This is a genomic window from Homoserinimonas aerilata, assembly GCF_006716125.1.
Lineage (GTDB): Bacteria > Actinomycetota > Actinomycetes > Actinomycetales > Microbacteriaceae > Homoserinimonas > Homoserinimonas aerilata.
The window spans coordinates 1,889,113-2,004,455 of the sequence record NZ_VFOM01000001.1 but is presented as its reverse complement, the minus strand read 5'-3'; the positions used below and the strand labels follow the sequence as shown (position 1 = coordinate 2,004,455).

104 protein-coding genes, 3 tRNA genes, 1 other RNA gene, 2 pseudogenes and 1 riboswitch (2 of these 111 only partly in view) are annotated in these 115,343 nt (G+C 67.0%); of the genes and pseudogenes, 67 read left to right on the top strand and 43 right to left on the bottom strand.

The annotated features are described in order from the left end of the window. The 4 genes in view from FB562_RS09395 to FB562_RS09380 are tightly spaced (at most 19 nt apart) and all read right to left on the bottom strand, a layout consistent with a single transcriptional unit that may run on beyond the window. Positions 1–944: the start of a beta-xylosidase/alpha-l-arabinosidase gene (locus FB562_RS09395; RefSeq protein ID WP_141880869.1), read on the bottom strand. The gene continues 1,414 nt to the left of window position 1, outside the view; 944 of the gene's 2,358 nt are visible here — the first part of the coding sequence; it begins with the start codon at positions 942–944; its stop codon lies off the left edge, out of view. 6 nt (positions 945–950) lie between these two features. Further along, a complete protein-coding gene (locus FB562_RS09390; RefSeq protein WP_141880868.1) occupies positions 951–1,823 on the bottom strand; it encodes a carbohydrate ABC transporter permease in 873 nt (290 codons plus the stop codon). Position 1,824: 1 nt separating this feature from the next. Further along, entirely contained in the window at positions 1,825–2,787 is a 963-nt protein-coding gene (locus FB562_RS09385) for a carbohydrate ABC transporter permease (protein WP_141880867.1), read from the bottom strand. A 19-nt stretch (positions 2,788–2,806) separates the two neighbouring features. Then, positions 2,807–4,102: an extracellular solute-binding protein gene (locus FB562_RS09380; protein WP_141880866.1), complete on the bottom strand. Its 1,296-nt coding sequence runs from the start codon at positions 4,100–4,102 to the stop codon at positions 2,807–2,809. Between the two features lie 210 nt (positions 4,103–4,312). Between FB562_RS09380 and FB562_RS09375 the strand changes: the two genes are divergently transcribed. From FB562_RS09375 to FB562_RS09350, 6 genes are all read left to right on the top strand, one after another. Next, positions 4,313–5,296 (top strand): acetylxylan esterase, encoded by a 984-nt coding sequence (locus FB562_RS09375; protein WP_141880865.1) that lies wholly within the window; start codon positions 4,313–4,315, stop codon positions 5,294–5,296. Between the two features lie 59 nt (positions 5,297–5,355). Next, complete coding sequence (locus FB562_RS09370) at positions 5,356–6,804, top strand: GH1 family beta-glucosidase (RefSeq protein ID WP_141880864.1); 1,449 nt, start codon at positions 5,356–5,358, stop codon at positions 6,802–6,804. 94 nt (positions 6,805–6,898) lie between these two features. Further along, positions 6,899–7,579, top strand: coding sequence for a phosphatase PAP2 family protein (locus FB562_RS09365; protein ID WP_141880863.1), 681 nt, complete (start codon positions 6,899–6,901; stop codon positions 7,577–7,579). Between the two features lie 39 nt (positions 7,580–7,618). Beyond that, complete coding sequence (locus FB562_RS09360) at positions 7,619–8,224, top strand: TetR/AcrR family transcriptional regulator (RefSeq protein ID WP_141880862.1); 606 nt, start codon at positions 7,619–7,621, stop codon at positions 8,222–8,224. Positions 8,225–8,305: 81 nt separating this feature from the next. Beyond that, on the top strand, positions 8,306–10,096 hold the full coding sequence (locus FB562_RS09355) for a helicase HerA-like domain-containing protein (protein WP_141880861.1): 1,791 nt from the start codon (positions 8,306–8,308) through the stop codon (positions 10,094–10,096). A gap of 132 nt (positions 10,097–10,228) precedes the next feature. Next, positions 10,229–10,828, top strand: a complete 600-nt coding sequence (locus FB562_RS09350; RefSeq protein ID WP_141880860.1) for a GNAT family N-acetyltransferase — start codon at positions 10,229–10,231, stop codon at positions 10,826–10,828. A gap of 1,333 nt (positions 10,829–12,161) precedes the next feature. Here the strand turns inward: FB562_RS09350 and FB562_RS09345 are convergent. From FB562_RS09345 to FB562_RS09305, 9 genes are all read right to left on the bottom strand, one after another. Further along, positions 12,162–13,208, bottom strand: coding sequence for a hypothetical protein (locus FB562_RS09345; protein ID WP_141880859.1), 1,047 nt, complete (start codon positions 13,206–13,208; stop codon positions 12,162–12,164). A 130-nt stretch (positions 13,209–13,338) separates the two neighbouring features. Beyond that, positions 13,339–14,094 carry a hypothetical protein gene (locus tag FB562_RS09340; RefSeq protein WP_141880858.1) on the bottom strand — a complete coding sequence of 252 codons (756 nt, stop codon included), beginning with the start codon at positions 14,092–14,094 and terminating at the stop codon, positions 13,339–13,341. Between the two features lie 61 nt (positions 14,095–14,155). Continuing rightward, entirely contained in the window at positions 14,156–14,401 is a 246-nt protein-coding gene (locus tag FB562_RS09335) for a hypothetical protein (protein ID WP_141880857.1), read from the bottom strand. Between the two features lie 270 nt (positions 14,402–14,671). Further along, positions 14,672–15,799, bottom strand: a complete 1,128-nt coding sequence (locus FB562_RS09330; protein ID WP_141880856.1) for a tyrosine-type recombinase/integrase — start codon at positions 15,797–15,799, stop codon at positions 14,672–14,674. After that, complete coding sequence (locus tag FB562_RS09325) at positions 15,796–17,436, bottom strand: ATP-binding protein (RefSeq protein ID WP_141880855.1); 1,641 nt, start codon at positions 17,434–17,436, stop codon at positions 15,796–15,798. The genes FB562_RS09330 and FB562_RS09325 overlap by 4 nt, the downstream gene beginning before the upstream one ends. Further along, a complete protein-coding gene (locus FB562_RS09320; RefSeq protein WP_141880854.1) occupies positions 17,433–17,672 on the bottom strand; it encodes a hypothetical protein in 240 nt (79 codons plus the stop codon). The genes FB562_RS09325 and FB562_RS09320 overlap by 4 nt, the downstream gene beginning before the upstream one ends. Next, on the bottom strand, positions 17,669–18,046 hold the full coding sequence (locus FB562_RS09315; RefSeq protein ID WP_141880853.1) for a hypothetical protein: 378 nt from the start codon (positions 18,044–18,046) through the stop codon (positions 17,669–17,671). The genes FB562_RS09320 and FB562_RS09315 overlap by 4 nt, the downstream gene beginning before the upstream one ends. Next, a complete protein-coding gene (locus tag FB562_RS09310; protein WP_141880852.1) occupies positions 18,043–18,252 on the bottom strand; it encodes a helix-turn-helix domain-containing protein in 210 nt (69 codons plus the stop codon). The genes FB562_RS09315 and FB562_RS09310 overlap by 4 nt, the downstream gene beginning before the upstream one ends. Beyond that, positions 18,249–18,449, bottom strand: coding sequence for a helix-turn-helix domain-containing protein (locus FB562_RS09305; protein WP_141880851.1), 201 nt, complete (start codon positions 18,447–18,449; stop codon positions 18,249–18,251). The genes FB562_RS09310 and FB562_RS09305 overlap by 4 nt, the downstream gene beginning before the upstream one ends. 123 nt (positions 18,450–18,572) lie before the next feature. Between FB562_RS09305 and FB562_RS09300 the strand changes: the two genes are divergently transcribed. Further along, on the top strand, positions 18,573–19,160 hold the full coding sequence (locus FB562_RS09300; RefSeq protein ID WP_141880850.1) for a hypothetical protein: 588 nt from the start codon (positions 18,573–18,575) through the stop codon (positions 19,158–19,160). A gap of 2 nt (positions 19,161–19,162) precedes the next feature. Continuing rightward, complete coding sequence (locus FB562_RS09295; protein WP_141880849.1) at positions 19,163–20,392, top strand: tyrosine-type recombinase/integrase; 1,230 nt, start codon at positions 19,163–19,165, stop codon at positions 20,390–20,392. Positions 20,393–20,489: 97 nt separating this feature from the next. Here FB562_RS09295 and FB562_RS09290 read toward each other — a convergent pair. Further along, positions 20,490–20,574 (bottom strand) — tRNA-Ser (locus tag FB562_RS09290). Between the two features lie 173 nt (positions 20,575–20,747). Here FB562_RS09290 and FB562_RS09285 point away from each other — a divergent pair. The 8 genes from FB562_RS09285 to FB562_RS09250 all read left to right on the top strand — a co-directional run bounded on the left by FB562_RS09285 (position 20,748) and on the right by FB562_RS09250 (position 30,606). Next, positions 20,748–21,734, top strand: a complete 987-nt coding sequence (locus FB562_RS09285; RefSeq protein WP_141880848.1) for a helix-turn-helix domain-containing protein — start codon at positions 20,748–20,750, stop codon at positions 21,732–21,734. Between the two features lie 221 nt (positions 21,735–21,955). After that, positions 21,956–23,068: a sugar ABC transporter substrate-binding protein gene (locus FB562_RS09280; RefSeq protein WP_185740498.1), complete on the top strand. Its 1,113-nt coding sequence runs from the start codon at positions 21,956–21,958 to the stop codon at positions 23,066–23,068. A gap of 82 nt (positions 23,069–23,150) precedes the next feature. Beyond that, the gene (locus FB562_RS09275) at positions 23,151–24,698 is read left to right on the top strand and encodes a sugar ABC transporter ATP-binding protein (RefSeq protein ID WP_141880846.1); all 1,548 of its coding nucleotides are present in this window, start codon (positions 23,151–23,153) and stop codon (positions 24,696–24,698) included. A 1-nt stretch (position 24,699) separates the two neighbouring features. Then, positions 24,700–25,752: an ABC transporter permease gene (locus FB562_RS09270; protein WP_185740497.1), complete on the top strand. Its 1,053-nt coding sequence runs from the start codon at positions 24,700–24,702 to the stop codon at positions 25,750–25,752. Beyond that, positions 25,749–27,206, top strand: a complete 1,458-nt coding sequence (locus tag FB562_RS09265; RefSeq protein ID WP_141880844.1) for a benzaldehyde dehydrogenase — start codon at positions 25,749–25,751, stop codon at positions 27,204–27,206. Before FB562_RS09270 ends, FB562_RS09265 begins: the two co-directional genes overlap by 4 nt. Positions 27,207–27,260: 54 nt before the next feature. Next, positions 27,261–27,357, top strand: an RNA gene (gene ffs / locus FB562_RS09260) — signal recognition particle sRNA small type. 37 nt (positions 27,358–27,394) lie between these two features. Next, positions 27,395–29,488 carry a phosphate acetyltransferase gene (gene pta / locus FB562_RS09255; protein WP_141880843.1) on the top strand — a complete coding sequence of 698 codons (2,094 nt, stop codon included), beginning with the start codon at positions 27,395–27,397 and terminating at the stop codon, positions 29,486–29,488. After that, positions 29,485–30,606, top strand: coding sequence for an acetate/propionate family kinase (locus FB562_RS09250; RefSeq protein ID WP_141880842.1), 1,122 nt, complete (start codon positions 29,485–29,487; stop codon positions 30,604–30,606). Before pta ends, FB562_RS09250 begins: the two co-directional genes overlap by 4 nt. A gap of 362 nt (positions 30,607–30,968) precedes the next feature. Here FB562_RS09250 and FB562_RS09245 read toward each other — a convergent pair whose 3' ends face one another. Then, a complete protein-coding gene (locus FB562_RS09245) occupies positions 30,969–31,961 on the bottom strand; it encodes a hypothetical protein (protein ID WP_141880841.1) in 993 nt (330 codons plus the stop codon). A 316-nt stretch (positions 31,962–32,277) separates the two neighbouring features. Between FB562_RS09245 and FB562_RS09240 the strand changes: the two genes are divergently transcribed. The 15 genes from FB562_RS09240 (at position 32,278) to FB562_RS09170 (ending at position 47,920) form a co-directional block, all read left to right on the top strand. Next, entirely contained in the window at positions 32,278–34,674 is a 2,397-nt protein-coding gene (locus FB562_RS09240; RefSeq protein WP_141880840.1) for a DNA polymerase III subunit gamma and tau, read from the top strand. Positions 34,675–34,677: 3 nt separating this feature from the next. After that, complete coding sequence (recR, locus tag FB562_RS09235) at positions 34,678–35,277, top strand: recombination mediator RecR (protein ID WP_141880839.1); 600 nt, start codon at positions 34,678–34,680, stop codon at positions 35,275–35,277. Positions 35,278–35,368: 91 nt separating this feature from the next. Then, complete coding sequence (locus FB562_RS09230) at positions 35,369–36,634, top strand: aspartate kinase (RefSeq protein ID WP_141880838.1); 1,266 nt, start codon at positions 35,369–35,371, stop codon at positions 36,632–36,634. Next, entirely contained in the window at positions 36,631–37,707 is a 1,077-nt protein-coding gene (locus tag FB562_RS09225) for an aspartate-semialdehyde dehydrogenase (protein WP_246081415.1), read from the top strand. The genes FB562_RS09230 and FB562_RS09225 overlap by 4 nt, the downstream gene beginning before the upstream one ends. A gap of 109 nt (positions 37,708–37,816) precedes the next feature. Then, positions 37,817–39,316 carry a malate:quinone oxidoreductase gene (locus tag FB562_RS09220; protein WP_141880837.1) on the top strand — a complete coding sequence of 500 codons (1,500 nt, stop codon included), beginning with the start codon at positions 37,817–37,819 and terminating at the stop codon, positions 39,314–39,316. Between the two features lie 165 nt (positions 39,317–39,481). After that, positions 39,482–40,786 carry a sensor histidine kinase gene (locus tag FB562_RS09215; RefSeq protein ID WP_141880836.1) on the top strand — a complete coding sequence of 435 codons (1,305 nt, stop codon included), beginning with the start codon at positions 39,482–39,484 and terminating at the stop codon, positions 40,784–40,786. Then, the gene (locus FB562_RS09210) at positions 40,783–41,583 is read left to right on the top strand and encodes a hypothetical protein (protein ID WP_141880835.1); all 801 of its coding nucleotides are present in this window, start codon (positions 40,783–40,785) and stop codon (positions 41,581–41,583) included. Before FB562_RS09215 ends, FB562_RS09210 begins: the two co-directional genes overlap by 4 nt. Before the next feature lie 12 nt (positions 41,584–41,595). Next, positions 41,596–41,949 (top strand): hypothetical protein, encoded by a 354-nt coding sequence (locus tag FB562_RS09205; protein WP_141880834.1) that lies wholly within the window; start codon positions 41,596–41,598, stop codon positions 41,947–41,949. Next, complete coding sequence (locus FB562_RS09200) at positions 41,942–42,661, top strand: response regulator transcription factor (RefSeq protein WP_141880833.1); 720 nt, start codon at positions 41,942–41,944, stop codon at positions 42,659–42,661. Before FB562_RS09205 ends, FB562_RS09200 begins: the two co-directional genes overlap by 8 nt. Then, positions 42,661–43,326: a thymidine kinase gene (locus FB562_RS09195; RefSeq protein WP_141880832.1), complete on the top strand. Its 666-nt coding sequence runs from the start codon at positions 42,661–42,663 to the stop codon at positions 43,324–43,326. Before FB562_RS09200 ends, FB562_RS09195 begins: the two co-directional genes overlap by 1 nt. Positions 43,327–43,368: 42 nt before the next feature. After that, on the top strand, positions 43,369–44,382 hold the full coding sequence (gene galE / locus FB562_RS09190; protein ID WP_141880831.1) for a UDP-glucose 4-epimerase GalE: 1,014 nt from the start codon (positions 43,369–43,371) through the stop codon (positions 44,380–44,382). 175 nt (positions 44,383–44,557) lie between these two features. Further along, on the top strand, positions 44,558–45,727 hold the full coding sequence (locus tag FB562_RS09185; RefSeq protein ID WP_141880830.1) for an OmpA family protein: 1,170 nt from the start codon (positions 44,558–44,560) through the stop codon (positions 45,725–45,727). A 23-nt stretch (positions 45,728–45,750) separates the two neighbouring features. Then, positions 45,751–46,275: a DUF3060 domain-containing protein gene (locus tag FB562_RS09180; RefSeq protein ID WP_141880829.1), complete on the top strand. Its 525-nt coding sequence runs from the start codon at positions 45,751–45,753 to the stop codon at positions 46,273–46,275. A 5-nt stretch (positions 46,276–46,280) separates the two neighbouring features. After that, positions 46,281–47,000: a response regulator transcription factor gene (locus tag FB562_RS09175; RefSeq protein ID WP_141880828.1), complete on the top strand. Its 720-nt coding sequence runs from the start codon at positions 46,281–46,283 to the stop codon at positions 46,998–47,000. After that, positions 46,997–47,920 carry a sensor histidine kinase gene (locus tag FB562_RS09170; protein ID WP_141880827.1) on the top strand — a complete coding sequence of 308 codons (924 nt, stop codon included), beginning with the start codon at positions 46,997–46,999 and terminating at the stop codon, positions 47,918–47,920. Before FB562_RS09175 ends, FB562_RS09170 begins: the two co-directional genes overlap by 4 nt. Positions 47,921–47,971: 51 nt before the next feature. Here the strand turns inward: FB562_RS09170 and FB562_RS09165 are convergent. From FB562_RS09165 to FB562_RS09155, 3 genes are all read right to left on the bottom strand, one after another. After that, positions 47,972–48,048, bottom strand: a tRNA-Pro gene (locus FB562_RS09165). A 37-nt stretch (positions 48,049–48,085) separates the two neighbouring features. Further along, entirely contained in the window at positions 48,086–49,057 is a 972-nt protein-coding gene (locus FB562_RS09160; protein WP_141880826.1) for a metallophosphoesterase, read from the bottom strand. Between the two features lie 2 nt (positions 49,058–49,059). Beyond that, positions 49,060–51,621: a transglycosylase domain-containing protein gene (locus tag FB562_RS09155; RefSeq protein ID WP_141880825.1), complete on the bottom strand. Its 2,562-nt coding sequence runs from the start codon at positions 51,619–51,621 to the stop codon at positions 49,060–49,062. 51 nt (positions 51,622–51,672) lie between these two features. Here FB562_RS09155 and sp36 point away from each other — a divergent pair. Beyond that, a pseudogene (gene sp36, locus FB562_RS09150) lies at positions 51,673–51,816 on the top strand (Sp36 family protein); the annotation flags it as partial. A gap of 37 nt (positions 51,817–51,853) precedes the next feature. Continuing rightward, complete coding sequence (locus tag FB562_RS09145) at positions 51,854–52,321, top strand: RidA family protein (RefSeq protein WP_141881173.1); 468 nt, start codon at positions 51,854–51,856, stop codon at positions 52,319–52,321. A 93-nt stretch (positions 52,322–52,414) separates the two neighbouring features. Here the strand turns inward: FB562_RS09145 and acs are convergent, their stop codons facing one another. Next, positions 52,415–54,406 (bottom strand): acetate--CoA ligase, encoded by a 1,992-nt coding sequence (gene acs, locus FB562_RS09140; RefSeq protein ID WP_141880823.1) that lies wholly within the window; start codon positions 54,404–54,406, stop codon positions 52,415–52,417. 679 nt (positions 54,407–55,085) lie between these two features. Here acs and FB562_RS09135 point away from each other — a divergent pair. Beyond that, the gene (locus FB562_RS09135) at positions 55,086–56,162 is read left to right on the top strand and encodes a TadA family conjugal transfer-associated ATPase (protein ID WP_141880822.1); all 1,077 of its coding nucleotides are present in this window, start codon (positions 55,086–55,088) and stop codon (positions 56,160–56,162) included. Positions 56,163–56,167: 5 nt separating this feature from the next. Then, positions 56,168–57,100, top strand: coding sequence for a type II secretion system F family protein (locus FB562_RS09130; RefSeq protein WP_141880821.1), 933 nt, complete (start codon positions 56,168–56,170; stop codon positions 57,098–57,100). 36 nt (positions 57,101–57,136) lie between these two features. Here the strand turns inward: FB562_RS09130 and FB562_RS09125 are convergent, their stop codons facing one another. Next, positions 57,137–57,412 (bottom strand): hypothetical protein, encoded by a 276-nt coding sequence (locus FB562_RS09125; protein ID WP_221625372.1) that lies wholly within the window; start codon positions 57,410–57,412, stop codon positions 57,137–57,139. A 3-nt stretch (positions 57,413–57,415) separates the two neighbouring features. After that, positions 57,416–57,538: a HipA domain-containing protein gene (locus FB562_RS09120; protein WP_185740496.1), complete on the bottom strand. Its 123-nt coding sequence runs from the start codon at positions 57,536–57,538 to the stop codon at positions 57,416–57,418. 421 nt (positions 57,539–57,959) lie between these two features. Between FB562_RS09120 and FB562_RS09115 the strand changes: the two genes are divergently transcribed. After that, positions 57,960–59,612: an ICP22 family protein gene (locus FB562_RS09115; RefSeq protein WP_141880818.1), complete on the top strand. Its 1,653-nt coding sequence runs from the start codon at positions 57,960–57,962 to the stop codon at positions 59,610–59,612. On the opposite strand, the gene FB562_RS09110 is transcribed toward FB562_RS09115, so the two are convergent. The 3 genes from FB562_RS09110 to FB562_RS09100 form a co-directional block, all read right to left on the bottom strand. After that, positions 59,548–60,435, bottom strand: a complete 888-nt coding sequence (locus FB562_RS09110) for a DNA adenine methylase (protein WP_141880817.1) — start codon at positions 60,433–60,435, stop codon at positions 59,548–59,550. The two genes, FB562_RS09115 and FB562_RS09110, sit on opposite strands and share 65 nt — an antisense overlap. Before the next feature lie 331 nt (positions 60,436–60,766). Further along, positions 60,767–61,552, bottom strand: a complete 786-nt coding sequence (locus FB562_RS09105) for a hypothetical protein (protein ID WP_141880816.1) — start codon at positions 61,550–61,552, stop codon at positions 60,767–60,769. Next, the gene (locus tag FB562_RS09100) at positions 61,549–64,416 is read right to left on the bottom strand and encodes a hypothetical protein (RefSeq protein WP_246081414.1); all 2,868 of its coding nucleotides are present in this window, start codon (positions 64,414–64,416) and stop codon (positions 61,549–61,551) included. Before FB562_RS09100 ends, FB562_RS09105 begins: the two co-directional genes overlap by 4 nt. Before the next feature lie 716 nt (positions 64,417–65,132). On the opposite strand from FB562_RS09100, the gene FB562_RS09095 reads away from it, so the two are divergent. From FB562_RS09095 to FB562_RS09055, 9 genes are all read left to right on the top strand, one after another. Then, entirely contained in the window at positions 65,133–65,315 is a 183-nt protein-coding gene (locus tag FB562_RS09095; protein WP_141880815.1) for a DUF4244 domain-containing protein, read from the top strand. Beyond that, positions 65,293–65,643 (top strand): TadE family type IV pilus minor pilin, encoded by a 351-nt coding sequence (locus FB562_RS09090; RefSeq protein ID WP_246081413.1) that lies wholly within the window; start codon positions 65,293–65,295, stop codon positions 65,641–65,643. The genes FB562_RS09095 and FB562_RS09090 overlap by 23 nt, the downstream gene beginning before the upstream one ends. Next, positions 65,640–66,017 carry an Rv3654c family TadE-like protein gene (locus FB562_RS09085; protein WP_246081412.1) on the top strand — a complete coding sequence of 126 codons (378 nt, stop codon included), beginning with the start codon at positions 65,640–65,642 and terminating at the stop codon, positions 66,015–66,017. Before FB562_RS09090 ends, FB562_RS09085 begins: the two co-directional genes overlap by 4 nt. 166 nt (positions 66,018–66,183) lie before the next feature. Then, positions 66,184–69,006 (top strand): type I DNA topoisomerase, encoded by a 2,823-nt coding sequence (gene topA, locus FB562_RS09080; RefSeq protein WP_141880813.1) that lies wholly within the window; start codon positions 66,184–66,186, stop codon positions 69,004–69,006. Between the two features lie 2 nt (positions 69,007–69,008). Then, on the top strand, positions 69,009–69,626 hold the full coding sequence (gene tmk / locus FB562_RS09075; protein WP_141880812.1) for a dTMP kinase: 618 nt from the start codon (positions 69,009–69,011) through the stop codon (positions 69,624–69,626). A 218-nt stretch (positions 69,627–69,844) separates the two neighbouring features. Next, positions 69,845–71,041 (top strand): DNA polymerase III subunit delta', encoded by a 1,197-nt coding sequence (locus tag FB562_RS09070; RefSeq protein ID WP_141880811.1) that lies wholly within the window; start codon positions 69,845–69,847, stop codon positions 71,039–71,041. After that, the gene (locus FB562_RS09065; protein ID WP_141880810.1) at positions 71,038–72,558 is read left to right on the top strand and encodes an alpha/beta hydrolase; all 1,521 of its coding nucleotides are present in this window, start codon (positions 71,038–71,040) and stop codon (positions 72,556–72,558) included. Before FB562_RS09070 ends, FB562_RS09065 begins: the two co-directional genes overlap by 4 nt. A 69-nt stretch (positions 72,559–72,627) precedes the next feature. Continuing rightward, positions 72,628–73,254 carry a TetR/AcrR family transcriptional regulator gene (locus tag FB562_RS09060; RefSeq protein WP_141880809.1) on the top strand — a complete coding sequence of 209 codons (627 nt, stop codon included), beginning with the start codon at positions 72,628–72,630 and terminating at the stop codon, positions 73,252–73,254. A 59-nt stretch (positions 73,255–73,313) separates the two neighbouring features. After that, positions 73,314–73,389, top strand: a tRNA-Thr gene (locus FB562_RS09055). Positions 73,390–73,424: 35 nt separating this feature from the next. On the opposite strand, the gene FB562_RS09050 is transcribed toward FB562_RS09055, so the two are convergent. Continuing rightward, positions 73,425–73,775, bottom strand: coding sequence for a hypothetical protein (locus FB562_RS09050; protein ID WP_141880808.1), 351 nt, complete (start codon positions 73,773–73,775; stop codon positions 73,425–73,427). Positions 73,776–74,027: 252 nt separating this feature from the next. On the opposite strand from FB562_RS09050, the gene FB562_RS09045 reads away from it, so the two are divergent. The 5 genes from FB562_RS09045 to FB562_RS09025 all read left to right on the top strand — a co-directional run bounded on the left by FB562_RS09045 (position 74,028) and on the right by FB562_RS09025 (position 78,908). Next, the gene (locus FB562_RS09045; protein ID WP_141880807.1) at positions 74,028–74,279 is read left to right on the top strand and encodes a hypothetical protein; all 252 of its coding nucleotides are present in this window, start codon (positions 74,028–74,030) and stop codon (positions 74,277–74,279) included. A 209-nt stretch (positions 74,280–74,488) separates the two neighbouring features. Continuing rightward, positions 74,489–75,391, top strand: coding sequence for a hypothetical protein (locus FB562_RS09040; RefSeq protein WP_141880806.1), 903 nt, complete (start codon positions 74,489–74,491; stop codon positions 75,389–75,391). A gap of 62 nt (positions 75,392–75,453) precedes the next feature. Continuing rightward, positions 75,454–76,437 carry a Gfo/Idh/MocA family protein gene (locus tag FB562_RS09035; RefSeq protein WP_141880805.1) on the top strand — a complete coding sequence of 328 codons (984 nt, stop codon included), beginning with the start codon at positions 75,454–75,456 and terminating at the stop codon, positions 76,435–76,437. Between the two features lie 42 nt (positions 76,438–76,479). After that, on the top strand, positions 76,480–78,285 hold the full coding sequence (locus FB562_RS09030) for a D-alanyl-D-alanine carboxypeptidase (RefSeq protein WP_141880804.1): 1,806 nt from the start codon (positions 76,480–76,482) through the stop codon (positions 78,283–78,285). 35 nt (positions 78,286–78,320) lie between these two features. Continuing rightward, complete coding sequence (locus tag FB562_RS09025; protein WP_141880803.1) at positions 78,321–78,908, top strand: isochorismatase family protein; 588 nt, start codon at positions 78,321–78,323, stop codon at positions 78,906–78,908. A 292-nt stretch (positions 78,909–79,200) separates the two neighbouring features. Here the strand turns inward: FB562_RS09025 and FB562_RS13815 are convergent. Next, positions 79,201–79,302 (bottom strand): annotated as a pseudogene (locus FB562_RS13815) (VOC family protein); the annotation flags it as partial. A 338-nt stretch (positions 79,303–79,640) separates the two neighbouring features. Further along, positions 79,641–80,252, bottom strand: coding sequence for a PadR family transcriptional regulator (locus FB562_RS09015; protein WP_141880802.1), 612 nt, complete (start codon positions 80,250–80,252; stop codon positions 79,641–79,643). 411 nt (positions 80,253–80,663) lie between these two features. On the opposite strand from FB562_RS09015, the gene FB562_RS09010 reads away from it, so the two are divergent. Genes FB562_RS09010 through FB562_RS09000 form a run of 3 tightly spaced genes read left to right on the top strand, consistent with a single transcriptional unit; the run spans position 80,664 to position 83,578 of the window. Next, complete coding sequence (locus tag FB562_RS09010; RefSeq protein ID WP_141880801.1) at positions 80,664–81,746, top strand: type III polyketide synthase; 1,083 nt, start codon at positions 80,664–80,666, stop codon at positions 81,744–81,746. 13 nt (positions 81,747–81,759) lie between these two features. Then, entirely contained in the window at positions 81,760–82,440 is a 681-nt protein-coding gene (locus FB562_RS09005) for a methyltransferase domain-containing protein (RefSeq protein ID WP_141880800.1), read from the top strand. Beyond that, positions 82,433–83,578, top strand: coding sequence for an FAD-dependent oxidoreductase (locus FB562_RS09000; RefSeq protein ID WP_141880799.1), 1,146 nt, complete (start codon positions 82,433–82,435; stop codon positions 83,576–83,578). The genes FB562_RS09005 and FB562_RS09000 overlap by 8 nt, the downstream gene beginning before the upstream one ends. Positions 83,579–83,824: 246 nt before the next feature. Here FB562_RS09000 and FB562_RS08995 read toward each other — a convergent pair whose 3' ends face one another. Beyond that, positions 83,825–85,666, bottom strand: coding sequence for an ABC transporter ATP-binding protein (locus FB562_RS08995; RefSeq protein ID WP_141880798.1), 1,842 nt, complete (start codon positions 85,664–85,666; stop codon positions 83,825–83,827). Positions 85,667–85,859: 193 nt separating this feature from the next. Here FB562_RS08995 and rarD point away from each other — a divergent pair, with 193 nt between their 5' ends. The 5 genes from rarD (at position 85,860) to FB562_RS08970 (ending at position 90,987) form a co-directional block, all read left to right on the top strand. Then, positions 85,860–86,768, top strand: coding sequence for an EamA family transporter RarD (rarD, locus tag FB562_RS08990; RefSeq protein WP_141880797.1), 909 nt, complete (start codon positions 85,860–85,862; stop codon positions 86,766–86,768). Positions 86,769–87,045: 277 nt separating this feature from the next. Continuing rightward, a complete protein-coding gene (locus FB562_RS08985) occupies positions 87,046–88,074 on the top strand; it encodes an iron-siderophore ABC transporter substrate-binding protein (RefSeq protein ID WP_141880796.1) in 1,029 nt (342 codons plus the stop codon). 38 nt (positions 88,075–88,112) lie between these two features. Further along, positions 88,113–89,156: a FecCD family ABC transporter permease gene (locus tag FB562_RS08980; RefSeq protein WP_141880795.1), complete on the top strand. Its 1,044-nt coding sequence runs from the start codon at positions 88,113–88,115 to the stop codon at positions 89,154–89,156. Further along, positions 89,153–90,184 (top strand): FecCD family ABC transporter permease, encoded by a 1,032-nt coding sequence (locus FB562_RS08975; protein ID WP_141880794.1) that lies wholly within the window; start codon positions 89,153–89,155, stop codon positions 90,182–90,184. Before FB562_RS08980 ends, FB562_RS08975 begins: the two co-directional genes overlap by 4 nt. Continuing rightward, positions 90,184–90,987 (top strand): ABC transporter ATP-binding protein, encoded by an 804-nt coding sequence (locus FB562_RS08970; protein ID WP_246081411.1) that lies wholly within the window; start codon positions 90,184–90,186, stop codon positions 90,985–90,987. The genes FB562_RS08975 and FB562_RS08970 overlap by 1 nt, the downstream gene beginning before the upstream one ends. A gap of 9 nt (positions 90,988–90,996) precedes the next feature. Here FB562_RS08970 and FB562_RS08965 read toward each other — a convergent pair whose 3' ends face one another. From FB562_RS08965 to FB562_RS08915, 11 genes are all read right to left on the bottom strand, one after another. Next, on the bottom strand, positions 90,997–92,364 hold the full coding sequence (locus tag FB562_RS08965; protein ID WP_141880792.1) for an MFS transporter: 1,368 nt from the start codon (positions 92,362–92,364) through the stop codon (positions 90,997–90,999). 37 nt (positions 92,365–92,401) lie between these two features. Beyond that, positions 92,402–92,875, bottom strand: a complete 474-nt coding sequence (gene ribH, locus FB562_RS08960) for a 6,7-dimethyl-8-ribityllumazine synthase (RefSeq protein WP_141880791.1) — start codon at positions 92,873–92,875, stop codon at positions 92,402–92,404. Next, on the bottom strand, positions 92,872–94,179 hold the full coding sequence (ribA, locus tag FB562_RS08955; RefSeq protein WP_141880790.1) for a GTP cyclohydrolase II: 1,308 nt from the start codon (positions 94,177–94,179) through the stop codon (positions 92,872–92,874). Before ribA ends, ribH begins: the two co-directional genes overlap by 4 nt. Further along, on the bottom strand, positions 94,176–94,832 hold the full coding sequence (locus FB562_RS08950; RefSeq protein ID WP_141880789.1) for a riboflavin synthase: 657 nt from the start codon (positions 94,830–94,832) through the stop codon (positions 94,176–94,178). The genes ribA and FB562_RS08950 overlap by 4 nt, the downstream gene beginning before the upstream one ends. Then, positions 94,832–95,872 carry a bifunctional diaminohydroxyphosphoribosylaminopyrimidine deaminase/5-amino-6-(5-phosphoribosylamino)uracil reductase RibD gene (gene ribD / locus FB562_RS08945; RefSeq protein ID WP_246081410.1) on the bottom strand — a complete coding sequence of 347 codons (1,041 nt, stop codon included), beginning with the start codon at positions 95,870–95,872 and terminating at the stop codon, positions 94,832–94,834. Before ribD ends, FB562_RS08950 begins: the two co-directional genes overlap by 1 nt. Positions 95,873–95,952: 80 nt before the next feature. Then, a riboswitch (FMN riboswitch) is annotated at positions 95,953–96,122 on the bottom strand. 295 nt (positions 96,123–96,417) lie between these two features. Next, entirely contained in the window at positions 96,418–96,978 is a 561-nt protein-coding gene (locus tag FB562_RS08940) for a GNAT family N-acetyltransferase (protein WP_141880788.1), read from the bottom strand. Between the two features lie 10 nt (positions 96,979–96,988). After that, positions 96,989–97,996, bottom strand: coding sequence for a tryptophan--tRNA ligase (gene trpS, locus FB562_RS08935; protein ID WP_141880787.1), 1,008 nt, complete (start codon positions 97,994–97,996; stop codon positions 96,989–96,991). Between the two features lie 48 nt (positions 97,997–98,044). After that, positions 98,045–98,890, bottom strand: a complete 846-nt coding sequence (locus FB562_RS08930) for an exodeoxyribonuclease III (protein ID WP_141880786.1) — start codon at positions 98,888–98,890, stop codon at positions 98,045–98,047. Between the two features lie 9 nt (positions 98,891–98,899). After that, positions 98,900–99,985, bottom strand: coding sequence for a YihY/virulence factor BrkB family protein (locus FB562_RS08925; protein ID WP_246081409.1), 1,086 nt, complete (start codon positions 99,983–99,985; stop codon positions 98,900–98,902). A 44-nt stretch (positions 99,986–100,029) separates the two neighbouring features. Continuing rightward, on the bottom strand, positions 100,030–100,305 hold the full coding sequence (locus tag FB562_RS08920; protein WP_141880785.1) for an HPr family phosphocarrier protein: 276 nt from the start codon (positions 100,303–100,305) through the stop codon (positions 100,030–100,032). Positions 100,306–100,332: 27 nt separating this feature from the next. Then, entirely contained in the window at positions 100,333–101,121 is a 789-nt protein-coding gene (locus FB562_RS08915) for a DeoR/GlpR family DNA-binding transcription regulator (protein WP_141880784.1), read from the bottom strand. A 153-nt stretch (positions 101,122–101,274) separates the two neighbouring features. On the opposite strand from FB562_RS08915, the gene ptsP reads away from it, so the two are divergent. The 4 genes from ptsP (at position 101,275) to FB562_RS08895 (ending at position 106,098) form a co-directional block, all read left to right on the top strand. Continuing rightward, a complete protein-coding gene (gene ptsP / locus FB562_RS08910) occupies positions 101,275–102,930 on the top strand; it encodes a phosphoenolpyruvate--protein phosphotransferase (protein WP_141880783.1) in 1,656 nt (551 codons plus the stop codon). Positions 102,931–103,021: 91 nt separating this feature from the next. Then, on the top strand, positions 103,022–104,482 hold the full coding sequence (locus FB562_RS08905) for a PTS mannitol transporter subunit IIBC (protein WP_141880782.1): 1,461 nt from the start codon (positions 103,022–103,024) through the stop codon (positions 104,480–104,482). Between the two features lie 33 nt (positions 104,483–104,515). After that, positions 104,516–104,953 carry a PTS mannitol transporter subunit IIA gene (locus tag FB562_RS13810; RefSeq protein WP_141880781.1) on the top strand — a complete coding sequence of 146 codons (438 nt, stop codon included), beginning with the start codon at positions 104,516–104,518 and terminating at the stop codon, positions 104,951–104,953. After that, positions 104,953–106,098, top strand: a complete 1,146-nt coding sequence (locus FB562_RS08895; protein WP_141880780.1) for a mannitol-1-phosphate 5-dehydrogenase — start codon at positions 104,953–104,955, stop codon at positions 106,096–106,098. The genes FB562_RS13810 and FB562_RS08895 overlap by 1 nt, the downstream gene beginning before the upstream one ends. A gap of 155 nt (positions 106,099–106,253) precedes the next feature. Here FB562_RS08895 and FB562_RS08890 read toward each other — a convergent pair whose 3' ends face one another. From FB562_RS08890 to sdhC, 4 genes are read right to left on the bottom strand one after another with little or no spacing between them, the layout of a single operon-like run. After that, positions 106,254–107,018: a succinate dehydrogenase iron-sulfur subunit gene (locus tag FB562_RS08890; protein WP_141880779.1), complete on the bottom strand. Its 765-nt coding sequence runs from the start codon at positions 107,016–107,018 to the stop codon at positions 106,254–106,256. Next, positions 107,018–108,844 (bottom strand): succinate dehydrogenase flavoprotein subunit, encoded by a 1,827-nt coding sequence (gene sdhA, locus FB562_RS08885; RefSeq protein ID WP_141881168.1) that lies wholly within the window; start codon positions 108,842–108,844, stop codon positions 107,018–107,020. The genes FB562_RS08890 and sdhA overlap by 1 nt, the downstream gene beginning before the upstream one ends. Positions 108,845–108,855: 11 nt before the next feature. Then, positions 108,856–109,308, bottom strand: a complete 453-nt coding sequence (locus tag FB562_RS08880) for a succinate dehydrogenase hydrophobic membrane anchor subunit (protein ID WP_141880778.1) — start codon at positions 109,306–109,308, stop codon at positions 108,856–108,858. A gap of 2 nt (positions 109,309–109,310) precedes the next feature. Next, positions 109,311–109,685 (bottom strand): succinate dehydrogenase, cytochrome b556 subunit, encoded by a 375-nt coding sequence (sdhC, locus tag FB562_RS08875; RefSeq protein ID WP_281284320.1) that lies wholly within the window; start codon positions 109,683–109,685, stop codon positions 109,311–109,313. A gap of 265 nt (positions 109,686–109,950) precedes the next feature. Between sdhC and FB562_RS08870 the strand changes: the two genes are divergently transcribed. The 5 genes from FB562_RS08870 to FB562_RS08850 form a co-directional block, all read left to right on the top strand. After that, complete coding sequence (locus FB562_RS08870) at positions 109,951–111,069, top strand: mannose-1-phosphate guanylyltransferase (RefSeq protein ID WP_141880776.1); 1,119 nt, start codon at positions 109,951–109,953, stop codon at positions 111,067–111,069. Positions 111,070–111,153: 84 nt separating this feature from the next. Next, positions 111,154–112,218, top strand: coding sequence for a BMP family lipoprotein (locus FB562_RS08865; RefSeq protein WP_141880775.1), 1,065 nt, complete (start codon positions 111,154–111,156; stop codon positions 112,216–112,218). A 169-nt stretch (positions 112,219–112,387) separates the two neighbouring features. Beyond that, positions 112,388–113,491: a BMP family lipoprotein gene (locus FB562_RS08860; RefSeq protein ID WP_221625371.1), complete on the top strand. Its 1,104-nt coding sequence runs from the start codon at positions 112,388–112,390 to the stop codon at positions 113,489–113,491. Positions 113,492–113,654: 163 nt separating this feature from the next. Next, positions 113,655–115,175 (top strand): ABC transporter ATP-binding protein, encoded by a 1,521-nt coding sequence (locus FB562_RS08855; protein ID WP_141880773.1) that lies wholly within the window; start codon positions 113,655–113,657, stop codon positions 115,173–115,175. After that, a protein-coding gene (locus FB562_RS08850; protein WP_141880772.1) for an ABC transporter permease crosses the window boundary here: on the top strand, positions 115,172–115,343 show its 5' end (the start). It continues 1,097 nt past the right edge of the window; 172 of the gene's 1,269 nt are visible here — the first part of the coding sequence; its start codon is at positions 115,172–115,174; its stop codon lies beyond the right edge, outside the window. The genes FB562_RS08855 and FB562_RS08850 overlap by 4 nt, the downstream gene beginning before the upstream one ends.

Sequence of the window (115,343 nt, the reverse complement as noted above, 5' to 3'; positions counted from 1 at the left end):
TTCGCGGCGGCACCCCAGTCGCCCTCTGCGGCGATCCCGTGCAGGGCGGCGAGGAAGCCGACGGAGAAGTAGTCGGCGACGACCGTGCCGTCGAAGCCCCAACGGTCGCGCAGCAGCCCGGTGAGCAGGCTCGTGTCGGCCGCGGTGGGCACCCCGTCGATGTCGGTGTACGCGTTCATGACCGAGCGCACGCCGCTCTCACGGATGGCCATCTCGAAGGGTGGCAGCAGCACATCGGCGAGCTCACGCGGACCAATCGAGACGGGGGCGAGGTTGCGGCCCGCCCGCGATGCGGAGTAGCCGACGAAGTGTTTGAGGGTTGCGACGATCCCGGCCTGCTCGAGCCCCTGCACGTAGGCGGTCGCGACCGTCCCCACGAGGTAGGGGTCTTCGCCGATGGTCTCTTCGACGCGGCCCCAGCGGGCGTCGCGCACGACGTCGAGCACGGGGGCGAGGCCCTGGTGGATGCCGACCGAGCGCATGTCGTCGCCGATGCGTCGTGCCATCTCGCGCACGAGCTGCGGGTCGAAGCTGGCGCCCCACGCCAGCGGCACGGGGTAGGCGGTGGCGCCCCAGGCGGCGAAGCCTGCGAGGCATTCCTCGTGGGCGACGGCGGGGATGCCGAAGCGGTTCGAGGCGACGATCTTCTCCTGGGTGCGCTGCAGCGAGAGCGCCCCCACGGCGGGGTCGACCGGCGCGGTGCCGAACGGCCTCGTCAACTGGCCGATGCCATCCGGCAGCAGCGCGTCGATGTCGACGTCGTCGATCATGTCGTTCTGGTGGGGTGCGACCTCGTCACCATCGGCGGATGCGCCCACCCAGATTCCGATGAGCTGCGCGAGTTTCTCTTCGAGCGTCATCTCCGCGATGAGCGCCTCGACCCGGGCGGCAGGGGTCAGGGTGGTGTCATGCCAGGGCAGCGTTGTGCCCTCTTCTGTCGACATCCGGGATCAGCCTTTCACCGCACCGGCGAGACCGCTGACGATGCGTTTCTCGGCGATGAGGAAGAATGCCAGCGCGGGGATCATCGCCAGCGAGGTGTATGCGAGCACGGCGCCCGTGTCCTGTGAGTACTGCGTGGAGAACTGCTGCACTCCGAGGGGGAGTGTCCAGAGGTCCTGTGGCATGCCGCCGGCCGCCATGACGAGCAGCGGCAGGAGGTAGCCGTTCCAGCTGCCGAGGAAGGCGAGCACTCCGACGGTGACGAGGCCGGGGCCCGACAGCGGCAGCATGATGAACCAGAAGAATCCGAGCCTGCTGGTGCCGTCGATCGAGGCGGCCTCTTCGAGTTCCTTCGGTATCGCTCGCAGGAACGGCACCAGGATGATGATCGTCACCGGCAGCGCGAACGCCACCTGCGGAATGATGAGGCCCACGAATGTGCCGTTGAGGTCGAGATCGCGCAGCAGGATGCTCAGGGGCAGCGCCGCGACCGTCACCGGGAACATGAGCCCCGCAGAGAAGAAGGCGTAGAGCCCCTGGCGGCCCGCGAACTGGTACCGCGCGATGACGTAGGCGGCGGCGATCCCGAGCACCACGACGCCGAGCGTCGTGCCCACGGCGACGAGCGACGACGAGAACACGGAGCCCCAGAAGCGGCTGCTCGAGAGCACGTTCGCGTAGTTGCCGAGGAACCACGGGTCGGGCCAGCCTGCCGGGTCGGAGTTGAGGTCGGCGCTTGAGCGGAAGCCGCTGATCCACACGTAGAGCACGGGGATGATCGACACCAGGATCGCGGTCGCCGCAATGACGTAGACGAAGGGCTGGTGCCAGGTGGATGCGGCGCGGCGCGGCTGCGTGGCCGTCGTTGTTGCGGTCGACATGTCAGCGCCCCTCATTCTTCTTGTCGGTGCCGAGGTCTCGGCGCATGGCGTAGCGCTGGTACACGAGCGCGATGACCAGCGAGATCAGGAACAGGATGACGGCCACGGCGCTGCCGAAGCCGGGCTGCCCCTGGCCGTACTGGATCATGTAGACGGCCATCGTGTTGGTCGCGCCGATGGGTCCGCCCTTGGTGGTGACCCACACCATGTCGAAGAGCTGGAGCGAGCCGATGATGGAGAGGAAGACCCAGATCCGGATGGTGGGGCCGAGCAGGGGGATGGTGATGTTCCACTGTGTCTGCCACCAGCTGGCGCCGTCGATGGATGCGGCCTCCGACAGCTCCTGGGGAACCCCCTGCAGGCCGGCGAGCATGAGCAGGATGGCGAAGCCCACGTACTTCCAGGTCAGGATGCCGAACATGACCCAGAGGGCGATGTCCGGGTTGGCGAGCCAGGGCTGGGCGAGATCGCCGAGTCCGATGTTCTCCAGCACCGCGTTCACGCCGCCGCGCGGTGAGAGGAGCAGCTTCCAGGAGAGGCCGGCGATGACCTCGGCGAGCACATAGGGAACGAAGATGGCCGCGCGCACGAAGGTGCGCCCGCGCATCTTGCGGTTGAGGAACAGGGCGACGAGGATCGCGAGCGGCCCCTGGATGAGGATGGATGCGATCGCGATGGTGGCGTTGTTGCCGATGGCCTTGAGGAACACCGGGTCGCTGAGGGCGCGAATGTAGTTGTCGAACCCGATGAAGCGTTCGAGCGCGGTCAGGCCGTTCCAGTTGTAGAAGCTGTAGACGGCGGCGAGGATGACGGGCAGGATCACGAAGCCGACGAAGACGACGAGCGCGGGTCCGGCGAGCAGGGCGATCTCGAGCCACTTGCGTGTGTCTCGGCGCGGGCGGGCGGGGGTTTCGGGGGCAGGGCCCGCGGTGACCGCGGGCCCTGCCTGGGTGATGGTGCTCATTCTGTCGTTACGGTGCCTGTTACAGCGCCGCGGCCGTGTCTTCCAGAGCCTTGACGATGTCTTCCGGCGTGCCGCTTCCGGCCATGAGGTTGACGATGGCCTGGTTCAGCGGGTTTCCGAAGGTCGGGCCGAGGTCACTGTCGAGCCAGAGCTGCACGTACGACGACTCTGCGAGGCCTTCGGCGATGAGCTTGAGGCTCGGGTCGGTGATGCTGCTGTTGGCTCCCGGGTGGGCCGGGATGCCGGCACCGGTCGCGGCGAAGCGCTTCTGAACATCCTCGCTGGCGATGTACTTCAGCAGCTCGACGGCCTCGTCGGGTGCGTCCTTGTAGACGCCGAAGCCGTCGCCGCCGCCCATCGTGATGGTCGGATCACCGGCGGTTCCGGGCACGCTCACGAACGGGAACCAGCTGAGGAACTCGGGCACGGTCGCGTCGGGTGCGAGTGAGCCGATCTGTCCGGCGTTCCAGGCGCCCATGAGCTCCATGGCGGCGTTGCCGTTGGCGACAAGGCCAGCCGAACTGTCGGCACCCTGCTGGCCGGAGCTTGCAAGGAAGCCAGGCTGGAAGGGCTCGGTCGCCACAAAGTCCTGCAGCAGTTCGCCCGCTTCGACCCAGCACGGGTCGGAGAAGTCGAGCGCGGGGATCGCCTTCTGCAGTGTCTCGGTCGAGCACGCGGCGAGGGCGAAGTTGTACCACCAGTGGCCTGCGGGCCACAGGTCGCCGGCTCCGACCGCGATCGGGGATGTGCCGATGGCCTTCAGCTTCTTGTTCGCGGCCTCAAGCTCGGGCAGCGTCTTCGGAACATCCGTGATGCCGGCCTCGGCGAAGAGGTCCTTGTTGTACCAGAAGCCCTCGATGCCGAAGGTGTAGGGGATGGCGTACTGCTTGCCGTCGACCTGCCACGGCTTGACGGTGGCGCCGTACTCGGAGATCGTGTCGGAGAGCACATCGGTGAGGTCCTTGAGGTGGCCTGCCTCGGCCTGCGAGCGAACCTCGCCGCCGGGCCACACCATGAACACGTCGGGGGCGTCGCCCGAGGCGAGCGCGTTGGGGATGAGGGTGCGCTGCAGGTCCTCATTCTGGTAGCCGGTGACTTCGACCTTGACGCCGGGGTGGGCGTCTTCGAATTCGGCGGCGACGTCTTCCCACATGGACTTCTGCGGGTCGGCGGTGGCGTTGTGCCACCAGGTGATGGTGACGTCTCCGTCTCCGCCCCCGGTGTTGTCGCCGGCGGTACAGGCGGTGAGACCGCCGATGGTCAGGGCTGTCGCTGCTGCGATTGCACCGACCCGTGTGATCCGGGTTCTGTTCATCGTTGAACGCCTCTCGAAAGTTTCGACATTTTTATCGAAAATTGGCTGGGATGTGGCGATCATACTCATCTGTCGGAATTGCTGTCAAGCACAACAAATTAGGAACCACCCGTGCGCAGCGCTCAATGAGAGCGCTCTCTGAGTCAGCGATGCTAGCCGATATGGTGGGCTCCGACGTTTCAGCCACCCACGCGCACGAGGAGACCATCGATGGCACTGTTCGACATGCCGCTGCCTGAGCTCGAAAGCTACGCTCCCGAACTCGCAGAGCCCGACGACATCGACGTGTTCTGGCAGGGAACCCTCGAGGAGACGCGCGCGCACCCGCTCGACCTCGTCATCGAGCAGGTCGACAACGGCCTCACACTCGTGACCAGCTACGACGTCACATTCAGCGGCTTCGGCGGCGACCGCATCCGGGGCTGGCTGCACGTTCCGGCAGGCACGACGGGGCGCCTGGCCGGGGTCGTCGAATTCCACGGCTACAGCGGCGGGCGCGGCCTCGCCCACGAGAACGTCGCCTGGGCGCTCGCCGGCCACGCGCAACTCACGGTCGACACGCGCGGCCAGGGCTGGGGCTGGCGCACGAACGCCACCGCAGACCCCTCACCCCACGCGGGGCTCACCGCAGGCCAGGGCACCATGACCAGCGGCATCCTCGACCCCTCCACCTATTACTACCGACGGGTGTTCGCCGACGCCGTGCGGGCGATCGACGCCATGGCGCAGGTGCCGCTCGTCGACCCCGAGCGCATCGTCGTGACCGGGATCAGCCAGGGCGGCGGCATCGCCATCGCCGCATCCGCCCTCACTGACCACCGCCTGCTGGGCGCGATGATCGACGTGCCGTTCCTGTGCCATTTCGAGCGCGCGCTCGCCATCACCGACGCAGACCCCTACAACGAGATCGTGCGCTACCTGAAGCGCGACCGTGCAGCGGCCGACCGTGCGCTCGCCACGCTGCGCTACTTCGACGGTGCGATTCTGGCCAGGAGGGCGACGACGCCGACCCTGTTCTCCGTCGCGCTCATGGACCCCATCTGCCCGCCATCGACCGTCTACGCAGCATTCAACCGCTGGGGTGGCGAGTCGAAGCAGATCGTCGTGTACCCCTTCAACGGCCACGAGGGTGGCGCCGAGTTTCACCAGGCAGAGAAGTACCGGTGGCTCGAACGGATGCTCTCGGCAGGCTGACACGCAGGCCGCCACGCAACGAGACGGTGTACGAAAAATTCGACAGTAGGCTCGAGCGCATGATTACAGGCAGCCCCGACTACAGAGACAGCGGTCTCCGCTTTCCCGACGGTTTCGTGTTCGGATCCGCGACCGCCTCCTACCAGGTGGAGGGCGCGTTCGATGAGGATGGCAGGGAGCCGTCCATCTGGGACACGTTCAGCAAGACCCCCGGCAAGACGGTCGGCGGGCACACGGGTGACATCGCTGACGACCACTATCACCGCCTCGACGAAGACCTCGACATCATGCAGCGCCTCGGGCTTGAGGCGTACCGTTTCTCGATCGCGTGGCCGCGCATCCAGCCGTCAGGTTCGGGGCCGGTCAACCGCCGCGGTCTCGGTTTCTACAACCGGCTCATCGACGGGCTGCTGGCCCGCGGCATCCGGCCCATCGCGACGCTGTACCACTGGGATCTGCCGCAGCCGCTCGAGGATGCCGGCGGCTGGCCTGCCCGCGATACCGCGCACCGTTTCGCCGAATATGCGGCGCTCGCCGGTGAAGCGTTCGGCGACCGCGTCGCGCAGTGGACGACGCTCAACGAGCCGTGGTGCAGCGCCTACCTCGGCTACGGTTCGGGCGCGCACGCCCCCGGCCGCACGAGTGGGGCGGATGCTCTGGCCGCCGTCCACCACCTCAACCTTGCGCACGGCCTGGGGCTGCAGGCACTGCGTTCGGTCGTCGCGGGCGACCCTGACTACTCGGTCACCCTCAACTTCCATGTGCTGCGCCCCGGCACCGATAAAGAGGAGAGCGCGAACGAGGCCATGCGCCGCATCGACGCGCTCGCCAATCGGGCATTCACCGGCCCGATGCTGCAGGGCGAATACCCTGAAGATCTCATCGCCGACACCTCGAGCGTCACCGACTGGGCGTTCGTGAAGCCCGGCGACCTGCAGCAGGTCAAGCAGCCCATCGACGTGCTCGGCGTCAACTACTACTCGACAGCGACCGTGCGGATGTGGGACGGCACGTCCCCGAGGCAGAGCAACGACGGCCACAAAGACGCAGGGGGCACCCCCTGGCCCGGCAGCGAGCGGGTCGAGTTCATCGAGCAGCCCGGCCCGTACACGGCGATGGGCTGGAACATCGCGCCCGATGGGCTGGAGGAGCTGCTGCTGTCGCTGAAAGAGCAGTTTCCGGAGCTGCCGCTCATGATCACCGAGAATGGTGCCTCCTTCGACGACGAGGTCATCGACGGCGCGGTCCACGACGTCGACCGCACCGACTACCTGCAGCGGCACTTCACGGCCGCTCACCGCGCGCTGCAGCAGGGCGTCGACCTGCGCGGCTACCAGGTGTGGTCGCTGCTCGACAACTTCGAGTGGTCCTACGGCTACACGAAGCGTTTCGGCATCGTGTACGTCGACTACGACACGCTCGAGCGCACCCTCAAGGACAGCGCCCTCTGGTACGCGAAGCTCATCGAGTCCCGCGAGATCCCGCCGGGGCCGCGCAGTCCCCGCTAGTCTCCGGGTACTGGCGGGTTGAGGAGGCCGCCCGCGGCCGTCTCGAAACCCGGCCCGCGAGCAACCCCCGCACCCCGCCGAGTATTGTGGCCCCATGAATTCGACCCCCGCTGAGGAGAAGACACAGACGGATGTCGCGGGCGCGCGCAAGGTCAGCCGGCGGTGGCCGCTCATCAGCGCGCTTGTGGCGGTCGCGCTGGCGGCGGCGCTCGGCGTCGTCATCTCTGTGCGGGCCGGAAACCTGCCGCTCGGGTTCGACGAGGAGTGGGCATCCGAGGTTCTCGAGAATCGTGGCATCTGGTTCGATGCTCCCGCCCTGTTCATGAACTGGCTCGGCGGCGGCCTCGTCGGTGTGCTCGTCGTACCGCTCGGCACGGTGGCGGTGTTGTGTCTGCTGCGGCGGTTCTGGGCCGCGCTGTTCTTCGCGATCGCGGCGGCAGCATCCGCGGGTCTTGTGCAGTTGCTGAAGGGTCTGCTGCACCGGCCCCGGCCTGAAGACATCATGGTCATTGCGGATGCCGGTTCCTTTCCGTCGGGGCATGTCGCGAATGCGGCCACTCTCGCGGTGACGCTCGCGATCATCGTGGGCCGTGTCTGGGTGTGGGCGGCGGGCGCGGCGTACACCGTGCTCATGATGCTCAGCCGCACCTATCTGGGTGCGCACTGGCTGAGTGACACCATCGGTGGTCTGCTCATCGGTGTGGGTGTGGCTGTCATCGTGTGGGCGCCGCTCGCGCACCGGCTCGCCAAGGAGAGGCTCAAAACTGCCCCGTAATGTGCCCCGTTCGGGTGTCATGATCGCTAGGCTGGGGGGATGGTCCTGCTGGCACGCGCGCCATCGCGCCGTGATGAACTCGTCGCTGTCGCCCTTGAGGTGTTGGAGCGCGACGGCGCGTCCAATCTGAGCATCGGCGAGATCGCCCGGCTCGCCTCCATCAAGCCTCCGTCGCTGTACAAGCAGTTCACCAGCAAGGCCGACATCGAGGCGCGGCTCATCGAGCACGGCTTCTGGCTGCTCGCGGATGCTCTGGCGGGCAGGGCCGCAACGCCGCGGCTTGCTTCGATGGGTTCCGCCGACCGGGCAGACGACTTTGCAGACGACCGTGCAGACGGGAGCTACCGCGGCCGGGTGTCCCTGTTCGCGTCGCGTCTGCGTGCGTTCGGCCACGCGCATCCGCAGCTCTACCGGCTCATGTTCGCGCGCCCGTACCCGATCGATCTGATCGATGCCGACGCCGAGGCCGCCGCGGTGGCGCAGTACCGGGAGCTCGTGGGCGACTCGCAGCTCGATCAGGGCACGTGGGCGTGGGCGCACGGCCTGCTCAGCCTCGAACTCGCGGGCCGGCTGCCGCAGGGTCACGCCGGTGACGCGCTGTGGCAGTCACTCATCGACACGACCGCGGGCATCTCGACGCGCTGAGGCCGGTGTGCGAAGCTTTTCGCATCCACAACCGAACAGGCCACCGGATGACCGGGCCGCGAGCGAACAGGTCCTGACGACATGACGGATGCCACAGACAGGGCAGCAGAGGCCGCCGCGAAGGTCGCCGCAGCAGAGGAGGCGCTTGCCGCCCTGCGGCGCGAGGCCGAGGAGGCCGCGGCGGCTGCTGTTGCCGCCACGGAGTCCGCTCCCGCTTCCGAGCCGGCCGAGCCGGACGCTCCGGCCGCCGCATCAACGGGTACCGGATCGGGCCCGCTGAAGCCTGACGCCGTCGAGGCGATCCGCGCCGGTTATGCCACCGACGGGCACGCCATCGAGATCGGCGCCCTCGTCAACGGTGAGGCGCTGCCCGACGTGCAGGTGCGCATCCCGACCGCCATGCTCAACCGTCACGGGCTTGTCGCCGGCGCGACGGGAACCGGCAAGACCCGCACCCTGCAGGTGCTGCTCGAGCAGCTCTCGGCTCAGGGTGTGCCCGTCTTCGCGGCCGACATCAAGGGCGATCTGACGGGCGTCGCCACGCCGGGCCCGTCGAGCGACAAGCTGCTGGCGCGCACGCGCGGCATCGGGCAGGACTGGGTGCCCGCATCCTTCCCGACCGAGTATTTCAGTCTGGGCGGGCTCGGCCATGGCGTGCCCGTTCGCGCGACGATCGCCGGCTTCGGCCCACTCCTGCTGTCGAAGGTGCTCGGACTGAATGCCACGCAGGAGTCATCGCTCGGCCTCGTCTTCCACTACGCCGCGAATGCCGGCTACCCGCTCGTCGATCTCGCCGATCTGCGCTCGGTTCTGCAGTACCTCACCACCGACGAGGGCAAGCTCGAGCTGAAGCAGCTGGGCGGGCTGTCGGCGGCGACCGTGGGGGTGATCCTGCGCGAGCTGATCACGTTCGGCGACCAGGGCGCGGATGTCTTCTTCGGTGAGCCGGAGATCGACACGGCCGACCTCATCCGCATGGCCTCTGACGGGCGCGGTGTCATCAGCCTGCTCGAGGTGCCCAGCGTGCAGGACAAGCCCGCGCTGTTCTCCACCTTCCTCATGTGGCTGCTCGCCGACCTGTTCAACGACCTGCCCGAGGTGGGCGACCTCGACAAGCCGAAGCTGGTGTTCTTCTTCGATGAGGCGCACCTGCTGTTCACCGGGGCGTCGAAGGATTTCGTCGACTCGATCGTGCAGACGGTGCGGCTCATCCGCTCGAAGGGTGTCGGCATCGTCTTCGTCACGCAGACGCCGAAGGATGTTCCGGGTGCCGTTCTCGAGCAGCTCGGCTCACGCATCCAGCATCAGCTTCGCGCCCACACGCCCGACGCGGCGAAGGCGCTGCGGGCGACCGTGTCGACGTACCCGCACTCCGGCTACGACCTCGAGCAGGTGCTCACGCAGCTCGGAACGGGCGAGGCCGTCGTCACCGTCATGAACGAGAAGGGCGCACCGACGCCCGTCGCCTGGACCCGACTGCGCGCGCCGCAGGGGTCTATGTCGCCGAGCGAGGATGCTGTGGTGGAGGCGACCGTGAAGGCGTCGGCGCTGCTGCCCAAATACGGCACCGCCATCGACCGCGAGTCGGCGCACGAGATGCTGACCGCGAAGATGAACGCGGCGGCCGCGCGCGAGCAGGCCGAACAGCAGGCGAAGGATGCGGCGAAGGCGCAGGCCGAATACGACCGGATGCAGCGCGAGATGGCGAAGCAGCAGAAGGCACAGGCACCCACGCCGCGCAGCTCTTCGACGCGGGCTCGTGCGCCGAAGAAGGCGGAGAACCCCGTGGTCGACTTCCTCGGCTCGCGCCAGGGCCGGTCCATCGTGAACTCGGTCGTGAAGGGCATCTTCGGCACTCTGAAGCGCCGCTAGTCGCTCGCCTCCCGCTGGTCGAGGTGCAATGGCGCGCAGCGGCATTGCATAGGGGGGACCTCGCGGAGCGAGTCGATCTGTGGTCTACGGCGACAGTCTCGAGACCGGCGGCGCATGCGCAAAGATGAGCCCATGCCCTCTATCCGCCCGTACACCCCCGCCGACCTCACACGTCTGCGCGAGATCTGCGTGCGCACCGCCCGTGCGGGGCAGGATGCGACGGGGCTGTTCTCTGACGATTCACTCTGGTCGGCCGTGTTCCTCGACCCGTATCTCGAGTTCGACCCGCGGCTCGCGTTCGTCGTAGACGAGGGCGGCGGCGCTGCGGGCTACATTGTGGCGACGGCCGACACGGCCGCGTTCGTCGAGCGGTACCGCGCCGAGTGGCTGCCGCGCCTGGCGGAACGTTTCGAGCATGTCATGCCGCCGGTTGGGCTCGAGCAGCAGATCGCCCATCTCGGTTTCACTCCTGAGCGGATGCTGCGGGCCGATATTGCGGAGCATCCGGCGCACCTGCACATCGACCTGCTGCCGGAGTTGCAGGGCCGCGGGCTCGGCCGGGCCCTCATCGGCACGCTGCTCGCGGAGCTGCGCTCGCGCGGTGTCGCCGGCGTGCACCTGAGCCTCGACCCGGAGAACATTGCGGCCCTTGCGTTCTACGAGCGGCTCGGCTTCACGCCGCTCGCGGGGAGCACCGCGGATGACCCGACCCTCGGCCTCCCGACGGGCTGACCTGCGCCCTCTGCCTCCGCATCCAGCAGGAGAAACGCGCCGACACCCCGCGCACGGCCGCTTCGCGTCGGCGTGTCCCGAAGTTCTTCCTGCTGAGCACCGCGGATGCCACGGCGACAGCCGCGAGACCGGCACAGCACAAAGCTGAGAAAATGGCGGAGAATGGGGGATTCGAACTCCCTCGCACCGGCGTGCACGACGATGCGCCTAGGGGCCTCCTGCCCAGTGTTCTCGGGAGCATGCCGCCGTCGCGCGCGCTGGTAGTGACATCCAGATGCGCCGCGATGCAATAGCGGTGTTGCATGGCCTGTTGCATGACCGTGACTGCAAAGCCGGAACCTGACGGCCAACACTGCTGCATCAAGTGGGAGCCTCCCGGGCCTGATCTGATAGATAGTGCAATGTGCCGTCACAACCGTCACGACGCACAAAAGACCAGATGAGAGGCCAGTTATAGCTGTGACTGTAGCCGTGACGGTTGGTGTTCTCGGTGCGTGCAACCGTCACAGCGCCGCAACTCCGAGCTGCGAGGCTCCCGCAGCAACACGGCATCCGGTGGCGGCGTGCCTACGCCTCGGCTAGCGGGATGCTCTCACACTCACACCCGCGCTGCTCTCTGCTCCAGCCTTCGCTCAGAGCAGGGACGACAAGTCGGCCGGCAAGTTGAGCGCGCACGACCAAGTGTGCGCAGTAACGGTGAGAAGCGGGCGGCATGCGACGCGCGCATATGTTACGGTTTCCAGAAAGGCGGCCAAGGGCCGCAGCTTTGTGCTGCCTAAAAAGGAATGGTAGGACAACGCGTTCAATCAGCGCGCGCAATCTCGTGCCAGGTGGAACCCTTGGAGAAACCTGATTATTTGGACTGAGTCCAACTAATAGAGAGAGAAATCCTTGCTGTCCCCAGGCGGAGGTACGGGCGACTTCTCAAAAAGTCTGGCTTGGCCGCCGAATGGAGCCCGTCGAAGCATCGTGAACGGTGCGCCAGCTGGCGGCGATGGGGCCGGCGTTGAGATAACGATGGCCGCCCCTCCTCGCGGTAGGGGCGGCCATCCGGCAAGAGGCACGGCTAATCAGCTTGGCGGTTCGCAGTCGTCGATGCCGAGGACAAGGGGCACGATCTGGAACTGCCCGGATCTTCCGCAGGCACAGCGCGGACTTCCGCTAGGTCGGCTGATCTCCATAGCATGATCGGCGCAGCAGACGGCGTGGCCAGCGCAGTCGCGATGAGTACCCATGAATGATGCGGGAGCACCACAGGCGGTGCCCTGGGAGTCTTCAACCTCGCAATTGGAACCTCTCACGCTCACACCCGCGCTGACATCGGCCGCAGCCATCAGTAGATCCTCTTCCCGTCACGGGCGAACATCTCGATGGGAACTTTCAGAGGCGCCGGTCGGTAGTTCTTTAGGGCGCTGTCATCGACCACATACTTCACCGCGACCTCCCTCGGGGCCTCGGCGAGCTTCTTGTTGTTCGTGTCGATGAGCTTGCCCTCTTCGGTGTATCTGGCATTCACCTGGTCTTGTGCGATGCGGATCTCCTTGACGGTGGATAGCGACTCGCTCTGCTGCTCATTCAGTGTCTCGAAGTGGTCGCTCCACCTGCTGAGCTCTGCCGCGCCGCGCGCCTGCTCGTTCGCGGTGTAGGTCATGCCATCTTCCAGCTCGCCGGCCAGACGAAGCTGCTCGGCGTATCTCTCTGTAATGCGCTGCTCTACACGCTCGCGCTCATCGCCCTTGGTGACCTGGGCAATCAGCACGTCGGAGAGGGCAAGCCCGAGATCTTTCGACAACTGCACGAGTCGGTTGTACTCGTCCTGGTCCTCTTTTAGATCCCTCAGCGCATCATTGACATATTGCTGAGATAGGTAGTCGAGGCCCGATTCGAGCATGTCGTCATACATGTTCGAGATGCGTTCTTCGGTCTTCTCAGCGTTCTCCTGCCACTGGGAATAGAACGCGCCAGCGGCCGCACCAAGTCCGGCGAGAGCGAGGCCCGCGCCGGGAATGGCGGTGGCCAGCCCACCGAGAGTGGACTGTGCCATATCGGCGATCGAGTCCATCGACCCATCGAAGCTGGAGGCGGTCTCAGCGAAGTTCTGCCGGGCCTCATCCTTGAACGACTCGACGTGATCGGATGCACCCTTGAAGCCGTCGCGGGTGGAGTCCTTGACATCCTTCTCGATCTTCTTCGCGTCGCGGGAGATCTCCCGCTGCGCGTCTGAGAATGACTTCTCCAGCTTTTCGCTGGCCTTCGCCCCGTCGCGGGATACGTCGTCGAGAGAGTCGGCGACCTGGTCGAGTGACTTCTCGACATCCTTCGTGCCGCGCTGGAAGTCGCGGGTGTTCGCCGCGATGTCGAGGGTGAGTCCCTTAGCCATCGGTCGACCTCGCAGCGGTGTTGGTGGTGGTGTTCACGGTTTCGTTCCTTTCGTGTGATGTTGGTATTGCTGGTGGGCCTTGGGGCCGCTCGACGACATCACCATGATGGTTTTGCGGCCCCAAGGGGTTTTATTCGGCCGTGAATGGCTGGCCGTCGAGGGTGAGCGCGGCACGTACCGCGGCACGCCTGGTTGGGTGTTTGAAGTCGGGTCCGGTCTCCGATGCGAGTGTCTCCAGGTACTCGTCAACAGCCACAGCGTGACAAGGCACGCAGGATCGCAACTGCAATGCCGTACGGGGATCCTCTGGCCGCCCCATGAAAACCTGGTTGGGCAGGCCGGGCAGCAGACTCCGCTTCTCAATCGGCCCGTTCCGCGCCGGGTCGCACTGACCGCAGACAGGGCACGTAGTGCGTCGCTGATGGGCCGCATCCGCGCGACGAGCAAGCTCCGCAGTGTCGTGGGCGCGCAACGCGATGCCGAGGGCCGTTTCGTGAAACATGAGCTCGACGAGAGTGGCGCGTTCGTCCCGGACAATGGCATCTGCACGGGCGCTGACCGTGGCATCCCGGTGGTGGGCGAGTAAGAGGCCCTGCTGAATCCGTGTGAGCCCGGCTGCAACGTCGGCAAGGTTGGTATCGGCCGGGCGCTCTTCGCGCGGGTATGCCGTGTCGTACTCAGCCTCGGCTCGTCGACGGGCGACGCTCTTCACATAGTTCTCGATGTCGGCGGGGTAGCGCGCCGCCTCGGCGCGTGAGGTCACATAGTGCTCGCGCAACGGTTCGGGGATGAAGAACGGGGAGTCCTGGTCCTCGAAGCCCGGGGGCAGGCCATCCTGCTCGGTGCCAGTTTCCGGCTGTGCTTTCTTTGGGGTGAAGAGTCCCAATTGACTCATCCTTTCTGTTGTGGGGTGAGGGCCTGCTGATGCGGGCCCTCACCCGGGATGGCTAGACGGTGAGGGTGTCGAGGTAGTCGGACACGGCGGCGGAACGGTCGACCGTGGCTGCGCGCTCGGTCAGTTGTGCCTGGATGACCTGGTAGCACGCGACGCAGCTCAGCACCCGCAGGTCGGCGGTTGTTTGCCTGGAGTTGAACGCTTCCAAATCCCTCACTGCGACGATGTTTCGGCTGTTGTTGTTGTACGCGAGGTCGTAGGAGACTTCACAGATCGGACATACTTCTTGGTTAGCCACGGGCTGAACCTTTCTTTTCGGTGTTGATGTGCTGACGAGGGCCGGCGTCAGCTCCGGGGGCTGCGGGGTATGTCGCAATAACGGCGCGGGCAAGCTGCACGAGCGCTCTGTCTCGGGCGCTTGGGGCCTCGGGGAACCACATGCGCCAATAAGCGACCTGCGCGCGCAAGAGGGTAGCGACGGCCTGCGGAAGCGGGTTGCCCGCTGCGGCCACCTCGAGGCGGGCAGCGGCATCTGCGAGCTGCGCGACAGCGACCTCAGAGCGGGCGCTCACGATGCCACCGCGTCGACGAGGCGGCGCATGCTGCCCTCTTCAATCCGCACGTAGACCTGAGTCGTGGCCGGCGACGCGTGGCCGAGCAGCTGCTGCACGGCGAACACGTCGCGGTCGACCGCGTAGATGCGGGTCGCGAAACGATGCCGCAAAGCGTGCATCGTGACGCCGGCAGGTAGGAGCCGTGAGATGAGCTTGCCGATGTGTCCCGGGGATATGTGGCCGTGGTCTTGGCCGGGGAGAACGTAGCCCCCGGGGAGCGCGCGGAGCATGGTGACGTGGTTTGGTGCCAGCGGCAGGTAGCGCTGATGGGCACCTTTGCCGTGCACTGTGAGGGTCCACTCGCCGTTGCGGTTCATGAGGTCCTTTGAGTGCACCTGGGCGACCTCCATGCGGCGCAGTCCCAGCTCCGCAGCGAGCACGAGGGCGACCCGTTCCCGCGGTGATGAGAACGCGAGAGCCTTCTTGTATTCCTCTTCGAGCGCCGGCCGCGGGAGGTGCGTGCCTCGACGCACGACTGGGAGCTTGGCTGCGGGACTGGACTCGATGCGACCCGATTCGACCGCCCATGCGTAGAACGTGCGCAGAGCCGAACGGTGTGCACGTCGGGTCTCTGGTGACCAACGCTTGCCGCTCATCCACTCGATGAGGTCATCGAAGGTTGCGTCGAGCGGTGCGAGACTCGCGTTGTCCCTGGCGAAGCGGTTGAGCTGCGCCATCCGCACGCTCACGGTTGTGCGCGGCAACCCGATAGAGCGCAGGTACGCGCGGAACGCGTCGAGCTCCGGGCGCCACGCCTCCGGCACAGGAGTCTGCTGAGTGACGTAGCTCGGCTCCGCGCTGGGGTCGTCGACGGTTCTGCCACTGGCAGTTGCCCATCGATAGAAGGCACGAATGGATGTCCTGAGCGAGAGCATCGTGCTGCGGTTCGAGGTCGTGCGATCGAGCCATCCCCGGATGTCTTCATAGGTCACCCGCCACGGGCTCATACCAATCGAATCGGCGAACCGGGTGAGGTGCTTGAGCCTGGTCTCGACTGTGCCCTCTGCATAACGTGCCGCGCGCTGGGCAGTCGCGAACGCGGCAATAGCGTCGCTCCATCTGTCTTCGGATGTGTACGTCATGAGGTTGTCTCCTTCTCGTTGGTGGTGTCACAGGTGGGATGGGTCGTGGCGCCGCTCGACGCGAGGGCAGCGTGCATTGGCTGACCGCATACGGTGCATTGTGTGGCGCCTATCGCCGTTAATTTGTAAAGGTGGCCGCGGTTGCTGCGCTCCTGCGGTCGATAGACCTCGACACCGGATGCGGCCAGCGCAGGCGTGAGCCGTGAAAGCTGCTCGGCGACGGCTCGCGGGGTCTTAGGCCAGTCGACGGGGTGCTTGCCGTCTCCGAACTCCTTGAGCAAGTCCGAGCAGGTGCCTTCCCATCGGCCGGCAGATCGGACTAGCTCAACGAGCGCGGTGGCGAAGGAGTTGCCGTCGACGACATCGCGGGCCGCAGAGGTCGTCGCTGTCAGGTAGTCGCGCAGCGTCTGCCAGCCCGCCACCTGGTCGATTGCTGCAAGCACCTGCGCGAAATCCGCCATACGCGGCTTCTCTTTGAGCTCCACATCAGGGAGCGCCTCGAGCACCTTCGCCAGGAGATCGAGCAGAGCGCCCAAAGTCATGGCGCGTATCTTGTCCGCTGCGGCGGAGACCTCCGCATCCGTGAGCCTGTGCCGCTTGCTGATCGGCTGAAGCTCGATCGGCAGCAGCCGATCAGCAACATCGCCCTGCAACGCGCCAGGGTCAATCGTGGTGATCACGATCGGCCGGCGAAACTTGAGCACGCTAATCGAGTCGTCGCTGTAGCGTTCGCGACGTACGAAAGCGGCGCCCGTGACTGCCTTGCACAGTGCGTCTTGAAACCAGGGCGCCATGCGGCTGATGTTGTCGAGACCGATGCCGTAGGCATTGAACGCCGATACGGCCCAGTTCTCTTCGTCGCGCGGCTGCGACTGCATGGAAGCTGGGGATGGGTCGATCAGCGACAGTATGAGCGTCGCCGCGGTCGTCTTGGCGGTGCCCTGTTGGCCCGTCAACGCCAGGATGGGGTGCGGGCTGTCGACGAGCATCGCGCCAATGAGCCATCCGACAATCAGGCGGAAGCCGGACTCGTCGACGTTCAGCAGCGCGCGGAGCTTCTCGAGTGTCCCGGTGCGAGACGGGGACGGCAGAGCGAGTGTGGCCTTAGTGCGCCTAAACAAGATCGGCGCGCTCTCGACGATCTGCCAGCCGTCTGCACTTACAACGACCGCATGAGCGTCTGGTGCGCCCAGATCGAGCACGACACTCTCCTCGTGCTTGCCGAGACGAATCGCGACCCGTGCCTCGGTAGCTTGGAGGGCATCGCCCTCGAGCACAGCCAGGGCATCCGACAGTGCGCCGCCGGATGCTACGCGCCCCTTGTCGTCGTAGTAGGCTGCGGCGAGTTGCTGGCGGAGCCCGCCGTCGCCGCGCAGGCCGAAAGCGATGCCAGGAAGGGAATGCTGAACGGCATAGGTCTTGCTGTCGTCGCCGCGCACGACCGTATAACGGGAGCGAGCAAGGCGCACAATCTCTGTCGCTTGGCTCGGGCCCGACTTCAACCGCTCGGCCGCTGAGCCCTCAACCTTCGCCGGCTCTTTGTATAGCTCCGGCTCAAACACATCCGGAACGGGGTAGCTCTCTTCGGGCTGGGGCGCATCGATGATGTCGTCCCAGCCCGACTGACCCTTGCTCACTCGTTCGGTCTCGCCAGCAGCCGAGCCCGCTCGTCACTCGACTGCCACGCCGGCGTTGTGACGCGCGTCCTGAGAGCCCTCGCCTCTGCGGCGAGCTCGGCCCTTTGAGCGGATCCTGCGGGGGAGGCGTCGGCGCGCTTCATGAGAGCCTCGCTTCGCTGCTTGAGGATCGCCGCAGCCTCGGAGGGAGACGGTCCGATCCGAGATGCGAGCAGTGTTTCGCCTGGATCGCTCATGACGCCGCACCGATGGTGACGACGACCGAGTCGAGCGCAGCTCCGGCAACATCCTCGAGCTGCGCGATCGCCCGTGCGAGCCGCACGGCGGTCAAGGGTGCGAGGTGAGCAGGAACGCCGTTCGTATCGAGGACAAGCCGGGGGGCGCTGAACGACTGGCCCAGGGAATCGCGATACTCGAACACGGCGAGCCAGAGGTTGACGCTCCGACCTTCCTTAGTCACCACGGCCTCACGCGTATCGAGTACGTGCTCGCACTCGATACGCCCATCCTCGAGCTCCTCCCACGAGCCTTGCTTCAGATGATCTATCTGGCACCACGTGAACGTGCGGCAGGGGCCTGCCTCGAGCGGGGCCGCTGTCGTCGCGCTCATCGTGTCACCGCCGTGCGACCGTCGAGCATTGCGATGAAGCGCTCTCGGGGGATGAGCACGCGGCGACCGAATCGGACGGCCGGCACCTCGCCCGCCGCGATAGCACCACTGACAGTTCGGGGATTGATGCCCAGAATCTGGCCTGCTTCTTTGAGTGTCAGCGTGGCGACGGGGGAGCGCCGGGCCTCCTCAAGTGTCGAGATCATCGCGCCGCCTCCGCCCCGAGTTGCGCAGCGAAGCGCTCCTGCTGGAGTACAAATTCATCAAGGGCATCGCGGCGATACATGACCCTGCGCCCGAGCTTCATCGAGTTCGGGCCTGTGCCCATCGAGCGCCAGTAGTGGAGCGTTCCTATCGGAACGTTCAGATACTGAGCGGCCTCTGCCGTTGTCAGCAAATCCATCTCAACCTCCTAATTAGCTTGGTCTTACTATGACGTACCAAACTAACCATGTCTAACTAGGATTAGTCAAGCCCGTCAGATCAAATAGTTGGATTCCCGTGACGGCAGTGAAAGGATGTGCCGGTGAGTGAGAAACAATATTCAGGCCACCTCAGCCCACTGCGCCCAGAGGCCATCGTCGAACTAGCACCAGGGCTGCGGGCGATGTTGCCGTGGTACTTCAGCACCGAAGACACGGAGGGCTACGACGTTGAGCTCGCGCTCGACGCGGACGAGACGGGCAAGCTCACTACGGAATCCATCACTGTGAGGAGGCGCGCTGGAGGGCGCCCAGTCGACGGCGCAGGACTTCGCAGCATTCGAGTTGCCGAGCTATTCCAAGCAGCTGCAAGTAACGCTGTGCAACTCGCTGACGCCAATGACGGCGAGAACAAGATGTCACTCGACCCGGTGGCGTTACTCGCGAATCACGCGGCACACTCGATCAACACCGAGAACCCGCGCATCGCGGGGCCCGGTGGATCCCTAAACGACGAGATGCTCAAGGCCGTGGCAACCCTCTTCAAAGCAGCCGAAGTGAGTGGCCTCCCTCCGCAGAAGTACGTCATGGACGCGCTCGAAGTCCCCCGCTCAACCGCCGGCTATTGGATAGCGCAAGCTCGGAAGCGGGGGCACCTGCCGCCCTCCTCGCGCTCAGGGGTGAGCAAATAGCCGTGGCGCGCTCAGCTGCGCGGAGCAGGAGGCGAGGCGTCGGCTCGATCACCAGCTACAGCACGAAAGCCGGAACCCGCTGGCGGTGGCAACTGCGGGTGCCGCTGAACACCGAGCATCCCGAGGACGGGGAGAGGCAGGCAGGAAAGGCCGGCTACCTCACGGCGGAAGCAGCCGACGATGCGCTCCAGGAGGCTCGGAAGAAGGTCAAGGAGCACCGCACAATCTCGCGCGAGGGCCCGCCGACGATCGGCAGCTACGCGCAGAACTGGCTCGACGGGCTCAGCCTCGAGAACTCCACCGTCTACGGCTACCGCAAGATCGTGCGCAACCACGTCACCCCGTACCTCGGCAGCATCAAGCTCGACCAGCTGACCGCGACGAGGCTCGCCCGGCACTATCGCGAGCTAGGCGAGACCGGCCGCAAGGACGCCCACCACGTCGGAGAGGGCCTGTCTGCGAACACGGTCAATAAGGTGCACGTCGTCATCGGTGCTCTGCTCGACGCCGCGCTCGACGACGGCCATCTCGCGGTAAACCCCGCACGGAAGTCACGCACGGTGAAGGCACCCACAGGCAAGCAGATCAGAGCGCAGCGACCCGAGATCGTGACGTGGACAGCTGGCGAGCTGCGCGCCTTCCTCGACTGGGATAGAGACGTATTCCAAGACGAGCTGCACGCACTCTGGCACCTGGTCGCTCATACCGGCATGCGACGCGGCGAAGCGCTCGCGCTGCGCTGGGGCGACCTCGACCTCACTGGCCAGCGTGTCAGCATCCGGCGCGCCGCCGACTCAACGATGCGCAACGCAGCGAAGTCGACCAAAAGCGGCAGCTCCCGTGTCGTCGACATCGACGAGGAGACGATCAACGTGCTCCGCACCTGGAAGGCCAGGCGCGGCGCCCTATCGCTCGACCTCGCACGGGCAGGCGCATACATCTTCGGCAACGCCGCAGGAGAGATGCGCGGCCCGAACGAGGTCGGCGCACGGTGGAGCTACCGGGTGAAGCGAGCCCGTCTCGAGCTCGGCCCCGATGCGCTTAAGCCGCTCACGATCAAGGGGCTGCGGCACACTCACGCGACCCTGCTGCTCGAGCTCGGTGTTCACCCCAAGGTTGTGCAGGAGCGGCTGGGGCACAGCCAGATCAGCACGACGATGAACATCTACTCGCACGTCACGCCGACCATGCAGAAGGATGCCGTCGCACGCTTGGCGCAGCTGCTGTCGTAGCCCGCTCAGGGCCGCTGTTGCATATCTCGTTGCATGAAGCCCAAGCACGCGATGCGCACGGGGCCTACGCGCCCGAGAACTCGGGGGAGAGAAACGGCGGAGAATGGGGGATTCGAACCCCCGAGGGCTTGCACCCAACACGCTTTCCAAGCGTGCGCCATAGGCCACTAGGCGAATTCTCCTGGTGCGTCTCGACCGCTGTGCGGCGTCGACCTCACAGAATCTTACGCGATTGTGGGATGCCCTCGTGCCGCCCGACCCTCCGCATCCGTTCTCGCCTTCTCCAGGGGCGGATGCGTGCGCCGTTTCTCGCCTACAATCGACCGTTAATCCGTACCGGCGAAGGAGCTGATCCGTGGAGCGCGGCCCGATCGATGTGTTGAACCCCGTTCAGCCTGCCGTGCCGCCCCAGCCGCTGCGATTCTCGACCTCTCATGTTCCTGCCGCCGAGCGGCTGGCCGCGTGGGAGGAGTACAACGAGCGCGAGCTGTTCGGGCTGCGCGCCTCGACGCTGTCGCAGGCGGGCCTGTTGGCGACGCAGACCAACCTGGAGTTGACGCGCCTGCGCTTCACCGAGATCGTCGGCAATGATCATGTGATCGAGCGCACGCAGAGCAACATCGCGCAGAAGCCGGTCGATTCGATCATGCTGTGTCTGCTGCTGGAGGGCGACGCGTTCTTCTACCACCCGGAGGGGTGCGAGACACTCACGGCGGGCGACGCTGTGCTGTATGACACGGAGCGGCCGTTCATGTACGGCTTCTCCTCGGCCATGCGTCAGGTGATCCTGGAGTTGCCGCGCGATGTCGTGCTGGGCCGGTCCTCGTCGGAGGATGCGTTCCGGCCGAGGGTGTTGCGGCTCACCGATTCGGTTTCGGCGTCGACGCATGCGCAGGCGGCGGCCCGCAGCATCCGCGGTGCCATCCTGTCGCCTCCCGATGACGTGTCGTCGCTGGAGGAGTCGGTGCTCGACCTGTTCGGGCTGATCACGGGTCAGGCGGCGACGTCGGGCACGAGCGGCTACCTGCTGGCCGCGAAGGACTTCGTGCGCTCGCACCTGGCCGAGCCCGATCTGTCGGCGTCGCGCCTCGCGCGTGCGGTGGGGCTGAGCGAGCGGCATCTGGCGCGGGCGTTCGCCGGGGAGGGTTTGACGCCGGCCCGTTTCGTGATGGATGCGCGCCTCGCGCGGGCGAGGCGGCTTCTGGAGGAGAACCCTTCCGCCGTTGTCGCGCAGGTCGCGGCGGCTGTCGGCTTCGTGTCGTCGGCTCATTTCTCGCGGGCCTTCCGGGAGCGTTTCGGATGCTCGCCGAGCGAGGCTCGGGCGGGCGAGCTCGCCTCCTAGGCCGCCGCTCCTGGGCGCCATGCCCGAGCCGAGCCGAGCCGAGCCCGCATCGCACCCGCGCCAGCGGCATTCCTTGTCTGCGCCTGACGGGTCTCTTGCCTGGTCCGGACATCCGCCCCACCGCGCGCCGCAGCTGGGCAGGATTGCGGGCAGATCAGTGGCAGCGGGCATCCGTTCTGCTGCTCGGGTCCACCGACGCACCCACAGTGAAAGGCACACCCATGAAGAGTTCACGGTCCAGGGCCGTTTTCGGCCTTATTGCAGCGCCCCTCCTGATCGCATCGCTTGCCGCGTGCAGCAGCGAGGATGCCCCGGCCGCCGAAGGGCCGGCCGCCGCGGTCGACACGGCCGCCCTGCAGACGATGATGGACGAGTTCCAGCAGCCGCTCGACGAGCAGGTCCCCGAGAGTTCGCCCGCGATCGCGCAGGGTAAGTCGATCGTCGTGATTCCGTGCACCTATGCCTCCGAGGCGTGCGCCCGCGGCGCCGACTCCGCCATGGAGGCGGCCGAGTTCCTCGGCTGGGAGTCGCGCATGATCGACCCGGGCGGCAACCCGGAGAAGTCGCGGCAGGCGATCGACCAGGCCATCCAGTTGGGCGCCGACGGCATCATCTTTACGGCCGCGGTCGGCGACCAGCTGTCGGACAAGCTGGTCGAGGCGCGCGAGGCCGGCCTCTTCCTGGTCAACAGCATGTCGCCCGGCGATGAGCGCTTCGACGCGGACATCACGCCCGACGAGGATGTCTCCGGCAAGATGTCGGCCGCGGCGATCGCGCTCGACAGCGGCGGCGACGCGAAGATCCTGGTGACGACCGACCCGGCGTTCCCGTCGATCGCCTCCCGCACGGTGGCCTTCGAAAAGTGGCTGCCCGAGCTGTGCCCGGGCTGCGAGATCGTGGAGACCCTCGAGACGCAGATGTCGCAGTTGCAGTCGGGCCTGCCGCCGCAGATCCAGGCGACGCTGACGGCGAAGCCGCAGATCGACTACATCTGGACGCACACGGGTGCTGCGGTGGTCGGCAGCCAGGCGACGGTTGAGCGCAGCGCGAGCGGCGACACCATCAGGATGCTGTCCTTCGACGGCAACTCGGCGAACCTCGAGCTCATCATGAACGGCAAGAACCAGTTCATGGATGTCATCAAGCCGATGGAGTGGGGCGGCTACCTGATGGTGCACCAGATGAACCGGCTGTTCCAGGGCGACCTCACTTCGTATGAGTTGAGCAACATGCCGAAGCGTCTCGTGACCGCGGACTCGATGCCTGAGCTGCCCTGGACGGGTGACTCCAACTGGAAGTCGGGTTTCGAGAAGCTCTGGACCGCCGCCGGCTGATCGCACCCCACGCCACCCCGCCGGGCCGACACCGGTCCGGCGGGGCCCTCTTCCTCATCGCCCCCAATCAAGGAGCAGCACCATGAGCGCAGCCCTCCGCATCGCGAATGTCTCCAAGACCTTCGCCGGCCAGCGCGCCCTCGACGATGTCACGGTGGAGGTCCCCGCGGGCGAGGTGACCGCCCTGCTGGGCATGAACGGTTCCGGCAAGTCGACGCTCATCAAGATCCTCGCGGGCGTCTATGAACCGGATGCCGGTGGCCGCGCCTGGGTGGGCGGGCGTGAGCTCGCGCTTCCTTCGACGCCCGCCGCGTCGCACGCCGCTGGCCTGCGCTTCCTGCATCAGGATCTCGGCCTTGTCGACAGCCTCACGGTCGCCGACAACTTCGCGCTCGTCGATCGTTTCATCGCCCGCGGTGTGATCGCGCCGATCAACCGCCGCGCACAGTTCGCGCATACTGCGGCGACCCTCGACCTCTTCGATCTGCACGTGCATCCGGGTGCCCTCGTCGGCGAGTTGTCGCCGTCGGTGCGCACCATGATCGGAATAGCGCGGGCGTTCCAGTCGCGTGACGCCGGCCTCGATGCGTTGCGCGATCGCATCCTTGTGCTCGATGAGCCGACGGCGTCGCTGCCGGCCGACGAGGTCGACACGGTGTTGCGGATGCTGGAGCGGCTGCGTGAGCGCGGCGGCACCACCATCTATGTGAGCCACCGCATAGAAGAGGTGCGTCGAATCGCCGACAGGGTGGCGGTGCTGCGTGACGGGCGGCTCGTCGCCGATGAACCGCTGGGCGCGCGCGACTCGCACGAGATCGTCTCGCTCATCGTCGGCCGCCCGCTGGAGAAGGTGAAGCTGGCCCGTGCGGAGCAGCGCGAGGGCGACCCCGTGTTGCAGGCGTGGGGCCTGCACGGGTCCCGGCTCTCCGGGGTCGACTTCAGCGTGCGGGCCGGCGAGATCGTCGGCGTGACGGGGCTCATCGGATGCGGGCGCAGCGAACTGGTGCGAATCCTCGCCGGGGCACAGCAGCCGGATGCGGGCGAGATGCGATTCCAGGGGAGCGGGTACAGTCCGGCCGGGCCCGCGGATGCTGTCGCGCTGGGGGTCACCTGCGTGCCGCAGAATCGCAGGAGCGACGGCGTCGTGCTCGACATGGGCGTCGCCGAGAATCTCACCCTGGGCAGGCTGGCCCGCCACACACGCCTGGGCAGTATCGACCGGGCGGGGGAGCGGGCGGCAGCCGCCGCACTCTCCGAGCGATTCCTGGTGAAGGCGGCCGGCCCGGCCACCCCCGTGCGCAGCCTCTCGGGTGGCAACCAGCAGAAGGTCGTCGTCGCCCGCGCCGCGAGCGGCGACGTGAAGGCCATCCTGCTCGACGAGCCATCCCAGGGTGTCGACGCGCTGGCCACCCAGGAGATCGCGAACATCCTTCGCGGCCTCGCCGAATCGGGAGTGGCCGTCGTGGTCGCCTCCACCGACTACGACGACCTCGTCGGCCTCGCCGACAGGGTCGTGGTGCTCAACAGGGGCCGCCAGGTGGCGGAACTCGAGGGCGCCGACATCACGGGCGACAGACTCGCCCTCGCCTGCACGGCGAATGAAACCGTCACCATCCCGGGAGGGGAATGACATGACAACGTCAACACGCGCCTGGGGGTTCTCGAGCCTCATGCGCAACTACGGCATCGCCGTGTTCCTCGTGCTCATGGTCGTGGTGTTCTCGGCGCTCATGCCGGGCACCTTCGCCAGCGCGGGCAACTTCCGGCAGATCCTCGCCGACCAGGCCGTGCCCGGCATCCTGGCGCTCGCCGTCATCCTGCCGCTCGCCGCCGGCGAGTTCGACCTCTCGGTGGGGGCCAATCTGGGCATCTGCACGATCCTCGGAATCGTGCTCGCCGCATCCGGTGCCCCCATCATCGTGGTCATCGCGGCGACAATCCTCGTGGGGGCGGCCATCGGTGCGATCAACGCCTTCATGACCATCGTCGTCGGCGTGAACGCGTTCATCGCGACACTCGCGATGGCCACCATCCTGGCCGGCCTCAACCTGTTGCTGACGAACAGCACGCTCATCATCCATGGCTCAGACGAATTCTCGGCGCTCACGAACACGCGCATCGAGGGCATCCAGCTGGTCATCGTCTACTTCGCCGTCATCGCGGTCGTGCTCTGGTACCTGCTCGAGCGCACCCCCTTCGGTCGCTACCTGCGGGCCACAGGAATGGGGCGGGATGCCGCCACGCTGTCGGGCGTGCGCACGAAGCGATACCTGGCGGCCGCCTTCATCGGTGCCGGTGTGCTCGCCGGAATCGCCGGAACCCTGCAGGCGTCCCGCGCCGGAAACGCGACCCCCGACCTCGGGCCCGAGTTCCTGCTGCCCGCCTACGCGGCCGCATTCCTCGGGGCGACCGCCATCCGCGCCGGCTACTTCAACGTGTGGGGCACCGTCATCGGCGTCTACCTGCTCGCCGTCGGCGCCAACGGGCTCATCATCCTGGGCGCCAAGACCTGGGTCACGCACGTCTTCAACGGCGTCGCCCTGCTCGTCGCGGTGAGCGCGGCCACACTCGTGCAGCGCAACCGTGCGGCGGCACGGAAAGCCGCGCAACCACCCCAATCCAGCACTCAGGATGCCCGCGCAGACTCAGAAAACAAGGCAACGACCACAAGGAGCACCCCATGACACTGCTAGCGACCTCCCTCTGGCAGGGCAAGATCTTCATCGACGGCTGGACCGACGGCGAAGCCGGAACGTTGCCCGTCGTCGAGCCGGCCACCGGACGTAGCCTCGGAACGGTCGGAGCCGCATCCGTCGCCGACGTCGAGCGCGCCGCGACCTCCGCGGCGAAGGCGCAGCGCGAATGGGCGCAGCGCACCCCCGAAGATCGGGCCGCAGTGCTGCGCCGCGCAGGCCAGCTGTTCGAGCAGCACGCCGACGAGATCCAGGGCTGGATCATGCGCGAATCGGGCGGCATCCCGCCCAAGGCCGGCCTCGAGACGCACATCGCCGCGAACGAATGCTACGAGGCATCCGCGCTGCCCTCCCACCCGCACGGCGAGGTGCTCACCAGCAACGAGGGCCGCTGGTCGTTCGCGCGCAGGCTGCCCGTCGGCGTCGTCAGCGTCATCGCCCCCTTCAACTTTCCGCTCATCCTGTCGATCCGCTCCGTCGCGCCCGCCATCGCGCTCGGCAACGCGGTACTGCTCAAGCCCGACCCCCGCACGGCGGTCTGCGGCGGCGTCGTGCTCATGCGCATCTTCGAAGAGGCCGGCCTGCCCGCCGGCGTGCTCCAACTGCTGCAGGGAGGAGCGGATGTCGGCAGCGCGGTCGTCGAAGCGCCCGAAGTCTCCGTCGTGTCATTCACCGGCTCCACGCCGGCCGGCCGCAAAGTCGGAGAAGCCGCAGCCCGCCACCTCAAGCGCGCGCACCTCGAACTCGGCGGCAACAACGCCCTCATCGTGCTGCCCGGCGCCGACCTCGAGAAGGCCGCCTCCGCCGGAGCCTTCGCCAGCTTCATGCACCAGGGCCAGATCTGCATGACCACCGGCCGGCACATCGTGCACGAAAGCCTCTACGACGCCTACGTCACCCGCCTTGCAGAGAAAGCGGATGCCCTCACCGTCGGCGACCCCGCCACCGGCCAGGTCGCGCTCGGCCCCATCATCGACGAGAAGCAGCGCGACCGCATCGCCGAGATCGTTGACGAATCCGTCGCAGCCGGGGCACGCCTCGCCGCAGGAGGAACATCCGAGGACCTCTTCTACCGGCCCACCGTGCTCGCCGACCTCACCACACAGACGCGAGGCTGGGCCGACGAGATCTTCGGACCCGTCGCCCCCGTCATGAAATTCGGCACCATCGACGAAGCCATCGAACTGGCCAACGCGAGCGACTACGGCCTCGCCGTCGGTATCCTCGGCGACGTCGGGCAGGCCATGGAAGTCGCCGACCGCATCCACGCCGGCAAGATCCACATCAACGAACAGACCGTCTCAGACGAAGCCAACTCTCCATTCGGCGGCGTCGGAGCATCCGGAACCGGCTCGCGCTTCGGCGGCGCCACCGCCAATATCGAGGCATTCACTGAGGTGCAGTGGCTGACCGTGCGCCCCACGATCGCGGACTACCCGTTCTGAGTAGCCTCGCAACAGTGGTGCACACCAGCGGGTGTCTGCGTCAGCTAAACTAGAAACGGCTCCTCGCGTGGCGCCATCCAGGCCAACTCCCCCAGGGCAGAAATGCAGCAAGGGTAACCGGGCTCTGGCGGGTGCGCGAGGGGTCTTTTCTTTTACGGCGCAACTCACCCGCCGCGTAGGCTGACAGGGTGGCTCGCAACATCTACATCACCTCCGCCGAGGGGCATGCCGGCAAGTCGACGATCGCCCTCGGGTTGCTCGAAACCCTCAGCCACGAGGCCGGCAGGGTGGGAGTGTTCAGGCCGGTGACGCGCTCGACGGTCGAGCGCGACTACGTTCTCGAGCTGCTACTCGCTCACGACGGCGTCGAACTCGAGTACGACGACTGTGTCGGCGTTAGCTACGAAGAGGTCCATGACGACCCGGATGCCGCCCTGTCACGCATTGTCGAGCGCTTCAAGGCGGTCGAGCGGCAGTGTGACGTTGTCGTCGTGCTCGGCTCCGATTACACCGATGTCGGCAGCCCGACCGAGCTGTCGTACAACGCCCGCATCGCCGCCAACCTGGGCGCCCCCGTGCTTCTGGTGCTCGGCGGCCAGCACAGCGAGACGGGCGCCCGCAGCCCCGACGAGTTGCGCCAGGTGTTCGGCCTGGCCATGCAGGAGCTTGAGGGGGCTCACGCCCACCTGGTGGGGGTCATCGCGAATCGCTCCGATCCGGATGCGCTCGATCCGATCATCCGGGAGCTGACGGATGCCGCGGCGGGCGCCGTCCCCGTCTGGGCGATCCCCGAAGACGAGTTTCTGCTGGCCCCCAGTATGGAGTCGCTGCTGCACGCGGTCGACGGCACGCTGATCAAGGGCGACCGGGAGTTGCTGCACCGGGAGGCCCTCGGCGTGGTCATGGCCGGCATGTCGATGGAGAACTGTCTGACCCGTCTGATCGAGGGCTCCGTTGTTGTTGTCGCGGGTGACCGTTCCGATGTGTTGCTCGCCCTGCTCATGGCGAACGCGTCCGACACCTTCCCGTCGCTGGCGGGCATCATCCTGAACGGTGGTTTCGACCTGTTGCCGCAGATCGAGCGCCTCATCGATGGGCTCAGCTCACCGCTTCCGATCATCCGCACCGAGTACGGCACCTACGACACCGCCCGCCGGGTCACCAAGACGCGAGGTCGACTGGCCGCCGATTCGCCGCGCAAGTTCGACACGGCGATCGCCCTCTTCGAGCAGCATGTCGACGCGCGGCTGCTGCTGGGACGCCTCGAGGTGAGCCGTTCGGATGTCATCACGCCGCTCATGTTCGAGTACGACCTTCTCGACCGGGCGCGCTCCGTGCAGAAGCACATCGTGCTGCCGGAGGGTGGCGACGACCGCATCCTGCGTGCCGCGAGCACGCTGCTGCGGCGCGGGGTCGCGAAGCTCACCATCCTCGGCGACGAGACGGAGGTGCGGGCGCGTGCGACCGGTCTCGGCCTCGACATCGCAGCGGCGAGCATCCTGAGCCCCTTCGACCCGGAGCTGCGCGAGCGTTTCGCCGTCGAGTACGCGAAGCTGCGCGCGCACAAGGGTGTGACGATCGAGGATGCCCGCGAGACGGTCACCGATGTGTCGTATTTCGGCACCATGATGGTGCACCTGGGCCTCGCCGACGGCATGGTTTCGGGCGCCGCGCACACGACGGCCCACACCATCCGACCGGGCTTCGAGATCATCAAGACGAAGCCGGATGTCTCGGTCGTGTCGAGCGTGTTCCTCATGTGTCTCGAAGATCGCGTGCTCGTCTACGGTGACTGCGCCGTGAACCCCGACCCGAATGCGGAGCAGCTGGCCGACATCGCCATCTCGTCGGCGGCGACGGCCGAGGAGTTCGAGATCGAGCGGCGCATCGCCATGCTGTCGTATTCGACGGGGGAGTCCGGCACGGGCGCCGATGTCGACAAGGTGCGCGAGGCCACGGCGCTTGTGCGTTCGCGCCGCCCCGACCTCAAGGTGGACGGGCCGATCCAGTACGACGCGGCCGTCGACGCCTCCGTCGGCACCTCCAAGATGCCGGGCAGCGAGGTCGCGGGGCGGGCGACCGTGTTCATATTCCCTGATCTGAATACAGGCAACAACACCTACAAGGCGGTGCAGCGCAGTGCTGGCGCCGTCGCCATCGGGCCCGTGCTTCAGGGGCTCAACAAGCCCATCAACGATCTGTCGCGCGGCGCCCTCGTTCAGGACATCGTCAACACCGTCGCGATCACCGCCATCCAGGCCGCCAGTCAGGAGCCCCAGTGACCCAGGTATTCGTCGTCAACTCCGGCTCGTCGTCGATCAAGTACCAGTTGGTCGACCTCGACACCGAGAAGGCCGTCGTCAGCGGTCTCATCGAGCGCATCGGCGAGCCGGGCGGCGGCGCGGGCGATCACACCGAGGGTATGAGGCAGGTTCTGGATGCTCTGGGCCCCGATCGCGAGATCGTGGCCGTCGGTCACAGGGTCGTCCACGGGGGCCCGCGCTTCTCCTCCGCGACCCTCATCGACGACGACGTCGAGGCTGAGATCGATCGACTGTCTGCGCTCGCGCCGCTGCACAACCCCGCGAACGTCCTGGGCATCCGTGCTGCGCGTGCCGCCCTGCCGGATGTGCCTCACGTCGCCGTCTTCGACACCGCGTTCCACCAGACGCTGCCCCCGGAGGCGTACACCTACGCGATCGATGCGGAGGTGGCGGAGAAGTATGAGGTGCGCCGCTACGGCTTCCACGGAACCTCGCACGAGTATGTGTCGCGGCAGGCGGCCGTGTTCCTCGACCGGCCGCTGGAGTCGCTGAAGACGATCGTGCTGCATCTCGGCAATGGCGCATCCGTCACCGCTGTCGACGGGGGCCGCTCGGTCGACACCTCGATGGGATTGACCCCGCTGGAGGGCCTCGTCATGGGTACCCGCTCGGGCGACATCGACGCGGGCGTGCTGTTCCACCTCGCGCGGCAGGCGGGCATGGGCGTCGACGAACTCGACACGCTGCTCAACCGTCGCAGCGGACTGCTGGGACTCACCGGCACGGGCGACATGCGCGATGTGCAGGAGGCGGCCGCGCAGGGCGACGAGCAGGCACTCGCAGCGCTCGCCGTGTGGAGGCACCGCATCCGCCACTACATCGGCGCTTACATCGCCGGGCTCGGCGGGCTGGACGTGCTCGTCTTCACCGCCGGCATCGGCGAGAACAACGCGCTGCTGCGCCGCCGGGCGCTGGCCGGCCTCGAGTTCCTGGGAATCGAGATCGACGACGACCGCAACGAACTGTCGTCGCGGGTGGCGCGCTTCATCTCTCCGGAGGGCGCGCCCGTTGCCGTTCTTGTGGTCCCCACCAACGAGGAGCTCGAGATCGCCCGCCAGGCCGCCGCCTTCGCCTGACGCCCGCCCGCGCGCCACCTTCCGTCAACAGGAGATCTGGGGTGACGCGCGGTGTTTCAGTGCGCAATTCCGGGGTGTCGGCTCTTTTCTCCTGCAGAGCGAATCGCGCGGTGTGCTGAGGCGGCGGATGTTCACCCGCCAGTCAACATCCGCTCGCTCACCCGCCCCGCGCATCCGCCCGCCACTCTGCCCTGCCGGCCCCGGCATCCTCCCGCTCACCGCTCACCGCTCACCCTCCCTCCCTCCACCTTTCCGTCAACAGGAGATCTGGGGTGACACGCGGTGTTTCGGAGGGCTCCGCCGGGGCGTCGACTCTTTTCTCCTGCAGAGCGAGTCGCGCGGTTGCCTGAATAGGCGGATGCTCACCCCCGCACGATTGCGCGGCGTGCGGCCATGAGCATCCGCGCGTCGGCCACCTGCTGTCGAAGGGCCGCGAGAGCGAGTGGCCAGTCGGTGGGCGGCAGATGCTCTGGGCCGATCCGCACCACCGGTATGCCGTAGAGGAGGGATATGAGGGTGCGGGTGCGGTCCTTGCGGCGCTGGGTGTCGCTCGAGTGGTAGCGCTCACTGTCGACCTCGACGACGACGCACCCGTCCACGAGCATGTCGACGTCACCGATGCCGGGCATGGAGTGCTGCGGTTCGACCTTGAAGCCCGCCGCGATGATGCGCAGCCGCGCGATCGTTTCGTTGCCTGAACCGGCGCGAGCGTCCTTCTGCAGGTCGAGCGGTTTCAAGCGGTCGGGAAGGTGTTGCAGGATGCGCGACCAGGCGTCTTCGTCGATCGCGCCGCGGTTCAGCGCGGAGTCGATGCAGGCGACCGCGTGCTCGGAATCCTGGCAGCGTGCGGCCTGCAGGAGTGCATCCTCGACCGAGACGATCCAGTCCAGGGCGCCCGGAAATCGTTGCTCACTCCAATGCGTGATGGCTGGCGCGGGTGAGCAACTACGGACGGTGTCGAGTTCGTGCCCGTAGGCGTCGAGGATCGTCGGATGCGGCAGGGGAGCGGTGTTCGTCGGCGTCACCGAGACGGATGCGGCACCCAGGCGGGATGCGGTGGGCGCAGCGTGCAGGTGGAGCATGTCGTCGGGGCCGGACCAGACGCCCCAGCGTCGCAGCGCGCTGACGCATCCGATGCGAGCGCCTGTTGCGACGGCGCGAAGCTGATCGGAGTCGACATGACGGGTGGCGTACCACCCGCGCCGGGGGCGCCAGAGGTAGCCGCTGCGCAGTGCTTCGGCGAGTTCGGCGGGGGTGATGCCGAGGCCCAGGAGGGTGCGCCGCCGGGCGAGCTGCCCGACGAGGCGCATGGCGCGCCGGAGCGCCAACCGCGAGTGGTTTCGGGGAGGGAGCATCCTTCGATGCTCGTGGCTTCGCCCGTCTGCGGCAGCGATGCGCACTCAGGCTGTGGACAAGCGTGCGCTGCCGACCCTGTTAGGGAGCCGGGCCTGTTCGCCCGAACCGAGCCTCGCATCCGCTGTCTCAACAGGAGAACCTCGCCGACACGCTGGGATGGGGCATCTGCTGTCGGCGTGGCGGCGAGGTTCTCCTGCTGAGCGAAACGAGGCGCGGCGAGTCGAGCACGGCGGCTCGCGGGTGACGCACGCGGCGGCATTGCGGATGCTGTGGAGGGCACAGCCCAGCGTCACCGGCCACGACTACGATTGAGCCGTGGTTACCGCCCTATATCGCCGATACCGGCCAGAGACCTTCGCCGAGCTGATCGGCCAGTCGCAGGTGACGGAGCCGCTGATGACGGCGCTGCGCACCAATCGCGTCAATCACGCCTACCTGTTCAGCGGCCCGCGCGGCTGCGGCAAGACGACGAGTGCGCGCATCCTGGCCCGCTGCCTGAACTGCCACGAGGGCCCCACCGACACCCCCTGCGGTGTCTGCCCGAGTTGTGTGGAGCTGTCGCGCGATGGCGGCGGCTCGCTCGATGTGGTCGAGATCGACGCGGCCAGCCACAACGGTGTCGATGATGCCCGCGATCTGCGTGAGCGCGCCGTGTTCGCCCCCGCGCGCGATCGCTACAAGATCTTCATCCTCGATGAGGCGCACATGGTGACGCCGCAGGGCTTCAATGCGCTGCTCAAGATCGTCGAGGAGCCGCCGGAGCACGTCAAGTTCATCTTCGCCACGACGGAGCCCGACAAGGTCATCGGTACGATCCGTTCGCGCACGCACCACTACCCGTTCCGGCTGGTTCCGCCCGCCCAGATGCTCGACTATGTGGGGCAGTTGTGCGAGAGCGAGGGCGTCACCGTTGAGGCGGGCGTGCTGCCGCTCGTCGTGCGCGCCGGTGGCGGTTCCGTGCGTGACACGCTGTCGCTGCTCGACCAGCTCATCGCCGGCTCCGAGGGCACCGATGTCATCTACGAGCGGGCCGTTGCGCTGCTCGGTTACACCCACGGCGCGCTGCTGGGCGAGGTCGTCGACGCGTTGGGGGCGAAGGATGCCGCGGCGGCATTCGAGGCGGTCGACCGGGTCATCCAGACCGGCCAGGACCCGCGGCGTTTCGTCGAAGATCTGCTCGAGCGGCTGCGCGATCTCATCGTCGTCGCCGCGTTCCCGCCCGGCGGCCATCAGGGTGCCGCGGCTGTGCTGCGCGGCGTGCAGCAGGATGAGCTCGACCATATGGCTCAGCAGGCGTCCCGCTTCGGCCAGGCCGAGCTGAGTCGTACGGCGGATGTTGTGGGTGCGGCGCTCACAGAGATGACCGGCGCCACCTCCCCGCGACTGCATCTGGAGTTGATGATGGCGCGCGTGCTCGTGCCCGCATCCGATGACTCGCAGCGTGGCGCGCTGGCGCGGGTGGAGCGCCTCGAGCGACGTATCGGAGTGAGTGGGGCGGGTTCTTCGGGGGGTGCGGAGGCGGATGCCTCGGCGGTTCCGGCCGTGACTGCTCCTCAGGCTCGAGTCGCCGAGACTTCTGCCTCCACGTCGGGTGCTGCTTCGGCGGGGGCCGGTCTCGAGACGGTCGCCCCAGGGGGCGACCCCTCGACCAGCGGGCTACCGGAGGGTGGCCCCTCGACCAGCGGTTCTGTGCCGGCCGTCCCTGCGAAGGCTGCCGCTCCTGTCGGCCCGGTCACCGTGCAGCAGGTGCGGGATGCCTGGCCGGAGATCCTCGAGCATGTGCAGAATGCGAAGCGCACCGCCTGGATGGTGCTGTTCACCGCTCAGGTGCGCGAGCTGCGCGACAGCGAGGTTCTCGTGCTGTCGTTCCCCAGCCAGAAGGATGTGGAGGCGCTCAAGCAGGCCGCCGCTCCGGGTCAGGGCGTCGGCGACTACCTCAAGCAGGCCGTGTCGGCCGTGCTGGGGATCGTCCCGAAGCTCATCGCCCGCGTCGATTCGGAGAGCGCCGCGCCCGCCCGGCCGCAGGCGACACCCGCAGCGGAACCCGCCACCAAGCCTGCGGATGCGACACTCGCGGCTGCATCCGCTCCGCCCGTCACGCGTCCGGCGGAGAAGACGGCGGATCGAACTCCGGATGCCGCGGCGCCGGTCACAGGGTGGGCGGTGGCGCAGATCCCCGGTTCCGCCGACGCCGAGCCCTCGGCCGCCGAGCCCTCCGAGCCTGCCGACGACCCGCTGGTCGGGGGGCCGCCCTCCGACGACCCGCTGGTCGAGGGGTCGCCCTCTGGGGCGGCCGTCTCGAGACTGGCCCCCACGGAACCTCCCACCAAGGCATCCGCTCGAGCCGACGACGAACCCCCTTTCGATGATCAGCCGCCGTTCGACCCCGACTACGACTCGGTGCCGGAGGAGTCGGCGCAGGCGTCCCGCCCCGCGCGCCAGCCCAGGTCGGCACAGCCCGGGTCAGCACAGCCCGGGGCGACCCAACCCGGGTCAGCCCAGCCCGCGCAGGCCCAGCCCACGCAGCCCCAGCCCGCCCCGCAGAAGGCGGCAACGCCTCCGAAGAGGCAGCCCTCAGCATCCGCCCCCCGTGGTGCCGCGCAGTCGGGTGGCTCGCAGAAGTATGGCGAGTCGGTTGTGCGTCAGGTTCTGGGCGCCACCTTCATCGAGGAGCAGCCGCACAATCCGCGTCCGAATCCGGGGGTGAACTAGCCGATGTACGAGGGAATCGTTCAGGAGCTCATCGACGAGTTGGGTCGCCTGCCCGGCATCGGGCCCAAGTCGGCGCAGCGCATCGCCTTCCACATTCTGCAGACGGAGACCTTCGATGTCACCCGTCTGGCGGAGGTGCTCATGGAGGTCAAGGAGAAGGTGCGTTTCTGCGAGATCTGCGGCAATGTGAGCGAGCAGGAGACGTGCGGTATCTGCCGTGATCCGCGTCGCAGCCCGGCCACGATCTGTGTGGTGGAGGAGGCGAAGGATGTTGTCGCGATCGAGCGCACCCGCGAGTTCCGGGGTCTTTACCATGTGCTGGGTGGTGCGATCAGCCCCATCGATGGCATCGGCCCTGACGATCTGCGCATCCGGCAGCTGATGACGAGACTGGCCGATGGCACGGTCACGGAGGTCATCATCGCGACCGACCCGAACTTGGAGGGTGAGGCGACAGCGACGTATCTCTCCCGTCTGTTGGTGCAGCCGGGGCTGTCTGTCTCGCGCCTCGCATCCGGTCTGCCTGTCGGCGGCGATCTCGAATATGCCGATGAGGTTACATTGGGTAGGGCATTTGAGGGCCGGCGGCTGGTAGAGAACTAACGTCTGCCGCCCGGCGGTACACTGTACATTCCGGCACCGGTGATCGCTGCCGTTCAGCCCTCACCTTGACTCACTCCCGGGAGATTTTCGCGTGGCCTTGATCGTGCAGAAGTTCGGCGGTTCCTCTGTCGCGGATGCCGCCAGCATCACGCGCGTCGCGGAGCGCATCGCGGAGACCCACCGCGCCGGTAATGAGGTTGTCGTGGTGGTGTCTGCGATGGGCGACACGACCGATGAGCTGCTCGATCTGGCGCAGGCGGTCAGCGAGAATCCGTCGGGCCGCGAGCTCGACATGCTGCTCACGTCGGGTGAGCGCATCTCGATGGCGCTGCTGGCGATGGCGATCCGCAATCTCGGCGTCGAGGCGCGTTCTTACACGGGCAGCCAGGCGGGCATGGTCACTGACGAGAAGCATGGCAGTGCTCGCATTGTCGAGGTCAGCCCCAACCGTGTGCGTGCGGCTCTCGATGCGGGCGCGGTGGCGATTGTCGCCGGCTTCCAGGGTTTTAATCGGGGCACGGGTGACATCACGACTCTGGGTCGGGGCGGCTCTGATACGACTGCTGTGGCGCTGGCGGCTGCTCTCGGCGCGGATGTGTGTGAGATATATACGGATGTCGATGGCATCTTCACCGCGGATCCGCGCGTGGTGCCGTCGGCACGCAAGATCGACCGGGTCACGAGCGAGGAGATGTTGGAGCTGGCTGCGGCCGGGGCCAAGGTCCTCTATATTCGCGCTGTGGAATATGCGCGCAGGCACGGCGTTACCATTCACGTACGATCCTCATTCAGTCGCAATGAGGGCACCCTTGTGGTGAATCCGAAAGAGGGAGAGACCGTGGAAGAACCGATCATCACGGGTATTGCCGCTGACCTCAGCGAGGACAAGATCACGGTCGTGGGTGTTCCGGATGTTCCGGGCACCGCTGCACGGCTGTTCACGATCGTCGCGAACGCTGGTGCGAACATCGACATGATCGTGCAGAACACCTCGACCTCTGACACGGGTGTCGCCGACATCTCCTTCACCCTGCCCACGTCGCAGGCGAAGTCTGTGCTGGATGCGCTGGAGGCGCGCAGGGCCGACATCGGTTTCGAGTCTGTGCAGTATGACGACCAGATCGGCAAGATCGCGCTTGTCGGCGCCGGCATGCGCACCAACACGGGTGTCTCGGCGAAGTTCTTCACCGCTCTTTCGGATGCGGGCATCAACATCGAGATGATTTCGACGAGTGAGATCCGCATCAGTGTGGTCACGCGCGCCGACATCGTGAATGAGGCGGTGCGGGTCATCCACCACGCCTTCGATCTGGACGGCGAGTCTGAGGCCGTCGTCTATGGAGGAACGGGGCGATGAGCGTCATGGCAGAGCAGAGTTCGGCAGCGGGCGTCCGTATCGGCGTCGTCGGTGCGACGGGCCAGGTGGGCACGGTTGTGCGTCGCCTTCTGGAGGAGCGCGACTTCCCCATCGCCGAGCTGCGGTTCTTCGCGTCGGCGCGTTCGGCGGGCACGACCCTGCCGTTCCGGGGTGAGCAGATCGTGGTCGAGGATGCCGCCACCGCTGATCCTTCGGGCCTCGACATCGCGATCTTCTCGGCGGGTGCGACGACGTCGAAGGCTCAGGCCCCGCGTTTCGCGGCTGCCGGTGTGACTGTGGTCGACAACTCGTCTGGCTTCCGCATGGATCCGGATGTTCCTCTGGTCGTCAGCGAGGTGAACCCGCACGCGATCGACGAGGCCGTCAAGGGCATCATCGCGAACCCGAACTGCACGACGATGGCGGCAATGCCGGTTCTGAAGGTGTTGCACAGCGAAGCGGGGCTCGAGCGTCTCATCGTGAGCACGTACCAGGCGGTCTCGGGTGCGGGGCTGAAGGGTGGCGAGGAGCTTCTCGAGCAGGCGAAGGCCGCGCTGGAGCAGAACACCATCGATCTCGTTCACGACGGTTCCGCTGTGACGATGCCGGAGGCATCCGCGTTCCCGAAGCACATCGCGTTCGATGTGATCCCGCTGGCGGGCAGCATCGTCGACGACGGGCTCAACGAGACCGATGAGGAGAAGAAGCTCCGCAACGAGAGCCGCAAGATCCTGGAGATCCCGGAGCTGTTGGTGAGCGGCACGTGCGTGCGCGTTCCCGTGTTCACGGGTCATTCGCTGTCGATCAATGTGGAGTTCTCGAAGGCGATCTCGCCTGAGCGGGCCCGCGAGTTGTTGGCGGATGCCCCGGGCGTGCAGCTCGCGGAGGTTCCGACGCCGCTCGAGGCGGCCGGCAAGGATCCGAGTTTCGTGGGGCGCATCCGTCAGGATGAGGGCGTTCCCGGTGGTCGCGGTCTGGCGCTGTTCATCAGCAATGACAACCTTCGCAAGGGTGCGGCGCTCAACGCGGTGCAGATCGCGGAGCTTCTCGCGGCGAGGATCCTCGCCGCCTGAGGCCCGTTGCGGTAGTAAGAACCGCCGATTTTCACGTGGTCGTAAGACGTGATGGTGCTTAACGCGCTCTGGGGCGGGCGCTCGGCGTGGGCCGCGTAAACTGGAGCGTGTGAGTTCAGCAACGGTTTCCGCACAGCAGCCCCTCGATGTCGCCCTGATCGGGGGTGGCGTCATGAGCGCGACGCTCGGCGCGATCATCAAGCAGCTTCAGCCCGACTGGTCGATCGAGGTGTTCGAGGCGCTCTCTGATGTGGCGTTGGAGAGTTCGAACCCGTGGAACAACGCGGGCACCGGCCATGCGGCGCTCTGCGAGTTGAACTACACGAAGGAGCAGCCCGACGGCACGTTCGACATCTCGAGTGCCGTGAACGTCAACGAGCAGTTCCAGGTCTCCCGCCAGTTCTGGTCGTATCTGGTGGAGAAGGGGCTGCTGCCCGAGCCGCAGAACTTCATCAATCCTGTTCCGCACATGAGCTTCGTGTGGGGCGAGGAGAATGTCGACTACCTGCGCCGCCGTTTCGAGGCGCTCAAGGATCACCCGCTCTTCGACGGCATGGAGTTCAGCGATGACCCTGCCGTCATCCGCTCCTGGACTCCGCTGCTGCTTCCGGGCCGCGCCAAGTCGCAGCCGATCGCGGCGACGCGGGTGCCCAGCGGCACGGATGTCGACTTCGGTGCGCTCACCCGCAATCTGTTCTCCTATCTCACCGACAATGGTGCTGTGCTCACGACGGAGCGCAAGGTCACGGGTCTCAAGCGGCAGCGCGACGGGCTGTGGCGCATCACCAGCAGGCACACGGTCGGCGCGACGCCGGCGGTGGCGCGTGCGCGTTTCGTGTTCGTGGGTGCCGGCGGCGGGGCTCTCTCTCTGCTGCAGAAGTCGGGCATCCCTGAGGCGAAGGGCTTCGGCGGCTTCCCGATCAGCGGGCAGTTCCTGCGCACCGATGACCCTGCGATTGTGGCGCGCCATCAGGCGAAGGTCTACGGCAAGGCTTCGGTGGGCGCTCCGCCCATGTCTGTTCCGCATCTTGACACCCGCGTGGTGAACGGTGAGGCCAGCCTCATGTTCGGCCCCTATGCCGGTTTCTCGCCCAAGTTCCTCAAGTCGGGTTCGTGGTTCGATCTGCCGTTCTCGCTGCGCCCGAGCAACATCATCCCGATGCTGGCCGTCGGCAAGGACAATTTCGATCTGGTGCGCTATCTGGTGGGTGAGCTGCTCGCGAGTCGCACGAAGAAGCTGGAGGCTCTGCAGGCGTTCATGCCGGAGGCGAAGGATGCCGACTGGAAGCTGATCACGGCGGGCCAGCGCGTGCAGGTCATCAAGAAGGATGCGAAGAAGGGCGGGGTGCTGCAGTTCGGCACAGAGGTCGTCGCCTCCGCCGATGGCAGCATCGCGGGCCTCCTGGGCGCTTCGCCGGGGGCATCCACGGCTGTTCCGATCATGCTTTCGCTGCTGGAGCGGTGCTTCCCGTCCGAGTTCGAGGGTTGGCGTCCGCGGGTGCTGGAGATGGTTCCGAGTTTCGGTACGAAGCTGTCGGATGACCCGCAGGCGGCGGCTGAGACGATGGCGGCAACGGGCGAGCGTCTGGCGATCTCGCAGAAGGTCTGAGCATCCGTCTCTTTTCGCGGCAGCTCATCCCTTATATCGGGGCACAAAAACAAAGAATCACCCCCTGTTCACCCGGGTCTACCCCGTAAAACGGGGTACATTCACCCTCTCTTTGCTGGCATACTCAGGTGAGTTCCCATCGCAGGCGAAAGGGGGGAGTCCGCCATGTCATTGGGTCTGCCCTCCCATCTGGTTCCGAGGGCTCTCAGTCGTTCCCTGGCGAAGTCGGCGCACGCGATCGCCCTGGCGAGCCTGCTCTGCGGCACGCTCGCCGTCGTCGCCTTCTCGGCGGCCCGTATCGACCTGCTGATCTGGCCTGCCCTGGTGGCCCTCGCCTGCATGCTGGGGGCGCTCTACTGGGTCGACAGGTCGCGACGCCCAGTGGCGGCTTTCGGCTATCTCGCCGTCGGCGCGGTGAGCACCTACTGGTACGTGTTGGTCTTCACGACGCAGATGCAGACCCTTGTGGAGGGCAGCATCCTGTGGCTGGCGCTGCCGAAGGTCGCCCTCGTGATGGTCGCGGGGACCGGCGCGGGCATCATCCCGCCGCTGCTGTGGACGCTCTCCGGTTATCTGTTGGCGGAGTTCGCCGCCGCGGCCGCGCTGCTCCAGTCCGGGCTGTCCGTGCAGTTCGATCCGGTGACGCTCGCTGCGCTCCTGATCGCGTACAGCGTCTCCGTGCTCGGCTTCGTGTCGACGAGTCTGGCCCACAAGACGCAGCCACGCCTGCATCGTGCCGCCCGTGACGAACTGCTCGACGACATCCGGGCCCGCATGGAGCTTCGCGCGGCGGCCCTCATGCACGACACGATCCTCAGCCACCTGGCGGCGATCGCGTCGTCCACGAGCGACAGGCTCGATCCTGTGCAGAAGACGCAGATCGAGCACGATCTGCAGATCCTCATCGGGCAGGAGTGGCTGAACGAGGATCTGTCCTCCGCGACGGAGGAGGCGCTCGTCGACTGGCGCACGCTGCCGTTGAACTCGGCCATCCTGGAGGCGCGCAGGATGGGGCTCGACGTCATCGGCACGGGTGACATCGCCGCGATCACCCGGCTGGATCGCATCAGGAACACGGCCCTCGGCCTCGCCGTCAAGCAGTGCCTCGTCAACGTGGTCAAGCATTCGGGGGTCATGAAGGCCGAGGTGGCGGTCTATGGCGCCCCCGACGAGATCTCCGTCATGGTCATCGATGCGGGCAAGGGGTTCTCGGATGCTGTGATCGGCGCCGACAGGTTGGGCCTGAAGAACTCGGTGCGGCGTCGCATCGAGGCGGTCGGCGGCGTCGTGCAGATCTGGTCGACGCCGGGCAGCGGAACCTCGATCCTCCTCCAGCTGCCTGTCGCGCCGGGTGCTGTGCCGGCAATCGCCCCGGTCGCATCCGCCGCCCCTGCGGAGGCTGCCCGTGCGGAGGCCGCCCCTGCGAATGAACTGTCCGTGGCGGTCGAGTCGACGGGGGAGCCGGCATGACGCCACTCGAACGGACCCGCCAGCAGCTCGACCCGGTCGGGGCGTTCAGCAACCGCATCCTCACCCTCGCCGCCGCCCTCTCGGCGTTCCTGTTCGTCGCCGTCGTCGTCGTCTCGTCCATCGACACCATCGCGAACGGTCCGCTCGCGGTCATGGGGCTGATGGCCGTGGGTGGGGCGAGCGCCATCGTCGTCATCGCCACCGATCCCTATCGCGGGCCGGTGACCCGGAGCGCGCACCACTGGGTTGCCGTCCTGGGCGTGCTCGCGACCCTCCTGCTCTCCCTGTCCATGTGGTACACGGATGAGGCCTTCGGGCTGAGCTGGGCCGGCCCCGCCGCGCTCGGCCTGCTCTACATCGCCCTCACCCCATACCGGCCGGCCCGCGAGATCGTGGCGATCGGCGGCCTGGCGACGATCGCGGTGGGTTTCATCACGCTGCTCCAGGTGGCCCCGTTGAAGCTCGGCATCCCGTCGGCCGCGGTCATCGCCGTCGTGGTTATGCCTCTGCTGGCGCTCAATCTGGCGTCGGCCGCGTTCTCGCTCAGCGCCATCCATTCGCTCGAACGCTGGCAGCGGCGTGCCCGCCGGGCGGCCAACCGCCTGTCGAGTGAGCGGGAGTCCGGCATCGCCCGCTCCGTGCAGCAGGATCGGGTCACGATCCTCAACCGCGAGGTCGTGCCGTTCCTCAGCGAGGTGCTGCGCGGCGAGACGATCGATGACGCCGACCGCGAGCGGGCCAGATTGATAGCGGATGCGATCCGTCGGGTCATGGTCGCAGAGGTCGACCGCACCTAGCTCGAGAATCTGGTGGAGGGCCTGCGCCTGCGGGTGCGCCGCGACGGCGACGAGCCGCCCACGGACCGCGCCGTGTTCGACGACGACAACGTCGCGAACCGTATGAGTTACGACCAGCGAACGGGCATCCGCGCCCTCGTGGTCGCCATCTTCGATCAGGCCGGCAACCGCCCGCAGCAGCTGGAGATCGAGCTCGCGCGGGCGGGCGAGCGCTGCCAGGGGCTCGTGTCGGCGCGGGTCGAGCTGAGCGAGAATGCGGTCAAGAATCGCTTCGGTCCGTACATCGCCGTGCTCCGGGTCGTGTTCGACGATCTGAGCGTCGAGTACCTGCAATCCGTGCTGACACTAAGATTCTCGTATGAGTAGCGTGACTCGGGGCGATGTTCTCGACGGCGGGGATGCCCAAGACCCGTCTCTGGTGGCTGCGGAGAGTGATGAGCGTCGCATCCGTCTCGCTCTCCTCGACGACCATGAGGTGCTCCTCGACAGCCTGAGCAGTTGGATCAACGCGAACGCGTCTGACTTCGATCTGGTGCTCAGCGCTCACACCTGGCTCGAGCTGGTGCACAGCGACCAGTTCCCGACCGATCTCGTCTTCATCGACTTCCAGTTGCGCGAGCCCGTGTCGATCGAGGCTCGCGTGCGCACCTGTCGTGCCGCGGGGGCGAAGGTCATCGTGCTGACCAGCCTCGACACCCGTGACGCCCGCGACAGGGCGCTCGCCGCAGGTGCCGCGGCGTTCCTGTCGAAGTCGCTGCCGATGAATGAGGTGATGGATGCCGCACGCCGCGTGATGGGCGTCGAGCGTCGCGATCAGCTTCAGAAGGACTGGCGGCCGCTGCCCACCGGCGCCACCAATCAGACCCGGCCCAAGCTCAGTCAGGGCGAGATCGACGCCCTCAAGCTGTACGTCACGGGCCACAGCACGACGGAGGTGGCCAACCGCATGAACGTGCAGTACGAGACGGCGAAGACCTACCTGCGGCGTGTGCGTGAGAAGTATGCGAAGGCGAACCGGCCAGCCAGCAAGAAGGCCGAACTCATCCGCCGTGCGGCGGAGGACGGGTACCTGCAGTAATGGCGAAGCTGTACTTCCGCTACGGGGCGATGAACAGCGGCAAGAGCACGGCGCTGCTGCAGGCCGCCTACAACTATGAGGAGCGCGGGCAGCAGGTGCTTCTGGCGAAGCCGCGCATCGACACGAAGGGCGACGACCAGATCGTGTCGCGTCTCGGCGTGACCCGCACGGTCGACTTCACGGTCGCGCCCGGCGAGGACATTTATTCGCTGTTCGAGTCGAATCGCGCCCGGGTGCTCCGCGACACGGGTCTCGATGTGAGCTGCCTGCTCGTCGATGAGGCGCAGTTTCTGGCCGAGTCACAGGTGGATGATCTGCTGCGCATCTCGATCCTTGAGGGTGTTCCGGTGCTGGCCTACGGCATCCGCACCGATTTTCAGACGGTCGCGTTCCCGGGCAGCCGCCGCCTGCTGGAGGTCGCGCATTCGCTTGAGGAGCTCAAGACGATCTGCCGCTGCGGGCGCAAGGCCGTGTTCAATGCGCGCAAGGTCGGCGACACGTTCATCTTCGCGGGCGACCAGGTGGCCATCGATGGTCTCGATGTGACCTACGAGTCGCTGTGCGGTTCGTGCTATCTGGAGGAGAGCAACGGGGTTCTCAGCAGTGGTCGCGGCCCCAAGATCGACTTCGTGTACGACAGTGCGCCCGACCCCGACTTCGCCTGAGCGACGGATGCCCGCCCACGGCGCTGCCCATAGGATTTGGGTGTGAAGATCCTCCTGACCGGCGGCGCCGGCTACATTGGAACGCATACGGCAGTCGCCCTCGTCGAGGCGGGGCACGACCCTGTCATCGTCGACGACCTCAGCAACAGCAGCGAGGAGGCTGTGCGCCGGGTGCGCGAGCTCACGGGGCGGCAGGTTCCGTTCCATGAGCTGGATCTGCGGCAGCAGGATGCGCTGACAGCGATCCTGCGCGAGGAGGGCATCGAGGCGGTCATCCATCTGGCGGGGCTGAAGGCGGTGGGGGAGTCGGTGGCGCAGCCGCTGCGCTACTACGGCACCAATCTGGAGTCGACGCTGAGCCTGTTGGAGGCGATGCGGGCATCCGGTGTCGAGCGGATCGTGTTCAGCTCGACGGCGACGGTCTATGGTGCGCATGCGACGCCGCCGTTCCGCGAGTCGGATCAGGCGGGGGTCGACGTGTCGCACCCCTACGGCAAGACGAAGTTCATGATCGAGCAGATTCTGGCGGATGCGGCGGCGGCCGACCCTGCGCTGCAGGCGACGGTGCTGCGGTATTTCAATCCGATCGGCGCGCATCCGAGCGGGCGCATCGGCGAGGACCCGGCCCAGATCCCCAACAATCTGGCGCCGTTCGTGCTGCAGGTTGCTGTGGGCAAGCTGCCGCTGGTGCGCGTCTTCGGCAACGATTACGACACGCCTGACGGCACGGGCCTGCGCGACTATCTGCACGTGATGGACCTCGCTGAGGGGCATGTTGCGGCGCTCGACCGTCTGGAGCCTGGTTCGCGCGTCTACAACCTGGGCAGCGGCACGGCGACGTCGGTGCTGGAGCTGATTGAGTCGTTCCGGCGGGCGAGCGGGCAGCCGATCCCGTACGAGGTGGTCGCGCGGCGGCCCGGAGACGACCCGGCGACGTTCGCGGATGCGTCTCTCGCGGCGCAGGAGCTCGGCTGGAGCGCGAAGAGGTCTATCGACGAGGCGTGCGCCGACTCGTGGCGCTGGCAGTCGCAGAACCCGCGCGGCTACGCCTCGTAGGAGCTCGAACTCCGTGACGGCTGTGGTTTGTCGCGACGGCTGCAGAACGTTCTGCAGCCGTCGCGACAAACCACAGCCGTCACCACGGTCACCCCGCTGCAGTGCCCGCGTGGATGTCGCAAAGTTGCGACACCGCTGCGACAGCCCCGCGACATCCACTCGATATTCTCGACACATGCCCCCCTTCGCCCTTCTCGCGCCTGTCGCGCTCGCCACGATTCTGCTGAGCGGATGCGCGAGCCCCGCACCAGAGGCGGCCCCGGCCTCGTCCAGCCCGTCAGCGAAGCCGAAGTCCGCGGGCGTGCCCGTTGTGCCCGGCTACGCTGTCGGCGACTTCCCGCCGGTGCCGCTCTTTCTGCTCCCCGATCTCGCGCTGCTCGATTCCTCCGCTTCGGCGTTCACGATCGAGGTCAGTGACAGTTTCGGCGACATCCCCGGGATGACGGTCGCGCCCGCGCACTGTGATGAGGCGGGCACGGTCATCTCGGGCCAGGGGAGCGCCCAGCTGTATGGCGATGGTTCCGGCAATTACACCGGCCCGGATGGTTCCATCCAGAACTATGGCGACGGTTCGGGCAATGCGACCATCAACGGCGTCACCATCCAGAACTACGGTGATGGTTCGGGCAACTACTCCGACGGCACCGTGTCGATCCAGAACTATGGCGATGGTTCCGGCAACTATTCGGGTGCGACGCTGTCCATCCAGATCTATGGTGACGGTTCGGGCAATTACACGGATGGCACGGTGTCGATCCAGAACTACGGTGACGGTTCCGGCAACTTCACCGATGGCACGGTGTCCATCCAGAACTACGGTGACGGATCAGGCAACTATTCGGATGGCACTCTTTCGATCCAGAACCGCGGCGACGGCACCGGCGAGGTGAACGGGGTTCCGGTCGAGGTCGACCCGATTCCGCCGGTGCCCGAGCTGGGTGTGTTCCCGCCGCTCACCGCGCTGTCGCCCATCGAATCCTGCGGCACGACGATCACCTTCAGCGATGCGGTTCTGTTCGACTTCGACAAGAGTGATGTGCGCGCCGACGCCGCAGCCACGCTGAGCACGGTCGCCGAGGTCCTCACCGCGGTGAAGGCGACGCAGGCCGTCGTCTCCGGCCACACCGACGCGATCGGCTCCTCCGACTACAACCAGACCCTGTCTGAGGCCCGGGCGCGGTCGGTCGTGAAGGCGCTGGAGGGTGCCGGCGTCGGCACCGCTCTCGTGGCCGAGGGCTTCGGCGAGTCCCGGCCGGTCGCCGCGAACGAGATCGGCGGGGTCGACAATCCTGCCGGGCGGCAGCTGAACCGTCGGGTCGAGATCTTCCTCCCGGCCACATTCTGATCCTCCTCACGAAAGAGACCTTCATGCGCACTTCTCGCATCCTGCTCACGGGCATCCTGACCGCCTCGCTCGCTGCTTCTCTCGTCGGCTGTTCTGTCGCCCTGACGGGCCCCGATGGGCCGCGTGGCTCGGGCACGTCTTCGCAGGGCTCGACGGGCGAACCGGCGCCGGATGCCGGCGAGACGGATTCGGGCGAGACCGGCACCGAACTTCCCGATTCGAATGCCGCGGATGCTGCCGCCGCGCGCGAGGAGGTGCGCAGCATCGCATCCACGACGGTGCGCTGTGACGGCGAGCTCGTGCTCGAGCAGGACGGCGCGGCCATCGTCATCGACGGCGACTGCGATCACCTTCTGGTGAACATGGATGCCGGCGCGGTGCTCGTCGGCAACGTCGGAACCCTTGAGGTCAGCGGCGTCGGCAACCTCGTCTACGCGGATGCTGTGGGCACGCTCACCGTGTCGGGTGACGCGAACGAGGTGCGCTGGTCGGGGGCGACGCCGGATGTCGATGATGGCGGCGTCGGCAACATCCTCATGGCAGGCTGAGCGCTGTGTCAGAGTCTCCCCGCCCCCGGCTGCTTCTCGTCGACGACGATGAGGCGATCACGACCGCGCTCGGCGCTTTTCTTGAGCGCTGCGGATTCGAGGTGCGGGTTGCATCCGACGGTCGGGCGGGCCTCGCCGAGGTCGAGCGGGAGGTTCCCGACATCGTGGTGTGCGATGTGGTGATGCCGCATCTGGACGGGCGGGAGTTCGTCCGTCGCGTGCGGGCGGGGCGGATGCGGCTTCCGATCATCCTGCTCACCCAGGTCGGCGAGTCGTGGGAGCGCAGTGCGGCGCTGGATGAGGGCGCCGACGACTACCTGAACAAGCCCTTCGACCCGCAGGAGCTGCTCTCGCGGGTGCGGGCGGTTCTCCGGCGTTCGGCGCAGGGAGGCGACGGACTGCAGTCGGCCACCCGGCTGCGCGCGCACGAGCTGCTGCTCGATCGCACGGCGCGTCGGGTGTGGCGCGGCGATCAGGAGCTGACGCTCACCCCCAAGGCGTTGACGTTGCTCGAGTATCTGATGGCGCACCCGCAGGAGGTCCACTCCCGCGAGCGTCTGCTTGCGACCCTGTGGGGTCTCGACTTCGCGTCGTCGAGCCGGGCCGTCGATCACCGCATCGCGGAGCTGCGCCGCGTGCTCGGCGACGATGCAACGGCACCCCGTTTCGTCGACACCGAGCAGGGTTTCGGCTACCGCTTCGTCGCGAAGGTCGAGACGGCATGAGCCGCGTGGGTCGCCGTGTGGTCGCGGGTGCGGTCGTGTGTGCGCCGCTGGTGCTCGGGCTGGTGATAGCCGGGGTGCTGTTCTTGTTGGGGGAGCGCCGGATGCTTCAGCTCGGCATCGCACTCCCCGCTGTGTTCCTCGTCGGCGGAGTGCTCCTGAGTACCGCCTGTGGGCTGGTCATGGCGGTGCGCAGCCGGCGCCGGCACGACGTCGCTCGCCTCGATGCTGCCCGCAGCGACGGCTTCGACGCCGGAACGGAGCAGGAGCGCAGCAACCACCGTCGCTTCCTGGCCCGCCTCGACCATGAGCTGAAGAACCCGCTCACGGCCATCCGGGCGACCGCTGCGGCCAGCGGCGAGGATTCCGCGCCATGGCAGGCCGTCGACGCCCAGGCGCGCAAGCTCAGCGTTCTGGTGCGCGATCTGCGCAAACTCGCAGAGCTCGAGACTCGGCCGCTCGAGCGGGAGCAGGTCGATCTTGAGAACGTGCTCGCCGAGGCGATCGCCGCGCTCGGGCAGCAGGATGCTGCGGCGGGGGCGCGCATGAGTCTCGCCGTCACCCGGGTTCCGTGGCCGGTGCCGCTGGTCTCCGCCGACCTCGATCTGCTCTCCATCGCGGTCGACAATGTGCTCGGCAATGCGGCGAAGTACTCTTCGGACGGCCCGATCGAGGTGCGACTGCGCGAACAGGACGGGTGGGCGGTCATCGAGGTGGCCGACGCCGGGCGCGGTGTGCCGGCATCCGATCTTCCTGCCGTCTTCGATGAGCTCGCCCGCGCACAGAACGCGCGCGACGTCTCGGGTTCGGGCCTCGGGCTCACCCTGGTCGCCACGGTGCTCGCGCGCCACGGCGGCGATGTTGTGCTGCGCTCGGTCGAGGGCTCCGGAAGCGTGGCAACCCTTCGCCTGCCGCTGCGGTGAGTTCAGGGCGGTGAACAAGAAAGGGACCCCCGTGGGGGTCCCTTTCTCATTTGGTCGGGGTAACAGGATTTGAACCTGCGACCTCTTCGTCCCGAACGAAGCGCGCTACCAAGCTGCGCCATACCCCGAGCTGCCTCCGCTCGACCAAGGTCTAGCGGAACCTCATCAAGAATAGCCGATATCCGTGCCCGTCAATGTCACGAGCACCGCCTCCGGCCTGCAGGCGAAACGAACCGGGGCGTAGATGGACGTGCCGATGCCCGCGGAGACGTTCAGGAACGCCGACCCGAGCGCGTGCCGCCACAGGCTGAGCCCGCTCGCCTTGTCGCGCGGCAGGTCGCAGTTCGTGACCAGCGCGCCGATACCGGGCACGCAGACCTGGCCGCCGTGCGTGTGGCCGGCGAAGATGACCTCGGTGCCGTGCGTGACGAAGGAGTCGAGCACGCGCTGGTAGGGGGCGTGGGTGACGCCGATCGTCACGGCCTCGCGGTCGGCCGGGCCATCCGTCGGCTCCGCCTGCTCGCGCAGCTCGTCGAGCGCGCCGGGCAGCAGCTCGAGGCGATCCCAGCCTCGGTGGGCGTCGCCCGTTCCGATGAACTCCAGCGGCGAGCCCTTCACGGTGGCGCCGAACGCCGCATTGTTCAGATCGGTCCAGCCGAGCGAGTCGAAGAACGACTCCAGGCCGGCCGTGTCGAGGTGCGCGGGCTGCCCCCCGTGGCCCGACGGCCCACCCAGATAGCTGAGCGGGTTCTTCAGGGTCGGGCCGAAGTAGTCGTTCGACCCGTGCACGAAGACGCCCGGGATGCCCGCGAGCGGCTCGAGCGCGTATTCGATCGCCTCGAGCGCATCGACATGACCGAAGCAGTCGCCCGTGCTCACGACGAAGTCGGGGGAGAGGCGGGCGAGGCTGCGCACCCACTCCTGCTTGGCACGCTGCCACGGTGCCATGTGCATGTCGCTCAGGTGCAGCATCCGGATGGGCGAGGCTCCCGGGTCTAGCACCGGCAGGGTCTCGTGGCGCACGGTGAAGCTGTTGCGCTCGACGAGCGAACCCCAGGCGAACGCCGCCGCTCCTGTCGCGGCCAGCGCGCCGAGAGCCGCGCCGACTGCCCTACCGGATGTCGTGGAGGCTCCCATGCTCAGCCGTTACCGCCGGGCGCTTTGTCCTTGCCCGGGCCCTTGTCGGTGTCGGCCAGCTTGCCGACGCCGAGGGTGACCTCGTTCTCGGGCGCGACATCGCTTCCGGGAGCAGGGTTCGACGAGATGACGGTGCCGACCTTGCTCGGGTCTGTTGTCATCTCATCGGCCTTCTTCACGTTCGTGTAGCTCCCGCCCAGCTGTCTCTTCGCCTCTTCGAAGTCGTACCCCTTGTTCGTCACATCGGGCATCGTGACCACGTTGCCGAGGCTCGTGTACACGCTGATGGTGCTGCCACGCGGGAGAGTGCTGCCGGGGCCCGGGTCGGTGCCGCCGACGGCTCCCTTCGGGTAGCGCGAGCTGACCTCACCGGCGATGGAGAACTCGAAGCCGAGACCCTCGATCACGCTCTTCGCCTGCTCCGGCGACTGCCCCGTCACATCGGGCACGATCGCACCCTGACCGGAGAGCAGCTGGGCGGGCGGGTCCGCGTACGGCGCGCCGCCGAACTGTCCGTCGAGCGCCTGGATGATGGGCTTGAAGATGCGGTGCCGGGCCGTGTCGCCTCGGCCGCCGGCGAAGTAGATCCTGTTCAGGTTCGTCTTGCCGTTGATGTTTCCGACCCACACGGCGAGCCCGTTGGTGGAGGTGGCGCCGATCATCCAGGTGTCCTCTGCGCCATCGGTTGTTCCCGTCTTGCCGGCGACCTCAATGCCGTCATGGGGGTTCGAGGCGGAGCCCGAACCGTTGGTGACCACTCGCTTCAGGGCGTAGGCGACAGCAGAGCTGATCTCAGGGCTGAGTGCCTGCGTGCACTCGCGCTTCTGGCCGCCGAGATCTGTGCCACTCGCATCCACGATCTTGTCGATGGCGGTCGGCTTGCAGTAGAGGCCTCCCGCGCCGATCGTCGCCACGGCCGCAGCCATCGTCAGGGGCGCGATCTCGTTGGTTCCGAGGATGGTTGCCGGGTTGTACTGGAGGTCGCCGTTGTCGGCGCGGTGAACTCCCATCGACTCTGCAGTGTCGCGGATCTCGCACTGGTCGAGCTTCTCCGCCATGGCGATGAAGGCGATGTTGTAGGAGTTCGCGGTCGCCTGCAGCACCGTGCTGGTGCCGCCGCCGCCACCACCGTAGTTCGGCGGGTCGTAGGTTCCCGCGAAGGGATCACCGCAGCTGACCTTGAAGTTCGACTGCTGGAAGATTCGTCGTGACCCGTTCACGACCTCGTTGAGGCCATGGCCCGACTTCAGCCACGTGGCAAGCGTGAAGATCTTGTAGGTCGATCCGGGCTGGAAGCCTGTCGATCCGCCGTACTGGACATCCGTGCTGAAGTTGACGGCTGTCGCCACCGCGCCGCCGCCGTCGAGGGAGTTGTTGAAGGTCTTGTTCTGGGCCATCACCCGAATGCGGCCGGTGCCCGGCTCGACGACATTGGCGGCCGCACCGAGCTCCATGCGGCTCTCGTTATTGGGAGCCTGCTGCTCGAGAACTGCCTGAGCATGGTTCTGCTGGTCGACCACGAGCGAGGTGTAGACGGAGTAGCCGCCGCGCTTCCAGTTCGCCTGGCGCTCCTCCGCGGTGGAGCCGAGCATCGTCAGCTCAGGCACCAGCTTGGTGATGTAGTCGCAGAAGAACGGGCCGGTGGCCGCATACATGCAGCCGTTGCTCGGCGCGCTGTAGGCGACCGTGATGGGGGTTGCGACCGCCTCGTCGTACTGGGCCTTGTCGATGTAGCCGAGCTCGAACATGTTCTTGAGCACGACATTGTCGCGACGCGACTTGTTGCGCTCGAAGTTCTCCTCGCTGTTGAGGCTCATATAGCTCGGCGTCTGCACGGTCGCGATCAGGCTGGCCGCCTGCGCGAGGGTGAGATCCTTCGCAGACACGGAGAAGTACTCCTGCGCGGCCGCCTGCACGCCGTAGGTGTTGCCACCGAAGCCGGCGATGTTGAGGTAGGCGAGCAGGATCTCGTCCTTCGTGTACTTCTTCTCGAGGCCGATCGCGAGCTTCGCCTCCTGCAGCTTGCGCTGGATGGACTGCTCCTGGGCCTCCGCATACTTCGCGTCGCGCAGCGCCTTCGTCGGCTCATTCAACGCAGCCTGGATCTTGATGTTCTTGACCAGCTGCATCGTCAGCGTCGACGCACCACTCTCGATGCCACCGCCGATGATGTTGCCGATGCCGGCACGGATGATCGACGCCATGTCGACGCCGCCGTGCTCGTAGAAGCGGCGGTCCTCGCCGGCGACCAGCGCATCCTTCAGGAACTGCGACACCTCATCGGAGGAGACCTCCTGGCGGTTCTGGTCGTAGATCTGGGCGATCGGAACGCTCTCACCGGCGCCGTTGAGGCCGAAGATGGTGTTGCGCTGGGACAGCTGGTTCAGTTCGAGGAACTCGGGCAGGCTGTTGAAGACGTCGACTCCGCCCTTGGCGGCCATTCCCGTCACCGCCAGAGCCGGAGTGACGAGCGCGGTGACGAGGACACCGGCGAGCACGCTCAGTCCAAGGAATCCTGCGAGGGCGCCGAAGGCACCCGAACGCTTCGATGTGGGGGCAGACATAGCCTCTAGGGTAGGGGATGGAAACCTGTCAAACCCTGAACGGATGCCGAAATGCAAGCATGGGAGTACCTCACCACGCCGCTGATGATTCACAACACGGCCGCGATTCTCAACAACTGGGGTTCTGAGGGCTGGGAGCTCGTGCAGGTCGTCACCGGCCCGGAGGGCGGCCTCGTCGCCTACATGAAGCGCCCGATCCAGCCCGCAGAATGACAATCGAAGGATGAGCACGATGTCGATCGAGAACCGCCTCGCCGAGCTGGGAATCACCCTGCCCGAGGTCACCAAGCCCGTCGCCGCCTACGTACCGGCGGTCGTCAGCGGCAACCAGGTCTTCACCTCGGGGCAGCTGCCGTTCGTCTCCGGCGCACTGCCCGCGACGGGCAAGGTCGGCGACGGCCACGGGCTCGTGCCCGCGGACGACGCCAAAGGCTACGCCCGCCAGTGCGCACTCAACGCGCTCGCCGCAGCAGAGTCGGTCATCGGCTCGCTCGACCGCGTGACGCGCGTCGTCAAGGTCGTCGGCTTCGTCGCATCCGACCCCGCATTCACCGGCCAGCCCGGAGTCATCAATGGGGCATCCGAAGTGCTCGGCGAGATCTTCGGCGAAGCAGGCCAGCACGCCCGCAGTGCCGTCGGCGTCGCCGTGCTGCCGCTCGACTCGCCCGTGGAGGTCGAACTCATCCTCGAGTTCGCCTGACGGGCACTCGCGGGCTGGTCTCGAGACTGTCGCGCTGGGGCGCGACGCCTCGACCAGCGAGAGATCCCGCCGCTTGAGCGCGGGAGCCCCCACTCAGCCCTTCGACACGCCTCCTGTGAGCTTGTCGCTGATGATCTGCATGACCGACGTGTCGGCGAGCGTCGTCGTGTCGCCGACGGTGCGCCCCTCCGCGACGTCGCGCAGAAGGCGGCGCATGATCTTGCCCGATCGCGTCTTCGGCAGCTCCGTGACGATGTAGACGTGCCGTGGCCGGGCGATCGCGCCGATCTGTTCGGCGACGTGCGCGCGCAGGATGCCGTTCGCCTCCTCCGGCGTCTGCGCATCCTCCTGATCCGATCTGAGGATCACGAAGGCGACGACCGCCTGACCTGTGGCCTCGTCGGTGGCGCCGACGACGGCCGCCTCCGCGACGATCGGATGCGACACCAGCGCCGATTCGATCTCGGCCGTCGAGAGGCGGTGGCCTGAGACGTTCATGACGTCGTCGACGCGGCCGAGCAGCCAGATGTCTCCGTCGTCGTCGAGCCGTGCGCCGTCGCCGGCGAAGTACATGCGCCGATTCTTGGTGCCGGGGGTGTCGAACTTCTCCCAGTAGGTTTCGATGAAGCGCTCCGGGTCTCCCCAGATGCCGCGCAGCATCGCCGGCCACGGCCTGCTCACGACGAGCAGCCCGCCGTTGCCGTTTCCGACGTGCTCACCGGAGTCGCTGAGCACGTCGACCGAGATGCCGGGCACGGCGACCTGCGCCGAGCCGGGCTTCGTGGTGGTGACGCCGGCGAGGGCGGAGACCATGATGGCGCCCGTCTCCGTCTGCCACCAGGTGTCGACGATGGGGGCGGTGCCGGCGCCGATGACGTCGCGGTACCAGACCCACGCCTCCGGGTTGATGGGCTCGCCCACGGAGCCGAGCACGCGGATGCTCGACAGGTCGAAGCCGTCGGGCACCTGCCGCCCCACCTTCATGAATGAGCGGATGGCGGTCGGCGCCGTGTAGAAGATGCTGACCTTGTACTTCTCGATGAGTTCCCACCAGCGTCCCGGGTGGGGCGTGTCGGGCGTGCCCTCGTAGAGCACCTGGGTGGCGCCGTTGGCGAGCGGGCCGTAGACCACATAGCTGTGGCCGGTGACCCAGCCCACGTCTGCGGTGCACCAGAAGACATCCGTCTCCGGTTTCAGGTCGAAGACGTAGCGGTGGGTGAATGCCGCCTGGGTGAGGTAGCCGCCGCTGGTGTGCAGGATGCCCTTCGGCTTTCCGGTGGTGCCGGAGGTGTAGAGGATGTAGAGCGGCTGCTCGGCCTCGAACGGCTGAGCGGTGTGCTCGGCGTCGGCCTTCGCCATCTCGTCGTGCCACCAGCGGTCGCGGCCGTCGACCCAGTCGATCTCGTTCTCGCCGCGCCTGACGACGAGTACCGTGCCGACGGAGTGCTCGCCCTCTTTGGCGAGGGCGGCGTCGACCGTGGGCTTGAGCGGGGCCACCCTGCCCTTGCGCCAGCCGCCGTCGGCGGTGATGATGAGCTTCGCGTCGGCGTCGTCGACGCGGGAGCGGATGCTGTCGGCGCTGAATCCGCCGAAGATGACGGAGTGCACGGCACCGATTCTGGCGACGGCGAGCATCGTCACGACGGCCTCGGGGATCATGGGCAGGTAGACGGCCACGCGGTCGCCGGACCGGATGCCGAGATCCGTGAGCATGTTGGCGGCACGCTTGACCTCGGCGGTCAGCTCCGCGTAGGTGATGGTGCGGGAGTCCCCGGGCTCGCCCTCCCAGTGGAAGGCGACGCGCTCGCCGTTGCCGGCTTCGACGTGGCGGTCGAGGCAGTTGTAGGCGACGTTGAGCCGGCCGTCGGCGAACCACTTGGCGAAGGGGGCGTTCGTCCAGTCGAGGGTGCGGGTGAAGTCCGTGTCCCAGTGCAGGAGTTCGCGCGCCTGCTCCGCCCAGAAGGCCTCCGGGTCGGCGGATGCTCGGGCGTAGAGCTCGGGCGTCGCGAGCGCCTGGGCGGCGAACTCCGGGCTCGGCGGGAATCGTCGGATCTCGTGCTGCAGATTGTCGATGTGCTCACTCATAGGGTTTTCGTCGCTCCTTTGCGTGCGAATTGCGGCCCACGATTGGCGTAACCAGAACGAGACTAGTGGATTCCCAGTTTTCCCTCTTGTGCGCAAAGCTTGGTGGGGTACACTCAAGGAACCGGATGTCAATTCGGCTTGCGGCGCACAATGATTCCCCCCAATCATGCGCCGCTGTGGCGGCGCCAGTTCCCCCCAACGGGCGCCGCCCCTCTTCTTTTAACCGGCACCTTTCGTGGCGCGGCTTCGCGCTTGAGTGGGGCATCCGTCTCGATTGCGTCGATTGCCCCGTATTCACGGGGAAGTCTCAGGCATTTGTTGAATGTTTGCACGGGTCGTTTGGCAATCGGATGCCCGGCCTGCCGGGGGCGTTCTCGTGGTGCCGCGGTTGGCGGGCTCCGTTTCGTCTCATGTGACGTCATCCGTCACGGCAGTAACATCCGGCGCAGTGCCCCCTTTCTGCGATGAGGGGAGATTGCACAAACGGGGTACATCGACTGTCCCCCATTTGAGGGGTGTCACGCAATCTGCTGGCAGCAGGAGTGGGTCTTGCTCAGATCCGGGGGACGAGCTCGTGATCTGCTGCAGCTTCTCCTCCCCAACCACCTGCTCGCACGGGCCATCCCCTGATCCGGTGACAGGCCGTCGGAGGGCAGGCCGCAGTTCGTAACGTCGGGGGATGACCGCCTTCGTACCCGAGCGCCCCGCACCCACCGACCGCCGCGACTCCGCGGAGAGGGTGCCCGCAATGGCGGCCCGCTTCGTTCCGCACCGCGACCCGGACGGGGCAGACGGAGGCGGGGCCGAGGTCCCGCGGGTCGGCCGCAGCAGGGGAGGCCTCGACGCGTTCGGCCCGCTCACCCGGCTGCTCGCCGAGGACGCCGTCACCGACCTCTTCGTCAACGGCCACCGCGCCGTCTGGGTCGACAGGGGCCGCGGGCCCGAGCGGTGCGAGCACCCCTTTCGCGACGAACAGGAGCTGCGCGAGCTTGTGGTGAAGATCATCGCCGCAGGGGGCCGCCATATCGATGAGGCCGCACCCTGCGTCGATGTGCGCCTCGGCGGCGGCATCCGCGTGCACGCCGTGCTGCCGCCCGTCGCCACCGGTGGCAGCCTGCTCTCGGTGCGGCTGCCCAGGGTGGAACGGCTGGGGGTGACCGAGCTCGAGACGCACGGCTTCTTCGACACCGTACCCATCGCATCCGTCGCCTCGCTCGTCGAAGGCCGCAGCAACCTGCTCATCACGGGCGCCGGCGGCAGCGGCAAGACGACCCTGCTGTCGGCGCTGCTCGCCCTCGCGCCCGCGAATGAGCGCATCGTCACCATCGAGGACGTCGCCGAGCTGCGCATCGAACACCCGCACGTCGTCGCGTTGGAGGCCCGGCAGGCGAACCTGGAAGGGGCAGGCGAGATCGGCCTCGAACGGCTCGTTCGCGAAGCGCTGCGGATGCGACCCGACAGGCTCGTGCTCGGCGAATGCCGCGGCGCGGAGGTGCGCGAACTGCTCGCCGCGCTCAATACCGGCCACGACGGAGGGGCCGGCACGCTGCACGCGAACTCGCTGGCCGACGTTCCTGCCCGGCTCGAGGCACTCGGCGCGCTCGCCGGAATGAGCCCGACCGCGGTCGCCCGGCAGGCGGTCAGCGCCATCGGCGCCGTGCTGCATGTCGTGCGCGAGGGCGGTAGGCGCAGGCTCGCCAACGTCGGCCGCTTCGAACTCGACGCGCGCGACCGTCTCGCCGTCGTCGAACGGTGAGCCGGATGCGCCGGGCGCGGCCCGCAGACGACCGCATCGCCGCCGTCGTGCAGCGTCTGGGAGTGCTGCTCTCGGCCGGCGTCACGCCCGCCTCCGCATGGGCCCACCTCGCCGAGACCGCGGGCGCGCCCGAGGGCGTCGTGCGTGTTGCGGAGGCCGTCTCGGAGGGGGAGACGATCCCGGATGCGGTGCTCGCCCGGGCGGAGACAGCGGTCGCGGCCCGGCCAGCGCCACCCGACGCGGAACTGTGGCGGGGCCTCGCCGCCGCCTGGATGGTTGCCACCGAGACCGGGGCGCCGCTCGCCTCGACCCTCGACGCGCTCGCCGGATCGCTCCGCGACATGGCGCAGACCCGCCGCGCCCGCGAGACAGCGCTCGCCGCTCCCGTCGCCACGGCGCGACTCGTGCTCGCCCTCCCCACCGTCGGCATCCTCTTCGGCCTCGCCCTGGGCTTCGACACCGTCGGCACACTCCTCACCACGCCCATCGGGCTCGTGTGCCTCGTCGCCGGCGTCGCACTCATGGTCGCCGCCCGCGCCTGGAACCGCCGCCTCATGGCGGGCGCGGAACCCACCAAGCACAACCCCGGCATCGCCCTGGATCTCGTCGCGGTCGCCGTCTCCGGCGGCGCAGCCCTCGACCGGGCGCTCGCCACCGTCGAACGCGCCCTCGAACGCTGCGGCCTCGGCGGCGGAACGGCCGAGGCCGACGAGGTGCTCGAGCTGTCGCGCAGGGCAGGGGTGCCGGCGGCGGCGCTCCTGCGAGCCCAGGCGGAGGAGGCGCGCCGCAGCGCCCGCGCAGACGGAGAACGCAGCGCAGCCACCCTCTCGGTGACGCTCATGCTGCCGCTCGGGCTGTGCATCCTGCCGGCCTTCATGCTGCTTGGCGTTGCCCCGCTCATGGTGTCCGTCGTCACGACGACCGTTGGCGGCCTGTGAGCAGTGGCCCCAGCAACCTCGCCCGGGTGAGGCATGCTACGCGCGCAGCACGGCAATACCTTGTGTGATCTCGCTCGAGAAGTGGGTGATCTCCGCACTGCGGAGGCCGGTGGTGCTCGCCGTGTCACGCCATAGCTCCAGCACATCAGCGATGCGATCAAGTTCTTCGCGCATCCGGGCCGGGCTCAGTCGGCAGGTTCGGGCAAGCTCCACAAGACCACCCGCTTCGTAGTCGACGACGCTGGCGCCGGCGATCGTTGTCTGGCGGTGCTTCGGATCGGACTCCCGGTTCACATCAAAGACAGGATTCAATACTCAGCCGCCCTCGTCGCGAAGGAAGCCGTGGTTACGCAGGTGGTCGTCGGTGTTGTGGAGCGCGACGCGTACGGCGACAGGTCGAAACAGCTCAGCGAGGTCCTTCTTGACCTCCCTCCCCATCGGTCCTTTCGATCGCCTCGGCGATTTCGATATAGTCACCGACTGCACCATCGCGGCATTCGAGGAGGGCCATCGCACTCATGTAGCCGATGCGCTGGCTGCTTGTGGCTTCCCGCGCCATCACGTTCCGGCCACCCTCGGCGTGGGGTCAACCCGTTGAGTGCCTTCGGATCGGAGGCCGCGTTGGCCTACTCAGGATCTAACGGCCGTAGATCATGCGTATCCATGGCCACGATCACAGACGTAGCTGGCTTCGGGCAACCCTCGGATACTGCCGCCGTTATCGAACGTCTAGAGGTTTCATGTTTCACGATTCGCGAACTCAACGTTCACGGCTGAGAGCAGTCTGCCGCGCGGGAGCGCTATGGTTTGGGCGAGCCTCGCGATGCCACAATGCTCTTGGGCCATAGGGAGAGTGTGAATGCCGTACGTAGAGTATCCGATCGAGCCGGTCGATGTTAGCGACCTTCATCTCGACATCAACAACTTCCGGTTCGCCGACGAACAGCCAACCGAGACCGCCGCAATGAACTATCTGTGGGCAGAGGAGAACGTCAAGGAAGTCGCGACACTGATCCTGCGGGACCAGTACGTGGACAATGAGTTGCCGCTCGTAGTTCGCGAAGATGGCAAGCTGATTCTCCTGGAAGGTAACAGGCGGGTATCTGCGCTTCTCGCGCTGCTCAAACCCTCGCTCGCTCCGGCACACCAGGGTGAGATCGAGCGGCTACTGAAGCGGTACGCCATCGAGGCAGAGGGTCTACCGCGCCGCATTCGCGCCATGGTGCTTCCGGACCGTCAGACCGCTGCACCCATCCTCGCAAGACTCCACATCGGACAGTCCAAAAAGGCTTGGAGTCTCGACGAGCAAGCCAAGTTCGTTCTGGCTCAGCTAACCGGCTCCACGACCTTGGATCAGTTGAGGGGGCAACTCCCAGCCATCAAGGACCTGCCGCGTGTCGTCCGTATGGGACGAGTGCGCCAGCAGCTACGCAGAACCGCATTCTCGAACCCCCAGTTGTCCGCATACATCTCCGGTCCGAAGCTCACGATGTCGGCTTTCGAATACGCCTACCGCAACGCAACGATCCAAGAGTTGATCGGGCTGAAGTTCGACGCTCAATCACGCGTAGTCAGCTGGGCCACGACCCCCGAACAACTAGCTGCGCTTGAGCGGCTACTCACCGGGTTCATGACCAACGAGGTGAACACGCGTCGGGGACTGAAAGCCGGTACGAGGGAGTATGAAAAACTGATGCGCGGAATGCGCGGACTCCCTGAAGAAGAGCAGTCCAATGCCGAGGAGGGGACGCCGGAGGGCGGACCCGCCGCCCCTGACGGGGACAGCACGAGTGATGGGGACGGCGATCGCAACGATCCGGACGAAACCGACTCCGACACTGAGCCGAGCCACGACTCGCCGCCAGCAAAGGACTGTGCGGACGGCAGCGAGACGACAGGCGATGCGCCCGAAACGGACGATCCAGGATCTCGGGACGATGACGCTCCGACAGGGTCGGATCAAGGCGATGCCGAATCGGACGATCAGGAAGGCGAGGAGTCCGCGGATAAGCCTCGTGGACGGGGACCCTCCCTCCCAGAACTTCGGGTGTACTTGAACACACAGGGCGTGGACGAGCGGAATCTACCAACGACGCTCCAGCATCGCTGGCGCGAACTGCGGTTGATTAACGTCCGAGACTTTCCTGCCGCCGCCACAATGCTCATGCGATCGCTCATCGAGGCCTCGATCAAAGAGCATTTTGGACTTGGCAACGGCGTCGAGCTGACAGGGATGCTCGGTCAGGTGATGGCTCGAGTGACGAAGGATTATAAGGAGAACGGACAGCTCGCGTACGCCATCTCAACGCTCAACCGGGTGAAGCGGGATGCCAGCACTGTTCCCGGTTCTGGCCAATGGTTCAATCTCGTGTCCCATAGCGTCAACGTGGATGTGACCGGCCGAGAGGTGCATCAGGCCTGGACGGTAGTGTTCCCGCTCGTGCGATTCATGCTGACCGAGCAGCGGTCACCCGCGCCAGTGCGGCCTCAACCGGCGGGGACGCAATCATGAGTTCGAAAGCGCGACCGGGATGCCTCGCTGAGTAGTTCAACTCGTAACGGCACAGGAAGAATTCGGCGTACAACTCCTCGATCAGCGGCGACTCGTCGTAGGTCATGAACCAGTTACCGCCAGCGTCGGACACGACCGCCGCGAGGTCTGAGTGATCTCGTACGTCGAAGGCGTTTAAGTACAGCTGTGAACCAGCCCGTACGTACGGTGGGTCGATATAGAGGAACGCCTTCGGGTCAGTTGCATAGTCCAAGATGACCGTCCGTCCGTCGTCGTCGCGGACAGTGATCTGGTCCGCAAGTTTCCCAAGAGCAGCCACCCTCTCCTTCAGGGTCTCTCTGTTGAATCGAGCATCGATCTTGTAGTTGCCCGTTTGGTTCAGGCCACCGATCACTCCTCCACTCAGTACCCCAGATCGGTTGGTGCGGTTGAGATAGAAGAATGCGAACCCAAGTTTGAGAGGGTCGTTTGCATCAGCGCTCCGGTAAATCTCCCGCTGTCGCCGCCACTCCTCGATGTTGAGGGGGGTCTTCTCCAGCATTAGAACGAACTCAGCGTTGTCGTGCACGACGCTGCGCCAGAACGAGTAAACAGCGGGGTCAAAATCATTGACCACGAGTTCCTGAATTAGCCCTTCACGAAGAAGCGCAACACCGGCACCGGCACCGCCCGCATATGGCTCGACGTACTTGGCGTCGTCGAGTCCCAGTTCTGAAATCAGATCAGCGAACAACCCTGCAAGAGCGGCCTTGCCGCCGGGATATCGCAAGGGAGAATGTGTTCCGTAGCGGCGCGTCGCCGGGATCGACAGAGTAGCTGGCACGCCTCGGCATCTCCTTTTGGATTGATACGGGTCTGACGAGTCTGCGACTCGTTGATCCACTCTAGAGCGAACGCACGGTCAAACCCTCCTGAGCGCCTTCGCCGTTTCACTACTGACGATGGGACCCCTGAAATCCTGACAACGAGATGTCAGACCGCAGCGTGAGCAGGTTCAGATAATCGCGACAACTGGTCGTATCGTCGGTCAACGGGCACGGCGGCGAGACGCCGCGAACGCTCCCGATAGCACGATGAATCGACTACAACTTGGACGTGACTCGCTCCGCGAAACTGTGTCATGCCCGGCCGGATCTCTACCATGCCGACTTAGTTCAGCAGGCTGCGGCCGCCCGCCATGTCTCTTCTACTCGAGTCAAGAAGGCCTCGCCACTGAGCCCCGGGCCGATTGACGCCACGGAGTAGGCGACTAGGACGGCGCCTTCTGCTCGGCTGTCGTTCAGCAAGCCCAGATGGTCCAGGACATCGACGTACGGAACCGGGAGCGGCGCGTGTCGCGAGACCAATATCTGCAGGCAATACTCCATCACTACGGCCCGTCGAGACCCGCTGCCGGAATCGATTTTCAACCTTCCCTCAACTTGACGGACGAACCAGCCCTGCTTACTCGGCGAGTAATAAAGTCCAAGATCCTCGATCACACTGATCATGATTGCGGAGACATCGGTCGACGAGACATCGCTCCAGTCTCGTCTCGCCGTGGCATCTCTTGCGACCAGTACGGCGTTGTGGGCCAGTCCGTCCAGCGCCTTCCCCAGAAGGGCAACCAAGGCATCCGCGGACGCCTGGGGGGTGGCAGCCTCAGACAACCATTGCTCGTAGTAGAGCGTTGCGACCGAATTTGTCGAGTGGTGTGCGCCTGTCCTGAGCTTATGGATCGCTGAATCGAACTCCTCGGCGCTTGGACTGCGTCGAAACTTACGCAGGAAGTCAATATCGGCCGATAGTTCTTCTCGGTACAGCTGGTAGTAGTTCGAGACGAGCGCGGCGAAGTCTGCATCGCTGTCACAGACAGGCTGCCAATCGACGGTCACTGGCTTCAGCCCGACTCCGGTGCTTGCACGCTTCGCCTGGTCGATGGTCGAGAGCGCGGCGGTCACGCGTGAGACCTCGATCGATAGATCGAGCGTGGCTCAGCGACGGGGCCTCGGGATAGCTTGAAGCCCACCAAGAACGCCGGGAGCTGCTGGCTCCGGGCGAAGTCGCCAGTCGCAGAGAACAGACGCGGCTCAAACTTGATCCGGGTGCCGAGCTCATTGACCCACACTTCGCCCGAGCGCGCATCTGCAAACTCCACTCGGCCGGTGAAGACTCGAGGTACTTGATTCTCGTCCGCAAGGAAGTACGACGTGTAGATGCGCTTCGAGAGTTGACGGGTGAGGTCGCCAACCTCGCGGAAAAGCTTTCCGCTTTCGGCATAGTTGCCTTTTGAGAACTGAGCGACGGCTTGGATGAAGCGAAGGCGGTAGAGATCCGGGAGTTCCGCGCCTTGCAGGTCAGCAGAAAGCGAGGCGATCTGGGCGAGGTCCGCTGGACTGAGGTGCAACGGAAGTCTTTCCCCGCTGAGGAGGCGCGCCCCGGCGATGTCCCTCCAAGTGAGGTCGACGAGGAGCTGAGCGCACCGCCAATCCTTCCTAGTCTGCGCCGGCGCGGCGCGGAGACGACTGAGGGCCTGTCGCTCGCCGTTGGGAACGTTCTTCGCTTCAGACTGCGCAAGGAAGTAAGTAGCTGCTGGGGATGTGTTCGTCTCGAGGTTCTGAAGGTACGACCACACCGCTGCATCATCCGCGAGCGCCTTGTTGAGTGAAACGCCACGGCTGTCAAGCTTCGCCAGTTGTGCTTCCGACAGCGTGCTTCGGTCCAATGATTCCAGCGTTGCCACAGCGTAGGCGAGACGATCGAGGCGTTCATCAGGTCGCATTGCGCCAGTGCCGATGGCCTCTAGCGTTGACCATGCCAGGACGTCAACGGGGTAGGTGTTGCCTGGATCGACAGCACGAGCATCGAGAACCGCTCCGAGCACATCGTCCAGACGCCCAGCAAGACCCTCGATGGTCTCGCCGTTCTCGCCGTGCGAATACTCATAGATTATTGCGCCTAGGGTCGACGCGAGCTCGACGGACAGCGAAAGCCGGATCAAACCCTTGGTGCTCGCGCTCGATAGCACCTCATCCAAGAGTTCTGCGTTGTATTCGAGTGCTGACACTCGAGACGCCAGCGACCCCTCGTGCGCATCTTGCTGCCACTGTACGTAACCGCGCACGAAGTTGGACTCCTGAAGCGCAAGACGTGGCCGGGGCGAACCGAGTTCGTGGCGCCGTTCTCTAAGCGCATCGGCAATCTCGCCGAAATGCATCCGATATCTCGGAAGATCAGCTGCAGGGCCGATGCGCTCGAACAGTGAAACGAGGAACTGAACCTCGTCGGCACCGCCGCCAAACCCGTCCAGGATTCGAATGTTCCGGATGGCTTCGGCAATGACTTCAATCTCGACTGTTACCGGCACCTCGTGCTGAGCAAGCAGTTCTGCTTCCAGATGCGACCTTGCCGCTAGGAATATTTCTCCGTTGTCGTCGTTGATTTCCCGGATGATGTCCGAGGAGTTGAGAGCGTCTCTGACGCTCTGCGAACCCTCGCGTCCCAGAACCCTGAGCGCAAGATCGATCGGTACGGGAACGCCGTGTTTCCCTGCGACGAGAACGAGAGCGGTAATACGTTGCAAGGGCGCGCGTTCGGCGAAGGACTGCGCGGCGACTGGCTTATCCGAGTTGCTCTGCGGTAGGAGTTCTTCCAAGTCGATGCCCGCTGCTTGGAGCGCTGCCTGCATCGCGGTGAGGCGTTGTTGCGATGATGGCTTTTCGTTCTGCTCGCGAGCAAGCTCGGAGATCGCCAACTCGGCGGCTCGCATCTCGCGCGCTAGACCGCTTCGAAGTTGACGCTCGGTCTCAGGAAGGGTGTAGTAGAGAAACGCAAGGAAGCTCGTATCCAGTGCGTTTTTTGGCCGGCGAATTTCCACGCCGAAGGAAGTGAGGAGGTCGATCAGGCGCGAAACTTCACCGGGGCTCAGCTCTGCCGCTGCGGTGAAAATTGTGGATGACGGCGCGGCCTGTTTCTTGTAGGTGGTTCCGATGATCAGCACTCGCCGGCCGCGGGCGCGCAGCTGTCGTGAAAGCGCTTCGTACTCGGCGGGGTTGGTCATCCCGTCCCACACCAGCACCGTGGCCTCGGCTCCGTGGTCTTCGGCCCAAGCCGCGTACATGTCCACGTCCTCGACGGCGGGACGAACCGTTCGGCGGGCTTGATGGAGGACGGCGACTCGGCCCGATCTCGAGAGTTCTAATGCAATTGATGCAAGCCCGATACTCTTACCGGTTGCCGTCTGCCCCTCCACGACGATGGGTGCGGGAAGCTCCCTGCTTTGCACCTGCTTCAACGCGTGGTCAAGAACCTCCGCCTCGAAGTCTCGCCGCAAGTGCATTCTAGCGGCGAGCCCAGACCACCGGGGGGCACCTTCAGTTGCGCCGACAAAGTTGCGAAACTCCTGATACTTCGCGGCGGTTGAGCTAAATACGGGGGGTGTGAGAAGCTCCAAGTCGACCGGACGGGCCGAGCGGCGTATCTGATTCCAGGTATTCACGTCGACGCTGACGAAGCCGTCTCCAAGCGCTATTACGTGGTCTGCGCCGGGCGAAGCGTCATCCGACCTGAGCGCACCGGCTTCCGCGAGGTCGCGGAGTACGTCATCAAGTGGTGCTTCGTGCAATACGAGCAGGCCGTCATCGACGAGGCTCACGATGAATGGGTCCGCGCGCCAGTCGCCGGCTGAGAAGAGATGCGACTGCCTCTTGCCGAGCAGGCTGAGCGTCGGACCAAGGGTCGCTACATCGAGTTTATCGTGAGGCTTCCAGCCATCGATAAGAAGCACGCCTCGTGGCGTGATCGTTTCCGAGACGAACCGCGTCAACTCTTGGACGCTGCGAAGGCTGGCTTTCGCAACCTCGACTTGATTAGAAGCGGGCCGATCGGGCTCGGGGAGGTGCTCCGCACCGAAAAGGTAACGAACCTCAAGATCCGTTCGGCTACGTGATGGTGCGCGTCCCATCGCACCGTGCGATGCGCTCGCGCGCCAGTTAGCACGAAATCTATCTGCAACGTCTCGTGACCCCATGCTTGTGTAGACGCCGCTCCATGGTTGGGCTCGAACGGCTTCTCCGATTCGCGTTGCACCATCTTGACCCAGCAGGAGGAATGCTGGCCCCCCTGCGAGCTGACCAGCCAGACCGCGATACTCCTCGGATAGGTTGCCCATGCGTTCCCCTCTGCGACACGAACTCTGAAGACCAAAGTCTGATGGACAGCGTACTGACAAGAGAGGGTGAGGATGTGGCAGCGTCGTCATTCAATCTTTTCGACGTTAGGCGACCGCTCCCGTAAGCGTCGCGCATATCGGACGTTACGTAAACCATGGAAGGGAGTGCTCTGCACCGAGAATCGAGACAGGGACAAGCTACCCGCAGTGATGGCCTGTGAGCGACAAGTCCCTCACAGGCACGATATTCGCCGACCGTCCACCGATCTGCTGCTCGCCCGCATCCGCCCCTCCGCGGCTCGGAACACTGGAGGAAGCGGTGTCGGCCGGCACCACAGAACCGCCCCCAAGGGGCAGGAAGAAGGAGAACGATGAGGAGAATCATGGCGCGCCTGCGCCAGGAGAACGAGCGGGGCGCCGCCACCGCCGAATACGCGATCGTCATCATGGCGGCCGTCGGATTCGCGGGTCTGCTGGTTGTCATCATGCGCAGCGAGCAGGTGCGCACCGTGTTGACCGATCTTGTGCAGAGTGCGCTCACCGTCGGCGGCTGATCGACGGCAGCGCGGCAGTGTCACCGCAGAGTTCGCGGTGACGCTGCCCGCCGTTGCCATCGTGCTCACCGTCTGCCTCGCCTCGGTGCAGTTGGGCGGGCAGCAGATGAGGCTGCAGGATGCTGCGGGCGGCGCCGCAAGATCCATCGCGCGAGGCGAATCGCACGCGGATGCCCGGGCCCGCTTCTCCTCACTGCTGCCGGGCGCCCACTTCGATGTTCGGTGGCAGGGCGAGCTTGTCTGCGTCGATGCGGGAGCATCCGGAAGCGGTCTTCTCGCAGCGCTCACCGTGACGGCGGGCGCCTGCTCACTCGCGGGCGGTGGATGATGGCCAGCCGCCTGCGCAGCGGCCTGCGGCACGGGGTGGCGGATGCCCGCGGTGCCGGGTCCGTGCTCGTCGTCGCGATCATCTCCGCCGTGCTGCTGCTCATGCTCGCGAGTGCACCCCTATATAGAGGGCTCATGCTGAAGGGGCTGGCGGCGACGGCGGCGGATGCGGCGGCGCTCGCCGCAGCGGACGTTGCCATCGGAATCGTGCCCGGCATCGCCTGCGACTCCGCGGCATCCGTCGCCTCAGCCAACGGCGCCGTGCTGCAGGAGTGTTCTCTCGACGGGCTTGTCGCGACGGTCTCCGTCACCGTGTCGGCGGGTGGGCTCGGGGCCGCCGCAACGGCCACGGCGGGCCCCCCGTCGGCCAGATGATCGCGAGATGATCGCATCCGGTCACTCAGCGGATGTCCAGCCGCCGATTAACAGGCACCAAGGAATGGTTGTGTATGGTTCTCGTTGTCGGCCCCAATCAGTCAGGGGTTCGAGAGTCGCCGCGTAGCGTTGCTGCCCGACTTGCATCACATCTACGAGGAGTCCGGTGTCCGGAACGAAGAAACTCGTCATCGTCGAGTCGCCGGCGAAGGCCAAGACCATTGCCCAGTACCTGGGTGACGGCTACGAAGTGCAGGCCTCAGTCGGCCACATCCGCGACCTCATCGAGCCCAAGAACCTGCCGGCTGAGCTCAAGAAGGGTTCCCTCGGCAAGTTCTCGATCGACGTCGAGAACAACTTCCAGCCGTACTACGTCGTGTCGGAGCAGAAGAAGAAGACCGTCGCCGATCTGAAGCGCGCCCTCAAGGACGCCGACGAGCTCTACCTCGCAACTGATGAGGACCGCGAAGGGGAGGCCATCGCCTGGCACCTGCTCGAGGTTCTGAAGCCGAAAGTGCCCGTGAAGCGCATGGTGTTTCACGAGATCACCCAGGAGGCGATCCAGCGCGCGCAGGAGAACCCCCGCGAGCTCGACACGGCACTCGTCGACGCGCAGGAGACCCGGCGCATCCTCGACCGCCTCTACGGTTTCGAGATATCACCCGTTCTGTGGCGCAAGGTCGGCCCCGGCCTGTCGGCGGGCCGCGTGCAGTCCGCCGCCACCCGACTCATCGTCGACCGCGAGCGTGAACGGCTCGCGTTTATCGCCGCGTCCTACTGGGATCTCACCGCGCAGCTCGCCCCCGAAGATGGGCGCCCGTTCGAGGCGCGCCTCGTTCGCGTCGACGGTGAGCGCATCGCCACGGGCCGAGACTTCGACGACAAGGGAGTGCTGAAGGCTGGCGTTCGCGCCCTCGACGAGGCCACGGCAACGAAGCTGGCGGATGCCCTGCGCGATTCGTCCGCAGATGTCACCGTCGCATCCGTCGAGTCGAAGCCGTACACGCGTCGACCGGCCGCCCCGTTCAGCACCTCCACGCTGCAGCAGGAGGCCGCGCGCAAGCTGCGCTTCTCGGCGAAGCAGACGATGAGCATCGCGCAGAGCCTGTACGAGAACGGCTACATCACGTACATGCGTACGGACTCGCTCAACCTCTCGCAGCAGGCCGTTGGTGCGGCCCGCTCGCAGGCGGCGTCGCTGTACGGGGCCGACACTGTGCCGGAGAAGCCGCGCAGTTACGCGAGCAAGAGCAAGAACGCGCAGGAGGCGCACGAGGCGATCCGGCCGGCCGGTGACACGTTCCGCACGCCGAGCCAACTCGAGGGAACCCTGCGCGGCAACGACTGGAAGCTGTACGACCTGATCTGGAAGCGCACCGTCGCATCCCAGATGGCCGACGCGAAGGGTATGACCGCGACTGTCGGCATCACCGCGAAGGTCGCCGATGGCACTGTTGCCGAGCTCACCGCATCCGGCACTGTCATCACCTTCCGCGGCTTCCTGCAGGCCTACGAGGAGGGCCGTGACGAAGACCAGGCCGACACGGGCGAGGCCAAGGAGGCGAAGCTACCGCCGCTGAGCGAAGGCCAGAACCTGGGCGTCGCCGAGGTGGAGCCGAAGGGCCACGAGACCAGCCCGCCGCCGCGCTACACGGAGGCGAGCCTCGTCAAGAAGCTCGAAGAGCTCGGCATCGGGCGGCCGTCGACCTACGCCGCCATCATCTCCACGATCGTCGACCGCGGGTATGTCACCCCGCGCGGCCAGGCGCTCATTCCTGGGTGGGTTGCGTTCTCCGTTGTGCGACTCCTCGAGCAGTTCTTCGGCGATCTTGTCGAGTACGACTTCACGGCCGCCATGGAAAACGACCTCGACCGTATCGCCGGTGGTGAGCAGGACCGAGTCGAGTGGCTGCAGAGCTTCTATTTCGGCGACGAGAAGCACCGCGGCCTGCGCACCGTCATCGACAACCTCGGTGAGATCGACGCGCGCGAGATCAACTCGACGGCGGTGACGGATGCGATCACGCTGCGCATCGGCCGTTATGGTCCCTATCTCGAGGTGGCCGCCGATGAGGGCGAGACGCCGCGCAGGGTGAACCTTCCTGAGGGTCTTGCGCCCGATGAGCTCACGCCCCAGAAGGCGCAGGAGCTCGTGGATGCTCCGGTCGTCACCGACCGTGTCATCGGCGTGAACCCCGACACCGGCAAGAACGTCGTCGCCAAGGACGGCCGCTTCGGCCCCTACGTGACCGAGGTCGACCCTGAGCCTGAGACCGAGATCGTGGCAGACCAGGCCACGGGCGAGGTGGCGGATGCGCCCAAGAAGCCGAAGAAGAAGGTGGCCGCACCGAAGCCGCGCACCGCATCCCTCTTCAAGTCGATGGATCTGGCCACCATCGATCTCGAGACTGCACTGCGCCTGCTCGATCTGCCGCGTGTTGTCGGGACAGACCCGGAGACCGGCGAGGAGATCACCTCCCAGAATGGCCGGTACGGGGCCTACCTGAAGAAGGGCACCGACACCCGCTCGCTCACGAGCGAAGACGCCATCTTCGACATCGACCTGGCCGGAGCCCTCGAGCTGTTCGCGCTGCCCAAGTACGGCAACCAGCGGGCCTCGAGCGCGCTCAAGGAGTTTGAGCCCGACCCGGAGAGCGGCAAGCCGATCAAGATCAAGGACGGCCGCTTCGGCGCCTACGTGACCGATGGCGTCACCAACGCGACCATCCCCCGCGGGGAGACCGTCGAGGATGTCGACTTCGATCGCGCCGTTCAGCTGCTCGCCGACAAGCGCGCCAAGGGGCCCGCTGTGAAGAAGGCGGCCGCGAAGAAGCCTGCCGCGAAGAAGGCTGCGGTGAAGAAGCCGGCAGCCAAGAAGCCCGCCGCTAAAAAGCCGGCTGCGGCGAAGGCGACGACGACCGTCAGGAAGGCTCCCGCGCGCAAGCCCGCCGCGAAGGACGGCCTGCCCACCACAACCCCGAAGGAGTAGCGGTGGCTGGGCTGTTCATCACATTCGAGGGCGGCGACGGCTCGGGCAAGACCACGCAGGCGCAGCTGCTCTCCGACTGGCTCGCCGGCGAAGGTCGCACCGTCGTGCGTACGCGCGAGCCGGGCGGCACCGAGCTCGGGCTGGAGTTGCGCGAGATCGTGCTGCACAGCCGCGGGCACATCTCGCCGCGGGCCGAGGCGCTGCTCTACGCTGCCGACCGCGCCCACAACATCGCCACGGTGGTGCGGCCCGCCGTCGACCGTGGTGACATCGTCATCCAGGACCGCTACATCGACAGTTCCGTCGCCTACCAGGGTGCCGGGCGGGTGCTCGACGGTGACGAGATCCGCGGCATCTCGCTGTGGGCGAGCGAGGGCATGCTGCCGCAGCTGACCGTGCTGCTCGACCTCGACGAGACCGTCGGTCGAGCCCGCCTCGACAGCGCCCGCACCCGCTTCGACAGACTCGAGGCCGAGAAGCAGGAGTTCCACGCCCGCGTGCGCGCCGCCTATCTGGCGCTCGCCGAGGCAGAGCCGGGGCGTTTCCTCGTGCTCGACGCGGCCGAGCCGGTCGACGCGCTTGCGGAGAGCATCCGCGAGCGGGTTTCGGCGCTGCTGTAGGGCATCCGCGGTTCTGTTCGTCGTCGCGTCGTCGTCATCGGCTCACGCTCAGCAGGAGATTCTCGCCGACACGCCGTCGAGCGGGCTGCCCCCGCGGCGCGCCGGTCAGAAACTCCTGCAGAGCGACATCCGGATGCCTGTCCACAGGCGGTGAGCGACATCCGGATGCCTGTCCACAGGCGGCGGGCAGCGTCGTGGGCGCGCCGTAGGCTGGTCGGGTGACCGTATGGGATGAGCTGACCGGCCAGGATGAGGCGATCGAGGTGTTCCGTGCTGCCGCGGCGTCGTCGGCGGTGGGCGCCGACCCGGCCGCCAACTCGATGACGCATTCCTGGCTCATCACGGGCCCTCCCGGCTCCGGTCGCTCCAATCTCGCGTTCGCCTTCGCGACGGCGCTGTTGAGCCCCGGCACGCCTGACGGCGATGAGGCGACGCGGCGTCAGGTGGCCGCCCGCACGCATCCGGATCTTGCGGTGCTCACGACCGAGCGCGTCATCATCACCATCGATGAGGTGCGCACGCTCGTCTCCAGCTCGCAGTTCTCGCCCTCGGTGTCGCGCTTCCGCGTGATGGTGATCGAAGACGCCGACCGGATGACGGAGCGCACGTCGAATCTGCTGCTGAAAGCTCTCGAGGAGCCGCCGCCCCGCACAGTCTGGATCCTGTGCGCGCCCAGTGAGGCCGACCTGATCCCCACGATTCGTTCACGCGTGCGCTCGGTGCGTCTGCGCATCCCCGCGATCGCCGATGTCGCGCGCCTGCTGGAGAGCCGTGACGGGGTTCCGGCCGATATCGCGCTGCAGGCCGCCCGCGAGGCGCAGAGCCACATCGGCATGGCGCACAGGCTCGCCACCAACGACGATGCGCGCCGCCGACGTGAGCAGACGCTGCGGGCGGCCCTGGGCATCCGCACCGTCTCCGACGCCGTGCTCGCCGCCGCCACCCTCATGGAGCTGGCGGGCGAGGATGCGAAGGCGATCACGACCGAGCGGGATGCGGAGGAGCGCGAGAGCGCGCTGCGATCGCTCGGCATCGAGCCGGGCGGCACCATCCCGCCGGCGCTGCGAGCCCAGCTGCGCACGATGGAGGAGGACCAGAAGCGGCGGGCCACGCGCAGCCTGCGCGACGGCATCGACCGTATCGCGGTCGACCTGCTGTCGCTGTTTCGCGACGTTCTCATGCTGCAGCTCGGCGCCGACGTCGAGCCGGTCAATCTGAGCATCATCGACGGGGTGAGGGAGGCGGCCGAGCGTTCGCGCCCCGAGCAGACGCTGGCGGTCATGGATGCCATCTCGACGGCGCGCAGACGCATCGAGGGCAATGTCGCGCCCGCCCTGGCGTTGGAGGCGATGCTCGTGGTGGTCGCCCGCAGTGGCGCCCCGCGCAGCGCTGCCGCGAGAGGCGGAACCCTGTGAGGCGTCGTGTCGTCGCGGCGGTCGGCGTGCTCGCGGCAGCCGTGCTGCTGCTCTCCGGATGCTTCTTTGCCGGCGCGCAGGCCACCCACGATTCGACGCCCACGGGCGAGGACGTGCCCGAGCAGATCGCAGAGTTCTACCACCAGGTGTTGGTGTGGTCGCCGTGCGGCGATCTCGAGTGCGCCACCGCATCCGCACCCCTCGACTGGTCGGATCCCGGCCGTGACACCATCGAGTTGGCGCTGATCCGCTCGACGGCGGGCGGCGAGGCCAAGGGCTCGCTGCTGGTGAACCCGGGCGGGCCGGGCGGTTCGGGCGTCGACTTCGTGCGCAGCAGCCTCGAATATGCGACCTCCGATCGGCTGCGTGGCGAGTACGACATCGTCGGTTTCGACCCGCGCGGGGTGGGGGAGTCGTCGGCGGTGGACTGCTACGACGACCCGCAGGAGCTGAGCGACTACATCTACGAACTGCCCGTGAACAAGCGCGGCAGCGACGGCTGGCTCGACGAGATGACGAAGAGCACCGCCGACTTCGGGCAGGCCTGTCTGCAGCACACGGGCGAGCTGCTCGGCTTCGTCGACACGGAGAGTGCCGCCCGCGACCTCGACATGCTGCGGGCCGCCCTCGGTGACGAGAAGCTCAACTATCTCGGCTACTCGTACGGCACCTTCCTGGGTGCCACCTACGCCGAGCTGTTCCCCGGCCGCACAGGGCATCTGGTGCTCGACGGCGCGATCGACCCGGCGACGAGCGAGTTCGAGGTGACCGCGACGCAGGCGGCCGGCTTCGAGAGCGCCATGCGCGCCTACCTCGCCGACTGTCTCAGCGGCAGTGACTGCCCGTTCCGGGGCACCGTCGACGAGGCGATGGCATCCGTCGCGACGCTGTTCGGGAGGCTGGATGCGAGCCCGCTGCGGGCGGCGGATGGTCGCCTTCTCGGCAGCAGCACCATGTTCACGGCGATCATCTACCCCCTCTACAGTGCGAGCTCGTGGCCGTACCTCACCCAGCTGCTCGATGAGGTGCTCTCGGGGCGGGCGGAGACGGCGTTCCAGCTCGCCGACGGCTACAACGGCCGCAACGCCGACGGCAGCTACCTCGACAACTCGACGGAGGCGTTCACCGCCATCAACTGTCTCGACTACCCGGTGACGAGCACGCGTGAGTCGCTGCAGTCGGAGGCGGAGGAGCTGGCGAGGCTGGCACCAGTCTTCGGCCCGATGATGTCGTACGGCGGCACCGCCTGTGCGGCGTGGCCGTTCGAGTCGACCCGCGTGCGCGAGCAGATCACGGCATCCGGGTCGGCCCCCATCCTTGTGGTGGGCACCACGAACGACCCGGCGACCCCCTACTCGTGGGCCGTGTCGTTGGCGGAGCAGCTCGAGAACGGTCACCTGGTGAGCTACGAGGGCGAGGGGCACACCGCCTACAACAAGTCGAACTCGTGCGTGAACGACGCGGTGGACGGGTTCTTCATCGACGATGTGGTGCCGGCGAGCGATCCGCGCTGCTGAGCGGGGCATCCGCGATACCACACGGTTCCGGATGCTGTGCACATTTGCAGTTGGTGCAAGAATAGAAGCATGTCTGTTGATGTGGACGAACTCGGCCTGCGCGAACGCAAGCGACTGGCGACCCGCCGCGCCATCCAACTGGCGGCGCTGGAGCTGGTCGACGAGCACGGCCTCGACGTGACGGTGGAGGAGATCAGCCGCAGGGCGGACGTGTCTCCCCGCACCTTTTTCAACTATTTCGCCTCAAAGGAGATCGCGTTGGTCGGCTCCGGGCCGACATTGCCGTCGGGTGAGGCGCGCCAACGTTTCGTGGAGGCTGGCCCCGACGAGCCACTGTTCGTCGGGATCGGCCGAATGATGGCCGAGACGGCGGATGTCACCACCAGTGACCCTGAAGTCTTCAAGCTTCGTCGCCGGCTCGTGAAGGAGCATCCGAGGCTAGCCGCCCGGCGCATGGAGACCACCCACGAGTTCGAGCAGGCTCTCGCGGAGTTGGTGGTGGAGCGCATGCTCGCTGACGACCCGACATTGGCGGATGCTCGGGCCGCAACCGAGGAGAAGGCGTGGCTGGTCACCATGGTTTCGTTCGGCATCCTGCGCCATGCCTGGAAGCAGTGGATCGACCACAGCACGTCGAGCATGCTGCGGCACTACGTGCTCGCGTCCTTCGCGGAGGCGAAGGGCCTCTTCGGTTAAAAACTTCTCCCCGGATCAGCTAAGCTTTCTTGCTGTGCCCGTGGCTTCTGCCGCAGCACGCCGCCTTAGCTCAGTCGGTAGAGCATCTCACTCGTAATGAGAAGGTCGTCAGTTCGATTCTGACAGGCGGCTCCACGAAAACCCCCGCACCATCATGCGAGGGCCCACGTCTAGACGCGTGCGGCTACGGGGAACCACCACTCTATGCAAATCAGGTAGCAGGTTTCCGCATCGTACGGCCCGCCGTCCGGGCAGAACCAAATGCAGATCTTGCCGCTGAAAGGAAACGGCCAGCCTTTTCCTGCAGTGCGTGCGCTGGAGACCGCGGGGCGCTCGCCGTGGGTGATGCTGACGGATGTGACGACTTGCTGCGCGTCCAGCCCTGCAGCGATCGCTTGTTGGTGCGCCACTTCGAGCACCGAATCGATTACCGACTCTGCACGTTTTGCCGCATCCGGATTCTCCGCCGCAATCGCCGCGAAAACCAGTTCGTGTGTCGCTCCCCGCACAATCTTGCTCATGCCAATCCACTCCTCAATGGGGGAGGCGCGCGATTGGTGGCGACGGCGTGCGCCTCGTGTGTGACGTGGCTTCGGCAATGTCGCCGGTCGTCGAGGCGTTTTCGATCATAGACCTGCGTTCGGCCTCTGTCACTGAAGAGTTGCCGACACGGGAACGAGGTCGAATCCTCGCCGTTGCGTACTTTAACGTTCACTCATATCCTAGGAATCCTTCGTTCCCATGGATAGACATTCACGCTTGTTGAGGGTGACATGAGGGTTCCGGATGACGCCTCGACCTGGACGGTCGCGCGCCGAATGAAATACCTGCTCTGGGAGCCGTGGTGGCGTGGGGCTTGGATCATCGCCGCAATCGTCTTCTGCATCGCCGTCAACGTGGCTTGGCTGGCCCAGCCGGGTCTGCTTGAGAACTTCGGGTTCGTCTCGGTAATTCCGCTCTTCGCATTCCTTGTGGATGTGACCGTCCGAGAGCGCAGGATCGCGAGAATGAAGCCGAAGGGCTAAGTTGACCGCGGCAGTAGCGCTAGGTCGCATTGGGGTACAAAACTAGTTGTCTGTCCTCATCCGGAGACCCCCGAATGTGGGGTACAGATACCCCAGTTTGTGGCACAATTCAGCGCTTTGTACCCCAAATTTGTTGTGCCCGTACCCCAAGTTGCCTAAGCTCGCCGCAAGTGGTCTTTCGGGGTACAGATCAAGGGTTGGGGCGGGTGATGAAGCGATCAGCAATCGTGGTGGCCATCTTCAGCGCTGTGCTCACTCTCGTTCTTCCGTTCGTCGGAGGAAGCGGGCCCTCCCTCTTCGCGGCGCCAGCATCCGCCACCGCCCGTGAGGCCGCGCAGCCGATCTTCGCAACCCACGTCGTCGACGCCGACGAGCTCGAGGCGGGCCGTACCGTCATCGACGTGGCCACCGCCGACCGTCTCGCCACCCAGATCGCCGATGACGCCGAACTGCGTGCCGAGCGCCAGGCCGAGCTCACCGTCGACACCGAGCACCTCGCACAGCGGCCCGTTCCGGTACCTGTGGTCGTGCCGGAGCAGCAGGCCCAGCAGCAGGACGCATCCGGCGCATCCGATCGTCGCGCGGCGGCCGAAGCGGTCGGCATGAGCTGCCCCGGATCCATCGGTGGTGTCACCGGCGGCGCGCCGGCCCGCAGCGCAGGCGGTGGTCTTATCACCGGCACCACGGCGGGCGACCTGGCCGCCTTCGCCTCCCAGTACAACGCCATCCGCGTCGCCAACTGCCTGCAGCCGGTGCCTGTGGAGAACATCCGCTACGACGGATGCATGGAGGACCGCCTGATCTGGATGGCGGAGGACCCCAGCGATGACCCGCTCAGCGCGTGGGGCCACATCGGTTCGGCCCGCAGCGACGGTGCGCCGAGCGTCGGATGCGACGGCAACCTGGCCGGCGGCAATGGCGACACCGGGGCATCCGTCGCCGGCAAATGGTGGGATTCGGCCGCGCACCGCGCCTCCCTCTACAAGCCGGACTACGCCGGCGCGACGGCGGGTGTCTGCATCTACTTCGCCGCCACCCACGGGGGAGTCGGCACGTCCGTCAACGAGCCCGCCAGCTTCGTTCGCGCCGCGGCCCGCTGGGGCGGCTGCTGAGCCGCGCCGTCACTCGCTAGTGTTGTGGCGACGGGCCGACGGCGGCCCACGGAGGACACGCAATGACTCTTCGCTGGGGAATCCTCGGCCCGGGCGGCATCGCCCGCGCCCAGACGCACGACCTGATCGCGGCAGGCATCGAGGTGACGGCGGTCGGCTCGCGCCGGCAGGAGTCGGCTGACGCCTTCGCCGCTGAGTTCGGCATCGCGCGTGCGCACGGCAGCTACGAGGCCCTGGTCGCGGATGACGAGGTCGACGTCGTGTACATCGCCACCCCGCATCCGTTCCATGCGGCCGGCGCGATTCTGGCGCTGAACGCGGGCAAGCATGTGCTCGTGGAGAAGTCGTTCACGCTGAACGCGGCGGAGGCGCTGCAGGTGGTCGAGCTGGCCGAGCAGCGCGGGCTCGTCGTGCTGGAGGCCATGTGGACGCGGTTCCTGCCGCACATGCTGCGCATCCGCGAGCTCGTGGCCGCGGGCGCCATCGGTGACGTTCACACCCTCATCGCCGACCACACGCAGAAGCTGCCCGCCGACCCTGCGCACCGGCTGCAGGATCCGGCCCTCGGTGGCGGCGCGCTGCTCGATCTCGGCATCTACCCGGTCTCGTTCGCGCACGACCTGTTCGGCGAGCCCACCGGTGTGCAGGCGAGCGCGACGTTCACCGCCACGGGTGTCGACCAGCAGACGGCCATGATCCTGGAGTTCGGCGACAGGCGCGCCGTGCTGCACACCGCCCTCGACACCCAGGGCCCCAACACGGCGTCGATCATCGGCACCGGCGGCTACATCGCGATCGACGGGGTCTGGTACACGCCCACATCCTTCACCCTGTACGACAGTGCGGATGCGGTGGTCGAGCGATACGAGAGCCCCGCCTCCGAGAGCCGCGGAATGCAGTTCCAGGCCCTCGAACTGGAGCGTCTCGTCGCCGAGGGGGCGACCGCGGGCACCATTCTGCCGCCGCGCGAATCCGTGGCCATAATGCGCACGATGGACGACATCCGCAGCGCCATCGGGCTTGTCTACCCCTCCGAGCGTCTCTGACGGGCATTTTGCGTTTTCGGCGACAGGACTACTATGTAGCGGGTGACTGAGCCCGGGCAGCCGTTGACGCGGCGGGCTGCACGCGACGCCGCGGCAGCTCGTGCCGATCGACCCCTGCCCGAAGGCCTGTCGGCGGATGCCACGCAGCCGTATCTGCAGCAGCCGCCAGCCCCCGAGGCCCAGCTTCTGGCCACGCTGGCAGCGCCGGCCCAGCCGCCGACCCAACTCCTCCCGCCGTCGAGCATCCCGCCGGCCGCGCCGCTGGCCCAGGCGCCGGCGCAGACTTCGCGCGGTCTCGGCGACCGCCTGCGCGGCTGGGCTGTCGCTCACCGCCGCACGCTGCTCGCATCCGGTGCCAGCATTGTGGTGGCGGCGCTCTGTTGCGGGGCCGTCGCGGTGGGGGCAGCCTCTGCTGCCCGACCCGAGGCATCCGGGGCGGTTGCGGCCATGGGCGCCGTCTCGGCGCGCACTGTGCCGACGGACTCGCTGCAGCCGACGCGGGCCAGGTCGTGCGGCGTCGACGTGCGCGACCCCGCCTACGCCACCCTGGGCGTCTCCGTCGTGAATGTCGCCAGCGGGGAGCAGCTTCTCGCCCTCGGTGGCGGTGCCGCCGTTCCGACGACGAATCTGCAGAAGGTGCTCACCGCCGTCACCGCGCTCAAGGTGCTCGGCCCAGACACCCGCATCGCCACCCGCGTCTACGAGGGCAGCATGCCGGGCAGCATCGTGCTCGTCGGAGGAGGCGACCCCACGCTCAGCGCGCTGCCCGCCGGCACGGAGAGCGTGTATGCGGGCGCCCCGCGGATGTCGGAGCTCGCCGCGCAGACGACCGCTTCGCTCGCGAAGCTGTACCCGCAGGAGGCCGCCAAAGACAAGGGCAAGGCCGACGACAAGCCGGACAAGGACAAAGACCCGCTCACCGAGAAGATCGACGAGCTCAAGGCAGGGCTGCAGCCGAGCCCCTCCGCGACGCCCACCGCGCCCACGGCGCCGCCAGCGTCCGTGACGCCGGCCGTGACCCAGCTCATCGTCGACACGACCCTCTGGCCGTACGGCGACAGCTGGGACACCGGATGGTCGGATGCGGCACGCACGACGGGCACGCAGGCACCCATCACCCCGCTGATGGTGGACGGCGACCGGGCCGACCCGACGGCGGCGACCAGTCCGCGCGGAACCGACCCCATCGCATCCGCCACCGCAGCCTTCATCGATGCCCTCGGCCAGTCGACGGCGCCGACGATCGGCTCGGGCGAGGTCGTCGACGGCCGCCCCCTCCTCGCCGAGGTGTTCTCTCAGCCGGTGAGCGTGCTCGTGCAGCAGATGCTGCAGGCCGACGACAACACCCTGGCAGACATGCTGGCGCGCCTCGTGTCGACGACGCTCGGCTCGGGCGGCTCGGCCGCGTCCCTCGATCAGGTGTTCCGTTCGGTGCTCTCCGGCTACGAGATGCCCATCGACGGGCTCGTCGTGCGCGACGGCTCGGGCCTGAATGCGGCGACCGTTGCGAGCCCCGAACTCGTCGCCCGGATGTTCGCCACGCTCGACGCCGGTGGCGCCGAACTGCAGACCATCCCGGCGGCGCTGCCCGTTGCGGGGCAGAGCGGCTCACTCGCCGATCGTTTCAGCGGCCAGCTGGCGTCGGTGAAATCCGCCTTCTCCGGGGTCGGAGGGACCACCGACCGGGCCGCCACACTCGGCGGGCTGCTCACAGCATCCGACGGCACCCGGCTCGCGGTGTCATTGCAGGCGAGCGGCGAGGTGAAGCCAGAGACGAGCCTCGCGCTCGAGACACTGCTCGCCGACATCCAGAGTTGCGGCGACAACCTCGCTGGCATCCTGCAGTAGCGGCAGGCGGCATCCGACCTGCCTACAATGGCGGCATGACTCGTGCGCTCCTCATCATCGACGTACAGAATGACTTCACCGAGGGCGGCGCGCTCGGTGTCGACGGCGGCCATGCGGTCGCCACGGGCGTCTCGCAGTACCTGGCGGAGCATCCGGGCCGCTACGCCGAGGTGTTCGCCTCGCGCGACTGGCATGACGCGACGGGCGACAACGGCGGTCACTTCGCCCGGGATGCCGCCCCCGATTTCGTCGACACCTGGCCGGTTCACTGCGTGGCCGGCACGGAGGGTGCCGAGTACGACGCGCGCCTCGACACCTCGGCCGTGACCGCGCATGTGCGCAAGGGCCAGGGCCGGCCCGCCTATTCGATCTTCGAGGGCGACGTCGACGGGGTTCCGTTCGCGCAGCTGCTCTCGGAGCGCGGCGTGACCGAGGTCGACGTCGTCGGCATCGCGACCGACCACTGCGTGCTCGCCTCCGCGCGCGACGCCCTGACGGCCGGCCTGTCGGTGTCGGTGCTGGGCGACCTGGTGGCGGGGGTCGCGCCGATGCCGAGCGCTGCCGCGCTTGACGAGCTCGCCCGGCTGGGGGCGCGCATCCGCTCGTCTGGGGCGGCTGGCTGAGCGCCTCTGGAAGCATCCGCTTCTGTCGCTTCACGTCTCGGGTACCGCTGCTGCGCTCCTCTCGCGCCGGGGCACATCCGCGAGTTGCCCACTTTCGCCCCCAAAACTCGTGAAATAGGGGCGAAAGCGGGCAACTCGACGCCGTGGGCATCCGCGCTTGCATAGACCGGATGAACCGGGAAGTGAGATCGCCGCAGCCGTGAGCCGGGTTTCCGATGTCGGGCGCGATGACGAGGCTGTACGTGTAGTGGTCGCCCCAGCAGCGCAGGTGAGCCTTGCCGTCGCGGCGTTCGACCGCATTCAGGCCGAGGTGCCCCTCGTAGAACTTCACCGAGGCCTCCGCGTCGGGCGTGGTGATCTCGAGGTGGCCGACGTGTGCGAGCAGATGTGTCATTGCCGCGACCTTCGTTTCGTGGTCCGCCGCAGCGGAACGTCGTCGTCTGCTGCGTATGCCACCAGCATCCGGGGTATCGCGGAAGGTGAAAGTGTTGATGGCGGCAGTCGAGCCGCCTGATGGGCTCGCTCGTCGGCTGCGCGTGTCCCGCGAGACTGCACGTATTGCACGTTTTCGCGTCGGAACCGTGCGCTTTGCGTACTCTCGGCGAGCATCCGCCCTGCCCGTACTCTCTTCTCTTCGCCGAGACTGCGCGTATTGCACGGTTTCGCGCCCATACCGTGCACTTTGCGTACTCTCGGCGAAGCGGCGGGAGTGATCCCCGGACAACGTCTCCGTCAGTCGGATGCTTCGGATGCTTCGGGCTTGTCGGTGCGGCGCGGTCGCCCGCGGCGGGGCGGGTCGATGTCGAAGGCGACCTCGAGGGCTGTGCCGGTGGCGCAGGCCGTGCGGATGCGCTGCTCGACGTGGTCGAGCCAGCGCAGCTCCGTCTCGGCCTCGAACAGGATGGCGTCGGCGACGAGGCGCGGTCCGAGCCCGGGCCCCTCTGTGGGCGTCTCGCGGGTGAGCCGGTGTAGGCGGGCGAGCGCCGCCTGCCTCTGGGCCTGCAGCATCCTTTCGATGTCGACGCCCGGCAGGGTGGATGCGACGGCGACCTTGACGGCGAGATCGCTGCGGCTGGGCGTGCTCGTCTCCTCGGCGGTGGTGAGCCATTCGGCGACGGCAGCGTGGCCGGCGGCGGTGGCCTCGTAGAAGACGTGGCCGTCGGCATCCGTCTGCTCGCTTCTGGTGACGAGGCCGTCGCGTTCGAGCGTGTCGAGGGTCTTGTAGACCTGGCCGACGTTGAGGGGTGAGGTCGCGCCCGTGCGGCGGTCGAATTCGGCGCGCAGCAGGTAGCCGTAGCCGGGGTGGCGCGACACCATCGCCAGGATGCTCATTCGTACCGACATCCGCACTCCTCTAATGCATACCCAACATGTATATACAGACGCTAGCAGAGCGCCCGCCGAAAACGAAGGAGATTCATCGAGAAACGACCGTAGGGGTGCCGGATGCGGCAGAAACGAAGAGGGTGTCCTTCGTTTTCGGCGGGGCAGTGGTGGGGTGGCGGCGGTCCACGGCTGGCCGCCACCACCGCGTTCCCGTGCTGTCTCGCGGCCACTCCGCCGAGACTGCACGAAGTGCACGGTATTCGCGCTCAAACGGTCGATTTGCGTACTCTCGGCGGCCCGCACGCGGCCCGCACGCGGCCCGCACGCGGCCCGCACGCGGCTCGAGCGAGCCCCGCCCACCCGCCCCGCGCCTGTGCATCGTGTGCGAAGCCTGTCGGAGCGGGCGCTGCCGTGCTTACACTGGCGCATGTGACCCCGTCGATCATTGCGCTCGAGACTGTTGTGCCGCCCACCGTGCTCCTGCAGCACGATGTGCGTGATGTGTTCGCCGCCCAGCCTGGCTTGAGTCGGCTCGCGCAGAGGCTGGTGCCCGCCACGTTCGATGCGGCGGCGATCGAGACGCGGCACTCTGCGATCGCCGAGCTGTCCTGGGAGAGTGGGGCGGAGCATCCGCTGTTCTTCTTGCCTGCGAGTGGCCTGCTGCTGTCGCCGTCGACGCGCGTGCGCAACGAGTTGTATACCGAGCAGGCCGGCCAGCTTTACGTGGAGGCGGCGAAGAAAGCCTGCGCGAGCCTCGACACCGACCGCATCACCCATGTGATCACGGTCTCATGCACGGGTTTCTTCGCGCCCGGCCCGGACTTCCTGGTGGCCCGCGAGCTGGGCCTGCGCCCGGGCGTGCAGCGCTTCCATCTCGGCTTCATGGGCTGCTATGCGTCGATGCCAGCACTGCGGTTGGCCCGGCAGCTTGTTCTGGCTGACCCTGCCGCGGTCGTGCTGGTTGTCAGCGTCGAGCTGTGCACGCTGCATGTGCGCTCCTCTAGTGACCCTGACCAGATCATTGCAGCATCGATCTTCGCTGATGGTGCTGCCGCGGCTGTTGTCGCAGCGGATGCGGTTGAGGGGTTCGGATGTTCGCTGGACGCCTTCGAGAGTGTCGTCACCCCGGTCGGCGAGGCCGACATGGCGTGGACGATTGGCGATGAGGGCTTCGAGATGGTGCTCAGCAGTTATGTGCCGAAGATCATCGACGAATACATCGAGGGGGCGCTGGAGCCGCTTCTGCAGGGGCGCGCGGGTGAGGTCGAGCGTTGGGCGATCCACCCGGGCGGGCGCAGCATCCTCGACCGCGTGCAGTCGACGTTGAAGCTGAGTGACGAGCAGCTCACGCCGTCGCGGGAGACGCTGCGCGATTTCGGCAACATGAGCAGCGCGACGGTGCTGTTCGTGCTGAAGAACATTCTGGCGACGGCGACGCCGGGGGAGCGCATCTGTGCGATGGCGTTCGGGCCTGGGCTCACCGTTGAGTCCGGCCTGATGACGGCGAACTGACGGCGGCGAGTCGATGCGCAGGCAGCCGCATCTGCGGGAGCTGATGGACGGCCCTGATTGCGATCCGGATGCCCTCCGCCGTACATATGCCGGTTTCGGAATCCTCAACCCGGTGGTGTCTGGTTGGGGTGCGACCTACCGCCGCCTTCTGAGGCCGCTGCTCAGCGCATCCGTGCCACGTACCCTGCTCGATGTTGGTTCGGGTGGCGGCGATCTTGCCCGCCGGTTGGCGCGGCTGGCCAGGCGTGACGGGCTTCTGCTCGAGGTGACGGGCGTTGATCCCGATGCCCGCGCGCACGCCTACGCGAGCGCGCACCCGGCGCCGGGGGTGCGATTTGTGCGGGCGACCGCAGCGCAGCTCGATGAACGTTTCGATTTCGTTGTGTCGAATCATGTGTTGCATCATCTGAGCGATGTGCCCGGCTTCCTGGTGGAGACCTCGCGTCTGGCGCGGGTGATGACGGTGCACAGCGATATCTCCCGCAGCCGTTTCGCCTCTGTGGCGTTCGGCGCGGCGACGGCACCGTTCTTTCCGGGCCCGGCGTGTGGCGGTTCGTTCATCAGGCCTGACGGGCTGGTGTCGATCAGGCGCAGCTTCACCCCGGCCGAGCTGCGGGAGCTGGCCGGACCCGACTGGAGGGTCATCGCCCTGAACCCGACGCGCCTGCTCGCGGTGTCGACCGGCCGTGGCTGAAGGGGCCGCGGGCAGCACTGAGACTGGTGCCACTGCCGGGCCCGGCGCGCATCCGGTCGTTCATGATGTCGCGATTGTGGGGGCCGGCCCCGTCGGAATGCTGCTGGCTGTTCTCCTCGCTCAGGGCGGCCGCGATGTGGTCGTCGTCGATGCCCGCAGCGAGATCTCGTCACGGCCGCGCGCGATCGGCATCCACCCCTCTGGGGCGTCTGCGCTGGCGGCTGCCGGAGTCGATGTCTCCCTCCAGGCGGCGCAGATCCGGGGCGGTGTCGCCCGGGCCGATGGCCGCATCCTCGGCCGCATGGAATTCGGCAGCCCCGTGTTCTCCCTGCCGCAGCAGGAGGTGGAGCGGATGCTTCGCGACCGTTTCGAAGGCATCCGTCCGGGCTCCCTGTGGTTGGGGAGACGTGTGACTGGTCTTGCGCACACCGCGCGCGGGGTTGAGCTGCTCGGCACCGGAATCGTCGCCCGTCTCGTCGTGGGGGCGGACGGGGTGGACAGCGTTGTGCGTCGCGCGGCCGGTGTGCATTTTCGTTCGCGCTTCGGTCGCGCCCACTATCTGATGGCCGACCTTCCGGCTGGCGGGTCCGATGAGGATGGCGCGGTGCTCTTCTTCGAGCGCGGCGGTGTGGTGGAGTCGTTCCCGCTGGTGGGGGGCGGGCGCCGCTGGGTGGCGTTGACGCCCTCGCCGGTTGGTGCCGATGGGGTGACTCTCGCCAGCATTGTGGAGGACCGCACAGGGGCGGTGATCCCGACGGAGGGCGGCTCCAGTTCTTTCACAGCCCGGCAACGTCTGGCCGAGTCGATGGTGGCCGACGGTGTGGTGTTGATTGGTGACGCGGCCCACGAGATCAGTCCGATCGGCGGGCAGGGGCTGAACCTGGGGTGGCTGGATGCTCGGGCGCTGGCGGTTCTGTTGCTGCGGGAGGCGCATCCGTCGTCTGCGTCGTGGCGTCGTTTCGACCGCATCCGCCGCCGTTCTGCTCGTCGGGCGGCGGGGCTTGCCGCGTTCAACATGCTGGTGGGGCGCCCGCTGCCGGGCTGGGTGCACGCGCTGCGCACCTTCGGGATTCGGGTGCTGGCGTCGCCCCCGTTTCGTCGTTCACTCGCGGATGCCTTCACGATGCGTCGCCGCTGACGCGCCCACCCGCGGTTCCCTGCCGCCGAGACTGCACGAATCGTACGTTTTTCGCCAGATACCGTGCGTTTTCCGTACGGTCGGCGATCATAGCGCAGCCCGCGGATGCCTCCCCTTCGCCGAGACTGCACGAATCGCACGTTTTTCGCCAGAAAACGTACGATTCGTGCAGTCTCGACGCGGGGTGGAGGTGTGGAGGTGCGGAGACCCGGATGTGCGGACGCGCGCCGCCCGCATCTGCCGGGGCTACACCAGCAGCTGGTGTTTCGCGAGTTCGCGGTAGAGCGGCGTGGAGTCGACGAGTTCGGAGTGGGTTCCGCTGCCGATGACCTGCCCGTTGTCGAGCACGATGATGCGGTCGCTGTCGACGACGGTCGACAGGCGGTGCGCGATGACGATGAGTGTGCGGTCGGTGGCGACGGCGTCGATGGCTTCGCGCAGCAGCTGCTCGTTGAGCCCGTCGAGTGACGACGTCGATTCGTCGAGCAGCAGGATGGGCGGTGCCGAGAGCAGCGTGCGGGCGATGGCGAGCCGCTGGCGTTCGCCGCCGGAGAGCATGACGCCGTCTTCGCCGACCTGCGCGTCGAGGCCGGCCGGGTCGCGGTCGAGCACGCCGAGCAGGTTGACGGCGCGGAGCACGTCGACGCAGTCGTCGTCGGATGCGTCGGGCGCGCCGAGCGTGAGGTTGGCGCGAAGCGAGCCGGCGAGCACGGGGGCGTCCTGTTCGACGTAGCCGATCTGGGCGCGCAGCGCGGCGCGGTCGAGCGAGCGGATGTCGACGCCGTCGAGCCGCACGACGCCGGCGGTGGGGTCGTAGAAGCGTTCGATGAGGGAGAGGATTGTGGATTTGCCGGCACCGGATGGCCCGACGAGGGCGATGCGCTGCCCGCGCGGCACCGAGAACGACACCCCACGAAGCACGGTGCGGTCGCGCGGCGCGTCCAGGCCGAGCTCGGCGGCGAGCAGCTTCTCGGCCTCCGACTTGTGTGCGGCCTCGGGGTAGCTGAACTCGACGCCCTCGAAGGCGATCGCGCCGGATGAGGTGACGGGCGCGGCGACCGTCGTGGCGACATCCGCTTCGTCCTCGCTGGGCAGGTCGATGATCTCCTGGATGCGGCCGAGCGCGCCGAGCGCCTGACTGGTCGACGTGATGGCGCCGAAGGCGAGGCCGAGCGGGCTGATCATCATGAACAGGAACATGACGAAGGTGACGAGGGATGCGATGGTGATGCTGCCGTCGGCGACGCGGTATCCGCCGACGCCGAGCACGGTCAGAAGCGACACCTGCAGGGCGATTCCGGCGATGGGAACGACGAGAGCAGAGACGCGCGCGACCTGCAGACCCTTGTCGTAGGCGCCGCGGGCTTCGCCGTCGATGACGTCGTTCTCACGCTCGGTGGCGCCGGCGGCGCGCACGGTGCGGATGGCGCTGAGCGCACGTTCGACGGATGCTGCGAGGTCGCCGACCTTCTCCTGTTGCGCCTGGCTTGCCTTGCGGATGCGCCCCGACAGTCCGACGACGATGATGAGGGATGCGGCGACGACGAGCAGGGTGAGGCCGAGGAGCGCGGCGTCGATGACGAGCATGCCGATGAGCGCGCCGACGAAGACGAGCGCGCCGCCGACGGCGTCGACGAGGCCCTGCGTGATGACGGCGTACAGGAGGGTTGTGTCGCTGCCGACGCGGGAGACGAGGTCGCCGGTGCGGCGCTGGTCGAACTCGCTGATGGGCAGGCGCAGCATGCGGCTGACGAGGCGCCGGCGGGCGGAGAGCACGACGCCGGTTCCGGTGCGCTGCAGCAGGTAGTGCTGGAAGCCGCTGATGAGCCCCGCGACGACGACGAGCGTGACAAGCACCCAGACGAGGGTGTCGAGCGTCTGCCCGGCCTCGACCCGGGTGATGACCTGGCTGACGAGCAACGGCTGGGCGAGGGATGCGGCCGCGCCGATGACGCTGAGCACGATGACGACCGCGAGCACCTTCTTGTGTTCGAGCAGGTACGGCAGCAGCTGGCTGAACTTCGCGCGCGGTCCCTCGCTGGGCTTGCGTCCGAACATTCCGCGGCGTGCAGGGGTGCTCGTGCTCATGCTGTCCTTCTGTCGACGGGGCGAACCACTGACGTAGTCTACGTACCCCGGATGAGCGACCCCTCGACCAGCGGGTGGTCCCGCCGGTTGAGGGGCACGGAGTGCCGTCTCGAAACCGGGTTGTGCGGACGTGCGCTTTCGAGAAGGCGCCGGGGCGCCTCCTCAACCCGCGAGTCCCTGAGAGAATGGTCGGATGCGACACGACTCCCAGACGACCGCCCGCGGCGTGATCGCATCCGTCGTGGCGTCTGCCCTGTTTGGTGCCGTCTATTTCATTCCCGCCCAGCTGACGGAGCTCACCGAGTGGGAGGTCGTTTCGTGGCGCATCCTGTTGACGGTTCCGTTCATGGTTGTTCTGCTGCTTGCCATCCGTTCGTGGGGTGAGGTGGCGGATGCGCTGCGCAGGCTGCGGAGGCGGCCGGTTCTCATTCTGTTGCTGTTGGTGAACTCGGGCCTGCTCTGGCTGCAGTTGTGGCTGTTCGCCTGGGCGCCGAAGTCGGGCCACGGGCTCGATGTGGCGCTCGGTTATCTGCTGATGCCGCTGGTGCTGGTGCTGGTGGGTGTGCTGCTGCACCGGGAGAGTTTGGGCCGCGTGCGCACGGCGGCCGTGATTGCGGCTGCGCTGGGTGTCGCGGCCGCGTTCTTCGCCGCGTCTGGCCTGTCGTGGGCGACGTTCGCGGTGGCGCTGGGCTACCCGATCTATTTCACGCTGCGCCGGGCCGCAGGTGTCGACACTCCGGGCGCGCTGTGGTTGGAGCTGGTGGTGCTTGTGCCGTTCGCGGCGTGGTTCGCTTTCGGCCCGGGCACGCTTGTGGCGGAGGGCGGTACTCCGCCGTGGGGGCTGCTGCTCGTGTTCGGTGTGATCAGCGCGCTCGCGCTGACGTTATACATCGTGGCCAGCCGGTTGCTCAGTTTCAGCCTGTTCGGTCTGCTCAGCTATGTGGAGCCGATAATCCTGGTGCTCGTATCGCTTGTGCTGTTGCATGAGGCCATCGAACCGGATGAGTACTTCACCTATGCGGGTATCGGGCTGGCGGTGCTGCTGCTCATCGTGGAGGGCATCCGCTCGCAACGTTCGCGCCGTGGGCGGCGCACACCCTGACGATTGGTTAGATCCAGCTGCTACTTGAAGAACACGGTGTAGGCGAAGCCGACCGCGAGCACCACCGCGACGACGACGACCGCCCAGATCCAGAACGTGACTGCGCCGCGCGCACCATTTCGTGAAGTCATGTCTCGATCCTACTTTCCCGCCCCCATGTTCAGACTTAGGTAAGGCATGCCATACTTGTTCCGGACTTCTCGACGACGACGCCCTGCGGCCGTCGCACGGGCTCCCGCCGACCGGCCACCCCCTGCACCCCCACCGAAGGGAAACCATGCGAACCACCACCCGAAGCCGAGTCACGGCCCTCATCGCCACAGCGGCCGCGGCCGCCCTGATGCTGAGCGGATGCGCGACCGGCGATGACAGCGCGATGCCGGATGTCGCATCCGACGGCACCTTCCCCGTCACGATCGAGAGCGCCATCGGCGACGCCGTCATCCCCTCCGAGCCGAAGCGCGTCGTCACGCTCGGCTGGGGCACCGGAGACACCGTCGTCGCGCTCGGCGTGACGCCGGTCGGCATGGAGAACGTCACCTGGGGCGGCGACGACGACGGCTACTACCCGTGGGTGCGCGACGCCATCGAGGAGAGCGGCGACGAACTGCCCGCCACCTTCGACGTCTACCCCGAGATCGACGTCGACGCGATCCTGCAGCTCGAGCCCGACCTTATCCTCGCGCCGCAGTCCGGCCTCACCGCCGACGACCACGCGACACTGTCGGCGATCGCGCCCACCGTCGGATACCCCGACGCGGCGTGGGGCACCCCCTGGAGGCAGCAGATCGAGATCATCGGCGAGGCGCTCGGCAAGAGCGACCAGGCCGCAGGACTGATCTCCGATCTGGAGGGCACGCTCGCCGACGCGGCGGCCGAGCATCCGGAGTTCGACGGCGTCACCTTCTCCTACATCTATGCGGCCCAGGCCGGCGCCCTGTCGTTCTACCAGAAGGGCGACCCCCGCGTCGATGTGCTCACGGCACTCGGCCTCGTCGTAGACCCGGTGACCGCGGCGCTTCCGCTGACCGACGGCACCTTCACGACCGATGTGGGCCTCGAGCGGGCCGACCTGCTCGACGGCTCCGACGTCGTCTTCACCTGGTTCAACGATGAGGCGAACCAGAAGGAGATGGAGGCGCAGCCGCTCTTCGCGCAGATCCCCGCCGTGAAGCGCGGATCGTATGTGCCGAGCGTCGACAACCAGCTCGGCATGGCATCCACCGTCATCACGCCCCTGAGCGTGCCGTGGGCGCTTGACAAGCTCGTGCCGCAGATCGTCGACGCCGTGTCGAAGGTCGGCTAGGCGCAACCGGCGAACAGAGCATCCGCGACACGAGAGACGTGACGACGACAGCAGCCCGAACGGGGGCCGGAGCGACAAGCCTCGGCCCCCGTCGGCGCGCTCGCCGCAGGCTTCTCGGCTTCGTTCTCGCGTTCGCAGTGCTCGTGCTCATCGGCCTCCTCAGTCTGGCCGTCGGCACCAAGTACATTCCGCTGCCCGAGGTCTGGACTGCCCTCTTCGCCCCCACCGGCAGCTACTCCGACACGGTCATCGCGAGCCGTGTGCCGCGCACGATCCTCGGCCTGCTGGTGGGCGCGGCGCTCGCCGTCGCCGGCGCTGTCATGCAGGGCGTGACGCGCAATGTGCTGGCCGATCCGGGCATCCTCGGCGTCAATGTGGGCGCGGCTGCGGCGGTCGTCACGGGCATCGCCTTCTTCGGTGTCGGCGCGGGCGTCGGCAGCGTGTGGGTTGCGCTCCCCGGGGCGTTCATCGCGGTGCTGGTCGTGTACGTGCTCGGGTCGGCGGGCGGCCGCGCCACCCCCGTTCGGCTGGTGCTCGCGGGCGTCGTGGTGTCGGCTGTCGTCGCGACCTACATCCAGGCGCTCGCACTCAGCCTGCCCGAGGTGTTCAACGCCTACCGTTTCTGGGTGGTGGGCTCTCTCGCGGGCCGTGACCCGCAGCTGATCTTCGACATCCTGCCGTTCATCGTGCTCGGCCTCGTGCTGTCGCTGGGCATCGCCTCGCCCCTCAACGCTCTCGCGCTCGGCGAGGACACGGCCCGGGCGCTGGGCAGCAGTGTCGGCCGCACCCGCATCCTGGGCGCCCTTGCGACGACGGTGCTTGCCGCCGCGGCGACGGCCGGGGTCGGCCCGATCGCGTTCGTGGGGCTCGCCGTTCCGCACATCGTGCGGGCGTTCACCGGCAACGATCACCGCTGGCTGATCCCCGGATGCATCGTGCTCGGCCCCGCACTTCTGCTCGCCGCCGACCTCGTGGGCCGTGTCATCGTGAGCCCCAACGAACTCATGGTGGGCGTCGTGACCGCATTCGTGGGCGGGCCCATGCTGCTGCTTGTCGTGCGCCGGATGCGGGGGGCCGCATGACCGCGACAGTGCTGAGATCAGGTTCCCGGCTGAGCATGCGGGTGCGGCGGCGCAGCGTCGTCGTGGTCACTGCGGCGCTGCTCGCGGTCGTCGTGGTGGGCGTTCTGGCGCTCACGCTCGGTACCACGGGCATTGCGCCCGCCCGCCTCCTGCCGGTGATGTTCGGCGCGGGGGAGGGGCGCGAGACGATCGTCTACGGGGTGCTGCGCGGTCCGCGCCTGTTCGTGGGCATCGCCGCGGGTGCGGCGTTCGGTGTCGCGGGCGCGCTGCTGCAGACGGTGACGCGCAACCCGCTCGGCAGCCCCGACGTGATCGGCCTCACGGGGGGTGCCTCTGCGGGTGCCGCCGCCGTCGCGCTGGTCTGGCCGGGCGTCCTGCCGGTTCCGCTCGGCGCGCTCCTCGGCGCTCTCGTGGCTGTTGGTCTGGTGTGGCTGGGCAGCGGCAGGGGTTTTGCGTCGCCGTCGCGCATGCTGATCGTCGGAATCGGCGTCGCGGCGATGTCGCTCGCGTTCGTGCAGTACGCGCTGACGCAGGCTCGCGTCGAGGCGGCCACCATTCTGGCCACGTATCTCAACGGCAGCCTCCAGTCGCGTTCCTGGGATCATGCCGCGATCATCTGGGTCGCTATCGCGGTGCTTCTCCCTCTGACGCTGCTGCTGAGCCGCAGACTGCAGCTGCTCGAGATGGGCGACGAGCTGGCGGATGCCCTGGGCGCGCGGTCGACGCAGGCGCGCAGCTGGGCGGTGCTCGCGTCGATCGCCCTGTGCACGGCCGCGGTGAGTGTCGTGGGGCCTGTCGCGTTCATCGCGTTGACGGCGCCGCAGATCGCCCGCCGCCTCACCCGCGCGGCCGGCCCGAATCTGGTGGCCTCCGCCGCTCTGGGCGCCGTGCTGCTCGTGCTCGCCGATCTGCTCACGCAGCAGCTGCCGATCGGTGTGCAGCTGCCTGTCGGCATCATGACGGCCGCAATCGGCGGGATCTACCTGGGCTGGCTGCTCGTCCTGGAATGGAAGAAGGGAACCCTCTGATGGAGGATTCGCACGTCTCGCCCCTCGCCGCGAGCGGCCTCACCCTCGCCTACGACGGCCGCACGATCGTCGACGGCCTCGACATCGAGGTGCCGCGCGGCGGCTTCACGATCATCGTCGGCCCGAACGGTTGCGGCAAGTCGACCCTCCTGAAGGCCCTGTCGCGCACTCTCAAGCCTGTGGCGGGTTCCGTGCTGCTGGAGGGTTCACCCATCGACGGCATGCGCAGCAAGGCTGTCGCGCGGCGCCTCGCGATGCTGCCGCAGAGCCCCATCGCGCCCGACGGCATCACCGTGCGCGATCTGGTGGGCCGTGGTCGCTACCCACACCAGGGCATCTTCCGGCAGTGGTCCGTCGAAGATTCGGATGCGGTGAACGCCGCACTCGCCTCGACCGGCATCGAGGAACTCGGCGAGCGGTACATGTCCGAACTGTCGGGCGGCCAGCGGCAGAAGGCGTGGATCGCGATGGTGCTCGCGCAGCGCACCGAGCTGATGCTGCTCGACGAGCCGACCACCTTTCTCGACATCGCCCACCAGTACGAGGTGCTGCAGTTGTGCGCCCGGCTGCACGGCGAGGGCCGCACGCTCGTGGCCGTGCTCCATGACCTGAACCAGGCGGCGCGCTACGCCACCAACCTGGTCGTCATGAAGGAGGGCACGATCGTCGCCCAGGGCGAGCCGGCCGCCACACTCACGGCCGATCTCGTCGAGGACGTCTTCGGGCTGCCGTGTGCGATCATCCGTGACCCGGAATCCGGTTCGCCGATGGTCATCCCGCGCCTGACGCCCGTGACTCCCTGACGGTCGGCATCAGCGGTCGATGTCGATGTCCTTCGTCTCCTTGCCGAGGAGCAGGGCGATGAGGGTCAACACCGCCATCGCCGAGAGGTAGATGCCCACGAGGAAGGGGCTGCCGTCGGCGAGCGTCCACAGCCAGACGGCGATGAACGGGGCGACCGCGGCGCCCAGGATCGAGCTGACGTTGTACGAGACACCCGAGCCCGTGTAGCGCACATTCGTCGGGAACAGCTCGGGCAGCAGCGCGCCCATCGGCCCGAACGTGATGCCCATCAGCGTGAAGCCCACGATGAGCCACGCCATGACGCCCACGAAGCCGGAGCCGAGCAGCGGCACCCACAGCAGCCCGAACACGATGATCGCCAGGGTCACCCAGATGAGCGTCCTGCGGCGACCGAACCTGTCGGCCCACGGCCCGGACAGCAGCGTGAAGATGCCGAAGAAGACGACGCCCACGATCATCATGAGCACGAAGTCGTTGTAGCCGTAGCCGAGGCCGGGCAGCTGCGTAGGGCTCTCCGGCGAGACGGGCGCGCGGCCGTAGCTGAGCGAGAACGTCGTCATCAGGTAGAACAGCACATAGGTGGCGAGCATGAAGAAGGTGCCCAGCACGAGCTCACGCCAGTGGCCGCGGATGACCGTGCCGAGCGGCAGCTTGACGACCCGGCCGGTGCTCACCGTCTTCGAGAATGCGGTGCTCTCGACGAGGCGCAGACGCACCCACAGGCCGACGATGACCATGACGGCCGAGAACAGGAACGGGATGCGCCAACCCCAGCTGAGGAACGCCTCCGACGGCATCGACGGGTCATCGGAGGGGAGCGCGACGGCGATCAGCAGGAACAGCCCGTTCGCGATGATGAAGCCGATCGGGGCGCCCAGCTGCGGGAAGGTGCCGTACCAGGCGCGCTTGCCTGCCGGCGCATTCTCGGTCGCCACGAGCGCGGCGCCGCTCCACTCGCCGCCGAGCGCGAAGCCCTGGGCGAGGCGCAGGATGACCAGCAGCAGCGGGGCGAACCAGCCGACGACCGCGTAGGTGGGCAGCACGCCGATGAGGAATGTCGCGATTCCCATCGTCAGGAGCGCCGCGACGAGCGTGGTCTTGCGGCCCACCTTGTCGCCGAGGTGGCCGAAGAACACGGCACCGACCGGGCGTGCCACCATGGCGGCGCCGAAGATCGCGAACGACGACAGCAGCGCCGTCGTCTCATTGCCCGTCGGGAAGAACAGGTGCGGGAACACCAGCACCGCCGCCGTCGCATACACGTAGAAGTCGTAGAACTCGATCGTCGTGCCGACGAGGCTGGCCAGGATGACCCGCGAGCGCGGATTGGCGGGCGCGGATGCGGATGGTGCGGATGCTGGAGCGGGGGAGGTCATGGATCGGCTTTCGCTGGCGGCGGATAACCGAACAATCCTACGCCCGGCGCAGCTCCCCGAGCACCCTCGCGGTGGCCAACGCCGCCTCCGCAGCCTCCGCTCCCTTGTCCTCCTTCGAGCCGGGCAGGCCGGCCCGGTCGAGCCCCTGCTGCTCGTCATCGAGGGTGAGCAGGCCGAAGCCGACGGGCTTGCCCGTGTCGAGGGCGACCCGGGTGAGGCCGTCGGTGGCCGCAGCCGACACGTACTCGAAGTGGGGTGTTCCTCCGCGGATGATCACGCCCAGCGCGACCACAGCATCCGCACCGCCGTCGAGCGCCGCCTTGGCGACGACGGGCAACTCGAAGCTGCCCGGCACGTGCACCTCGGAGACGGATGCCCCGGATGCGGCGAGCACGCGTCGCGCGCCGGCCAGCAGCCCGGCCGTGATCTCCTCGTGCCACCGGCCCGCCACGATGGTGACCTTCAGGCCGGTCCCGTCGGTGCTGATGGTGGGTGCTCCTGCTCCGCTCACAGTGCCTGCTCCTTCTGGCTCTGACGGGCCTGCTCGGCCTCGTCGATGGTCACATCCGTGTGCGCGAGGTGCTGGGGCAGGATGTGCCCCATCCGGTCGCGCTTGGTCTCGAGGTAACCCTCGTTGGCGTCGCCGACTCCGACGACGATCGGCACCTGCTCGGTCACGGTCACGCCGCGATCGGTGAGCTGCTTGATCTTGTCGGGGTTGTTGGTGATGAGTCGCACGGTGCGCACCCCCAGCTGGTCGAGGATGGCGACGGCCGCCCCGTAGTCGCGGCCGTCGGCGGGCAGCCCGAGCGCGGTGTTCGCGTCGACCGTGTCGAGGCCGTCCTCCTGCAGACGGTATGCCTTCAGCTTGTTGATGAGGCCGATGCCGCGCCCCTCATGCCCGCGCATGTAGATGACGGCGCCGCCATCACACTGGATGGCCTGCAGCGCCGACTCCAGCTGCGGGCCGCACTCGCATTTGAGCGAGCCGAAGACCTCGCCGGTGAGGCACTCGGAGTGCATGCGCAGCAGCATCCCCTCGTGTGGTTCGCCCGACAGGATCGCCACATGGTCGGCCCCGGTCATGCGATCGCGGTAGGCCCGCACGGTGAATGTGCCGAACAGGGTCGGCAGCTCCGTCTCGACCTCGAAGATGACGCGAGAGGTCTCCGCGACGGCATCGCTCGGTACGGGCTTGGCGTCGTCGTCGAGTGCGTCGAGATAGACGATGAGGTCGGCGATGGTGATGACCACCACCCCGTGCTCATCGCCGAGCGCGATCAGGCCGGGCAGCCGCATCATCTCGCCGCTGTCCTCCACGATCTCGGCGATCGCGCCCACCGGCGGCAGGCCGGCCAGTGTGAGCAGCTCGACGGTCGCCTCCGTGTGGCCCGCCCTCTGCCGCACCCCTCCGGGCACGGCGCGGAGCGGCAGAACGTGTCCGGGCCGAACGAGGCTCGCCGGCGTCGAGGCGGGGTTGGCCAGCGCGCGCAGCGTGTGGGCACGATCGGATGCGCTGATGCCGGTCGTCACCCCTTCTGCGGCGTCGACCGACACCGTGTACGCGGTGCCCCGAACATCCTGGCTGTCGGGCACCATGACGGGCAGATCGAGCCGGTCGGCGACAGGCGCGGGCATGGGTGCGCACACATAGCCGGAGGTGTGGCGCACCATCCAGCCGAGCCACTCGGGGGTCGCCAGCGATGCGGCGAGGATGACGTCGCCCTCGTTCTCGCGCCCCTCGTCGTCGACGACGATGATGGGTCGGCCCGCGCGCAACTCTGCGAGGGCGGCGGGGATGTCGGCGAGGCTCATGAGTGGCTCCCCACTGTTGTTGTGGCTGGTGAAGGTGTGGTCGTGGGTGATGCGGCTTCGTACTGGCCGAGCCGAAGCATCCGCTGCACATGGCGGGCCAGGATGTCGGTCTCGATGTTGACGAGATCGCCGACGGTGCGCTCGCCGAGGGTCGTCGCGGTGAGGGTCTCGGGGATGAGCGACACCTCGAACCAGTCGTCGCCGACAGCGCTGACGGTGAGCGAGATGCCGTCGACCGCGATCGAGCCCTTGTCGACGACGAGGGCGGCGACATCGGCGGCGAGGCTGAAGCGCAGTACGCGCCACGCCTCGCCCTCGGTCACCGTCAGGAGTGTGGCCGTTCCATCGATGTGGCCCTGCACGATGTGACCGCCGAGCCGGTCGCCCACGCGGGCGGCCCTCTCGAGGTTGACGCGGCTGCCGGGTGCCGGGTCGCGCAGCGCGCTCACGGCGATGGTCTGCGCCATCACATCGGCGGTGAACCAGTCGTCGCCCTGCTCTACGACGGTGAGGCACACGCCGCTCACCGAGATGGAGTCGCCGTGCGCGGCGTCACTCACGGCGAGCGGGCCGCGCACCGTGATGCGGGCGGCGTCGGCCGTTCTGTCCCAGGCGAGAACCTCGCCGAGCTCTTCGATGATTCCGGTGAACACTAGTCCTCGTCTCGTTCTCGTGCCACGATCAGCACATCCTCGCCCAGCACCTCTACGTCATGCACTCGCAGTCGCCGGGCCTCGCCGATCGTGCCGACGCCGATGCCTGTCACTGCGGGGCGACCGCCGCCGAGCAGCACCGCCCCTTGAAAGATCGCGTACTCATCGACCAGCCCTGCCGCGATGAACGCGCTCGCGAGCGTCGGCCCGCCCTCCACATACAGGCTGCGGATGCCGCGGGCGAACAGCCCCGAAAGCACGGCGTTCAGGTCGCGGCTGTGCGTCACAATCGCCGGCTGCGGATGCTGCAGCACCCGCGCATCCGCCGGAATCCGTCGTGTGCCGATGACCACCGGAACAGGCTGGTGCGGCATCAGCTCGCCGCCGTCGCCGCGTGCCGTCAGCGCCGGGTCGTCGCTGAGCACCGTGCCCGTGCCGACCGCGATCGCGTCGCTGGCCGCACGCTGCTCGTGCACGCGCTGCCGGGCGGCGGCGCCCGTGATCCACTGGCTGGTGCCGTCGGCGGCGCTCGCGCGACCGTCGAGGCTCGACGCCCACTTCACGGTCACATAGGGTCTGCCGTTGCGCACCGTCGTGAGCCACGGATGCATGGCCTCCTCCGCCTCAGGCGCGAGAACCCCGCCGGTCACGGCGATGCCCGCCTCCCGCAGCCTCGCGGCACCCCCGCCGGATTCGGCGCCCGGGTCGCCCACCGCATACACGACCCGCGTCACGCCCGCGGCGATGAGCGCCTCCGAGCAGGGGCCCGTGCGGCCGGTGTGATTGCAGGGCTCGAGGGTGACGACGGCGGTCGCGCCGCGCGCCTGGCCGGGCTGCAGACTGCCCAGCGCGTCGACCTCAGCATGGGCGGTGCCCGTGCCGCGGTGCCAGCCCTCCGCGATCCTGTTGCCGTCGGAGTCGAGGATGACGCAGCCGACCTGCGGGTTCACGCCCCAGGCGGGGCCGTGGGCGGCGAGTGACAGGGCGTGCCTCATCGCGGAGGCGATCGTGTCGCCTGCGGTGTTCGCCGTGTCGGTCATCCGGTCCTCGTGTGGTCTTCTCCATCACGGGCCCCGGGGGTTCGTCGTCGGCGACGACGGGGTTCGCTCGCGCGAACCTCCTGTGCTTCCTCTCATCCGGACTGAGGGAACAGCTTTCGCATTCCCATTACCGTCGGTACCGGAATTCCACCGGTTCAACCGCTTCACTGCCCGGATGTTTCATCCTGGTAGATCTGCGGGTCGCGGACTATAACCGCCGGTTCGGATTTTCACCGACCCCGGAGCACGTTCTTCTCAACAGTCTACTCAACGCGCCCCCACCGCCCGTATTCCCGCCCCCACCTGTCGGGTACGCCATTCGGCTCTTCCTGGAGTGCGCGAGCATCCCTTTGCCGTACTCGAGTGCCTCTCGTATTCCCGCCCCCACCTGTCAAGTACGCCATTCGGCTCTTCCTGGAGTGCGCGAGCATCCCTTTGCCGTACTCGAGTGAGTGACTCGCCGGTTGAGTTGCTCGCTGGTTGAGGAGCGAGCGCTAGCGAGTGTCTCGAAACCTCACCCGCGAGCATCCCCGGATCCGCTTTCCCTACGGCCAGCCGGGCTTCGGGCCGTGGTCTTCTCCGGCGAGCAGTTCGCCGTGCCAGTTCTCCTGCGGGCTGCCGTCGCGTGCCGTGTGCGCGCCCGTCTCGGCCCCTGTGAAGCGGAAGCCCGCCTTGCGCGCGACCGTCGCCGACGCGTGGTTTCCTGCGACGCAGCGCCACAGCATCCGGGTCACTCCGTTGTCGAACGCCCAGTCGCCTACGGCGCGCAGCGCTTCGGTCATGAGCCCGCTGCCGCGGTGGGGGCCACCCAGCCAGTAGCCGACGTCCCACTCGCCGGGTGCCTCGTGCGCGCGCATTCCGATCACGCCCAGAAGCGGCGTGCCCCCGGCTGCGCGCAGTGCCCAGGTGTACTCGCGGTCTGTCTCCCAGCCGGCGGGCACGTGTTCGCCGATGAACCATTCGGCGTCCCGGCGCGCGTACGGCCAGGGCGTCTCCATGAGGTGTTCGAACAGCGGGTCGTTGCAGTATTCGGCCATCAGTTCGGCATCGGATGCTGTGGGCTGGTCGAGCAGCAGGCGGTGCGTCTGCAGCGTGAACGGCTTCATTGCTGCGATGTCATCCGCGCGGCAGCAGGCCGATGCGGTCGTAGACGGCCTTGAGGGTGACGTCGGCGACTTCGGCGGCGCGGTCGGCGTTGGCGGCGAGCACGCGGTCGAGTTCGGCGGGGTCGTCGAGTAGTTCGAGGGCGCGGGCGCGCACCGGTTCGAAGGCGGCGACGACGGCGTCGGCGACGTCTTTCTTGAGGTCTCCGTAGCCGCGGCCGACGTATTGCTCTTCGAGTGCGGGCATGGCTGTTCCGGTGAACGACGACAGGATGGTGAGCAGGTTGGAGACGCCGGGTTTCGCGCCGCGATCGAAGCGGATCTCGCGCTCAGCATCCGTCACCGCGGTTTTGAACTTCTTGGCCGTCTTGGCGGGCTCGTCGAGCAGCCAGACGACGCCGTTCTCGGAGGCGGCCGATTTGCTCATCTTCGATTCGGGGTTCTGCAGGTCGTAGATGCGCGCCGTCTCTGTGAGGATGATCGGTTCGGGCACCACGAAGGTTTCGCCGAAGCGCGAGTTGAAGCGGTTCGCGAGGTCACGGGTCAGCTCGACGTGCTGCTTCTGGTCGTCGCCGACGGGAACCGCCTCCGCGCCGTACAGCAGGATGTCTGCCGCCATGAGCGTCGGGTAGGCGAAGAGCCCCAGCGTGGTCGCGTCGGCGCCGTACCTGCTCGATTTGTCTTTGAACTGGGTCATGCGGCTCGCCTCGCCGAAGCCGGTGATGGTGTTCAGCACCCATGCAAGCTGCGAGTGCGCGGGCACGTGCGACTGCACGTAGAGCGTCGACTTGGCGGGGTCGATTCCGGCGGCGATGTACTGGGCGGCGGTGCGTCGGGTCTGCTCGCGCAGCGCGGCCGGGTCCTGCGGCACGGTGATCGCGTGCAGGTCGACGACGCAGAAGAAGGCGTCGTAGGCGTCCTGCATGTCCCGCCACTGCTGCAGCGCGCCGACGTAGTTCCCGATGTGGAGGGACTGGGCGGATGGCTGCATGCCGGAGAAGAGGCGGGGCTTCGAGGTCATGTCCCCAATTCTTTCAGGGTTTCGGCCGTGTGAGAGACGGCGGGACGGTCAGAGCGCGTAGTCGACGACGACGGGCGCGTGGTCTGACCAGCGCGCGTCGTAGGACGGGTAGCGGTCGACCTTGTAGTCGACGACCTTGTCTGCGAGCGCGGGCGTGACCAGGTGGTAGTCGATGCGCCATCCGGTGTCGTTGTCGAAGGCCTGGCCCCTGTTCGACCACCAGCTGTATGGCCCTTCGACATCGCCCGCGAAGCGGCGGCCCACGTCGACCCAGCCGAGGCCGGTGCGTGTCGTGCCGTCCTGGCATTCGATGGCCTCGCCGGCTGCCCCCATGAAGCCGTCGAAATAGGCGCGCTCCTGCGGTAGGAACCCGGCCTTCTTGACGTTGCCGCGCCAGTTCTTGATGTCGAGCTTCGTGTGGCCGACGTTGAGGTCGCCCAGCACGACCGCGTATTTCGAGTGCTCGGCGAGCTCGGGCAGGCGCTGCGTCATCGCATCCAGAAATTTGTACTTCTCGACCTGCTTGGGGGTGTCGACCTCGCCGGAGTGCACATAGGTGCTGACGACGGTGACGATCTGGTCGCCCACCTCGAAGTCGGCCTCGAGCCAGCGGCCGGCGCTGTCGAACTCGACGTCGCCGAGCTCGACCCTGTGGATCGACGCCTTGCTGCGTGAGGCGAGCGCGACCCCGGCGCGGCCCTTCGCGGTGGCCGCGTCGTGCAGCACATCCCACTCGTCACCGAGCAGCCCGACCACATCGTCGGTGGAGGCGCGCACCTCCTGGATCGCGAGGATGTCGATGTCGCGCGCGGCAAGCCAGTCGCCCATGCCCTTGCGGTAGGCGGCGCGGATGCCATTGGTGTTGATGGATGCGATGCGAAGCGGTTTGGCCATGCGGCAAGCCTAGCGACGGTCGCCGACATCGCGCCCGGCCGTTTTCGCATCGTCGGCACTCGTCTTGTCGCCGTGGCCGAACATCCGTTTCAGCCATCCCCAGCGACGTTCACGCTTGACTGCGGCGGCGCGCTTCGCGGCCTCCTCGCGGATGGCCGCTTCCTGCTCAGCGGCGCGCTGTTCCTTCTCGCGGCGGGCCTGCTCGACCCTGGGGTCGGCGATGAGGCCGACGTCGGACATGCCGACGGAGATCCAGGATGCGGCGACGAGGATGACCTGGCAGATGAGGTTGAACCAGATGAGCAGGCCGAGGATCACGGCGAAGGATGCCAGCAGCGGGTTCCTCGTCGCGCCGCCGAGGAGTGCGGTGCCGAGCACCTTGAGCAGGCCGAGGCCGGCCGCGCCGAGCAGCGCGCCGACGAGGAGCCGGCGGAGCGGAATGGTCAGGCCCGAGAGGGCGCGGAACAGCGCCGCGAGCACCACCGTGTCGAGCGCGAACATGAGTGCGAGGCCGACGACGCGGCCGACGAGGAGACTCGCCGCGGAGTCGCGGTCGAGGCCCACGAAGTCCATGGCCGCACCCAGCGCCTGCGTGCTGAACACGAGCAGCGCGGATGACAGGAGCAGCGCGACGCCGAACGCGAGGCCGAGGCCGATGTCCTTAAGCTTCAGCAGTACGAAGTTGGTGAGCTCCCCGGGCAGCCCGAAGATGGTGCGCACCGCGTCGCGGCAGGATGCGAGCCAGCCGAGCGCGGTGAACAGCAGGCCGCCCAGGGCGATGATGCCCGACCAGGTGAGCGCCTGCGATTCGAGCAGCTGCTCGGGGTCGATGATGCCCTCGCCGCCGTCTGAGGCGATGAGTCCGGGAACGGAACTGTTCAGAAGCGTCAGGAAGGCGTCACGCAGCTCGACGTTCGCCTGCAGAACGAGGCCGGCGACAGAGAAGCCGACCCAGATGGCGGCGAATACGGCGAAGATCGCCTGATAGGAGAGGCCCGCCGAGAGGATGGGGCCGCGGCTGGCAGAGTAATGCTGCAAGACCCTGACAGGCCGTGACGCCATGACTTTCGCGAAGAGGTCTTTGATCGTCGCCACGTCTCCACCCTATGCGGGCATCGTGGAGGGGAGGATGTGCCGCGTCAGTCGGCGTCGAGTTCAGAGCCGATGAGCGCCGCGAGGGCGTCTGCCGTGGCATCCGCGTCGTCGCCGTCGACGGTGAGGAGGAGCTCGTCACCGTGGTTGACGCCCATGGCGAGCAGCAGCAGCACGCTGGCCGCGTTCGCCTTCTTGCCGTTGGCGGCTTCGAGGGTGACGGCGTGGCCGCTGTCGGCTGCGGCTTTGGCGATGGTCGACGCGGGCCGGGCGTGGAGCCCGACGGTCGAGCCAAAGGTGACGGTGCGCTGGGTTTCAGACATGGTGGTGTTCCTCCCGGTCGTTGGGGTTCATGCTACTGCGGGCTGCCCTGCGGAGCCTGCGATGACTACTTCGGGCCCTGCGGCCTCGACTTCGAGCACGAGTTCGTGGTTGACGCCGATGTCGGTGATGATCGTGTCGATGGCGGCCAGTGGTGCGACGCGGCCGAACTCCTCGCGGCCGAACTTGCTGTGGTCGGCGAGCACGATACTGCGGCGGGATGCCTTGATGATGGCAGATTTGACGGCAGCTTCGGCGATGTTGACGGTCGTGAGGCCGCGCTCCGGCGTGATGCCGTTGATGCTGAGGAATGCGATGTCGACGTTGACCATGCTGACCATCTGGTGGGTCCAGGTGCCGACGGATGCCCGCGACGAGGAGCGCACGAGGCCCCCGAGCACATGCAGTTCGATGTTGTCCCGGTCGGCGAGTGCCATGGCGACGGGCAGCGAGTGGGTGACGACGGTGAGCCGGCGGTCGACGGGCAGCAGTTCGGCCAGCTTGATGGTGGTGGTGCCGGCGTCGATGATGACGGATCCGCCGTCGGGCAGCTCTTCGAGGGCGGCGGTGGCGATGGCCATCTTCTCTGCGACGAGGATCTCGTGGCGGTCGGAGACGGCGGAGCCGACGACGCTGCGTTCCACCGGGATGGCGCCGCCGTGCGCGCGCCGAACGAGCCCGCGCCGTTCGAGGCTGGTGAGGTCCCGGCGAATGGTCTCGGGGGTCACGGCGAGCAGTTCTGCGAGTTCGCGTACCTCGACCCGCCCGTTGGCTCTGGCCTGTTCGAGGATGGCCTGGTGTCGCTCAGGTGCGTACATCGCTGACCTCGCTGTCGCTATAGTCTCGGTAAAACATCACAAACAAATGTCTGCTTGATTAGTTTTATCTTTGAATTTGTTTGTTTGTCAACCGACTTGGGAGTACTCTCAGGGGCAGATCATTGCTCGTGAGCACGATGAAGGAGTCCTGTAATGCGAGAACTTCGGGGAATCGGAGTGGGTCGAGGCGTTGCATCCGGGCCGGTCCTGCGCATGCCAGACCCTCTGCCCGAGCCGGCCACGACGCCGCGGACCACGGATGCCCAGGTCGAGCGCGACGCCGTCACGGCAGCGCTGAAAGAGGTCGCCGCAGAGCTCGCCGCCCGCGGGCGGCAGGCCGGCGGTGAAGCTCAGGCCGTGCTCGACGCGCAGGCCATGATGGCGCAGGACCCCGGTCTCGTCGACGACGTCACCGCCCGCATCGAGTCGGGCAGCACGGGCGAGCGGGCCGTGTTCGAGGCCTTCGCCTCCTTCCAGCAGATGCTCACCGACATGGGCGGCTACATGGCCGAGCGGGCTGCGGACCTCGGCGATGTGTCGCAGCGCATCATCGCGAAACTCCGCGGCGTGCCCGCGCCCGGCGTGCCGACATCCGACGCTCCCTTCGTGCTCGTCGCCCACGACCTCGCCCCCGCAGACACGGCCCTGCTCGATCTCGACAAGGTCGTCGCGCTCGTCACCCGTGACGGCGGCCCGACCTCGCACACCGCGATCCTGGCCCGCTCCAAGTCGATCACCGCGATCGTCGGCGTCACGGGCGCCGACGAACTGGCCGACGGCGATGTCGTCATCGTCGACGCGGGCGCCGGAACGGTGACGGTCGACCCGAGCACCGGCGAGCTGGCCGCGGCCGAGACCCGCACGGCAGAGCTCAAGGCCATCGTCAACGCGCCCATCACCGACGGGGCGCTCGCCGACGGCGAGAAGGTGCCGCTGCTCGCCAACCTGGGCAGCCCCAAGGATGCCGCGGCGGCCGTCGCGCTGGGAGCCGAAGGTGTCGGGCTGTTCCGCACGGAGTTCCTGTTCCTCGACTCGAAGACGGCGCCCACCGTCGAGCAGCAGCAGGCCGACTACACGGCCGTGCTGGCCGCGTTCCCCGGCAAGAAGGTCGTCGTGCGCTGCCTCGACGCCGGAGCCGACAAGCCCCTGAGCTTCCTCAACGACGCCGAGGAGGAGAACCCGGCGCTCGGCCTTCGCGGCCTTCGCGCCCTCCGCGCCAACGAGGAGATCCTGCGCGGCCAGCTGACGGCGCTCGCCGGAGCGCAGGCCGCGACGGAGGCCGAGCTGTGGGTGATGGCACCCATGGTCGCCGACGTCGAGGAGACCGACTATTTCGTCACCCTCGCCAAGGAGCTGGGCATCCGCGTCGCCGGAGTCATGGCCGAGATCCCCTCGCTCGCGCTCATGGCCGATCAGGTGGTCGGCTCGGCCGACTTCGTCAGCATCGGCACCAACGACCTCACCCAGTACACGATGGCGGCCGACCGGATGCTCGGAAGCGTCGCCGCATATCAGGACCCGTGGCATCCTGCCGTGCTCAGGCTCGTCAAGATGCTCGGCGACGCCGGGCGCAGCAACTCGACGCCCGTCGGCGTCTGCGGCGAGGCCGCAGCCGACCCGCTGCTCGCCGTCGTGCTCGTAGGACTGGGGGCGACATCGCTGTCGATGACGCCCGCCGCATTCGCCGAAGTGCGGGCCGAGCTGGCCCGCCACACGCGCGCGGATGCCGAGAGACTCGCCGCGGCCGCCCTGGCCGCGCCGACCGCCACAGCCGCAAGAGAAGCGGCCGAGGCGGGCCCCGTTGGTTGAGGAGCGACGTAGGAGCGTCTCGAAACCGACAACCCGACTCACATCATCACCGAACACCACCACCAATGAACCAGGAGAAAAGGAAGAACTCATGACGACGGAGTCAACCGCAACCCGCGCCGCCGGTGGCGCCCGCGTGGGTGTGCAGAGATTCGGCACATTCCTCAGCGGAATGATCATGCCGAACATCGCAGCATTCATCGCCTGGGGCCTCATCACGGCCCTCTTCATCCCCACGGGCTGGACCCCCAACGAGACCCTGGCGACTCTTGTCGGGCCGATGATCACCTTCCTCCTCCCGCTTCTCATAGCGAACATGGGCGGCCGGATGATCTATGACACCCGCGGAGGCGTCGTCGCGACGATCGCCACCATGGGCGTCATCGTCGGCACCGACATCCCCATGTTCCTGGGTGCGATGATCGTCGGGCCGCTCTCGGCCTGGATCATGAAGCAGGTCGACAAGCTGTGGGCTGGCAAGATCAAGGCCGGCTTCGAGATGCTCGTCGACAACTTCTCGGCGGGGATCCTCGGTGCGATCCTCGCGGTCGGTGCATTCTTCGGAATCGCGCCACTCGTGACGGGGCTGAGCAGCGCGCTCGAGGCGGTCGTCGACTGGCTGGTCAACCTCGGCCTGCTGCCGCTGTTGTCGATCTTCGTGGAGCCCGGCAAGGTCCTGTTCCTCAACAACGCCATCAACCACGGCGTGTTCACGCCGGTCGGCACGGCGCAGGCCACGGAGACGGGCAAATCGCTGCTGTTCCTCGTCGAGGCGAACCCCGGCCCCGGTCTTGGTCTGCTGCTCGCCTTCATGTTCTTCGGCGTTGGGGCGGCCCGCACGAGCGCCCCCGGCGCAGTGATCATCCAGTTCCTCGGTGGAATCCACGAGATCTACTTCCCGTACGTGCTCATGAAGCCGCTGCTGGTTCTCTCGGTCATCGGTGGCGGCATGACCGGAGTGCTCACCAATGTGATCTTCCAGTCGGGCCTGATCGCCCCTGCCTCCCCGGGAAGCATCTTCGCGGTGCTCGCCATGACGGAGAAGGGCAGCTACCTCGGGGTGATCCTCTCGGTGATCCTCGCCGCAGCGGTGTCATTCGCGATCGCCGCAGTGATCCTGCTGGCCAGCCGCAAGCGCGACCTCGCCGCCGGTGGCGCCGGCGACCTGGGGGCGGCTGTCGCCGCGACCGAGGCCAACAAGGGCAAGAGCTCCAGCGTCCTCGGCAACCTGGGCGGGGCATCCGCGACCGCCACGCAGACGAAGATCCAGAATGTCGTCTTCGCCTGCGACGCCGGCATGGGATCGAGCGCGATGGGCGCATCAGTCTTGCGCAACAAGGTCAAGAAGGCTGGAATTGACGGAGTGACGGTCACCAACAAGGCGATCGCCAACCTGGACGGCAGTGAGGACCTCGTGATCACTCACCAGGACCTCACCGACCGTGCGAAGCAGAAGACGCCCGGCGCGGTCCACGTGTCGGTCGACAACTTCATGAACAGCCCGAAGTACGACGAGGTCGTCGACCTGCTGAACCAGCAGGCCAGCGAGTAGTCGCACAGTAACCGACGAGACAGGGAGTTCCCCATGACGGCACAGGTTCTGCAGCTCAGCCAGATTCGCACGGAAGGCGAGGCGACCACCAAGACGGAGGCGATGCGCGAGGCGCACAGCATCCTGATGGAGGCCGGGGCGGTCACCGCCGCCTACCTTCCGGCGATGCTGGAACGCGAAGAATCGGTCTCGACCTACATGGGGAACTTCCTGGCCATCCCGCATGGCACGAACGAGAGCAAGGAGGCGATCCTCAGCTCTGCGCTCTCGTTCGTGCGGTACAGCCAGCCCATCGACTGGGATGGCAACCCGGTGCATTTCGTTGTCGGCATCGCCGGCATCGAGAACCAGCACCTCGACATCCTCTCCAAGATCGCCATCGTCTTCTCCGATGAGGATGAGGTCGATGCGCTTCTCAAGGCGGCCAGCGCGGAGGAGATCCTCGACATCCTGTCCGAGGTGAACGCCTGATGAAGGCGGTGCACTTCGGTGCAGGCAACATCGGTCGCGGCTTCGTCGGACTGCTGCTGCACGAGGCCGACTACGAGGTGGTCTACTCGGATGTCAACGCCGAGCTGATCGCCGCCCTCGACGCCGCAGACACCTTCACGGTGCACGAGGTGGGGGAGGGCGCGCGCGATCACGAGGTGTCGAACTTCCGCGCCTTCGACAGCACGCAGAAGATGAAGGAGATCGTCGCCGAGATCGCCTCTGCGGAGCTCGTGACGACCGCTGTCGGCCCGAACATCCTTCGTTTTGTGGCGCCCGCGATCGCCGACGGCCTGCGCGCTCGCGGCGATGACGCCCCGCCGCTCGCCGTCATGGCGTGCGAGAACGCCATCAACGCGACCGACATCCTGCGGGCCGAGGTCGAGAAGCTGATGACGGATGCCGAGGGCCAGGCGGCCCTGAACCGTGCCGTCTTCGCGAACACGGCCGTCGACCGCATCGTGCCAGCGCAGGCCGCAGGCGCCGGCCTCGACGTCACCGTCGAGACGTACTACGAGTGGGCCATCGACCGCACGCCCTTCGGCGGCACCGAGCCCGTCATCCCGGGCGCGACCTTCGTCGACGACCTGGCCCCCTACATCGAGCGCAAGCTCTTCACCGTCAACACGGGGCATGCCACGATCGCCTACTACGGCTTCTCTGCGGGTGCCCATGCGATATCGGATGCTCTGGGTCGCCCAGAAGTGGAGCTGGCCGTTCGCGCCGTGCTCGACGAGACGAAGCAGCTCCTCGTGGACAAGCACGGCCTCGACGCTGCCGCCCAGCAGGCCTACATCGAGAAGATCCTGGTGCGCTTCGCGAACCCGCACCTTCCCGACACGGTCGACCGGGTGGGCAGGCAGCCGCTGCGCAAACTGAGCCGCCACGAGCGTTTCATCGGCCCGGCCGCGGAGCTGGCGGAGCGCGGCACGACGCCCGTCGCGCTCATCGATGCGGTCGTCACGGCGCTTCGTTTCGACGTTCCCGACGATGAGCAGAGCGTGGAGCTGCAGCAGAAGCTCGGGGCCCTCTCGGCTGATGACTTCGTGCGCGAGGTCTGCGGTCTCAGCCCGGAGCATCCGCTCTTCGCCCCGCTCACGGCAGCCATCGCCAATACCGCTGGCTAATTACCGCTGGTTGAGGGATCGTGCTCTAGCCAATACCGCTGGTTGAGGTGCTGAGGTACGAAGCAGTCTCGAAACCCGCCCACGAGCTACCCCGGGGCAGGTCTCGAGACTGGCGCGATAGACCGCACCACCTCGACCGGCAGGTAAAGGTGCTGTTACGCCTTGCCGCGCATGATGGCCTGCTTGACCTCGGCGATGGCCTGGGTCACCTGGATGCCGCGCGGGCATGCCTCGGTGCAGTTGAAGGTGGTGCGGCAGCGCCACACCCCTTCTTTGTCGTTGAGGATGTCGAGGCGTGTCTCCGAGCCTTCGTCGCGCGAGTCGAAGATGAAGCGGTGCGCGTTGACGATCGCGGCCGGGCCGAAGTACTGGCCGTCGGTCCAGAACACGGGGCACGAGGAGGTGCAGGCGGCGCACAGGATGCACTTGGTCGTGTCGTCGAAGCGGGCGCGCTCGGCGATGGACTGGGTGCGCTCCTTGCCCTTCTCGGGCTTGCTGTTGGCGATGAGGAACGGCTGCACGTCTTTGAAGGAGTCGAAGAACGGCTCCATGTCGACGATGAGGTCCTTCTCCAGCGGCAGGCCCTTGATGGCTTCGACGTAGATGGGCTTCGAGATGTCGAGGTCCTTGATCAGCGTCTTGCAGGCGAGGCGGTTGCGTCCGTTGATGCGCATGGCATCCGAACCGCAGATGCCGTGCGCGCACGAGCGACGGAACGTGAGCGAGCCGTCCTGCTCCCACTTGACCTTGTGGAGCGCGTCGAGCACTCGGTCGGTCGGGTACATCTCCACGTCGAAGTCCTGCCAGCGCGGCTCGGCGTCGACCTCGGGGTCGAACCGGCGGATGATGAACGTGACGGTGAATGACTGGATGGGCGCCTCCGGGGTGGGGGCGGGCGCGTCGAGCGTTGCCGTGGACATCAGTACTTCCTCTCCATGGGCTGGTAGTTCGTGATGACGACGGGCTTCCAGTCGAGCTTGATGTGGTCTGCGGCGTCGGCTGAGTGGGGGTCGCCCGTCAGGTACGCCATGGTGTGCTTCATGTAGGTTGCGTCGTCGCGGTCCGGGTAGTCGTCGCGCATGTGTCCGCCGCGGCTCTCCTTGCGGTTGCGTGCGGAGAAGACGACGACCTCGGCGAGGTCGAGCAGGAATCCGAGCTCGATCGCTTCGAGCAGGTCTGTGTTGAAGCGCTTGCCCTTGTCCTGCACGGCGATGTTCTTGTAGCGCTCGCGCAGGCGGTGGATGGTGCCGGTCACCTTGGCGAGCGATTCGTCGGTGCGGAAGACCTGCGCGTTGCGGTCCATCTCCTCCTGGAGCTCCTTGCGGATGGAGGCGATGCTCTCGGTTCCGGTGGAGGAGCGGAGCATGTCGATGAGCCCGCGGATCTCGGCGGTGGGGTCTTCGGGCAGCGGCGCGAACTCTGCTGTCTTCACGTACTCGACCGCGTTGCGGCCGGCACGCTTGCCGAAGACGTTGATGTCGAGCAGCGAGTTGGTGCCGAGGCGGTTGGATCCGTGCACGGAGACGCAGGCGCATTCGCCGGCGGCGTACAGGCCGGGCACGACGGTGGTGTTGTCGCTGAGTACTTCGGCGTTGTTGTTGGTGGGGATGCCACCCATCGCGTAGTGCGCGGTCGGCATGACCGGAACCGGTTCGAACACGGGGTCGACGCCGAGGTAGGTGCGGGCGAACTCGGTGATGTCGGGCAGCTTGGTCTCGAGCACCTCGGCACCCAGGTGGGTGCAGTCGAGGTAGACGTAGTCCTTGTGCGGCCCGGCGCCGCGGCCTTCCGCGACCTCCTGCACCATGCAGCGCGAGACGATGTCGCGCGGTGCGAGGTCCTTGATGGTGGGGGCGTAGCGCTCCATGAAGCGCTCACCTGAGGCGTTGCGCAGGATGGCGCCCTCTCCGCGGGCTCCCTCGGTGAGCAGGATGCCCAGGCCGGCCAGTCCGGTCGGGTGGAACTGGAAGAACTCCATGTCCTCGAGCGGCAGGCCCTTGCGCCAGATGATGCCGACGCCGTCGCCGGTGAGGGTGTGGGCGTTGGACGTGGTCTTGTAGACCTTGCCGAAGCCACCCGTGGCGAAGATGACGGCCTTGCCGCGGAACACGTGCAGGTCTCCGGTCGCGAGCTCGTATGCGACGACGCCGGCGGGTGTCTGCTTGCCGTCGATCTCGCTCATGATGAGGTCGAGCACGTAGAACTCGTTGAAGAAGTTGATGCCGTGCTTGACGCAGTTCTGGTACAGCGTCTGCAGGATCATGTGGCCGGTGCGGTCTGCCGCGTAGCAGGCCCGGCGCACGGGCGCCTTGCCGTGGTCGCGGGTGTGCCCGCCGAAGCGGCGCTGGTCGATCTTGCCCTCGGGGGTGCGGTTGAACGGCAGGCCCATGTTCTCGAGGTCGATGACGGCGTCGATGGCCTCTTTGGCGAGGATCTCGGCAGCATCCTGGTCGACGAGGTAGTCGCCGCCCTTGACGGTGTCGAAGGTGTGCCACTCCCAGTTGTCCTCTTCGACGTTCGCGAGGGCTGCGGCCATGCCGCCCTGCGCCGCACCCGTGTGGGAGCGGGTCGGGTACAGCTTGGAGATGACGGCCGTGCTCGCGTTGGGGCCTGCTTCGATGGCGGCGCGCATACCGGCTCCGCCGGCTCCGACGATGACGACGTCGTGCTGGTGATGGTGGACTCCGTCGATGATGACTGTCTCACCGACTGCCGGCTGGGCATCCGCATAGAGCGAGCCGCCGATGGTGCGCTTGCTCACTTGCTCACCCCGCAGAAGGTGGGGAGGAGTTCGGCAGGTCCGCCGACGGGGCACGGTTCGAAGGTGTAGATCACAAGGGTTCCCAGGATGAGGAGTACGACGGTGGCCCCGAGGAGGGACCAGGTGAGGATGCGGCGGAAGACGGGCCCGCGCGCGTAGTCGTTGATGAGGGTGCGCATCCCGTTGGCACCGTGGATGAGGGCGAGCCACAGCAGCGCTGTGTCCCACACGATCCAGAACGGGTCGGCCCACTTGCCGGCGACGAAGGCGAAGTCGATGGCGTGAACGCCCGTGCCGACCATGAGGTTGACGAAGAGGTGGCCGAAGATCAGCACGACGAGCACGATGCCGCTGACGCGCATGTAGATCCAGCCCCACTTCTCCCAGTTGACGCCGCGGCGCTTGGGGAGGGTGCGGGGGGCACGAGGGTTGTCGATTGTCACGGTCATGGTCAGCCTCCGAACACATTCATGAGGTGGCGCGGCGTGAATCCGAGCATGAGCACGACCCACAGCGCGATGACGATCCAGAACATCAGCTTGTGATGCTTGGTGCCGACAGACCAGAAGTCGATCAGGATGATGCGCAGCCCGTTGAGGGCGTGGAATCCGATCGCGCCGACCAGGCCGACCTCGCCGATGCCCATGATGGGCGTCTGGTAGGTGCCGATGACCGCGTTGTACGCCTCGGGGCTGAGCCGGAGGAGGGCGGTGTCGAGGATGTGCACGAGGAGGAAGAAGAAGATGCCGACGCCCGTGATGCGGTGAAGCACCCACGACCACATTCCTTCGCGACCCCGGTACAGGGTTCCGGCTGGTGCGGTGATCTTGCCGCGTGGTTTACTGCCGTGCGCTGGCGTGCCCTCTGGCTGGGCTTCGGCCAGGGCTCCCGCCGACTTCGATGGCACGAGCAACCCTCCTTGCGATGATGTGCCCCGCTACAGGACACGGAATTGTGGTGCGCTCAAACAGCATCCATCCTATTCCTGTCGCGCAGCGGCTGCGGCTAAGGCTCGCCTAACCCTCTCGACGTCGAGACAGATGGCGAACCGCGGAGGAATACGCGCAGGCGCCGCGGATAGGGTTGTGCGCATGAGCGAAACCCCCGCACTCGAACGGTTCTACAGCGTCATCCCGGCCGGCGGCATCGGCTCGCGGCTATGGCCGTTGTCGCGGGCGAACGCCCCGAAGTTCCTGCACGATCTGACGGGCTCGGGCAAGACCCTGCTGCGCGGAACCTGGGATCGCCTCGGCCCCATCTCCGGCGAGCAGCGCATCATGGTCGTCACCGGCCGGGCGCACCGTGCAGCGGTCGAGGAGCAGCTGCCGGAACTCGCCGACCACAACGTCGTGCTGGAGAGCGAGCCGAAGGACTCCACTGCCGCGATCGGGCTGGCCGCGGCCATCCTGGAGCATCGTGAGCCCGGCGTGATCATCGGCTCCTTCGCCGCAGATCACGTCATCTCCGACACGCGCGGCTTCCGGCGAGCGGTCGTCGCGGCGGTCGAGGCTGCGGATGCCGGATACATCGCGACCATCGGTATTACGCCGACCGAGCCCGCGATCGGTTTCGGCTACATCCACTGCGGTGCCTCCCTGGGCCTCGAGGCCGCCCCGAGCGCCGTCGCCGTCGACAGCTTCGTCGAGAAGCCGAGCCTGGCGGTCGCGAAGCGTTATCTCGCCGACGGCAACTACCTCTGGAACGGCGGCATGTTCATCTCGCGCGCCGACGTGCTGCTCGAGGAGCTGGGCCGCAACGAGCCGGAGCTGCTCGAGGGGTTGCTCGAGCTGGCTGAGGCGTGGGACACGGAGCGGCGCGGGGCGACCGTCGACCGCGTCTGGCCTCGCCTCAAGAAGATCGCGATCGACTACACGGTCGCCGAGCCCGCAGCGCAGGCGGGGCGGCTCGCGGTCATCCCCGGCGACTTCGACTGGGATGACGTGGGCGACTTCGCGGCGATCGGCAAGCTGCATTCGGGCGGTCGCAAGAAGAATCTGGCGATCCTCGGCGACGACCCGCGCGTGCTCTCCGACGCGTCCACCGGTGTCGTCGTGAGCCATTCCGGGCGGCTGATCACGCTGATCGGCGTCGAAGACATCGTCGTCGTCGACACTCCGGATGCGCTGCTGATCACGACGACGCAGAACGCGCAGCGGGTCAAGTCGGTCGTCGACGCTCTCAAGCTCTCGGGGCGCGGCGACGTCCTGTAGGCGGCCCGCAGCATCCGAGGCTCGTTCCCCAATCGTTGTGACACGAACTGGAACGACGCAGCACGTCGCGCTACTCTCGCGACCATGAGTCATCGCGCCTTCTTCAGGGCCACGGTCGTCGTGGCATCCGCCGTTCTTCTGCTCGCCGGATGCGCGCCAGCGCCCGACCGCGGTGCCGACAGCGACGCCCCCGAGTACTGCGCGCGGATGGTCACCAACTCGGGCGGGCTCGAGGATCGCTCCTTCAACCAGTCCAGCTGGGAGGGACTCAAGGCGGCGAAGGCCGAATACGGCATCGGCGTCGACGCGATCGTGTCAACCAACGAGACGGACCTCGCCCCCAATGTGGAGCAGGCCGTCGGCACCGGATGCCAGCTGATCCTCACGGTCGGCTGGGAGCTGGCGAACGCGACCTCGGAGGAGGCGGCCGCGAACCCCGAGCTGCACTTCGCGATCGTCGACGAGGTCGTCGAGGGCGACAACATCAAGCCGATCGTCTTCGACACGGCGCAGGCGGCGTTCCTGGCCGGCTACCTGGCGGCCGGGGTCAGCCAGACCGGCGTCGTGGGCACCTTCGGCGGCGACCCGCAGCCGCCCGTCACCCTGTTCATGGACGGATTCGTCGACGGCGTCGCCCACTACAACGAGGTGCACGGCGCCGCGGTGCGCGTGCTCGGCTGGAACAAGGAGAAGCAGGACGGCCTGTTCACGGGCGACTACGAGAACGTGACGCTCGGCAAGAACACGGCCGAGGGACTCCTCGACCAGAACGCCGACGTCATCCTGCCCGTCGCGGGCCAGGTCGGCGAGGGGGCCGCGGCCGCGATCCTCGAGCGCGGCACCGGCTCGCTCATCTGGGTCGACAACGACGGCTACGAGACGCTGCCCGCCGATTTCAGGAGCGTGGTGCTCACGAGCATCCTGAAGAACACGCAGGATGCGGTGGTCGAGATCATCGGCGCCGACCTCGACGGCCACTTCGACAACAAGCCCTTCATCGGCACGCTCGAGAACGGCGGCGTCGAGATCGCGCCGTTCCATGACCGCGCAGGAATGGTGCCGGATGCGCTGCAGGCGGAGATCGATCAGCTGCGCGCGGACATCATCTCGGGTGCGCTCACGGTCGAGTCGGCGTCGACTCCGCGCTGAGGCACGTTTCGCGAGCACTGCGAGGAGGTGGCCGGGGGATGGACGCTCGTCGCGGATTGGTAACTCTTGGGTGACGGATGCCCGTGGTGGCGGGCCTGAGGCCGCAACTTTGGGTAACGTTGTGCGCACTGACCCCGGCTGCTCGGCCGGGCCCGTTTTGGAGGACATCTTGAGAACCATCTCCCGCAAGGCCACCCTCGGCGGCCTCGCTCTCATCGGCACGAGCGTGCTCGTGCTCAGCGGCTGTGCAGCTGCTCCCGAAACCGACGGCGGCAACGGTGGCGCAGAAGCCATCGACTTCCTGCCCTGCATCGTTTCGGATGCCGGCGGATTCGACGACAAGTCGTTCAACCAGCTCAGCTACGAAGGCCTCGTCAAGGCCGCCGACGAGCTCGGTGTCGAGTTCAAGAAGGTCGAATCCGACGTCGAGACCGACTACGAGCCCAACGTCACGAGCCTCGTCGACCAGGGCTGCGACCTCATCGTCGCGGTGGGCTTCGCCCTCGCCGACGCCACGGTCGCCTCGGCCAAGGCGAACGCTGATGTCGAGTACCTGATCATCGATGACGCGGCCGACACCGACTTCGACGGCACGACCGACGCCGAGAACATCAAGCCGCTGCTGTACGACACGGCTCAGGCTGCGTTCCTGGCGGGTTACGCCGCAGCCGACACCACGAAGACCGGCATCGTCGGCACCTTCGGCGGAATGAACTTCCCGACCGTGAGCATCTTCATGGACGGCTTCGCCCAGGGTGTTGACTACTACAACGAGGCCAAGGGCGCCTCCGTGCAGGTTCTCGGTTGGGACCGTGCCAAGCAGGACGGTTCGTTCACCGGTGGATTCTCGGCCGGCACCGAGGCGCAGAACATCGCGCAGGGCCTCATCGATCAGAACGTCGACGTGCTGCTGCCCGTCGGTGGCCCGATCTACCAGAGCGCCGCAGCCGCCATCCGCGACTCCGGTCGTGAGATCGCGCTCATCGGAACGGATGCCGACGTGTTCGACACCGACCCGACGGTCGCCGACCTGCTGCTGACCTCCATCCGCAAGGGCATGGACATCAGCACCTACGAGGCCGTTCTGTCCGCAGGCAAGGGCACGTTCGACACCGCCGCCTACGTCGGCACGCTCGACAACGAGGGAGTCAGCATCGCCGACTTCCACGACTGGAGCAGCAAGGTCAAGCCCGAGCTCGCAGGCGAGCTCGACACGCTGAAGGCCGACATCATCAGCGGCAAGGTCAAGGTCGAGTCCTACCTGGCCGGCTGACCCTCGCAACACTGAAACCGGGGAGGTCAGCTCAGGCTGGCCTCCCCGCTTCATGCCCCGGTATCGCCGGGGCGCTCCACCCCCTAGGCTTATGCAATTCGCCCGACATCGTCGTCGGATGAGTTTGACCCACCCGACCACGGCATCCGTAGAATCAGGAACCATGAAGCTCGAACTTCGCGGCATCACGAAGAAATTCGGGGCGCTCGTAGCCAATGACCATATTGACCTCACCGTCGAGGCCGGCGAGATCCACGCCCTGCTCGGCGAGAACGGGGCAGGCAAGTCCACCCTGATGAACGTGCTCTACGGCCTCTATCAGGCCGACGAGGGCGAGATCCTGCTCGACGATGTCGTGCAGAGCTTCTCCGGCCCAGGCGATGCGATGGCCGCCGGAATCGGCATGGTGCACCAGCACTTCATGCTCATCCCGGTGTTCACGGTCGCAGAGAACGTGATGCTCGGGCACGAGCAGACGAAGTTCGGAGGCCGCCTCGACCTCGACGGCGCCCGCGCGAAGGTGCGCGAGATCTCCGACCGTTTCGGCTTCGACATCAACCCGGATGCGCTCGTCGAGGATCTCCCCGTCGGTGTGCAGCAGCGGGTCGAGATCATCAAGGCGCTCTCCCGTGACGCGCGCGTGCTCGTCTTCGACGAGCCGACGGCGGTGCTCACCCCGCAGGAGACCGACGAGCTGATGGAGATCATGCGTCAGCTCAAGCAGACCGGCACCTCCATCGTCTTCATCACCCACAAGCTGCGCGAGGTGCGCGAAGTCGCCGACCGCATCACCGTCATCCGGCTCGGCAAGGTCGTCGGCGAGGCATCCCCGACCGCCAGCAACGCGGAGCTGGCGTCGCTCATGGTCGGGCGCGCCGTCGACCTCACCGTCGACAAGGGCGAGTCGAAGCCGGGTGCTCCGGCGCTCATCGTCGAGGGGCTCTCCGTCGTCGACCCGCTCGGCCACGTCGTCGTCAAGAACATCAGCTTCGACGTCCGCGCCGGCGAGGTCCTCGCCATCGCGGGCGTGCAGGGCAACGGGCAGACCGAGCTCACCGAGGCGCTCATGGGCATGCAGTCGCGTGTCACGGGCAGTATCAGGCTCGACGGCGAGGAGATCAGCCGCAAGAGCATCCGCAAGATCCTCGACGCGGGCGTCGGCTTCGTTCCTGAAGATCGCAATGAAGACGGCCTCGTCGCCGAGTTCACGGTCGCCGAGAACCTCATGCTCGACCGCAGCACGGGCGAGCCCTTCGTCAAGTGGGGCAACCTGCAGAGGGGTTTTCGCGACGATTTCGCGCGCGAGAAGGTCACGGAGTTCGACATCCGCACGCAGGGCATCGACACCCACGCGGGGCGGCTCTCCGGCGGAAACCAGCAGAAGGTCGTGCTCGCCCGCGAGCTCAGCCGTGAACTGCGGATGCTCGTTGCGGCACAGCCCACGCGTGGGCTTGACGTGGGTTCCATCGAGGTGGTGCACACCCGCATCATCGAGACGCGCGACTCGGGCATCCCCGTCATCGTCGTCTCGACGGAGCTCGACGAGGTCACCGCCCTCGCCGACCGCATCCTCGTCATGTACCGCGGAGGCATCATCGGAATCGTGCCGGGGGACACGCCACGCGACGTTCTCGGGCTCATGATGGCCGGCGAAGCGCCGAGCACGGAAGGAACCGCCGCATGAGCGAGCAGAAGCAGGAATCGGTGGAGTCCCCGAAGACGGCCCCGGATGCCCCGGAGCAGACACGCTGGTCGCGTGCGGCCCGTGAGATCGTCGGCGGCTCCGCCATGATCTCGATCCTCTCCGTCGTCATCGCCCTCATCGTGGGGGCCGTGCTGATCGCCTTCACCG

Coding starts and splice junctions, on each gene's coding strand:
- FB562_RS09120 (WP_185740496.1), bottom strand. CDS start 57,538: ATGGGGAGGGAGGTCAAGAAGGACCTCGCTGAGCTGTTTCGACCTGTC.
- FB562_RS09035 (WP_141880805.1), top strand. CDS start 75,454: ATGACTCTTCGCTGGGGAATCCTCGGCCCGGGCGGCATCGCCCGCGCC.
- FB562_RS09085 (WP_246081412.1), top strand. CDS start 65,640: ATGATGGCCAGCCGCCTGCGCAGCGGCCTGCGGCACGGGGTGGCGGAT.
- FB562_RS09385 (WP_141880867.1), bottom strand. CDS start 2,787: ATGAGCACCATCACCCAGGCAGGGCCCGCGGTCACCGCGGGCCCTGCC.
- FB562_RS09365 (WP_141880863.1), top strand. CDS start 6,899: ATGAATTCGACCCCCGCTGAGGAGAAGACACAGACGGATGTCGCGGGC.
- FB562_RS09350 (WP_141880860.1), top strand. CDS start 10,229: ATGCCCTCTATCCGCCCGTACACCCCCGCCGACCTCACACGTCTGCGC.
- FB562_RS09225 (WP_246081415.1), top strand. CDS start 36,631: ATGAGCGTCATGGCAGAGCAGAGTTCGGCAGCGGGCGTCCGTATCGGC.
- FB562_RS09130 (WP_141880821.1), top strand. CDS start 56,168: ATGCGCCGGGCGCGGCCCGCAGACGACCGCATCGCCGCCGTCGTGCAG.
- FB562_RS08870 (WP_141880776.1), top strand. CDS start 109,951: ATGAGCGAAACCCCCGCACTCGAACGGTTCTACAGCGTCATCCCGGCC.
- FB562_RS09215 (WP_141880836.1), top strand. CDS start 39,482: ATGTCATTGGGTCTGCCCTCCCATCTGGTTCCGAGGGCTCTCAGTCGT.
- FB562_RS09025 (WP_141880803.1), top strand. CDS start 78,321: ATGACTCGTGCGCTCCTCATCATCGACGTACAGAATGACTTCACCGAG.
- FB562_RS09370 (WP_141880864.1), top strand. CDS start 5,356: ATGATTACAGGCAGCCCCGACTACAGAGACAGCGGTCTCCGCTTTCCC.
- FB562_RS08890 (WP_141880779.1), bottom strand. CDS start 107,018: ATGTCCACGGCAACGCTCGACGCGCCCGCCCCCACCCCGGAGGCGCCC.
- FB562_RS09200 (WP_141880833.1), top strand. CDS start 41,942: ATGAGTAGCGTGACTCGGGGCGATGTTCTCGACGGCGGGGATGCCCAA.
- FB562_RS09145 (WP_141881173.1), top strand. CDS start 51,854: ATGTCGATCGAGAACCGCCTCGCCGAGCTGGGAATCACCCTGCCCGAG.
- FB562_RS09015 (WP_141880802.1), bottom strand. CDS start 80,252: ATGTCGGTACGAATGAGCATCCTGGCGATGGTGTCGCGCCACCCCGGC.
- FB562_RS08940 (WP_141880788.1), bottom strand. CDS start 96,978: ATGAAGCCGTTCACGCTGCAGACGCACCGCCTGCTGCTCGACCAGCCC.
- FB562_RS09210 (WP_141880835.1), top strand. CDS start 40,783: ATGACGCCACTCGAACGGACCCGCCAGCAGCTCGACCCGGTCGGGGCG.
- rarD (WP_141880797.1), top strand. CDS start 85,860: ATGCGACACGACTCCCAGACGACCGCCCGCGGCGTGATCGCATCCGTC.
- FB562_RS09265 (WP_141880844.1), top strand. CDS start 25,749: ATGACACTGCTAGCGACCTCCCTCTGGCAGGGCAAGATCTTCATCGAC.
- FB562_RS08975 (WP_141880794.1), top strand. CDS start 89,153: ATGACCGCGACAGTGCTGAGATCAGGTTCCCGGCTGAGCATGCGGGTG.
- FB562_RS09310 (WP_141880852.1), bottom strand. CDS start 18,252: ATGATCTCGACACTTGAGGAGGCCCGGCGCTCCCCCGTCGCCACGCTG.
- FB562_RS09045 (WP_141880807.1), top strand. CDS start 74,028: ATGAGGGTTCCGGATGACGCCTCGACCTGGACGGTCGCGCGCCGAATG.
- FB562_RS09180 (WP_141880829.1), top strand. CDS start 45,751: ATGCGCACTTCTCGCATCCTGCTCACGGGCATCCTGACCGCCTCGCTC.
- FB562_RS09315 (WP_141880853.1), bottom strand. CDS start 18,046: ATGAGCGCGACGACAGCGGCCCCGCTCGAGGCAGGCCCCTGCCGCACG.
- FB562_RS08905 (WP_141880782.1), top strand. CDS start 103,022: ATGACGACGGAGTCAACCGCAACCCGCGCCGCCGGTGGCGCCCGCGTG.
- FB562_RS08880 (WP_141880778.1), bottom strand. CDS start 109,308: ATGACCGTGACAATCGACAACCCTCGTGCCCCCCGCACCCTCCCCAAG.
- FB562_RS08930 (WP_141880786.1), bottom strand. CDS start 98,890: ATGGCCAAACCGCTTCGCATCGCATCCATCAACACCAATGGCATCCGC.
- FB562_RS09380 (WP_141880866.1), bottom strand. CDS start 4,102: ATGAACAGAACCCGGATCACACGGGTCGGTGCAATCGCAGCAGCGACA.
- FB562_RS09330 (WP_141880856.1), bottom strand. CDS start 15,799: ATGACGTACACATCCGAAGACAGATGGAGCGACGCTATTGCCGCGTTC.
- FB562_RS09280 (WP_185740498.1), top strand. CDS start 21,956: ATGAAGAGTTCACGGTCCAGGGCCGTTTTCGGCCTTATTGCAGCGCCC.
- ptsP (WP_141880783.1), top strand. CDS start 101,275: ATGCGAGAACTTCGGGGAATCGGAGTGGGTCGAGGCGTTGCATCCGGG.
- FB562_RS13810 (WP_141880781.1), top strand. CDS start 104,516: ATGACGGCACAGGTTCTGCAGCTCAGCCAGATTCGCACGGAAGGCGAG.
- FB562_RS08865 (WP_141880775.1), top strand. CDS start 111,154: ATGAGTCATCGCGCCTTCTTCAGGGCCACGGTCGTCGTGGCATCCGCC.
- FB562_RS09375 (WP_141880865.1), top strand. CDS start 4,313: ATGGCACTGTTCGACATGCCGCTGCCTGAGCTCGAAAGCTACGCTCCC.
- FB562_RS09005 (WP_141880800.1), top strand. CDS start 81,760: ATGCGCAGGCAGCCGCATCTGCGGGAGCTGATGGACGGCCCTGATTGC.
- FB562_RS08920 (WP_141880785.1), bottom strand. CDS start 100,305: ATGTCTGAAACCCAGCGCACCGTCACCTTTGGCTCGACCGTCGGGCTC.
- FB562_RS09320 (WP_141880854.1), bottom strand. CDS start 17,672: ATGAGCGATCCAGGCGAAACACTGCTCGCATCTCGGATCGGACCGTCT.
- trpS (WP_141880787.1), bottom strand. CDS start 97,996: ATGACCTCGAAGCCCCGCCTCTTCTCCGGCATGCAGCCATCCGCCCAG.
- FB562_RS09360 (WP_141880862.1), top strand. CDS start 7,619: ATGGTCCTGCTGGCACGCGCGCCATCGCGCCGTGATGAACTCGTCGCT.
- FB562_RS08965 (WP_141880792.1), bottom strand. CDS start 92,364: ATGACCTCCCCCGCTCCAGCATCCGCACCATCCGCATCCGCGCCCGCC.
- FB562_RS09050 (WP_141880808.1), bottom strand. CDS start 73,775: ATGAGCAAGATTGTGCGGGGAGCGACACACGAACTGGTTTTCGCGGCG.
- FB562_RS09185 (WP_141880830.1), top strand. CDS start 44,558: ATGCCCCCCTTCGCCCTTCTCGCGCCTGTCGCGCTCGCCACGATTCTG.
- FB562_RS09170 (WP_141880827.1), top strand. CDS start 46,997: ATGAGCCGCGTGGGTCGCCGTGTGGTCGCGGGTGCGGTCGTGTGTGCG.
- FB562_RS08985 (WP_141880796.1), top strand. CDS start 87,046: ATGCGAACCACCACCCGAAGCCGAGTCACGGCCCTCATCGCCACAGCG.
- FB562_RS09195 (WP_141880832.1), top strand. CDS start 42,661: ATGGCGAAGCTGTACTTCCGCTACGGGGCGATGAACAGCGGCAAGAGC.
- FB562_RS09155 (WP_141880825.1), bottom strand. CDS start 51,621: ATGTCTGCCCCCACATCGAAGCGTTCGGGTGCCTTCGGCGCCCTCGCA.
- ribA (WP_141880790.1), bottom strand. CDS start 94,179: ATGAGCCTCGCCGACATCCCCGCCGCCCTCGCAGAGTTGCGCGCGGGC.
- FB562_RS09060 (WP_141880809.1), top strand. CDS start 72,628: ATGTCTGTTGATGTGGACGAACTCGGCCTGCGCGAACGCAAGCGACTG.
- FB562_RS09275 (WP_141880846.1), top strand. CDS start 23,151: ATGAGCGCAGCCCTCCGCATCGCGAATGTCTCCAAGACCTTCGCCGGC.
- FB562_RS09135 (WP_141880822.1), top strand. CDS start 55,086: ATGACCGCCTTCGTACCCGAGCGCCCCGCACCCACCGACCGCCGCGAC.
- FB562_RS09245 (WP_141880841.1), bottom strand. CDS start 31,961: ATGCTCCCTCCCCGAAACCACTCGCGGTTGGCGCTCCGGCGCGCCATG.
- ribD (WP_246081410.1), bottom strand. CDS start 95,872: ATGACCGACACGGCGAACACCGCAGGCGACACGATCGCCTCCGCGATG.
- FB562_RS09160 (WP_141880826.1), bottom strand. CDS start 49,057: ATGGGAGCCTCCACGACATCCGGTAGGGCAGTCGGCGCGGCTCTCGGC.
- FB562_RS09095 (WP_141880815.1), top strand. CDS start 65,133: ATGAGGAGAATCATGGCGCGCCTGCGCCAGGAGAACGAGCGGGGCGCC.
- FB562_RS09270 (WP_185740497.1), top strand. CDS start 24,700: ATGACAACGTCAACACGCGCCTGGGGGTTCTCGAGCCTCATGCGCAAC.
- FB562_RS08855 (WP_141880773.1), top strand. CDS start 113,655: ATGAAGCTCGAACTTCGCGGCATCACGAAGAAATTCGGGGCGCTCGTA.
- FB562_RS09040 (WP_141880806.1), top strand. CDS start 74,489: ATGAAGCGATCAGCAATCGTGGTGGCCATCTTCAGCGCTGTGCTCACT.
- acs (WP_141880823.1), bottom strand. CDS start 54,406: ATGAGTGAGCACATCGACAATCTGCAGCACGAGATCCGACGATTCCCG.
- recR (WP_141880839.1), top strand. CDS start 34,678: ATGTACGAGGGAATCGTTCAGGAGCTCATCGACGAGTTGGGTCGCCTG.
- FB562_RS09345 (WP_141880859.1), bottom strand. CDS start 13,208: ATGGCTAAGGGACTCACCCTCGACATCGCGGCGAACACCCGCGACTTC.
- FB562_RS08970 (WP_246081411.1), top strand. CDS start 90,184: ATGGAGGATTCGCACGTCTCGCCCCTCGCCGCGAGCGGCCTCACCCTC.
- FB562_RS09115 (WP_141880818.1), top strand. CDS start 57,960: ATGCCGTACGTAGAGTATCCGATCGAGCCGGTCGATGTTAGCGACCTT.
- FB562_RS09390 (WP_141880868.1), bottom strand. CDS start 1,823: ATGTCGACCGCAACAACGACGGCCACGCAGCCGCGCCGCGCCGCATCC.
- FB562_RS08895 (WP_141880780.1), top strand. CDS start 104,953: ATGAAGGCGGTGCACTTCGGTGCAGGCAACATCGGTCGCGGCTTCGTC.
- FB562_RS09355 (WP_141880861.1), top strand. CDS start 8,306: ATGACGGATGCCACAGACAGGGCAGCAGAGGCCGCCGCGAAGGTCGCC.
- FB562_RS09305 (WP_141880851.1), bottom strand. CDS start 18,449: ATGGATTTGCTGACAACGGCAGAGGCCGCTCAGTATCTGAACGTTCCG.
- FB562_RS08995 (WP_141880798.1), bottom strand. CDS start 85,666: ATGAGCACGAGCACCCCTGCACGCCGCGGAATGTTCGGACGCAAGCCC.
- FB562_RS08915 (WP_141880784.1), bottom strand. CDS start 101,121: ATGTACGCACCTGAGCGACACCAGGCCATCCTCGAACAGGCCAGAGCC.